General features: G+C 46.9%; 104 protein-coding genes and 1 pseudogene (1 of these 105 only partly in view). 28 read left to right on the plus strand and 77 right to left on the minus strand.

The features are described 5' to 3' along the window. The 13 genes from J2Z65_RS03610 to J2Z65_RS03670 form a co-directional block, all read right to left on the minus strand. Positions 1-572, minus strand: partial view of a glycoside hydrolase family 88/105 protein gene (locus J2Z65_RS03610; protein WP_167063387.1) — the 5' portion only. The gene continues 454 nt to the left of window position 1, outside the view; 572 of the gene's 1,026 nt are visible here — the first part of the coding sequence; the start codon lies at positions 570-572; its stop codon lies beyond the left edge, outside the window. 53 nt (positions 573-625) lie between these two features. Then, complete coding sequence (locus tag J2Z65_RS03615) at positions 626-1,450, minus strand: carbohydrate ABC transporter permease (RefSeq protein ID WP_420850858.1); 825 nt, start codon at positions 1,448-1,450, stop codon at positions 626-628. A gap of 33 nt (positions 1,451-1,483) precedes the next feature. Continuing rightward, on the minus strand, positions 1,484-2,371 hold the full coding sequence (locus J2Z65_RS03620) for a carbohydrate ABC transporter permease (RefSeq protein WP_167063381.1): 888 nt from the start codon (positions 2,369-2,371) through the stop codon (positions 1,484-1,486). A gap of 100 nt (positions 2,372-2,471) precedes the next feature. Then, complete coding sequence (locus J2Z65_RS03625; protein WP_167063378.1) at positions 2,472-3,791, minus strand: ABC transporter substrate-binding protein; 1,320 nt, start codon at positions 3,789-3,791, stop codon at positions 2,472-2,474. 113 nt (positions 3,792-3,904) lie between these two features. Next, positions 3,905-5,458 (minus strand): response regulator transcription factor, encoded by a 1,554-nt coding sequence (locus tag J2Z65_RS03630; protein ID WP_167063375.1) that lies wholly within the window; start codon positions 5,456-5,458, stop codon positions 3,905-3,907. A 6-nt stretch (positions 5,459-5,464) separates the two neighbouring features. Beyond that, a complete protein-coding gene (locus tag J2Z65_RS03635) occupies positions 5,465-7,234 on the minus strand; it encodes a sensor histidine kinase (RefSeq protein ID WP_240159910.1) in 1,770 nt (589 codons plus the stop codon). 262 nt (positions 7,235-7,496) lie between these two features. Continuing rightward, positions 7,497-7,823, minus strand: a complete 327-nt coding sequence (locus tag J2Z65_RS03640) for an L-rhamnose mutarotase (protein WP_167063369.1) — start codon at positions 7,821-7,823, stop codon at positions 7,497-7,499. Positions 7,824-8,015: 192 nt separating this feature from the next. Continuing rightward, positions 8,016-9,203 (minus strand): MFS transporter, encoded by a 1,188-nt coding sequence (locus tag J2Z65_RS03645; RefSeq protein WP_167063366.1) that lies wholly within the window; start codon positions 9,201-9,203, stop codon positions 8,016-8,018. Between the two features lie 178 nt (positions 9,204-9,381). After that, positions 9,382-10,020, minus strand: a complete 639-nt coding sequence (locus tag J2Z65_RS03650; RefSeq protein WP_167063363.1) for a ThuA domain-containing protein — start codon at positions 10,018-10,020, stop codon at positions 9,382-9,384. 22 nt (positions 10,021-10,042) lie between these two features. Beyond that, a complete protein-coding gene (locus tag J2Z65_RS03655) occupies positions 10,043-10,762 on the minus strand; it encodes an SDR family NAD(P)-dependent oxidoreductase (protein WP_240159892.1) in 720 nt (239 codons plus the stop codon). 58 nt (positions 10,763-10,820) lie between these two features. Further along, positions 10,821-11,510: a ribose-5-phosphate isomerase RpiA gene (gene rpiA / locus J2Z65_RS03660; RefSeq protein ID WP_167064286.1), complete on the minus strand. Its 690-nt coding sequence runs from the start codon at positions 11,508-11,510 to the stop codon at positions 10,821-10,823. Further along, positions 11,491-11,733, minus strand: a complete 243-nt coding sequence (locus J2Z65_RS03665) for a helix-hairpin-helix domain-containing protein (RefSeq protein WP_167063360.1) — start codon at positions 11,731-11,733, stop codon at positions 11,491-11,493. Before J2Z65_RS03665 ends, rpiA begins: the two co-directional genes overlap by 20 nt. Before the next feature lie 22 nt (positions 11,734-11,755). Next, entirely contained in the window at positions 11,756-13,201 is a 1,446-nt protein-coding gene (locus J2Z65_RS03670; RefSeq protein WP_167063357.1) for an aminotransferase-like domain-containing protein, read from the minus strand. A gap of 130 nt (positions 13,202-13,331) precedes the next feature. Here J2Z65_RS03670 and J2Z65_RS03675 point away from each other — a divergent pair, with 130 nt between their 5' ends. After that, positions 13,332-13,940 carry a LysE/ArgO family amino acid transporter gene (locus J2Z65_RS03675; protein ID WP_167063354.1) on the plus strand — a complete coding sequence of 203 codons (609 nt, stop codon included), beginning with the start codon at positions 13,332-13,334 and terminating at the stop codon, positions 13,938-13,940. 198 nt (positions 13,941-14,138) lie between these two features. Here the strand turns inward: J2Z65_RS03675 and J2Z65_RS03680 are convergent, their stop codons facing one another. The 3 genes from J2Z65_RS03680 to J2Z65_RS03690 form a co-directional block, all read right to left on the minus strand. Continuing rightward, positions 14,139-14,456 (minus strand): cupin domain-containing protein, encoded by a 318-nt coding sequence (locus J2Z65_RS03680; RefSeq protein WP_167063351.1) that lies wholly within the window; start codon positions 14,454-14,456, stop codon positions 14,139-14,141. 176 nt (positions 14,457-14,632) lie between these two features. Next, a complete protein-coding gene (gene melA / locus J2Z65_RS03685; RefSeq protein WP_167063348.1) occupies positions 14,633-16,138 on the minus strand; it encodes an alpha-glucosidase/alpha-galactosidase in 1,506 nt (501 codons plus the stop codon). Between the two features lie 107 nt (positions 16,139-16,245). Further along, entirely contained in the window at positions 16,246-17,157 is a 912-nt protein-coding gene (locus tag J2Z65_RS03690; protein WP_420850856.1) for an AraC family transcriptional regulator, read from the minus strand. A 207-nt stretch (positions 17,158-17,364) separates the two neighbouring features. Here J2Z65_RS03690 and J2Z65_RS35640 point away from each other — a divergent pair, with 207 nt between their 5' ends. Beyond that, a complete protein-coding gene (locus J2Z65_RS35640) occupies positions 17,365-18,045 on the plus strand; it encodes an aspartate aminotransferase family protein (protein ID WP_240159891.1) in 681 nt (226 codons plus the stop codon). Further along, a complete protein-coding gene (locus tag J2Z65_RS35645; protein ID WP_240159909.1) occupies positions 18,017-18,589 on the plus strand; it encodes an aspartate aminotransferase family protein in 573 nt (190 codons plus the stop codon). Before J2Z65_RS35640 ends, J2Z65_RS35645 begins: the two co-directional genes overlap by 29 nt. A gap of 77 nt (positions 18,590-18,666) precedes the next feature. Here the strand turns inward: J2Z65_RS35645 and J2Z65_RS03700 are convergent, their stop codons facing one another. After that, on the minus strand, positions 18,667-19,503 hold the full coding sequence (locus tag J2Z65_RS03700; RefSeq protein ID WP_167063345.1) for a phytanoyl-CoA dioxygenase family protein: 837 nt from the start codon (positions 19,501-19,503) through the stop codon (positions 18,667-18,669). Positions 19,504-19,635: 132 nt separating this feature from the next. On the opposite strand from J2Z65_RS03700, the gene J2Z65_RS03705 reads away from it, so the two are divergent. Continuing rightward, complete coding sequence (locus tag J2Z65_RS03705) at positions 19,636-20,508, plus strand: helix-turn-helix domain-containing protein (RefSeq protein WP_167063342.1); 873 nt, start codon at positions 19,636-19,638, stop codon at positions 20,506-20,508. A 427-nt stretch (positions 20,509-20,935) separates the two neighbouring features. Here J2Z65_RS03705 and J2Z65_RS03710 read toward each other — a convergent pair whose 3' ends face one another. Beyond that, the gene (locus J2Z65_RS03710; protein ID WP_167063339.1) at positions 20,936-21,091 is read right to left on the minus strand and encodes a hypothetical protein; all 156 of its coding nucleotides are present in this window, start codon (positions 21,089-21,091) and stop codon (positions 20,936-20,938) included. Positions 21,092-21,264: 173 nt separating this feature from the next. On the opposite strand from J2Z65_RS03710, the gene kduI reads away from it, so the two are divergent. The 4 genes from kduI to J2Z65_RS03730 are packed head-to-tail and all read left to right on the plus strand — an operon-like array spanning position 21,265 to position 24,491. Next, positions 21,265-22,098: a 5-dehydro-4-deoxy-D-glucuronate isomerase gene (gene kduI, locus J2Z65_RS03715; RefSeq protein ID WP_167063336.1), complete on the plus strand. Its 834-nt coding sequence runs from the start codon at positions 21,265-21,267 to the stop codon at positions 22,096-22,098. A 35-nt stretch (positions 22,099-22,133) separates the two neighbouring features. Continuing rightward, positions 22,134-22,889, plus strand: a complete 756-nt coding sequence (locus J2Z65_RS03720) for a DeoR/GlpR family DNA-binding transcription regulator (protein WP_167063333.1) — start codon at positions 22,134-22,136, stop codon at positions 22,887-22,889. Between the two features lie 18 nt (positions 22,890-22,907). Then, positions 22,908-23,660 carry a 2-dehydro-3-deoxy-D-gluconate 5-dehydrogenase KduD gene (gene kduD / locus J2Z65_RS03725; protein ID WP_167063330.1) on the plus strand — a complete coding sequence of 251 codons (753 nt, stop codon included), beginning with the start codon at positions 22,908-22,910 and terminating at the stop codon, positions 23,658-23,660. Further along, positions 23,661-24,491 carry a sugar phosphate isomerase/epimerase family protein gene (locus J2Z65_RS03730; RefSeq protein ID WP_167063327.1) on the plus strand — a complete coding sequence of 277 codons (831 nt, stop codon included), beginning with the start codon at positions 23,661-23,663 and terminating at the stop codon, positions 24,489-24,491. A gap of 44 nt (positions 24,492-24,535) precedes the next feature. Here J2Z65_RS03730 and J2Z65_RS03735 read toward each other — a convergent pair whose 3' ends face one another. The 8 genes from J2Z65_RS03735 to J2Z65_RS03770 all read right to left on the minus strand — a co-directional run bounded on the left by J2Z65_RS03735 (position 24,536) and on the right by J2Z65_RS03770 (position 31,466). Further along, a complete protein-coding gene (locus J2Z65_RS03735) occupies positions 24,536-25,009 on the minus strand; it encodes a GlcG/HbpS family heme-binding protein (protein WP_167063324.1) in 474 nt (157 codons plus the stop codon). A 180-nt stretch (positions 25,010-25,189) separates the two neighbouring features. Further along, a complete protein-coding gene (locus J2Z65_RS03740; RefSeq protein WP_167063321.1) occupies positions 25,190-25,408 on the minus strand; it encodes a hypothetical protein in 219 nt (72 codons plus the stop codon). Positions 25,409-25,505: 97 nt separating this feature from the next. Continuing rightward, positions 25,506-26,513, minus strand: a complete 1,008-nt coding sequence (locus J2Z65_RS03745) for an LLM class flavin-dependent oxidoreductase (protein WP_167063318.1) — start codon at positions 26,511-26,513, stop codon at positions 25,506-25,508. A 92-nt stretch (positions 26,514-26,605) separates the two neighbouring features. Continuing rightward, positions 26,606-26,929 (minus strand): HPr family phosphocarrier protein, encoded by a 324-nt coding sequence (locus tag J2Z65_RS03750; RefSeq protein WP_167063315.1) that lies wholly within the window; start codon positions 26,927-26,929, stop codon positions 26,606-26,608. 277 nt (positions 26,930-27,206) lie between these two features. Beyond that, entirely contained in the window at positions 27,207-28,022 is an 816-nt protein-coding gene (locus tag J2Z65_RS03755) for a carbohydrate ABC transporter permease (protein WP_167063312.1), read from the minus strand. Between the two features lie 21 nt (positions 28,023-28,043). Then, complete coding sequence (locus J2Z65_RS03760) at positions 28,044-28,919, minus strand: carbohydrate ABC transporter permease (protein ID WP_193581047.1); 876 nt, start codon at positions 28,917-28,919, stop codon at positions 28,044-28,046. A 1-nt stretch (position 28,920) separates the two neighbouring features. Next, positions 28,921-30,228 carry an ABC transporter substrate-binding protein gene (locus J2Z65_RS03765; RefSeq protein ID WP_167063309.1) on the minus strand — a complete coding sequence of 436 codons (1,308 nt, stop codon included), beginning with the start codon at positions 30,226-30,228 and terminating at the stop codon, positions 28,921-28,923. Between the two features lie 44 nt (positions 30,229-30,272). Further along, the gene (locus tag J2Z65_RS03770) at positions 30,273-31,466 is read right to left on the minus strand and encodes an LLM class flavin-dependent oxidoreductase (protein WP_167063306.1); all 1,194 of its coding nucleotides are present in this window, start codon (positions 31,464-31,466) and stop codon (positions 30,273-30,275) included. 249 nt (positions 31,467-31,715) lie between these two features. Between J2Z65_RS03770 and J2Z65_RS03775 the strand changes: the two genes are divergently transcribed. Together J2Z65_RS03775 and J2Z65_RS03780 are read left to right on the plus strand one after the other, a co-directional pair. Continuing rightward, positions 31,716-32,585, plus strand: coding sequence for a helix-turn-helix transcriptional regulator (locus J2Z65_RS03775; RefSeq protein WP_167063303.1), 870 nt, complete (start codon positions 31,716-31,718; stop codon positions 32,583-32,585). A 115-nt stretch (positions 32,586-32,700) separates the two neighbouring features. Then, positions 32,701-32,895, plus strand: a complete 195-nt coding sequence (locus J2Z65_RS03780) for a hypothetical protein (RefSeq protein ID WP_167063300.1) — start codon at positions 32,701-32,703, stop codon at positions 32,893-32,895. Positions 32,896-33,041: 146 nt separating this feature from the next. Here J2Z65_RS03780 and J2Z65_RS03785 read toward each other — a convergent pair whose 3' ends face one another. The 9 genes from J2Z65_RS03785 to fucU form a co-directional block, all read right to left on the minus strand. Continuing rightward, the gene (locus J2Z65_RS03785) at positions 33,042-34,826 is read right to left on the minus strand and encodes a sensor histidine kinase (RefSeq protein WP_167063297.1); all 1,785 of its coding nucleotides are present in this window, start codon (positions 34,824-34,826) and stop codon (positions 33,042-33,044) included. A 144-nt stretch (positions 34,827-34,970) separates the two neighbouring features. Further along, on the minus strand, positions 34,971-35,852 hold the full coding sequence (locus tag J2Z65_RS03790; protein ID WP_167063294.1) for a carbohydrate ABC transporter permease: 882 nt from the start codon (positions 35,850-35,852) through the stop codon (positions 34,971-34,973). Then, positions 35,849-36,760, minus strand: a complete 912-nt coding sequence (locus tag J2Z65_RS03795; RefSeq protein ID WP_167063291.1) for a carbohydrate ABC transporter permease — start codon at positions 36,758-36,760, stop codon at positions 35,849-35,851. Before J2Z65_RS03795 ends, J2Z65_RS03790 begins: the two co-directional genes overlap by 4 nt. A gap of 66 nt (positions 36,761-36,826) precedes the next feature. Then, positions 36,827-38,248: an ABC transporter substrate-binding protein gene (locus J2Z65_RS03800; RefSeq protein ID WP_167063288.1), complete on the minus strand. Its 1,422-nt coding sequence runs from the start codon at positions 38,246-38,248 to the stop codon at positions 36,827-36,829. Between the two features lie 112 nt (positions 38,249-38,360). Beyond that, positions 38,361-39,683 (minus strand): response regulator, encoded by a 1,323-nt coding sequence (locus tag J2Z65_RS03805; protein WP_167063285.1) that lies wholly within the window; start codon positions 39,681-39,683, stop codon positions 38,361-38,363. Between the two features lie 194 nt (positions 39,684-39,877). Beyond that, positions 39,878-40,537, minus strand: a complete 660-nt coding sequence (locus tag J2Z65_RS03810) for a class II aldolase/adducin family protein (RefSeq protein WP_167063282.1) — start codon at positions 40,535-40,537, stop codon at positions 39,878-39,880. An 8-nt stretch (positions 40,538-40,545) separates the two neighbouring features. Continuing rightward, positions 40,546-42,045, minus strand: coding sequence for a rhamnulokinase (locus J2Z65_RS03815; RefSeq protein ID WP_342357334.1), 1,500 nt, complete (start codon positions 42,043-42,045; stop codon positions 40,546-40,548). Between the two features lie 20 nt (positions 42,046-42,065). After that, on the minus strand, positions 42,066-43,856 hold the full coding sequence (locus J2Z65_RS03820; RefSeq protein WP_167063279.1) for an L-fucose isomerase: 1,791 nt from the start codon (positions 43,854-43,856) through the stop codon (positions 42,066-42,068). Positions 43,857-43,937: 81 nt separating this feature from the next. Beyond that, positions 43,938-44,363 (minus strand): L-fucose mutarotase, encoded by a 426-nt coding sequence (gene fucU, locus J2Z65_RS03825; protein ID WP_167063276.1) that lies wholly within the window; start codon positions 44,361-44,363, stop codon positions 43,938-43,940. 239 nt (positions 44,364-44,602) lie between these two features. Here fucU and J2Z65_RS03830 point away from each other — a divergent pair, with 239 nt between their 5' ends. Continuing rightward, complete coding sequence (locus tag J2Z65_RS03830; RefSeq protein WP_167063273.1) at positions 44,603-45,610, plus strand: LacI family DNA-binding transcriptional regulator; 1,008 nt, start codon at positions 44,603-44,605, stop codon at positions 45,608-45,610. Here J2Z65_RS03830 and J2Z65_RS03835 read toward each other — a convergent pair. Continuing rightward, complete coding sequence (locus J2Z65_RS03835; protein WP_209855729.1) at positions 45,591-46,145, minus strand: hypothetical protein; 555 nt, start codon at positions 46,143-46,145, stop codon at positions 45,591-45,593. The two genes, J2Z65_RS03830 and J2Z65_RS03835, sit on opposite strands and share 20 nt — an antisense overlap. 50 nt (positions 46,146-46,195) lie before the next feature. Between J2Z65_RS03835 and J2Z65_RS03840 the strand changes: the two genes are divergently transcribed. Further along, complete coding sequence (locus J2Z65_RS03840; RefSeq protein WP_167063270.1) at positions 46,196-46,507, plus strand: hypothetical protein; 312 nt, start codon at positions 46,196-46,198, stop codon at positions 46,505-46,507. A 131-nt stretch (positions 46,508-46,638) separates the two neighbouring features. On the opposite strand, the gene J2Z65_RS03845 is transcribed toward J2Z65_RS03840, so the two are convergent. From J2Z65_RS03845 to J2Z65_RS03865, 5 genes are all read right to left on the minus strand, one after another. Then, positions 46,639-47,148 (minus strand): hypothetical protein, encoded by a 510-nt coding sequence (locus tag J2Z65_RS03845; RefSeq protein ID WP_167063267.1) that lies wholly within the window; start codon positions 47,146-47,148, stop codon positions 46,639-46,641. A 39-nt stretch (positions 47,149-47,187) separates the two neighbouring features. After that, on the minus strand, positions 47,188-48,030 hold the full coding sequence (locus J2Z65_RS03850) for an SDR family oxidoreductase (RefSeq protein ID WP_167063264.1): 843 nt from the start codon (positions 48,028-48,030) through the stop codon (positions 47,188-47,190). 446 nt (positions 48,031-48,476) lie between these two features. Then, complete coding sequence (gene tatA, locus J2Z65_RS03855) at positions 48,477-48,689, minus strand: twin-arginine translocase TatA/TatE family subunit (RefSeq protein WP_167063262.1); 213 nt, start codon at positions 48,687-48,689, stop codon at positions 48,477-48,479. Between the two features lie 21 nt (positions 48,690-48,710). Next, positions 48,711-49,271 (minus strand): RidA family protein, encoded by a 561-nt coding sequence (locus J2Z65_RS03860; protein ID WP_167063259.1) that lies wholly within the window; start codon positions 49,269-49,271, stop codon positions 48,711-48,713. Positions 49,272-49,291: 20 nt separating this feature from the next. Beyond that, entirely contained in the window at positions 49,292-50,899 is a 1,608-nt protein-coding gene (locus J2Z65_RS03865) for a flavin monoamine oxidase family protein (RefSeq protein WP_167063256.1), read from the minus strand. Positions 50,900-51,122: 223 nt separating this feature from the next. Between J2Z65_RS03865 and J2Z65_RS03870 the strand changes: the two genes are divergently transcribed. The 3 genes from J2Z65_RS03870 to J2Z65_RS03880 all read left to right on the plus strand — a co-directional run bounded on the left by J2Z65_RS03870 (position 51,123) and on the right by J2Z65_RS03880 (position 53,161). Next, entirely contained in the window at positions 51,123-51,359 is a 237-nt protein-coding gene (locus J2Z65_RS03870) for a MerR family transcriptional regulator (RefSeq protein ID WP_167064274.1), read from the plus strand. A gap of 28 nt (positions 51,360-51,387) precedes the next feature. Then, positions 51,388-52,149 carry a twin-arginine translocase subunit TatC gene (tatC, locus tag J2Z65_RS03875; RefSeq protein ID WP_167063253.1) on the plus strand — a complete coding sequence of 254 codons (762 nt, stop codon included), beginning with the start codon at positions 51,388-51,390 and terminating at the stop codon, positions 52,147-52,149. A gap of 85 nt (positions 52,150-52,234) precedes the next feature. After that, positions 52,235-53,161: a LysR family transcriptional regulator gene (locus J2Z65_RS03880; protein ID WP_167063250.1), complete on the plus strand. Its 927-nt coding sequence runs from the start codon at positions 52,235-52,237 to the stop codon at positions 53,159-53,161. Here J2Z65_RS03880 and J2Z65_RS03885 read toward each other — a convergent pair. Continuing rightward, entirely contained in the window at positions 53,106-54,464 is a 1,359-nt protein-coding gene (locus J2Z65_RS03885; RefSeq protein ID WP_167063247.1) for an amino acid permease, read from the minus strand. The genes J2Z65_RS03880 and J2Z65_RS03885 overlap by 56 nt on opposite strands. Before the next feature lie 423 nt (positions 54,465-54,887). Here J2Z65_RS03885 and J2Z65_RS03890 point away from each other — a divergent pair, with 423 nt between their 5' ends. Continuing rightward, positions 54,888-55,160, plus strand: a complete 273-nt coding sequence (locus tag J2Z65_RS03890) for a hypothetical protein (RefSeq protein WP_167063244.1) — start codon at positions 54,888-54,890, stop codon at positions 55,158-55,160. 34 nt (positions 55,161-55,194) lie between these two features. Here J2Z65_RS03890 and J2Z65_RS03895 read toward each other — a convergent pair whose 3' ends face one another. From J2Z65_RS03895 to J2Z65_RS03920, 6 genes are read right to left on the minus strand one after another with little or no spacing between them, the layout of a single operon-like run. Further along, the gene (locus tag J2Z65_RS03895) at positions 55,195-56,166 is read right to left on the minus strand and encodes an ROK family protein (protein ID WP_167063241.1); all 972 of its coding nucleotides are present in this window, start codon (positions 56,164-56,166) and stop codon (positions 55,195-55,197) included. 15 nt (positions 56,167-56,181) lie between these two features. Beyond that, positions 56,182-56,865 carry an N-acetylmannosamine-6-phosphate 2-epimerase gene (locus tag J2Z65_RS03900; protein WP_338111754.1) on the minus strand — a complete coding sequence of 228 codons (684 nt, stop codon included), beginning with the start codon at positions 56,863-56,865 and terminating at the stop codon, positions 56,182-56,184. Then, positions 56,862-57,788, minus strand: coding sequence for a dihydrodipicolinate synthase family protein (locus J2Z65_RS03905; RefSeq protein ID WP_167063238.1), 927 nt, complete (start codon positions 57,786-57,788; stop codon positions 56,862-56,864). The genes J2Z65_RS03900 and J2Z65_RS03905 overlap by 4 nt, the downstream gene beginning before the upstream one ends. Before the next feature lie 48 nt (positions 57,789-57,836). Beyond that, positions 57,837-58,730, minus strand: coding sequence for a carbohydrate ABC transporter permease (locus tag J2Z65_RS03910; RefSeq protein WP_167063235.1), 894 nt, complete (start codon positions 58,728-58,730; stop codon positions 57,837-57,839). A 9-nt stretch (positions 58,731-58,739) separates the two neighbouring features. Continuing rightward, complete coding sequence (locus tag J2Z65_RS03915; RefSeq protein ID WP_425326203.1) at positions 58,740-59,744, minus strand: carbohydrate ABC transporter permease; 1,005 nt, start codon at positions 59,742-59,744, stop codon at positions 58,740-58,742. Beyond that, entirely contained in the window at positions 59,713-61,098 is a 1,386-nt protein-coding gene (locus tag J2Z65_RS03920; RefSeq protein WP_167063232.1) for an ABC transporter substrate-binding protein, read from the minus strand. The genes J2Z65_RS03915 and J2Z65_RS03920 overlap by 32 nt, the downstream gene beginning before the upstream one ends. A 220-nt stretch (positions 61,099-61,318) precedes the next feature. Here J2Z65_RS03920 and J2Z65_RS03925 point away from each other — a divergent pair, with 220 nt between their 5' ends. Further along, positions 61,319-62,962, plus strand: coding sequence for a response regulator transcription factor (locus J2Z65_RS03925; protein WP_167063228.1), 1,644 nt, complete (start codon positions 61,319-61,321; stop codon positions 62,960-62,962). Then, positions 62,963-64,771: a cache domain-containing sensor histidine kinase gene (locus J2Z65_RS03930; protein WP_167063225.1), complete on the plus strand. Its 1,809-nt coding sequence runs from the start codon at positions 62,963-62,965 to the stop codon at positions 64,769-64,771. Positions 64,772-65,063: 292 nt separating this feature from the next. Here J2Z65_RS03930 and J2Z65_RS03935 read toward each other — a convergent pair whose 3' ends face one another. The 6 genes from J2Z65_RS03935 to J2Z65_RS03960 all read right to left on the minus strand — a co-directional run bounded on the left by J2Z65_RS03935 (position 65,064) and on the right by J2Z65_RS03960 (position 69,890). Beyond that, on the minus strand, positions 65,064-65,858 hold the full coding sequence (locus J2Z65_RS03935) for a sporulation protein (RefSeq protein WP_167063222.1): 795 nt from the start codon (positions 65,856-65,858) through the stop codon (positions 65,064-65,066). 2 nt (positions 65,859-65,860) lie between these two features. Beyond that, entirely contained in the window at positions 65,861-66,619 is a 759-nt protein-coding gene (locus J2Z65_RS03940) for an AAA family ATPase (RefSeq protein ID WP_167063219.1), read from the minus strand. Between the two features lie 22 nt (positions 66,620-66,641). Then, a complete protein-coding gene (locus J2Z65_RS03945; RefSeq protein WP_167063216.1) occupies positions 66,642-67,124 on the minus strand; it encodes a pentapeptide repeat-containing protein in 483 nt (160 codons plus the stop codon). Positions 67,125-67,229: 105 nt separating this feature from the next. After that, on the minus strand, positions 67,230-67,715 hold the full coding sequence (locus J2Z65_RS03950; protein ID WP_167063213.1) for an RICIN domain-containing protein: 486 nt from the start codon (positions 67,713-67,715) through the stop codon (positions 67,230-67,232). Positions 67,716-67,803: 88 nt separating this feature from the next. Beyond that, positions 67,804-68,727 (minus strand): EamA family transporter, encoded by a 924-nt coding sequence (locus J2Z65_RS03955; protein WP_167063210.1) that lies wholly within the window; start codon positions 68,725-68,727, stop codon positions 67,804-67,806. Beyond that, the gene (locus tag J2Z65_RS03960) at positions 68,724-69,890 is read right to left on the minus strand and encodes an iron-containing alcohol dehydrogenase (protein WP_167063207.1); all 1,167 of its coding nucleotides are present in this window, start codon (positions 69,888-69,890) and stop codon (positions 68,724-68,726) included. Before J2Z65_RS03960 ends, J2Z65_RS03955 begins: the two co-directional genes overlap by 4 nt. A 129-nt stretch (positions 69,891-70,019) precedes the next feature. On the opposite strand from J2Z65_RS03960, the gene J2Z65_RS03965 reads away from it, so the two are divergent. Then, positions 70,020-70,358, plus strand: coding sequence for a L,D-transpeptidase (locus J2Z65_RS03965; RefSeq protein WP_167063204.1), 339 nt, complete (start codon positions 70,020-70,022; stop codon positions 70,356-70,358). Positions 70,359-70,424: 66 nt separating this feature from the next. Here J2Z65_RS03965 and J2Z65_RS36055 read toward each other — a convergent pair whose 3' ends face one another. The 3 genes and pseudogenes from J2Z65_RS36055 to J2Z65_RS03975 form a co-directional block, all read right to left on the minus strand. Further along, positions 70,425-70,877, minus strand: a complete 453-nt coding sequence (locus tag J2Z65_RS36055; RefSeq protein ID WP_425326204.1) for a sensor histidine kinase — start codon at positions 70,875-70,877, stop codon at positions 70,425-70,427. Positions 70,878-70,931: 54 nt separating this feature from the next. Further along, positions 70,932-75,620: pseudogene (locus tag J2Z65_RS03970) on the minus strand (AAA family ATPase); the annotation flags it as partial. 89 nt (positions 75,621-75,709) lie between these two features. Further along, positions 75,710-77,362 (minus strand): hydroxysqualene dehydroxylase, encoded by a 1,653-nt coding sequence (locus J2Z65_RS03975; RefSeq protein WP_167063198.1) that lies wholly within the window; start codon positions 77,360-77,362, stop codon positions 75,710-75,712. A gap of 461 nt (positions 77,363-77,823) precedes the next feature. On the opposite strand from J2Z65_RS03975, the gene J2Z65_RS03980 reads away from it, so the two are divergent. Continuing rightward, entirely contained in the window at positions 77,824-79,038 is a 1,215-nt protein-coding gene (locus J2Z65_RS03980) for a PASTA domain-containing protein (protein ID WP_167063195.1), read from the plus strand. Positions 79,039-79,236: 198 nt separating this feature from the next. Here J2Z65_RS03980 and J2Z65_RS03985 read toward each other — a convergent pair whose 3' ends face one another. From J2Z65_RS03985 to J2Z65_RS04000, 4 genes are all read right to left on the minus strand, one after another. Next, complete coding sequence (locus tag J2Z65_RS03985; protein WP_167063192.1) at positions 79,237-81,003, minus strand: methyl-accepting chemotaxis protein; 1,767 nt, start codon at positions 81,001-81,003, stop codon at positions 79,237-79,239. Positions 81,004-81,157: 154 nt separating this feature from the next. Further along, positions 81,158-81,532, minus strand: a complete 375-nt coding sequence (locus J2Z65_RS03990) for a hypothetical protein (RefSeq protein WP_167063189.1) — start codon at positions 81,530-81,532, stop codon at positions 81,158-81,160. Continuing rightward, positions 81,522-81,692 (minus strand): hypothetical protein, encoded by a 171-nt coding sequence (locus J2Z65_RS03995; protein ID WP_167063186.1) that lies wholly within the window; start codon positions 81,690-81,692, stop codon positions 81,522-81,524. The genes J2Z65_RS03990 and J2Z65_RS03995 overlap by 11 nt, the downstream gene beginning before the upstream one ends. A gap of 224 nt (positions 81,693-81,916) precedes the next feature. Further along, positions 81,917-82,102, minus strand: coding sequence for a hypothetical protein (locus tag J2Z65_RS04000; protein ID WP_167063183.1), 186 nt, complete (start codon positions 82,100-82,102; stop codon positions 81,917-81,919). Between the two features lie 76 nt (positions 82,103-82,178). Here J2Z65_RS04000 and J2Z65_RS04005 point away from each other — a divergent pair, with 76 nt between their 5' ends. Next, positions 82,179-84,506: an ATP-binding protein gene (locus tag J2Z65_RS04005; protein WP_167063180.1), complete on the plus strand. Its 2,328-nt coding sequence runs from the start codon at positions 82,179-82,181 to the stop codon at positions 84,504-84,506. Further along, positions 84,499-85,146: a response regulator transcription factor gene (locus tag J2Z65_RS04010; protein WP_167063176.1), complete on the plus strand. Its 648-nt coding sequence runs from the start codon at positions 84,499-84,501 to the stop codon at positions 85,144-85,146. Before J2Z65_RS04005 ends, J2Z65_RS04010 begins: the two co-directional genes overlap by 8 nt. A gap of 72 nt (positions 85,147-85,218) precedes the next feature. Here the strand turns inward: J2Z65_RS04010 and J2Z65_RS04015 are convergent, their stop codons facing one another. The 7 genes from J2Z65_RS04015 to J2Z65_RS04045 all read right to left on the minus strand — a co-directional run bounded on the left by J2Z65_RS04015 (position 85,219) and on the right by J2Z65_RS04045 (position 91,721). Further along, positions 85,219-85,941: a nucleoside phosphorylase gene (locus tag J2Z65_RS04015; protein WP_167063174.1), complete on the minus strand. Its 723-nt coding sequence runs from the start codon at positions 85,939-85,941 to the stop codon at positions 85,219-85,221. Position 85,942: 1 nt separating this feature from the next. After that, the gene (locus J2Z65_RS04020) at positions 85,943-86,620 is read right to left on the minus strand and encodes a sulfite oxidase-like oxidoreductase (RefSeq protein WP_167063172.1); all 678 of its coding nucleotides are present in this window, start codon (positions 86,618-86,620) and stop codon (positions 85,943-85,945) included. A 13-nt stretch (positions 86,621-86,633) separates the two neighbouring features. Continuing rightward, entirely contained in the window at positions 86,634-87,557 is a 924-nt protein-coding gene (locus J2Z65_RS04025; protein WP_167063170.1) for an ABC transporter permease, read from the minus strand. After that, complete coding sequence (locus J2Z65_RS04030) at positions 87,541-88,608, minus strand: ABC transporter permease (protein ID WP_167063168.1); 1,068 nt, start codon at positions 88,606-88,608, stop codon at positions 87,541-87,543. Before J2Z65_RS04030 ends, J2Z65_RS04025 begins: the two co-directional genes overlap by 17 nt. Continuing rightward, positions 88,601-90,100: an ABC transporter ATP-binding protein gene (locus J2Z65_RS04035; protein WP_167063165.1), complete on the minus strand. Its 1,500-nt coding sequence runs from the start codon at positions 90,098-90,100 to the stop codon at positions 88,601-88,603. The genes J2Z65_RS04030 and J2Z65_RS04035 overlap by 8 nt, the downstream gene beginning before the upstream one ends. A 90-nt stretch (positions 90,101-90,190) precedes the next feature. Continuing rightward, the gene (locus J2Z65_RS04040) at positions 90,191-91,222 is read right to left on the minus strand and encodes a BMP family lipoprotein (RefSeq protein WP_167063162.1); all 1,032 of its coding nucleotides are present in this window, start codon (positions 91,220-91,222) and stop codon (positions 90,191-90,193) included. Positions 91,223-91,451: 229 nt separating this feature from the next. Continuing rightward, positions 91,452-91,721, minus strand: coding sequence for a late competence development ComFB family protein (locus tag J2Z65_RS04045; protein WP_167063159.1), 270 nt, complete (start codon positions 91,719-91,721; stop codon positions 91,452-91,454). A 205-nt stretch (positions 91,722-91,926) separates the two neighbouring features. Here J2Z65_RS04045 and J2Z65_RS04050 point away from each other — a divergent pair, with 205 nt between their 5' ends. Then, complete coding sequence (locus J2Z65_RS04050; protein ID WP_167063154.1) at positions 91,927-92,430, plus strand: metal-dependent hydrolase; 504 nt, start codon at positions 91,927-91,929, stop codon at positions 92,428-92,430. An 87-nt stretch (positions 92,431-92,517) separates the two neighbouring features. Here the strand turns inward: J2Z65_RS04050 and J2Z65_RS04055 are convergent, their stop codons facing one another. After that, positions 92,518-94,269 carry a sensor histidine kinase gene (locus J2Z65_RS04055; RefSeq protein WP_167063151.1) on the minus strand — a complete coding sequence of 584 codons (1,752 nt, stop codon included), beginning with the start codon at positions 94,267-94,269 and terminating at the stop codon, positions 92,518-92,520. A gap of 230 nt (positions 94,270-94,499) precedes the next feature. Continuing rightward, a complete protein-coding gene (locus J2Z65_RS04060; RefSeq protein ID WP_167063148.1) occupies positions 94,500-96,476 on the minus strand; it encodes a stalk domain-containing protein in 1,977 nt (658 codons plus the stop codon). 153 nt (positions 96,477-96,629) lie between these two features. Between J2Z65_RS04060 and greA the strand changes: the two genes are divergently transcribed. Continuing rightward, a complete protein-coding gene (greA, locus tag J2Z65_RS04065) occupies positions 96,630-97,100 on the plus strand; it encodes a transcription elongation factor GreA (protein ID WP_167063145.1) in 471 nt (156 codons plus the stop codon). Between the two features lie 69 nt (positions 97,101-97,169). Here greA and murI read toward each other — a convergent pair whose 3' ends face one another. The 7 genes from murI to J2Z65_RS04100 all read right to left on the minus strand — a co-directional run bounded on the left by murI (position 97,170) and on the right by J2Z65_RS04100 (position 103,720). After that, the gene (gene murI / locus J2Z65_RS04070) at positions 97,170-97,946 is read right to left on the minus strand and encodes a glutamate racemase (RefSeq protein ID WP_167063142.1); all 777 of its coding nucleotides are present in this window, start codon (positions 97,944-97,946) and stop codon (positions 97,170-97,172) included. A 31-nt stretch (positions 97,947-97,977) separates the two neighbouring features. After that, positions 97,978-98,748 (minus strand): Cof-type HAD-IIB family hydrolase, encoded by a 771-nt coding sequence (locus J2Z65_RS04075; RefSeq protein WP_167063139.1) that lies wholly within the window; start codon positions 98,746-98,748, stop codon positions 97,978-97,980. Between the two features lie 125 nt (positions 98,749-98,873). After that, entirely contained in the window at positions 98,874-99,404 is a 531-nt protein-coding gene (locus J2Z65_RS04080; RefSeq protein WP_167063136.1) for an ATP-dependent Clp protease proteolytic subunit, read from the minus strand. Between the two features lie 116 nt (positions 99,405-99,520). Beyond that, positions 99,521-101,521 (minus strand): MASE4 domain-containing protein, encoded by a 2,001-nt coding sequence (locus J2Z65_RS04085; RefSeq protein ID WP_167063133.1) that lies wholly within the window; start codon positions 101,519-101,521, stop codon positions 99,521-99,523. A gap of 123 nt (positions 101,522-101,644) precedes the next feature. Continuing rightward, complete coding sequence (locus J2Z65_RS04090; protein ID WP_167063130.1) at positions 101,645-101,962, minus strand: MGMT family protein; 318 nt, start codon at positions 101,960-101,962, stop codon at positions 101,645-101,647. Further along, positions 101,959-103,038, minus strand: coding sequence for a lactonase family protein (locus J2Z65_RS04095; RefSeq protein WP_240159890.1), 1,080 nt, complete (start codon positions 103,036-103,038; stop codon positions 101,959-101,961). The genes J2Z65_RS04090 and J2Z65_RS04095 overlap by 4 nt, the downstream gene beginning before the upstream one ends. Positions 103,039-103,108: 70 nt before the next feature. Next, the gene (locus tag J2Z65_RS04100) at positions 103,109-103,720 is read right to left on the minus strand and encodes a TetR/AcrR family transcriptional regulator (RefSeq protein ID WP_167063124.1); all 612 of its coding nucleotides are present in this window, start codon (positions 103,718-103,720) and stop codon (positions 103,109-103,111) included. A gap of 146 nt (positions 103,721-103,866) precedes the next feature. Between J2Z65_RS04100 and J2Z65_RS04105 the strand changes: the two genes are divergently transcribed. The 4 genes from J2Z65_RS04105 to J2Z65_RS04120 all read left to right on the plus strand — a co-directional run. Beyond that, entirely contained in the window at positions 103,867-104,757 is an 891-nt protein-coding gene (locus J2Z65_RS04105; protein WP_167063120.1) for an ABC transporter ATP-binding protein, read from the plus strand. Continuing rightward, a complete protein-coding gene (locus J2Z65_RS04110; RefSeq protein ID WP_167063118.1) occupies positions 104,754-105,566 on the plus strand; it encodes an ABC transporter permease subunit in 813 nt (270 codons plus the stop codon). The genes J2Z65_RS04105 and J2Z65_RS04110 overlap by 4 nt, the downstream gene beginning before the upstream one ends. A 450-nt stretch (positions 105,567-106,016) precedes the next feature. Next, positions 106,017-106,661, plus strand: coding sequence for a transcriptional regulator (locus tag J2Z65_RS04115; RefSeq protein ID WP_167063115.1), 645 nt, complete (start codon positions 106,017-106,019; stop codon positions 106,659-106,661). Between the two features lie 231 nt (positions 106,662-106,892). Beyond that, the coding region (locus tag J2Z65_RS04120) for a helix-turn-helix domain-containing protein (protein WP_209855731.1) at positions 106,893-107,074 on the plus strand (182 nt) is incomplete at its 3' end.

The raw sequence follows: 107,074 nt of genomic DNA on the forward strand, positions 1-107,074 counted from the left end.
ATATGAGTTTGCGCCAAGTTGTCCCAGCCGTGATAATACAGGTTCGTCGAAACATCCTGCAGCACATTTTCATGACCGTGATACTGCTTCAGGCCATCTTCGAAATAATCCTCACGGTTCAACATTGATCCTATGCGAACGAGGAAGTAGCCCGCCATGAACATCGTATCCACCCATGCCTGCTCAGGAAAATTATAAGTTTCCGAGTTCACGGTATGCTGGAAAATGCCATCCCCAAAGCGCTCCGCTTCATTTTTCAGAAACTCAGCCATTTGCGTAGCGATTTCCATATACCGATCTTCGCCGGTTTCCTTGTATAAGGTTAGCAGGGAGTGACCGATCGAAATACCGTTGACGGACAGCTTAGGCAGCCCATCCTCCAGCTTCTCATCGACCCACTCTTTCAACATGTGAAGATACTCCTCTTTCCCCGTAGCCTCATAAGCTTCCGTAACGCCATAGAAAGCTACGCCGCCAGGCCAATCCCAATTAAAGTCCATACGGAACGTTCTATGAACAACACGGTCAATTATTTTGCGGATTTCATCTGGATTGAATTGCAAGGCTGGCATTTCTTCGTTTCCTCCCTGTTGGTCGTAATTGGTTATATGTGTAGTCATATTTATTACCCTTTCAAACCGCTCGTCGAAATTCCGTCAACAATATACTTTTGGAAAATCATGAAGACTACGAAGATCGGAACTAGCGATAACGTCGACATGGCAAACATCCCGCCCCAGTTGTTTAAGGACTCGCTGTCCAAGAAAAGTTTAAGCGCCAAGGAAACCGGATATAACTTCGCATTATTTAAATATAACAGCGGTGTGTAGAAATCGTCCCATCTCCAGTAGAAGGAGAAGATCGCAGACGTCACAAGAGCTGGAACGATCAGCGGAATGATGATTTTGTAGAAAATGCTGTATTTACTGCAGCCATCCATTTTTGCGGCTTCATCAAGCTCAGGCGGAATGGTGCGGATAAATTGCATAATAAGAAAGATGAAGAACGGAATCCCGAAAAATTGCGGCACGATAATCGGCTTGAAGCTCGATAACCAGCCAATTTTGGCGAACAAAATATATTGCGAAATAATCGTTACATCTTGAGGGAGCAGCAGCGTAAGCATGACCATAGAAAACCAGAACTTGCTTCCCGCAAACCGGATGCGCGCAAACCCATAGCCGACTAAAGCCGATGAAGCCACTGCGCCGATTGTCGAAAGGATAACGATAATGAAACTATTTTTCATAAAAGTCGCAAACGTGATGCCTGCAAACCCCTTCCAACCTGACACATAGTTGCTCCATTCAAGCCGGCTAGGGATCAATGAGGTTGCTGTCGTGTAAATCTCTTCATTTGGCTTTAAAGAGCTGGCGACCAGCCATAGAATCGGATAAATCGCTGTGATCGCGATGAGGCAAACCAACAAATGATACAGCAATGTTTTCATATTTTTTGCGCGAAAAACCATGTCAGATCCCTCCTAGCTCTCGTAATGAACCCAATATTTTGATGTTTTGAAAATAACCAAGGTAATGAGCCCGATTAAGATGAGCATGAACCACGCCATGGCGGATGCATAGCCCATTTCGAAAAATACGAAAGCCCGGTGGAATAAATAGAGTGAATACAGCAGTGTATTGTTCAGCGGACCACCTTCGCCGTTTGAAATGATATAAGCCGGTGTGAAGGTTAGGAAGCCCGAAATCGTTTGCAGAATTAGATTAAACAGAATGATTGGACTTAACAAAGGCAGCGTGATGTGGAAAAACTTACGAACAGGTCCTGCGCCGTCCACGCTTGCAGCTTCGTAATACGTGCCCGGAATGTTTTTGAGACCCGCCAGGAAGATGAGCATGGAAGATCCAAACTGCCACACCGACAAGAGTACCAGAGTGCCAAGCGCCGTAGCCGGCAACCCAATCCAGGAGGTGGTGGTGTGAATACCTATACTGCCTAGGAAAGCATTGATAAGGCCTTTGTCTCCGAAAATTTGACGCCACATGATCGAAACCGCTACGCTTCCGCCAATCAAAGACGGCAAGTAATACGTAGCCCGGTATAGCCCGATCCCTTTGACAGCACGGTTTAGCAGCATAGCTACCAGCAAAGCGATGATGAGTCGCATCGGGACGGACGTAAGCACGTAAGTAAGCGTGACTCGAATCGAATCGATGATTTTATCATCATCCGTAAACATCTTTTGGTAGTTTGAAAATCCGACCCATCGTGGCGCCGACAGCAAATCGTATTCCGTAAATGAAAAATACAGTGAAGAAAACATCGGAAACAGCGTGAAGATCAAAAAACCAAGAATGAAAGGTGAGACAAACACATAACCGACTATGTGATCATTTTCACGTAGTTTCATAATTCCACTCCCTTATGCTCGTCTATTTCTATCTATTTGGGTGCGGGTGGCCGGTTTAGAACCACCCGTTTGTACCTGCTATGCGTGTTGTACATCTCGATTACTTCTTATTTTTAGCTAAAATGGCGTTGGCTTCGCTCATAAATTTCGTCGCGGCGCTTTCCACCGAGATTTTTCGAAACAAGATTTGCTCTTGCATATCGCGGAGCAGCTTGCTTACCTCTGCAGACCCGATGGGATCAGGCGGATCCATGGGGCTGCTGTTCTTCTCCGCCCATGCGACGTAGTCGTATACCTTCTTCTCTTCTGTGGTGAGTGTAGGCTCCAAGCCTTCTACGACCTTCTTTGAGATCGGAATCCCTCGGTCGCCTTTGATCAGTTTATTGGCCTCCAAATCGTTCAAAAACCAGGAGATGAATTTAGCCGCTTCCGTCTTTTGCTTAGAGCTCTTGGGAATGGAGAACAGCATTGTTGGCTTCAAATATAGTCCTTGCTTCCCATTCGGTCCAGGCAGTGAAGTTAACCTTAGAGGCTTTTTGGCGGCCTCCTGCAGCGTCGAGAATTGATTGGACCATGCCATTGTCATGAAGCCGTCCCCTAAGGCAATCGGATTTTCCTCCGGCGTCAACTTGGACAGCGACTCTTTATCCCAATCGCGCATATAGCCGGCTTCGTACCATTTGAGATACATCGTGAAGTAATCTATAAAATATCGGGGATCGCTAAACCCAAGACTCGTGCCATCCTGGCTAAAATAGTGCTGATTCTGGGTACGCAGGTAGTAAGGAAAAAACTGATCGAAGCGCATATGATCGAGCACTTTGCCCTTTTCCTTCATTCGCTTGGCGATCTGCTCCAGATCGAACCAAGTCCAGTTCTGCGGGATGGAAGAGATTCCGGCAGCCTTTAGCATAGCGTCATCGAAAGTGGTCCCCATTGCATTAACTCCTAACGGTATGCCGTACAGCTTCCCGTCTACTCTTCCCGAATCAATTGTCTCTGGCGAAGCGGAAGACACATCGATCGTCCCGTTATCCGTCAGTTGGGACAAGTCCTCCAATTGATCCTTCGTCGCATATTGGGTCAAGTATGAGATGTCCATTTGGATAATATCGGGCAGCTGATTGGCCGCAGCTTGCGGAGCAAGCTTTTTCCAGAAATCATCAAAACCGGCATATTCCGTATCTATCTTCACGTTCGGGTTAAGCTCCTGGTACATGGCAATCAGTTTCAACGTATAATCGTGTCTGGCTTGACCGCCCCACCATGCAATACACAGTTTTACTTCTTGATTTCGTCCGTTAGTTCCAGTCTCAATCGTCTTAAGATTTCCATCCGCTGATGGAAATTTCGTACTGCATCCGATTACGGTGAACAGCAATGGGAGTAGGAGCATGGCCGGTAATAGTCTGCGTTTCATCGTTAGCGTCCCCCTAGGTACCTTGCGCTCCACATTTCTTATTATGGGCTTACAGGAGCGAAAGTTGAATCTAATTTACCGCGTTAAATGTTCAAAAAACAGTGTATACCATGCTACATCGTCTGCTTCTTATACTCGGAAGGGGCGCAGCCCGCAATCTTTTTAAACACCTGAGAAAAGTACTGCGGATTATCGCCAAAGCCCAATTGTTCCGCTAACTCGAACATTTTGACATCATCATTCGATTTAATAAGTTCCATCGCTTTCTTGATTCGTACGGTGACTACATAGTTCGAGAAACGCTCGCCGGTCTCTTTTTTGAACAATTTCCCCAAATAATCCGGATTCATATACAGCATTTTGTGAGCGACCCAGTTGAGTGACAGCTCTGCGTTAGCCAGTTCCGCGTTGACGATATCGATAACTTTCTGGATAACCTGAGAGTGCTTGTTTCTGTTCTGCTCAAAAATGACATGTGTAATTTCGGAAGCGGTTTGCTTCAGCATTTGGATGCTCGCCTGCAGCGTTTCCATTTGTGAAATTTGGCCAATAAGCCCCATGTATTGATGCATTTGGGGTTCGGCGTACAATCTTGTCATCGAAATAAAGCTTTGGATGACATACGATTTGGTCGTCTGAATGTCTAATCGGGAATTCACCAGGAGATCTTGAAACGCTTCAATACTGGCTTCGGCTTCTTCCCAGTTGCCTGCCCGAATCGGAAATAAAATACGATCGTCATCGTAAACGAAGTCAGCTTTGCTCGGTTGTGCAGAATCTAATATATCGCGCATTGTGATAAGTCCGCCTTCGCCGAGGTAGAAACGATGGCTCAAGCAATCAATAGCTTGCAAGTAGAGACGCCTCGCCTCCTCGATTTCCCCAGGCTCGCTTAAAGCAGCCGTTGTATCAATCTTGTAATACAGCATAAAAATACGCCGGATTTCTTCAATCTGCTCCTGCAGACGCTTCATATCCGCTTGATCCTCGATCAGCACCAGAATGTGCTCCGCAATGGTAGAGCTTAAAAGCGGCTCATCCAGAATGTCTTCGGCAATATTTTTCACGGCAAATAAATGCTCGTATTCGAATTTGTCTTCAAGTCTGAACAGCAATAAACGAACTTTCCTGCCGCTGACATGCAATCCGAATAACTCCTGATAATACTCCCAATCTCGGCTGCCATACGATTTATTGGTTACAAATTCTTTCAGAAATTGCTCTTTTACATGGGGCAGCACCTTCTGCAAATTCGCTTTCATCGATTTGATGAAGCCTTCCTTGCTCTCTTCCTGTTTATACTCGGCAGCAATTTCGCTAAGCGCCTTTAGAATGCTGTTCTCGTTGCATGGCTTTAACAAGTAATGCTTGACGCCATGCTGCATCGCAATTTGCGCATATTCGAATTCATCGAAGCCCGAAAGCATAATAAAGCGCGTTTGCGGATGCGATTCTTTCACTTTCGCCACAAGCTGCAAACCGTCCATGCCGGGCATCCGAATATCGCTAATGACAATATCAGGCTCGTGTTCGCACACAAAAGCGTAGGCTTCTATCCCGTTGCGAGCGGTTCCGATCAATTCGGTATCCACAGATTTCCAATCGACAATCGAAGAAATCCCTTCGAGAATCATCCGTTCGTCATCCACCAACAACACTTTATACATAAGTCGTTACCCTCTCTTTGTCATCGGAATACGAATGGTTATGCGTGCACCGCCATCCGGTCGATTTTCTACTTGAATGCCGAAATCGTCGCCAAACGTAAGCTTGATTCGTTCGTCAATATTTTTAAGGCCGATGCCTGTCCCCTTGGATTGGCGCTCACCCGTCAAAATTTGTTCTAAATAGGCTTCATCGATGCCCGGGCCATTATCTTCAACGATCAGAAGGACGGAATCGCCCTCTTCCCGGCCAATAATTTGTATGACGCAGGGTTCAAGCATAACCTCCACCGCATACTTAATGGCATTTTCCAAGAGGGGCTGCAGCGTCAGCTTCGGAATGCAATGAGCTCTTAAAGCTTCTGGAACATCCAGTCGGAAATCCAGCCGCTCTTCAAAACGGACTTTTTGAATCGTAATATAGTGCTGCACCAGCTTCAGTTCGTCTTCGATCGGGATCATATCCTGCTTTAGGCTAATGGACGAACGAAGCAGATAACCAAGCGATTCCACCATTTGCGAAACTTGCTTCTGTCCATTCATTTTGGATATCCAGTTGATCGATTCCAACGTATTGTATAGAAAATGCGGATTGATTTGCGCTTGCAACGAACGGAACTCGGTCTCTTTGATGATCAGTTGTTTGGTGTAATTCTCTTTAATCAACTCTTGAATGCGCACAATCATCATGCGGTACGTCCGCTGAAGCAGCCCCACCTCATCCATCTGCTGCGATATTGGGGGTATTGTCGGCAGCTCCGAATTTTCCAGATCGCTGATTTGCAGACCCCGCATATTGCTAATTAAGCCTTCAATGGGACGAGTGACGCTTCGCGCAACGGCCATGCCAAAACCGACAAGCAGGAAAAAGGAAATAAGGAATGCGGCGATCATCCAATTTTTCATCAAAGTGAGGTTATAAAAGATCTTTTGGAACGGCAAGGTGTTATAATACGTCCATCCCAAATAATCCGAGTGAATGTGCGACACGAAATATTTCTCGCCATCCTGTTCCATGATGCGAAACCCCTTAGCGGCAAGTCCTGACGGGCTATCCTCGCTGATCAACGACTTCATGCTTACGGACCGCGGATATACTAAAGTCCCGTTCGAGACGATGATGAGCTCGCCTTCCCGGGTAACAGCTTCTCTCGCATACTGATTCACCATCTTGTCCAAATTGACGTGCACAACAAGGCTGCCCAGCTTCTTCAATTCCAAATTGTCGTAGGACCGGATTTGTCTTGTTGCGATAAGACTGTAATCTTGAGCGTCAGGATTGACCCATCCCAGGCTGCCCGCTCCGCGATCGGACGTTTCTTGGATCAAGTTTCTCCGCTCAGGCGAAAGCGTTGTCAAATTGCCGCTGGAGTAGCTGTTTCCCTTCACGTCGGTAATATCCGCAGCCGAAATATACGTCTCGGAGTTAATATATTGGACAAGCCGGTCTACGAGCTTTGCACGGGATTGAATGCGTATATAGTCCGATTCAGCCGAGTTCATCACAATTAGATGCTGCTGAATTTGCTCATCCGACATGATGCTGAAGGTCAGACGTTCCACTTTATTCAATTCATTCTCTATCAACGTCGAGGAAAGATTCAAGACTTGCGATGATTTCTCATAAATCTGCTGATCATACATCGAGAAGGCGATCTGCAAGCCTACCAGTGAGATGCTGGAGCTAACGGCCATCGTAATGGTAATAAGCAGAAACAGCTTCGCTTTAATCCTCATATTGCGAATTTCGTCAAACCACAGGCGGAAGCCCGTTTTCATGTAAGTCACCACTTTTCTTCCTGAATAGGGTCTTGTTGCAGTGTTTCTTCGAGGGCGAGGGCGCCATTCCCTTTAACGCAGTACATAAAGGATGGTGGAAATGAATTCCTAGCAAAAGCCCGCCTCCTGACTTCAGGAAGCGGACCCATGTTCAACTTATTGTTTAGCAATCAATGGATTGCAGTATATAGAGGACATCAGTTCACTTATTATTAAAAGGAGGTAAGCACGTATGCTTATCTCCTTTATTATTTCCTTGCAGCTATTCCAAATAAAACACTTCACGCATCGGTTGAATCGGTACGGCTTCACGGAAATCGAAAGAACCCACGACCATTTTGGACGTTATGGCGTTCCACCGGTTGCAAGCTTCGCTTTCTGCCAAATAAGCAAAGGCAGCTTCCAAATCATCGCATAAGAAGCAATAGAAAAATTGATTGCCATTTTGGAAGATGGAATAATCCCTAATCCCTGCTTTACTATGCTCTTCCATAATTTCCGGCCAAGGCGCCAAATGCATTCGGACGTACTCCTCTAAGTCTTCCTCCCGAATCGTCCATGTCCATGCGAACTTCCCGCTGTTGGTCATGCGCTTCACCCTCTCCCTAAAGTTGGATCGCTCCCCGTTAGAAATCGCTTACAGCGGTTCCAAGCAGAGGAAGCAAATCAATCACCAATTACTGTTACTTTACCTCGCTAAACCCGTCTCGTCAATGCTCATCCTCATGAAAATAAAAATAAACAAAAAACAGAAGTCTCATGGACTTCCGTTTCTGTGTTTTTATATTTGTTTTACTTTGCAAGATGCACGAACGAACCAAATAAGAAAAGCAAAACAAAGCAGTGCAAGGAACCCATAACCGCCAAACACATCATATCGGGCAGCGAAATAACCGAAACCAAGTCCCGCGAACGTGTTCAGCACATTCTCGCCTAACGATTGGAAGGAATCGGTCGTTGCCCTCATGGTGGAGTCAATGCGGTGATGCAGGTAGCCGGCAGCTAGGGGCTCCATAACGCCGGAGCATAGGCAGATGATGAGCATTGCGGCCAGCCCGGCGTAACTTTTGCTGATCGAAACACAGATGAAGCCGATCGTGATGCCAATCATCATGAGAATAATCAGACTCCTGTAACTGAATCGCCTTAAAAGCACATAGGCAAGAAGATTACCAGGCAGCTGCAAAAGCATAATCGCAGCAGACAACATACCAAAAAAGAGTACGGGTGTCCCTAACCTGTTTGCGTACAACTGCCAAAATTCTTCAATGTAACTCATCGACGCGCCTGTTACCATGCCTGAAAGCATAACGAGTGAGACATTCGGGTTAATTCGAAAAAAGCGCATGGATGCCGTAACATACGTTCTGAAAGGAATCGCTTCCTCGTTGTCCGTCATGCCGTCTGTTCCTGCTGGCGGCTCGATCAGCAGGCAAGCGAGAATGAGGGCAATTCCTGAACTGACAAGCGATAGCCAGTAGTTCAGTTCAAGACCGAATTTTCCAGCGAGCAAGCTCCCGCAAAGAGCCGCGAGAATGGCTGAGATTAAGTCGCAAGCATGCAATTGTCCGAGCCGTTTCTCAAACTGAGACGACATGCCTTGCAGCGATAAAGTATCATACAGCAAAGCGTTCTCGGAGCCGCTGCTTGCGGTACGGGAGATGCCCGCCAAGAAGACGACCAGCGCAAAATGCCAAAATTCGGTCGCATAAATTAAAATCAGAAACTCGCTGCATCCAAGCAGTGCGCTGAGTACAAGCATTTTTTTACGGCCCCATTTGTCCGCCATAACGCCGGTTGGAACTTCTAACAGCACGATGGTCAGCGCATAAATAATCTCCGTATACACGACCATCTGAATGGTCATGCCCCGCTCCTCCCAATACAATCTTTCAATTACGTAAGCTGGGATGAGACTGAAAAAAAAGCGGAGTGTAAACAAAAGACGTATATTCTTTGTGTAGTTCATGTGGAGCTCCTCCCCGAAATTTGATTGGATGTATGCGCTCAATCAAATCGGAGGGGCTCGTGAAGGGCGATAGACTACCTCTTAGCAGGGAGGTCTGGCGAACGTAGTCATTAGGGCTCTCCTTCCATTCCTCAAAATTCCATTCATATGAAAAACCTTCGTACCTGACTTCGTTAATCTAGTCCCGGCTGCTCAACCAACGCATGCTGTTAAGCAACAGACGACGGTATGCTTCAGGCTGAAACGAAGGGGCATGATGGCCTGGCTGCAAATAAACAATCTTTCCTAAACCATATGCGTGCTCCCATGCCGCGGGATACCGCTTTCCTTCAAATTCAAACTCCATAAAAACCGTCTTCTTCGTAAACGGATCAAATTCAAACAAATAGGGTTCTTCGTCCAAGACGAAGTTCTCGACACCTTTCAACAACGGATGATTATCCGCTGAACCGAAATAGGCTAATTGCTGGTAAGGTGGATGACCCGTAAATTTGGCGCCTATCATCTGCAATAGCTCATAGCTGCGTTGGAGCGAAATACCGTTATGGAGGACAAGCAAGCTGCCTCCTCCCGCTACATATCTCAGCAGACCCGCCGTTTGCTCCTGTGTCAGATCACGATTCCAGCAGTCTGTATACGAAATACAGATAGGATACTGCTTGTGGTCCAGAGTAGCGAATGCTTGATAATCCACTGTGGCGGTTAGCTGAAACTCACCGCTAAAAATATCAGCAAGCTGCTGTCTGGCAGGCTCCAAAGGATGCCATGGAGCGTCCGTGCCATCACCAATCAGACATACATTGATTATTTCACGCATAATCCTTCTCCCCCTCTTCTTTTTACCAAGGCAGCTCATTTCCGTTGTCGGCTCCGATATAAAGCGGAAGCTCGAGTAGCCTATCCTTGTGCTCCTCGATCCGGTTCAATATATTCATAGCAGCTTCTTCCGATGTAAAAGTGCCCGCCGGGTTCCATTCGCCGCTCATATACGATTTGACCCAGCCGGGATGGATCAGCATGACACGTCCGCCTTCCTTGCGAATTTTGTTATGAATGATCGTAGAGCCCATATTCAAAGCGGATTTGGCCATACAATATCCAAACCAAGCATCCCGATGGCTATTCGCAATACTGCCCGCTTCAGAAGAAATGTTAACAATCAACTTGCCGCCATTCATAATGGGCTCAATCAAAGCATTGGACATCCGAATGGCGCCAACCGCTGTCACATTGTACACCCTTTGAATCTCTTCGAAATCAATGTCATCTTCAACCGTTTTCTCTGTGTCTCCAAGGATCGCGGCGTTGTTAATCAAAAGATCCAACTTAGTGGTCCTGTTTTTGATGTAACGGGCCGCTTCCTTCACACTTTCGTCGGATCCCACATCCAATTTAAATACATGCAACTGGTTTGGAAATTGTTCCGCAAGCTTATGCATGACTTCGTTCTTTTCAAGAACCCCCCCTGCATAAACGGTATATCCTTGGTGCAAGAGAGACTCGGTGATTGCGAGACCAATTCCTCTATCCGTTCCGGTTACACAAACTGCTTTATTCAACTACATCTCCCCGCTCTCACCATTCGCTGATATTAGCCAAACTTCCCCACTGGTTCATTCAAAATGCTTTCTGCAGCTCTTTCACAGATCCGTCTTTATAGCCAACGATTACTTTGGCTGCCATTGCAATAAATAGCCCGTTATCGACGACACCCGGGATACTGTTGATTGCGTCATGGCATTCACCCGGACGGCTTATCTGTTTAAAATCACAGTCTAAAATATAGTTGCCGTTATCCGTCGTATACGGCCTCTGATCCTCCATCCTTAGATTTGGTTCGCACCCCAGCATGCTAAGCTTATGACGTGTAAGCTCATAACCGAACTTTACAACTTCAACTGGCAAATGGAATTTCCCCAGCTGATCGACAACTTTGCTTTCATCCACGACGATAATAAGTTCTTTGCTTGATGAAGCAATAATTTTCTCTCGCAGCAGGGCGCCTCCACCGCCTTTTATCAAGTTCCACGCCCCGTCAACTTCGTCTGCACCATCAATTGTCACATTAATTTCCTTTACTTCAGAAAAGGGAATTAACGGAATCCCCAGTTCCGCGGCTAACTTTTCAGATTGAATGGATGTAGCTACCGCTTTTATCTGTAAGCCGCTATGTACGTTCTTTCCTATTTGCTGAATAGCCCAGTATGCCGTGGAACCTGTGCCCAAGCCAACTGTCATGCCATCCTGAATATATGCCACTGCTTGTTCAGCGGCTAACTGCTTGGGATTACTGTTCTCTAGAGCCATCTGCAAATGTCAGTCCCTTCTCGGCGAGTGCGCTGCGAAGTTGTTCCTTCGCCTTCGGTCCCATGCCATGCAGCTTCATGAGCTCGCTCTCCGTCAGTTTGCTGAGCTGATCAAGTCGCAGATATCCGGCACTTGCGAGCGCACGGCGTGCAGGATTTGCCAGTTTTGCCGGGAGGTCTGATTGCTCTTCTCCCATGTTCGGCTGCGTTTTGTTCGTTGACATATTTCGCTCACCTTTCTACCCGTTATTTACCAACCAAATCTCGAATCAAAATCGCTACGCGCTTCAGGCCCCATTCAAGCTCATGCAGCTTGGCATAGGCATAAGAGATTCGCAAATAGTTGCCTGTATGTCGATTATAAATCGAACCGGGATTTAACAAAACACCGTCTTTTAAAGCTCGCTCAAACAGGCTTTGCATCGGAACGTCCACGGTAAGTTGAACCCAAATGTAGAAACCTCCTGCCGGCACACGCCAAATAGCCAATCCTGCGAAATAAGTTTGCAAGAGCTGCACCGCAACATCCCGTCTCATCTTCAGCTGTTTCCTGATTTCGTCAAGATGCTCCTGATATAAGCCCCTGCCAAGCCATTCGGCCGCTGCCCATTGGGAGACGGAGCTAGAGCCGTAATCGTTCTGCATTTTGATATCCGCCAGTCGTTCAATCACCGGCTCCGGCGCAACGACCCAACCAAGGCGAAGTCCCGGGCTTAACGTTTTGGAAAAAGTCCCCAAATATAGAACCAGTGCATGCGGATCCCTCGCTTTTAAAGGCAATGGAGGCGGCTCATCGAACCAAAGCTCCCTGTAAGCATCATCCTCTATGATCGGAAGACCTTCGTCGGTGCAAGCCTGCATCAGCGCTTGACGTCTTTCCTCCGTCATCAAAGTGCCGGTCGGATTGTGAAAAGTCGGGATCGTATAAAGAATCGAGGCGTTATAGCCTTTTTTGTAACGTCCAATCTGGCTCGTCTGTATCCCTTCTTCGTCCATAGGCAAGCCAACCAGCTTCATGCTGTTTGACTGAAAAACATGGACAGAATACAAGTAGGATGGTTTTTCCAACAAAATTGCCGATCCTCGCTGCAGAAGCCCCATCGAAATGAGCTGCAAAGCTTGGAGAGCGCCGGACACGATCAAAATGTTCGATGACGAGGTGTGGATACCGTTGCCTTGCAGATACTGGGCGATCTGCTTGCGCAAAGCTAGATTTCCCTTTGGTTCTTCATAGCCCAGTGTGAATGGATTCGCCGAGCTTTCTGCGAAAATGTTCTTCATCCGCTCAGATGGCAGCAAATCAGGGGAAAGTTCACCGGTTCCCAGCCTGATCATCCCTTCTTGAAATTCCGCCCGATTAATATGCTGGATGGCAGGCAAGTTGGGATAGTGCGTACCGGCTTGTACATACGAGCTCCAATCCGGTGGAGGTGAAGCGGTTAACAGGTTCCACGAGTTATTAATAACTCGTGTCCCGCCCTTGGTGTTGCCCGCCAATAAACCTTCCGCTATCAAATCACTGATTGCCGTTACGACAGTGCTGCGATTCACGCCAAATTGCTCAGCCAATGCTCGCTGCGAAGGAATCTTGGTCCCAACCGCCCATTCGCCAAGTGATATTTTATGTATAATAAATGCTTTGATCTGTAAATATAGCGGGGTTTCCGATGCAAAATCGGGTTTCCAGTCCATGCGCTCCTCCTTTCCTTTCATCTCCACTATAACATTTGGTTGGGTCCCATACCATCCATTTGGACGGAGACAAAAATAATAATCCCTCTATACTAAGAGAGACTTCGACAGCCAGATAGGAGAGATGAGTTTGTTTCAAACAGTTCTACATGCGGTTATTTTGGGCTTCGGCCTTATATTACCTGTAGGGGTACAAAATGTTTTTGTGTTTAATCAAGGCGCCAGCCAGCGCACTTACTTAGGGGCACTGCCTGTGATCCTAACGGCATCCCTCTGTGATACCCTCCTTATTTTAGCCGCGGTTTTGGGAGTATCTCTTATTGTGCTCACCTTTTCATGGCTGCAAGCGGCCCTTTATGGAATTGGGTTTTTATTCCTGCTCTATATGGGCTGGGCGCTTTGGAAAAGTAAACCAAGCGCTGTGCCTTCTTCACAGGAGCAGCGTCAGCCGAAAAAGCAGATCCTGTTTGCGGCTTCAGTTTCCTTACTGAATCCTCACGCTATTTTAGATACGGTTGGTGTTATCGGTACAAATTCCTTAAACTATGCCGGCGGAGAAAAATGGGTGTTCATGCTCAGTATTATGTGCGTGTCCTGGCTTTGGTTTTTCGGTTTGGCGTTTGCGGGACGGCTAGTCGGTAAGCACGATACAAGCGGAAAGTTTATCGCAAGATTAAACAAAGTGTCTGCCTGCTTGATATGGGGGGTAGCTGCGTATATGAGCTTGCAATTTGTGTGAGCTCAAAGTCTCGGCAGCCTGACTATTTCCATCTAACTACAAAAAGGAACCTAAGCCATTCTCAGGTTCCTTTTGTCTCTTGCGGCTGAAATCAGCAATATCGCCATTCCCGAGCCTTTCCTGCGCATCTACAGCACCTTTTTGCGTTTTGTAAACGCATTCAACAAAAAAAGAAAACCAGTTGCACAAAGCAACTGGTTAACGTTTCACAAGATCTTCACGAATCGGTGTAAATACATCCAGCAAGGCTGAAGCTTCTAAAGACGTTACGCCATGCTGCGCTCCACTAGGGATATAAACCGTTTGGCCTTGTTCGATGACTGTTACAACACCATCTATCGTAAACTCGATTTTGCCCTTTAAGCAATAGGACATTTGTTCATGCACATGGCTGTGCTGATACCCTACTGCGCCAGGCTCAAAGTGAACCTCCATCATCATTAACCCAACTTCAGCTTTCAAAATGCAGCGTTTAACGCCCGGCTCTGCCGGCTCCCATACGCCAATATTCGACATTGAACTTTCCCCTCTCCAAATTAAGCAATCGAATAAAAAATAAAGGACCGCAAGCGGTCCTTCACTTACAGATTTAATTATAACCTAAAAGAACATAAATGAACATACTTAGAAATAAACGAACACAAAATCAAACGACTTCGTCATTCTTTCAGGACGAACATACAGACTCCAACTTACGATGAGACGGCAGCGCGATCTTTCCCTTTGTCGGATTCGCCTGCATTTTTGTTTGCAGCTTCACGGTCCTGCTTCATTTCTTCCACCGTTTTCACCTTCAAGCGCGCTGCGCCTTCGTAGTCCCGGGTCGGAATGAGATTCCCTGCGGCGAGGCGTTGTTTGGCATCCTCAATCGCAGAGCCGTATTGCGGCAGCCACTTTTCTTGGGCAACAAGCATCTCATCCACCATCTGCCAAATTTCTTTCGGGTTGCAGACGGCGCCAACGAGCGGATCCATCATAAACGCTTGGCGCAGCAGCTTATCATCCCCATGCACTGCCGCCTCTACGGCAAGACGCTGAACAGAAATGCTGACATTGCATACGGCTGCCGGACCGAGCGGGAGGTCTCCTACATGCGGCATCGAGATACCGTTGGCATCCACATAGCCCGGTGCTTCAATGATCGCGTCATTCGGCAGATTAGAGATGACACCGTTGTTCACCAGGTTGAAATGTCCGCGATACAATCGACCGGTTTCAAGTCCCTCAATGATATACGAGCCGTGCTCTTCGCTGCGCTTCTCAGCCGCATATACCGTAGCCTTATCCTTCATCCAATTCGGGAAATCCGTCTCGAACCAGTTCCGCCCTTCCGTGCATACGCGCAGATAGCCGCCTGTTTCGCCGTTGATCCAGCTTCCCATGTCGATCCAATCCTGAATTTCGCCAGCCCTTTTTCGGTACCAAGGCACATACTCGCTCAGATGTCCGTTGGATTCCGTGCTGTAATAACCGAAGCGGCGCAGCATATCGATGCGCACTTTTTCCGTGCGGGCGAATTCCGGGTGGTTCTCGAATGCTTCAAGCAAACCTTGAGTTAAATCCTTACCTTGATGACGGGCTTGTACATACCACGTTTGGTGATTGATCCCAGCACAAATAATGTCGACTTCTTCCTTCTTGAGACCGTACACTTCAGCAATTTGATGATGCCCGTGCTGCACGCCGTGACATAACCCGATCGTCCGGACTCCGCCATATTTATTGCAAGCCCAAGTCAGCATTGCCATTGGATTGGCATAATTCAACAGCAGCACATCCGGCGAGGCCATATCGCGGATGTCCCCGCAAATGCGCAGCATTTCCGATATCCCGCGTTGGCCGTACATAATGCCTCCGGCGCATAACGTATCCCCAACACACTGATCGACGCCATATTTGAGGGGGATATCAACATCCGTAGCAAAAGCTTCGAGACCCCCCACACGAATCGTACATAATACATACTTCGCGTCTTTCAAAACTTCTCTGCGATCCGTACTAGCTTGAATCTGAATGTTCAGCCCATTTTCCAAAATGTCCCTTTGGCACAGCTCTGTGACCATATCCAAATTATGCTGATTAATGTCTGTAAAAGCGACCTGTATATCGCGAAACTCAGGCACTGACAGTAAATCCCTTAGTAGTCCGCGCGTAAATCCAATACTTCCTGCTCCAATAAAAGCCACTTTAAATGACATGTTTATCGCCCTCTCTCTCTTGTGCTTTACCCTTCACATTGTATCAAGCACGAAAGAGAAACCGTTATCAAATTTCTAACTTCATCGCATTGCATTTGTCAAAAATTCTAACTTCTTTCCGGATAGTTCCGCTTCTCCGCATGCATGGATTTGCGAAAATCAGTCGGGGTTAGACCCGTATAATCTTTGAAAAGCATATGAAAATACTGCCGGCTTCCAACGCCGATATAATCGCAAATCTCGGAAATAGGCACATCCGTTTCGAGCAGCAGCATTTTTGCTTTTTCCATCCGGATCACAGTTAAATAAGCCATTAGAGTCTGACCCGTCAATGATTTAAAAATTCGCTGCAAATACCCCGGATGCAAATTAACAGCCCCTGCAATATCCTTTACCTGTATGTCGCGGTCATAGTTCTGATGCAAATATTCCATGGAGATTTTGACATATCTCTCGCTTTGCAGCTCACCGCTATTGAGCGTTTCCCGCCATAGGCGCGCAATTCGAATCAGCAGCTGTGTAATGAGAAGCTGGACCATCAAGTCACTTCTGTTTGCTGCTTTATCCAGCTCAAGCACCAAGCTTTTCATAATATGGTAAACTTCATCCCCATCCCGCAGCACCAAATAAGGTGCTTCCGACTCTAGCAGAGAGATTAGCAGCTTGTCCTCTGCCGCCAATTGCTGAATAGAAGGGAATACTCCTTTATTCGATGTAAACCGAAACTCTACATTCAGCATTCTGCATGGGTTGGCTGCGTCTACAATCAATCGGTGGGGCACATTGGCGTTGATGATAATAAACTCGCCTTTTTTGAGTGCGACCTTCTCGGTATGTGACGGTCGGGTTTGAATTTCGACTTCACAATAGCCCTGAATCGTATACATAATTTCCGTGGCATCATGGCGGTGAAAGGGCATGTCAAAGCCTTGCCACTGTTTAAAATAATACGCCATCACGTGCGGATGGCCGTTCGTTTGCGTCATGAGAGACGAAAATAGCGAGGCGCTTTCAAGCATGGGTGTCTCCTTTCCCCCCAAGTGGACATCCTGGTTACTCCTAAAGTCATTGTAACCGCCTGCCCGTAAAATGAAAATCCTCTCGATCATTGGTTTTGGTCGCAGACTGAAAATGGACAATCATGCCAAATTATAGATTGAATAAAAATACGTATATGTGTATAATTATTCAATATTTCTTATTTTATTTGAAAAGGATGTGTCGGAATGACCATGGTGAAAACATCAACGGACGAATTACTGGCGGATGCGAATGACGCGATTCTATTCGTTGCGAATCGGCCTCAGGTCGTTATGGAGCATGGCGAAGGGATGTATATCTGGGATACGGATGGCACAAAGTACCTTGATTTTATTGGCGGTTGGGCTGTTACATCCTTAGGCCACTCCCCCAAAGTTATCAGCGATGCCTTGCTGGAGCAGTCAAGCAAACTCATTCATGCAAGCCCTGGCTTTTATAACAAACCAATGGTTGAATTCGCCCGCTTATTAACGTCATTGTCGGGATTAGAGCGTGTATTTTTTGGCAGTACAGGGGCTGAAGCGAATGAAAGTGCGATTAAACTTGCTCGCAAGTATGGCGCCGTCCGCAAAAACGGAGCTTACGAAATTATTACTACAAAACGCAGCTTTCACGGTCGTTCGTTGGCGACTACGGCAGCAACGGGAAAAACTGGCTGGGAGCGCATGTTTGCCCCGCAGATGCCTGGCTTCGTGAAAGTGCCGTTTAATGACATTGAGGCTATGAAACAAGCCATTAATCCGAATACATGCGCGATTTTATTAGAACTCATACAAGGTGAAGGCGGCGTTTATGAAGCTAGTTCCGTCTACGTCCAAGAGCTCCGCAAACTGTGTGATGAGCATGGCATTCTGCTCATGTTTTGATGAGGTCCAAACCGGGCTTGGCCGTACAGGAGCCATGTTCGCTTATGAGCATTATGGTGTATTGCCGGATGTGCTTACACTTGCCAAGGGAATTGGCGGCGGATTTCCGTTATCGGCGATGCTTGCGAAAGAAGCGTATAACCTTTTTGAGGCAGGCGATCAAGGTGGCACCTACACAGGGCAGCCGCTTGCCATGGCTGTGGGCCTTGCTGTCGTAGGCGAAATCGTTCAGCGTAAGCTTCCGCAGCAAGCTGCTGAACAAGGCCGGTATTTGCTGAAAAAGCTGCATGACGTTCAAGAACATTATGGCCTTGCCCATATTCGCGGAAAAGGACTGCTGCTTGCCTTTGATCTTCCAGAGCCACGCGGCGCGGAGCTTGCAGTTGCCTGCCTGGACGCAGGCTTGCTGATTAACTCGTCAAGTCCGATTACAATCCGTCTGATGCCTGCTTTGATTGTAACGAAAGCTGAAATCGACGAGATGATGACCCTTTTGTGCAGCGTTATGGATCAGGTCTTTCATGGAGCAGCTGTACAAGGCTGATCTACGGACCGGCGACGTAAAAGCGAAAACCCATCAGCCAGCGAATCGAATCGCCTGGTGATGGGTTTTCGGTTAATTTAACGCTGGAATAACACCGGAAAATAAGCGTTCGCAAATGGCTGTCCATGCTGCGGGCGAGGCCCTAACAGCCGAATATTGTCATGCCGCTGAACACCTGCCCGGTAGCTTGTGCCGCCCGGCATCAAATGGGCAACGATCGACAGACGCGGCTCATGCGTCGTATTCGCACCGGACCCGTGGAACGTAAGTCCGTGATGAAAGCTGGCCTGCCCCGCCTTCAAAATGCAGGGCTCTTCCACCCAAACCCGGCCATCTGCATATTTGTCCCTAAGCTCTTCCATATTAGGATTGAAGAACGTATCGCTATCCGGGATCAATCCCCACTTATGCGAACCGACAATCGTCATCATCCCGCCATTTGTCAGATCCGTGTCCTGCAGTGCAATCCAGACGGTCACCATATTTGCCTGACTGGAACACTGCCAGTACCCATAATCTTGATGCCAACCCACATTGCCTAACGACGTCTTCTTGTCGCCGACCCCCGGCTTATAGATGACTTGATCATGCCACAGACGAATTTCATCCGTCTGCAGCAAGTCGGCTGTCAGCTCGCCGATCAGCGGATCCGTAACAGTACGGCGAATCTCGTCATTAATCCACCAGCCGTTATCCAGCTTGCGCAGGGCGTCGGGATTTGGGTTCGGCCGGTAATGGTTCATCGGAAGCCCGTCCCCATCATAATCGCCTGACCAAACTCTTTCGTGCGCTTCACGCAGCCGCTTGATCTGGTCATCGTCCAGAAGCTTTGGCGAAATCCAGTAGCCGTCCCTATCGAAAACTTCCTTATCCTGAGCTGTAATTTTATAAGTTCTTTCTGTTTGCATAGCCATTTGAGTTTGCCTCCTTATTCGTCTTGTTTTCATCATACGGATTTCTCTGTCCATTGACGTTCATAGACCTGCTGAGTAGTATGAGAAACATAGAAGATAAATAAGAACACGAACGGAAAAGGAGGCCTACCTGTGTCTGCAAAACAAAGTCCCCGCTGGACCTATGACGCGACTCTGCAAGAACCGATTCCGAATGTTCCGGAACTGATTCTTTTCGGCTTCGATGAGATTAGATCTGCGCTTCCCCTCCCCTATCATAAGCATGACGGGTATGAGTTCGTGTTGGTTGAACGCGGGAAGGCAAGCTGGGAGCTAGACGGACAGGTCTTTGAAACCAAAGCAGGCGATGTTTTTCTTACCTGCCCAGGCGAGCTGCATCGCGGCGGCTTCAACGTCATAGAACCGAGCCGGTTCTGGTGGTTCATTGTGACGCCTCCCCATGCAGCAAATTGGTTCCGCCTTCCATTTAGTGAACGCGAATGCTTCCATAGCGCCTTAAAAACGCTCCCCCGAGTTCAGCACATTGGCCTGCGAGCCGTTCAAGGCTTCCGGAAGCTTGGCGAAGCCATAAACAGCAACAGCCCTTTGCGTTCCGCCGCGATCAGGCAAGCTGCACTTGGACTGCTGCTTGCCATTGTGCAGCCGAATGAACGAATGATTTCGCTCGCGGACGATTTGGCAGAACAATTCAATCTGCTTCTTCGCCGTATCGAGGATAATCCCGAGTGGCGGCCAGGTATTGAAGAATTGGCTGGTTATGTACGGGTCAGTCCCTCTCACTTCTTTCGAACTTTCCAGTCGTATACGGGGCTGCCTCCGATGGTTTATATCGAACGAATGCGAATCAGGAAAGCTTGCAGCTTGCTTGCAGAAAGCAGCGCTGCAATTACCGATATCGCTGGTGTATTAGGCTACGCCTCATCCCAACATTTCGCCACCGTGTTTAAGCGCATTATCGGCATGACGCCTATGCAATGGCGGATGTACCAACATAACGGACCCTAATTCCCCTCATTTGCGCAAATAAGCTAATTTCGCAGAAATAGCGCCCTGTAGTTCCCTCTAGCGGGAGGGCAGAGCCGGGATACGCAGGAGGGGATCAACATCCCCTAGGCAGTTTGTTAAATAGCTTACTTTCAGCGACATTTGACGGGGTTAGTTCGTGCTAGTCGCTGATGAAAATCAGCGACATACGACGGAATGAGTTCATGCTAGCTGCTTATGAATATAAGCGACTTCGTCGGAATGAGAATAGTAAACGCTGATGAATATAAGCGTAACTACGGTACATCGCGGAGAGGTTTTTCGACCTCCTAGCAGAGTTAAAGGTGCTACGCGACACCTTATAGGAACTACGACAACAAGTGCTCCCTAAAAAACGCTGAGCAGCAAATGAAAAAGGACGAAGCAGAAACCAGCTTCGTCCTTTTCTCTAATCCCGATCGCCCGTCGAAAAGGCGCTCTTAATATTGTCCATAACTTCCTCGACCGCTTCACTGATCATATCCGTTGGTGTCGTATCCTCTTCATCTGGCTTAGTCGGAATTGTATCGTTGCAGACGTGATCAAAATAATGACTTTTATCCATAAATTAACCTCCTGTAGGGTTGTTGTTTCCTTAATGTTTCTCCTTTATTCACCGTTTAAAAATGATTTGAAACATCTGCCGAAAAGACTTGCTTAATCCTCACGTTTGGAGTAAATTAAACCTATATGAACCCATATCAACTCAAATAAACCATTCCAAGGAGCGATTATCACATGGATATCCGTTACGCATCACACCCGAATGAAGTTAAACAATTTGACACAGAGCGCCTGCAATCCGAATTTCAAATCAACGCTTTGTTTGTACCTAACGAGATTAAATTAGTATACTCCCACGTTGACCGTTTTATCATCGGAGGCGTACTTCCGACGACAAGCACTCTTCAACTGCAAGCGGACAAAAAAGAAATGGCAGCTGATTATTTCTTAGAGCGTCGCGAAATCGGGATCATTAACGTTGGCGGCCGCGGCACAATTGCAGTTGACGGCACTGTGTACAACATGGATTCCAAGGACTGCATTTACATCGGTCTTGGCTCGAAGGACATTACATTTGCCAGCGAAAATGCTGCTGAGCCTGCTAAATTCTACTTCAACTCAACGCCTGCTCACAAAACATACCCAACTGTAAAAGCAGCCATTAGCGAAGCTACTCCTGCTCACCTAGGCAGCATCAACACATCCAACGAGCGTACGATCTACAAATACATTCACTTAGACGGTATTCAAAGCTGTCAACTCGTTATGGGGATGACGCTTCTTAAACCGGGTAACATGTGGAACACTATGCCTTCCCATACACATAACCGCCGTTCTGAAGTTTACTTCTACTTCGATATGCCGGAAGATGCGGTTGTTTTCCATATGATGGGCGAACCGCAACAAACACGTCACGTTGTTATGCGCAATGAGCAAGCAATCATTTCCCCAAGCTGGTCCATTCACAGCGGCGTAGGCACAAACAACTACACATTCATCTGGGGTATGGCTGGCGAAAATCAAATGTTCGACGATATGGACGCCGTGGCTATGAAGGATTTAAAATAATCGATAATCTCTCTTTTGGAAAGTGATGATCATCGATGAATCCTTTACGCAGATACGAAACGATAATGGAAATCCTCCTGGCACAGAAAGAAGTTACCGTTAACGAGCTTAGCGAGCGACTGGACGTAACAGGCAAAACAATACGCGAAGACTTGGCCAAGCTAGAGGAAAAAGGGCTGCTCGTCCGCATTCATGGCGGCGCTATGCTCGCCCAAAGCGATCAGCTTGGCATTCTCTCGGCGAAAGAGCCTATCGTCAAACACGCCGATCAAAAATCGGAAATTGCAACGATTGCTCTGCGATACATTCAGCCGCGGGACATCATTGCTCTCGACGGCGGCAGCACAACACTTGAAATCGCTAGGCGGCTGGATAATCAGCCGCTTACTGTTGTAACCAATGATCTATACATTATTTCCGAGCTTGTCCATAAGGAAGAAATTCGGCTCGTTGTTCCAGGCGGGTATAGAACGAGAAACATGCTTGCAGGCCCTGAAGCTGTTGCGTATGTGAATTCGCTTAACATTCAGAAATCGTTCATTTCTGCTACCGGCGTTCATCTTCAGCACGGCTTTACGATTTATACAAGTGATCACGCCGATTACAAGCGCGCGTTGATCGCATCGAGCGCAACCGTCTACGGCGTTGCCGATCACTATAAATTCGGCCAGTGCGCCTTGCGTACTTTCGCCTCTTTATCTGAAGTCGCCATGATCATAACCGACAGCAACTTGCCTGCAGAAACGGCCAAACAATACCGTGATGCCGGCATCCAAATCGTCACTCACTAGTGAAAAGGAGTATCATTCATGACACTTTTTAATTTAGCAGGAAAAACAGCCTTCGTAACCGGTGCTTCCGGCGGTCTAGGGCAAGCAATGGCTATCGGCCTTGCCGAAGCCGGCGCTAACGTTATTGCCGTATCCTCTTCCGAAAGCGTGCAAACGGTTGAAGCGATCCGTGCGTTAGGCGGTAAAGCTGAGCTAATTGCAGCAGATTTAAGCAACGAAGACATCCTTGAGGATGTCGTGAATAGAGCTATCGGCATTTACGGCGGCATCGATATTCTTGTGAACAATGCCGGAATCATCCGTCGTACGCCGGCTGTCGACCATGCGCGTCAAGACTGGCACGATGTGATCGACCTGAACTTGAACTCCGCTTTCTTCCTGTGCCAGCTGATCGGCCGTCACATGATCGAGCGCGGCAGCGGCAAAATCGTCAACATTGCTTCCATGCTAACTTACCAAGGCGGCATCAATGTACCAGGCTACACCGCAAGCAAACATGCGATTGCCGGTGTTACCAAAGCATTAGCAAACGAATGGGCAGGCAAAGGCATTCAAGTCAATGCCATCGCCCCTGGTTACATGACGACGAACAATACAGCGCCAATTCTGAAAGATGAGAAGCGCACGCAATCCATTACTGAGCGTATCCCGGCAGGCCGTTGGGGCTCACCTGAGGATCTGAAAGGTCCTGTTGTGTTCTTGTCCTCGGGCGCTTCCGATTATATGAACGGACACGTTTTATGCGTGGACGGCGGATGGATGGCAAGATAAATGGGAATCGGCACACTTGCTCATACCGTCGGCCATCTTCCACTGAACCAATTAACAGAGAAGCTACGCGGACGAGGCATTGACTTCGTACAGCTGGCTCTCAGCAAAGCCATCAGCGATATCGACACAAGTCTGGGCAAGCTTAGTCCTGGACTCGCCAATCATATTGGCGAACAGTTTCATCGAGCTGGGATCCGCATTGGCGTTCTCGGCTGTTACATCAATCCGATTCACCCGGATCCGCAGCAGCGCCGCTATGAAATCAACCGATTCAAAGAGCATCTGCGCTATGCCAGAGATTTCGGGACGTCCATTGTCGCAACAGAAACGGCAGACTTAACGACATATCTCTCGCAGGATGCCGAGCGATATGAAGCCATAGGTTGTGAACTGCTTAAGCAGACGGTAGAGGAATTATCCGAGGAAGCGGAGCGCTGGGGAGTTAACATCGGTCTTGAGCCCGTTTTTACCCACACGTTATCCAGTAAAGAAAAAATGGTACGCATCATGGAAGAAATACCGTCGAGCAACCTGGGCGTCGTATTTGATCCTGTGAATTTGCTGCCACCTGCTGATGTTGATAATCAAGAGGAGTTCCTGGATGGGGCTTTTGCAGCTTTCGGCGACCGCATCGTCCTTGCTCATTTGAAGGATGTTATCGTTCGTGACGGCAAGCTTGAATCGGTACGCTCAGGTCAAGGCATTTTCCAGACCCAATCGTTCCTGGAAAAGCTCCACAGGGTTAAGCCTGGCATCGACATTTCTTTAGAACAGCTTTCCGATGAAACTATCAATGAAACCTTTCATTATGTAAGAAATCTTATGTTTTAATCATTAGCCCCGCTCGCCTGTTATGGGAGATTCGGGGCTTTGTTTTATTTCTTGATATCAGGCTCCGTCATCACCTCATATCCGTCGCCTAAATACGACTGAAGCGCCTTTAACGCCGCTACGCCAACGGCAATATCGTCTTCCCCTGCTCCTCCGCTTACGCCAACTCCGCCGATGACGCTCCCATTCACCACAATCGGGAACCCTCCGACAAAAATAGCAAACCTTCCGGGCATCATTGCATGTATGCCGAAGGCTTCTCCATGGATCGTCGCCGGGCCGCCCGGCTGATTAAACAAATGCGTCGAACGCCGGTGACCGCTGGCTGTAAAAGCTTTTGCCATGGCCATTTCAGGACTCGTATTGCGAGCGCCATTCATTCTTTCCAAGGCGATCACGTAACCACCATCGTCTACGATACATATCGTTTCGGCTGCGCCAGCAGCAACCGCGGCTTGAATGCCTGCTGCAATCATAACCCTCGCTTCTTCTAATTCAAGTTTAAATACCGACTTCATTCATGGATTCCCTCCCTGCTGCTTGTCGACACGTTTTGACGTGAGACTCCTCTTCCATTCATATGGAGATCCGCAGCGTTTATGTCAGGGGAAGGTTCAGCATAAGTCTAATAACCCCGCTCGGATGACCAAAAAAACCTATCCGGAATCATTTTCATGACCGAATAGGTTTTCTACAATTCATGTTTTAGGTTGTTCCCGAACGACGCGAACGGGGCGCTCCACCCAATTCTCACGTTTCATCGGCCGAACTTGATTAACAGGGTTGTTGTAATCAATCTCCGGATTTTTGCCTTCTTCCCGCACAGCCGCAGCAAGCTTTTCTTTATAGCCCGTACCAGGCGCAGGCCCACCGCCGCCATTACGCTTTCCCTTATTCCAAACTCTATTCTTGCTCATTTCACCACTCCATTTTTTGTTTAAGTGTAATGGCAAGACCAAAAAAACGCAAATGATTGCTCAAAAATGACATAGCGACTAGCCACTCGCAAATCTGTTACCCCTGCAGGTCAAACACTTCTGCCAGCAATCGATACGAATGAATTCTCGCGGCAACATCATGAATCGGTGACACAACCATAATTTCGTTGGCTTGATAGGCCTCGTTAAGCTTAAGCATCTCCGCCTTCACTTGCTCCGGCGTACCGACGATACGCTTATGTTGGCGATCCTGAATCATAGCCAGATCCCCTGGCGTATAGGGATAATTCATAGCCGTTTCAACGGAAGGAAAAGACGGCAGCAGTGCGCCGCGGCCAAGCGACAGGAAAAATAAATCCGTACTCGTAGCCAGACGCTTCGCCTCTTCTTCCGTATCTGCACAAATAACCATTACCGCCGCTAGTGAATGAGCTTGTTCATTCAAAATCGACGGCTTAAAATGCTCGCGATATATTCGCAAAGCCTGCTCGCAATCCGCATTGCCAAAAAATTGCGCAAAGCCAAAGGAAGCCCCTTGATCTGCCGCAATTCTTGCGCTGTCATAGGAAGATCCGAGCAGCCATATTTCCGGCGCAGTCTGAATGATCGGCGACGCGTGCAGAGCCGCGAAACGGTGACTCGCCGGCAGCGAATCATATAAATACCCCGTCAGATCAGCAACCTGCTGCGGATATTGATCTACGCTGGTGTATTTCCCCTCTTGCAGCGCGCGTGTTGATATCGGCATCCCGCCGGGAGCGCGACCGAGTCCAACGTCAATTCGTCCCGGGTGCAGAGCTTCGAGCAACCGGAAATTTTCAGCTACTTTATAGGCGCTATAATGAGGCAGCATGATGCCGCCTGATCCTAATCGTATCCGATTTGTTTTGGCAGCTAAGTGCGCGATAAGCACCTCTGGGCTTGAATGTGCGAGCGCTTGCGATGCGTGATGCTCCGATACCCAATACCGGGTATATCCCAATTTATCTGCCTCTTGCGCCAGCTCCGTCGTTTCAGCCAGCGCATTTGCCGCTGTGCGGCCTTCCCCTATTTGCGATTGGTCCAAAATCCCCAACTTCAACATCGTTGATCACCTCTGCACTAACTGTAACACAAACAGGCACAGAATAGCAAAAACAGTCAAGCTGCGAGCTCCTGACTGTTTGCACCCTCCAATTATTGCGCTACTCGTGTGTGTTTATGCATGTATGAGGAAGGTAATGTGTTTGGACTTTGACGACGTACTTCATTTTGCAAAAATAAGGATACTGCTGTGAATGCCTCCTGTGAATCCGTTCCTTCTACCTGCAGCATAATCGTTCCGTTTGAGCCCAGTGTAAGGCTAAACGAGACAACGCCCAGCACGCCTTTGGCATTCAGCATTTTCCCTTTTGTGCCAACATAAATTTGGCTGGAAAAGCGGTTGGCCATCGCAACAAAATTCAAAACCTGTTCAATCGACCAAAGCCTGTTCATTTCAAATGACCACTCAATTTTCATGATGTTTCCTCCATCTAGCTTAGTATGATTCATACCATCAAAACCTCCGCTTCTCGAAATAAAAAAAGCATGGACTCAGCATCCACGCTTCCGGTTTTCCGGTCAGAAATAGATTTAGTTAAATTCCAATAAGAATACTATGAATTAAATGTGTTGTTTGTATATTAACACTGCCGGTCAAACTTTGTCAACAATCTCAACGATACCAAAAAGCTGTCCGATCAGGTTTCGAGAACCCTCAGAGACAGCTTGATATAATACCGTAAATCGCCATAGACTATCCCTTTAAAGATCCTGCCATAACACCAGCGACAAAATACCGCTGCAGAAACAAGAATAGGACAACCATCGGAGCTGCTGTAATGACGACGCCGGTTAACAGCATCGGGTAATCCGTCACATATTCCCCCCGGAACTGCAGCATAGCAAGCGGAAGCGTGAGCTTCGACTTACTGTTAATAAGCAGCATCGGGATGAGCAGATCGTTCCATACCATCACGAACAAAAAGGTTGCCGTAGCTGCCAAGGAAGGCGCTGATAAAGGCAGTGCAATGCGCGAGTACAGCTTCCACTCGCCGGCGCCGTCGATGCTCCCGGCCTCGAGGATCTCTTTGCTCAAAACTTGCATGAAACCTTTCAGCATGAACACTGTTAATGGCATCAGCATGGCGACGGAGACAAGAATTAAGCCGTAAAGACTGTCCGACCAGCCAAGCTTATGCGTTAACGAATAGATGGGCAGCATATTCACCTGGGAAGGGACAATCAGTCCCGCAATGAACAGTGCGAACAAAACCATTGCGATTTTACCGCCAAGCCGGTATATCGCATAAGCGATCAAGCTGCCAAGCAGCAGCTCGATCAGCACCGTGCCTAGGGTCACTTCTATACTGTTCAAAAAGTACTTTCCAATCGTCTGACCTTTGAACATGGTCGTAAAGTTAGACAGTGTAAATGGCTTCGGCCAACCTAGCGGCGAAGCAAAAAAGCGCTGCGTCGACTTAAATGACGATATAAAAACAAAATATAAAGGTGCAGCGATAATGACTGCATACAGCAGCAGCACAACGCGACCGAGCCATTTCATCCCCATAATAGTACAACCTCTTTTGGTTTAATACGAAACACGGTCCGAACGCAGCGCTTTGAACTGCAAGGCCGTTAATACAGACAACAAAGTCAGGAACAAAACAGAACCTGCGGAAGCTAAGCCAAACGAATAGTTGGCAAAGGCCGTGTGATAAATGTAAGTGGTCAAAATTTCGGTGGCATAATTGGGGCCGCCATCTGTCATCGTAAAGATCAAATCAAAAGCTTTAAATGACTGGATCGTCGTATAGGCAACAACAATTGTCGCTGACGGAGCTAAAAGCGGCCATGTCACTTTGCGGAACACCTGCCATTTGGTGCCACCGTCCATTTTGGCCGCTTCATACAACTCCTCTGGAATCGCCTGCAGTCCTGCAATGAATACAATCATCATTTGCCCGGCATGCGCCCAGACCTGTACGCCTGCAATGGCGTAGAGCGCGATTTTGACCCCGCCAATCCAGTTTTGCCCCCACGCTCCAAGCCCTGTTTGGTGGAGTAATGTGTTGATGAGACCAAGTGACGGATCATACATAAACGACCAAATCAGTCCTACCGCAACAGAAGAAAGGATGGTCGGGAAGAAGTAAAGCGCACGCAGAAGAACGTGAGTTTTCCTGTTTTTGACCAGCAGCATCGCTAAAACCAAGGACAATAGGGTTTGTGCGATCACAACCGTCAGCATGAATTTCGTGTTGTTCCAGAGTGCTTTCTGGAAGACGATGTTGTGCAGCGTTTTGGCGTAATTGTTTAAACCGACAAGCTGATAGGACGGCGAAACGCCGTCCCAGTCCGTAAAGGAGTAAAACAGTCCTGTTAATGTCGGTCCCACAAATAATAACAAATAAAGCAGCGTTCCCGGCAGAAGAAACAACCATAAAACTCGGCGATTATGTGTCATCTTATTTAACTAGATGCTGATCGATAATAGCCTGCGCTTCTTTCGCTGCGTCTTGTGGCGATTTACCGCTGAGCACAGCCTGAATCGAGTTCGTTACGGCCTTCTGATTATCGGCATTGGTGATGCTGAAACGTGGCTGGAAGAGTGTTTTCTTACTTGCCCAATCTGTCGCTACCTGCAGCTCAGGCGTTGTGTACTGGACGTCTTTGACCGTTACATTTTGCCCCGTTTCATTCGCATACGTACCCGCAATTTCCTTACGGCTTAAAAATTCGATGAATTTCTTAGCCTCAGCCGGATGCTTGGATTTACTATTCACCGCTAACATAAATGTGCTTGTGTGAACGCCCTCGAATTTTGCCTGATCGGCAGCCACAGTAATGGGAGCGAGCAATTTTTGCTCCAGATTCGGGTTTTGCTTTTTATTTTGTGCTAATTGGTAAGATCCGCTGGCCAGAATGGCCGCTTTTTCTTGGATAAAAAGAGCTCCCGCTGCCGCATCCTTCGTGCCAAGCGCATCAGGCTGGAGATATCCCTTATCGTTAAGCTCCTTGAATTGAGTTAAGGTTTTGATCCAGAATTCATCCGTTAATTTGGCTTGACCCGCTTCAACTTTAGTGAAAATATCAGGGCTTGGTTCATTGTTCATAACCATCGTATTCATAAATTGCCCCGGACCGATATCAGCACCAGCAAAAGCAATCGGAATAATGCCGTTCTTTTTCAACGTTTCGCACAAGGTTAGAAAGCCTTCCCAATCCTTAGGAGGAGTGAGATTAAACTTTTGGAACAGTTTCACATTATAAATCGGATCGTTGTAAACCAGTTGATAGGGTACAGCCACTTGTTTACCGTCTTTTTTGCCTACTTGAATGAGGGTATCATTAAAATTGCTTAGAAATTTTTCCGAAGATAAATCCGTGAAAATACCCGCTTTCGATAAAGCTTCAAATTGAGCGCCAGGGAACGATGTAAAAACGTCGCCAACAGAACCGTCCGCCAACTTGGCTTGCGCTGTGGATTGGTACTGCTCCGAGGGCATCGTTTGCATCTCGACCTTAATGGACGGATTCTCCGCTTGGAATTTAGCAATAATGCCATTCAAGGAGTTCACATCTTCTCCACGCCAATGCAGAAAACTTATTGTGACAGGTTTGCCGGAAGCTGCTGTCGTGCTGGCTGGATTAGTCCCGGACGATACTGCTGGAGTCGAGGAACTGCTCGTTGTTGATCCGCATGCCGCTGTTAAAATGGATAACAACGTGACAGATGCGACGAGAAAACTGCTCTTTCTCTTATGTTTTTTCATGGAAAGACCTCCTGATTAGGTGTTTATTGGGGATAGTGCTCGCATTATCCTTTCGTTGTCACTTTGGCTTGTGCCAGCTTCAATTGCCATTTTTCCCGGAATAAAGGAAGCGCGGCTTGACCGAATGTCTCCGCCTCTTCCAGATGCGGATAACCGGAGAGGATGAACGAAGAGATGCCTAATTCCGCATACTCGACTAAACGATCTGCAACCTGCTCAGCTGTGCCGACGATGAGGATCGCGCCGCCCGAGCGAACAAGCGACAAGCCCGTCCACAGATTGGGTCCAACAACGAACTGTTGGTTTTTCGATAGCTCTCGCAAATCGTTCTGACGCTGCTGGTTTGTAGCATCTGTTTTGGCAAACGCCGCTTGCGCCTTCTCCATCGCTTCGGGCGATACTTTTGAGATGCTCTCCCAAGCCGCCGCCCATGCCTCCTCTTCCGTTTCACGAACGAGTACCTGCGCTCTTAGACCATAGTGAAGGGGACGATTGACTCCCGTTTCTGCCGTATATTCGGCCCGTACCGCTTCTATCTCATCGATTTGCTCACGAATCCAATCGTGCGGCTCTCCCCACATCAGATATGTGTCTGCAAATTCAACGGCCAATCGCTTGGCTGCGGGTGAACTACCTCCTAGGTAAAAAGGCGGATGAGGCTTCTGAATGGTTAAAGGTGAAGAAACCGGACGATTGAATTGATAGTATTTGCCTTGGTAAGGCTTATTTTCCTTTACAGGCAATGCAGTCGTTGCATCGGCAAATTCAGAAGCAGACAAGACATCCGTTTGCGTCCACGCTTGCTGCATAACCTCTACATACTCTTTCGCCCGCTCATATCTTTCATCGTGGGCATGCGCTAGCGGGTCTCCTAACTCTTCTAAATCTTGCACGGACGAGCCGGTTACCACGTTAATCATGGCCCTGCCTCCGGATAGCACATCCAATGCAGCACCCATACGCGCTGCTAACACTGGGGCAACAAGCCCAGGACGTACAGCAACTAGCGGACGTAACGAAGTAGTATGACTCATCACCGCAGAACCTACTACCCAAGCGTCCAGACATGCGCCGCCGGTTGGTATGAGGACGAATTCAAAGCCCGACCGCTCTGCCGCCTGTGCAACGCCGATTAAATAATCTAGCGTAGCTTCCCGCTCCGGGGCTACCCCAACATACTTGCCATCACCCGAAGTCGGTAAAAACCAACCAAACTCAATCTCTTTATGAAGTGTCATTTCAGGCTCTCCTGTCGACTAGATGTCATTATTTTATTTTGCTATTTCCAGTTGTCTGGTCAATATCCTATAAAAAAGGTAGGAATAGAATGTATTTGTATCATAACAACGAACCGCGCCCAGGGTCAATGTCAATTCGCGTTATTTTCAACTTGTCAATTTGTGGGTTGTAATCTTATTATGGAAGTGTACTTCTGCTTCCTTCATGAATTTCCATTATGCAGGGAATGTGAAAAAGAGGTGTAGTCATTGAGGAAAAATATGCGTGAAGATCACCATGAATATTTGGAAATTACTTATTTTACCCCTTCTGAATTTGAAAAAGCAGGCAATGTCTGGCCTATTCGCATCGGTCATAACATCGCGAAATCGAATTATCATATCGGCCCCCGAACGACGCCCTACTATTATTTAATTTTTGTCCTGGAGGGCCAAGGGACTTTCATCCAAAACAATCAGACTTTTCTACTTGGCAAGGGCGACATGTTTTGTTTATTCCCTCAGGTTACGCATGAATATTGGACGATCGCGACCGATCCGCTGCATAAAATCTTCGTTGCTTTTGATGGGAAGCAGTCGCTTCACTTGTTGGAACGAATCGGACTAAGCCCCTATTCTCCGCATCTCTCAGGCACAGCAACTGAGCGTGCGATTAGCTTCATGTGGGATTTCATCGGTGCTGTAGGCGAAGGAGAACGGCAGGCGTCGGATTTGACGAGACTTCATCATCTTTATCGTGTGTTCGATTCATTGTCTGGCATCCATAAGCCTGCCGCCACCCCTCATAAGCGCGCTCTCACTTGGCTGCAAATGGGCCTCGCTTATATGCAAATCCATTACGCTGAGGGGATATCCGTAGAACGTGTCTCGGAGCATGTGGGTGTGGAAAGAACTCATTTCACAAAACAATTCAGTAAAACATATGGCGTTACACCGATGCAGTACCTGCAGAGCTTGAAAATGAATGAAGCAAAGCTGCTCTTGGAGCAAACGGCTTATACTCTTTCAGAAATTGCGAGTTCCGTTGGCTATCCCGATTTATTTAGTTTCTCTAAAGCGTTTAAAAAGCAGATCGGGGTACCTCCGACCCTCTATAGAGAACAAAATAGAAGCAATTAATCATTTTTAAATGAAATTAGTCAGGAATAGACAATATCTCTCAATTTACACCTCTACCAAAAAAGTGTGTTTGATGATAGTTTAAGATATACATCAAAGCGAGGGAGAGATCAGAATGAGAACCATTTATGAGAATTACCGAGGCTTTAAGATTAGTAAAGAAGAGAGCACCTATAATGCCATATCTTCAGACCAAGTTATTTTTAGCCGCTGGCAGTTAAGCCAAGTTCTGGATACGGTCGATCAATATGTGGAAATTTCCGATCACAATTCATCAACAGACACCGAGTTTGGTTTACCGCAAAACTAAACCTCACCATAGCATATCGCTTCGAATGCAAAAGAAACCTAGCGGTATCTTTACCGCTAGGTTCTTTATTTGATCTGTATTTCCAGATCCGTTCCATTGCTACTCGGAGGATGCCATCTCCTGCTGCACGCCAAGGCACGTATTTATTAGGCCGGGGGCTGCTTCCATTCATTCTCATCCAGGATCGCGGGAATCTCAATCCAGGCACGTACACCTTGATCTTGTCTATGGCTGTAATGCAGGCCGTAGCTGCCCCCAAAATGCAGTTGAATCCGCTTTTGAACATTAATGATTCCGAAGCCCCGGTTGCTTTCTTTCCCTTGCAGAATAGCATTCAACATATCGATATCCGCCTGCCGGTAACCGTTATCCTCGACACTGATCGTAACAAGACCATTGCGGCTTCGCACCTTAATCCATAACTCTCCGTCCTGGCTCATGTGCTTAATGCCGTGCAAAATCGCATTCTCAATAATGGGCTGCAGAATGACCTTCGGCACGAGATACTTTTTCGCATCCTCTTCAATGTCCCAATGTACCTTAAACGCGTATTCATAACGGAACAATTGTAAGCGAACGTAGGCCTCCGCATGATTCATTTCCTCCATCACCGGGATCAACAGCTTTCCTTTACTTAGTCCGATCCGCATAATGAGCGATAAGTCTTTAATCATTTCAGCAGACTCCGTCGCCCCTTCCATAAACGTATGCCAATAGACTGACTCCAGCGTATTGTAGAGGAGATGCGGATTAATTTGCGTATGGAGAATCGATAATTCAATTTCTTTATGCTTTAATTCCAGCTCATATTGATCATAAATCGTTTGATTCAAACGGTCTGTCATCCGTATAAAATGATTGCTGAGCAGCACGATCTCGTTTTTACTCTCCGAATGCATCGAAATCGCCAGCGGCCTGCCCGGATGATAGGAATTGGTAATGCGCGCCAGCCTCGAAATCGGCTTCAAGATCGATTGAATAAAGTACATGCTAGCTAAGATCAAAATAAAGAAATAAATAAACATAATCCAATCCACAAGACGCTGCACACTGATATGATCAATAATGATCGATTGGACGGGCACTCTCATAAGCAGTTTCGTGTTTGTAGCTTCACTTGTATGAAGCACATGCATATACTCCACGCCAGCTTCCTTCAGCTTATAAACACCTTCCACTTTATCCGCAGCAACAGGCATCGTAGAGCCAATTTGGAATTTCTCCGTGTTGGTAGCAAGCACCGTATTTTCTTGGTCCAGTAACATGACTTGGCCATCCGCATACTTATCAAAGGGCGAAAAATCCTGCTGCAGAGGCGTCTCAATGCCCGACACAAGCAAGTAACCGATGACGGTTTCCCCGTTATAAATGCTGTTGAGCTGACGCAAATAAGCAACGGTTTTCACGTTATTCGGATTATAGCCGAACTTATCGATAACGCGAAGAACTCCTTTTCCCTTCGCTTGACTAACCGATTTGTACCAAGAGAGTGCATTCAAATCGGTAGCGTAAAAGATGCCGTTGTTTAAAATATCGGAATTGGGCACGAAGGAATACTGTTTGTCGGTATCCGAAAAGAACATGGAATAGCGAATCGCATTCGTTGAATAATTGCTCAAATATTTATCCAGCTTCTTGAAGATTTCAAACCGCTCATATTCCGACGAGGAGGGAATGCTGGCAAGTTGTTGAATCTCCTGAGATATCATAATTTTCTCCGTTTTTTCCTCGAAATCGCTGCTTTCCCTATCCAACGTTAAGTGACTTCCCCGCACTAATTGCAGCAGCGCGTTTCCTACTTGCTCTTCTGTAATAGACTCCAACTTCTTGGCGACGACCAAATCCAAAACCAATATCGGGATGACGACGAATAAGATGAGCAGGACGATCAGCTTTTTCATCAGATTCATATTACGCAGCATTTTTCGCATACTGACTTTCCTTCCTTTCCAGCCATTCCATCAGGTCATGTTTCCGATCTGCCTTGCTTTCACATAGTTTCGCTGCAGCGGATACGTTCTCCTTTAGGCAAAAGAAAACGCCACCAGAAATAGCTTCTGATGGGCGTTCTTCACTTATCCCTTAACACCGGAAACCGAAATACCGCGAATAATAAATTTTTGGAAAACGAGGAAAAACACCACCGGAGGCAGCATTGCCATTGTCAATACCGCAAATCGGACACTCCACGGAATCACTGATGTCGAGTACACAACGTATAGATAGATGCCTGTTGCGAGCGGGTACATTCCTCTTTCCGACATGACAAGACTAGGCCAGTAGAAATCGTTCCACGTCGCCGAAAAAGATAACATGAGCAGCGTACCAATGATCGGCGTGGAAAGCGGAACCGCAATTCGGATAAAAGAGCTGAATTCACTTGCCCCATCGATCCTCGCAGCTTCCAGAATTTCTTTGTGGATGCCGTCGAAGAAGTTTTTGAGCAGCAGCATGAAATACGCATTCGCCGCAGCCGGCAGCCAGAAAGCCCAGTAAGTATTCAGCATGCCCAAACTTTTCAAATTGAGTAAGTTAGGCACGATGTACGTAGCCGGCGGGATGAGCAGCGTGGAAAAGAAGAACAGCGTCACCCAACGTTTGAAAGGAACTTTTAAATGCGACAGCGCGTATGCCGCTAATCCGATTAACAGCAGGGAAACAATAACGTTGCCGACATAGATAAGCATAGTATTTTTGAGAAATGTCAACAAAGGCAGGTCAAATCCGGTAAACGCATCCTTATAGTTGGTCCAAATCCAGCTTTTTGGGAAAAAGGTCGGAGGAAAAGCGAAAAATTCCTCCCGCGTTTTGAGCGAACCGAAAAACGTATCAAAAAACGGATACAGCATCGTCGCCCCCATCAAGAGCATCAGCACCACCATGATGGTATAACCTGTGCGTACGGTGCCTTTTTTCATATCATATCTTGAAATAATGCCGCGTTCTTCTTGCTTCATGCTTTATCACCTCTGCGCTGCAGCAAATTGTATAACACAGACAATAGGATTAAGACGAAAAACATTAAGCTGCCCATCGCGCTTGCTTTGCCAAAATCAAGATCGCGGAATGCCGTATGATTAAGCCACAGCAGGTACGTTAGCGTTGCATTATTCGGCCCGCCGTCCGTCATGGACAACTGTGCCTGGAAGCCCTGTGACGTAGTGATCACCTGCAAGAGCAGTAGAAGCAGCATCAATGTTCGGATACTCGGCAAAGTGATGTAGCGGATACGCTGCCAAACGCTTGCCCCGTCGATCTCGGCCGCTTCGTATATGTCCCGCGGAATTCCTACGATAGCCGCGATATAGATGAGCGTCGCCGCACCGAAGCTTTGCCATGTTTCGAGCAAAACAATGGAGCCCATGGCTAACTTAGGGCTGAAGAATTGCAGCTGTGGAAGCCCTAACGTTTGCAAAAGGGAGTTGATCGGACCTACTGCATCATAGAACCACTGCCACATGCCATAGAGGACGATAGCGGGAATCGCACTTGGCAAATATCCGATAATGCGCGCTCCCCCCTGAAACCACTTCAATTCCGAGACAGCGATAGCAATGAGCGGAGGAACCCAGAAGCCAATCACGATACCAAGCGCCATATAATACAAGGTATTTTTGACAGAAATCAGCAGAAGCTCATCCTGAAAAATACTTAGATAATTTGCCAGACCAATAAAGTGATTGCCATCCACGAAATCAATATTGTAAAAGCTGTAGAAAACCCCTTTAATAATTGGTACCCACAAGAAAATGATAAAGAACACAATCTCCGGGATAAGGAATAGGGTTCCCCACAGATACCAATTGATTTTCTTCTTTACGGAGCTTGCCGCTGCAACAGGCCGTACATACAATTCTGTATCCATCTCCAACACTCCTTATGAAATCGGACCTAAACCGCGAAGGCGGCTTAGATCCGATCGATCCGGTCACTATTCGACTTTTACTTTATCAAAAACTTCCGATTGCACTTTGTTTGAGGCATCCGTTAAGGTCTTTTTCAGATCTACGTCTTTGGTTGTGAACACTTTTTGGATCACATTGGCCATCTCTGTATAATACTTCTGCGCTTCATACTGTGCTTCCGGCTTGCCGTCCCAGAGGCTGAGCAGCTGCGGATCGTATTTGAAGACGTTATCATATTTAGCGAGTAAGTCGGTGTACTTTTTGCCAAAGTCAGAGGAATCTTTCCAGTAATTGATCGGCTGTGGAATATAGACACGATTTTTCGTTTTACGGTCTTCGATCTCTTTTTTCGTGGAGTTCAAGAAATCGTCCGTAAAGTATTCATCCGTAATCCATTTGAAGGCTACAGCCTGTTGGTCTTTGTCGCTCTTCGGATTGATGACGCGATAATTGCCGCCAAGAACGCCCGTATGCTTGCCGCCTTTGGTCATAGCCGGCATCGGATACACAACCATATCCTCTTTGGAGATACCGCCTTCATTGATAGCAGCATCCGCTGCGTTGCCGCTACCGCACATGACCATCGCGCCGCGTCCTTGAGAGAATGCGCTTAATGCATCACCGTAACCGAGTGCCCAGTTTTGTGGAATCAAGTTCTCATCTTTCAGCTTTTTGTAAAATTCAAGCGCTTTCAAACCCGCGTCGGAATTAAATATGCCAACGACTTTGCCGCCATCGAGCTTCTGTACATCCCCGCCAGCTGCATAGAGGAAATTCGTCCAGTTCCAGCCCGCTTCAGGACCTTTCCCCATGGGGATAAAACCTGCGATGCCTTTAGCCGGATCATTGATTTTTCTCGCAGCTGCAAGCAGATCGTCCCATGTCCAGTCCATCGGCGGCAGTTCTACGCCTTTTTCTTTAAACAGCTTCTTGTTGAGCGTAATGGTCATGACGTATCCGTCAATCGGTACGCCATACGTTTTTCCATTCACAACGAACGGTTTGGAGAGAAGATCATTCATATCTTTCGCATGTTCCCAAGCATTCATCGAATCAGTAATGTCCGCTACCCATTTCTTGTCAACAAGCACCTTGCCTTCCGTTGCATACGTCGTATACTCGGTCGGCGCGCTGTTGGAAGCCATTTTGATGCCGATTTCCAGCGGATTGTACTGCCAATCGTCTTTCTTAAATTCAACGTTCGGGTTTTTCGCTTTAAAACGGGCGATCCGCTGATCAAGCTGATCGTTCTTTTCTTTTTGGTCCGGCTTGAAGCCTTGGGCGGTAATGGTCACCTTTTTGGCAGCCGGCGTTGTCTGCGCACTGCTTGCACCCGTTGCGGCCGGGCTGGCGCTTGGCGCGTTCGTTGTAGCGGATTGTGTACCACATCCTGCCAGAAGGACAGTCAGTGCTATTGCACTGATTGCGGATGTCTTTTTACCTCTCATAGTTGGTTCCCCTTTCAAATCAGGTGATTTTACGTTTGCTGCTACAATTTCGATTATAAGGGGTACTCCTGCGTCCTAGCGATGTGCCTTGTTACGCTAATCATGTCGCATATTACGGTCCCGTCTGTTTGATCTCCGAAATATTTATCCCGAAATGCTTCTTAAATATTTTGCTAAAATGCTCCGGCGATTCATACCCGATTTCCTCCGAAATCTCGTATCGGCGTTTGTCGGTCGTGAGGATAAGCTGTTTCCCTTTTTCCATACGCAGCTGGGTCACATAATCCCAAATGCCCAAGCCCATCACTCTTTTAAACAAATAACTCAAATAATTCGGGCTCAAATGCACACTATCTGCGATGTCCTGCAGCTTCAGTCCTTTGTCGCAAAAATGGCCTTCAATATACGTTTTCGTATCAAAAACAATGCGATTATTTGCTTCGTCAACCTGCGTATTCGTTAAATTCTGCGCTATGATCGTCTTGCCGATGTCCTCGATGTAGAACATATAGTGATCTTTCTGCGTTTCCCCCCAAGTTAAGCTCTCCATCGCTTCTTTATAAATGACAGGCCACTGGGTGATGCCTTCTCGAATGCGACTGATGCCGATTTGGCATTTGACATTGACGTATTTCTGCAAATTCGCATGTATCATCTGCGCTACCATCAGCATCTGATTAATACGGAGCGTGCCTCGCTTCTCTTCCTCGGGAATTTGCATTAACAGAGAAAAGGTTGAATTATGAGTATTAAAAACAAGATGGTTCCACTGGCTCGCAGTTTCCTCGATAATATTCAAAGCGGCATATTTCAAGAGGCTGCGGTCCTTCATTGTCGTAATTTCCTCATCACGGATACCGCCACGGCCTAAAAATAACTTGATCACCAACATGCTGTATTGGGTACCCGACAAACGATTTCCAATCTTCTCCATAATGTCAGGAACTTCAGATTCATGAACGGTACCCGTGACGATCTCGCTCAAATAATAGTTCAATTCCAGCGAAGTAATTTCCGCCAATGTTCGTTTGCCTTCCCAATTTGAAAAATGCTGCTGCCGTTCCTCTTTTTCCTTGAGCAGCTTAGCTGTAATGGCTATGAGGTGAGGCGGTGTAATCGGCTTGACCAAATATTCTTTGGCTCCAAAACGGATCGCTTTTTGGGCATATTCAAACTCGCCATGCGCGGACAAAATAACAATCGGAATCGACGGATCTTCCATAAAGATGTTTTCTATTAATTCAATACCGTTCATCTTTTCCATTTGAATATCGGTAAACACAAGATCAATTTTCTCCAGATGGATAAAATCCAGCGCTTCGAAACCGTTGTATGCAATAAAAACTTCGCCGATATCCAGCTTGGACTGTTTCAAAATGGTTGCTACACCTTTGCAAATCATCGGCTCATCATCGACGACTAAAATATTAACCATGGGCCACCTCGGCATTCTTTTCAAGCATCTTCTTCATTTTATTGTACAACAGATGGCTTTCCTATGTGTTTTATTACGATAATCGTGTCGGATATATGGGATTAGACCCGTACGTTTAAGCGCCGCTTGCCCCAAACCCAAATAAAACCCGCCCCCATCGATTTACGATGAGAACGGGTTTAGCGCACAGTTCATTATTTCATTTGCTGCAATAAATTGACGCGGTAAGCTTCGCTTTCCAAGCCTTGTATTTCCTTGTATTCTTCCTCAGTCAGCCTTCTAGGTGTGCCTACGGATTTGGCGATCAGGTAAATCTTCGCGCTTTCTTCCATCACTTCGGTGCGGTAGTAGGCTTCGCGCAAGTTTTTGCCGGTGGTGACGAGTCCGTGATTTTTCAGCAAAATCGAGCTGTAGCGATCCGCTTTCTCCGCTACGAGATTAGCAAGCTTATCGGTAGTCGGCACGACATACGGTACGAAGGCTACATCGCCGACAAGCGCAGCTTGGTCCGGGAACAGCATCGGCAGCTCATCGTCAACGAGCGTTAAAGCAATGCAGTAGGCCGGGTGCGTATGCACGATGGCCGTCATGTTCGGGTTCACGCGATAGCAGAACAGATGCATAAGTACTTCAGACGAAGGACGATATGTTTTATCCAAAATGGTTCCCGAAGGAATATCAACCGGCACCCACTGCTCCGGCTCAATATCCTCTAAAGCAAAACCGCTCGGGGAAAGGTACATCGTATCCTCAAATCTTGCGCTGATATTGCCGCCTGGACCTACGACGAGGCCTTTGGCTACGCTTTTACGGGCATATTTCGTTAATTCTTCTCTTATATGTTGTTCAGACACCGGTGTCCTCAGCTCCTTACAGATTTCTTGGCAATCACTTGTAAATAAATTCGGTAAGCCTCCTGCCACCGGGACTCATCCTTGGACTCATAGTGGTCTGGAGGAAAGGAATCACGAACGGCTTGACGAATTTGATCCAGCGACTGTACCTCGCCATGCGCTTTAACCTGCATCATCATATTGCCGATGGCTGTCGCTTCGACAGGACCCGCAATGACCGGACGCCCGGTCGCATTCGCGGTGAGCTGGCAAAGCAGCTGGTTTTGAATCCCGCCGCCCACCATATGAATCGTTTGCAGCCTTTTGCCCAGCAGCTCTTCGATTTCATCCAGTGTTTGCTTGAATTTCATCGCCAAACTGTCCACTACGCAGCGGATGAGCTCCGCTTTTGTTTGGGGCACGGATTGCCCCGTTTGCACGCAATAGCGACGGATGCGCTCGGGCATATTGCCCGGAGTCAGAAAGGCAGGGTCCTGCGCGTCCACATAGCTTTGCAGCCCGGGCTCCGCCTTCGCCATCTCCTGCATGTGGGCGAAGCCTAGGGATTCTCCCTCCAGCTCCCATTGTCTTTTGCATTCCTGGAGCAGCCAAAGACCCATGATGTTTTTCAGCGTACGAATTTTGTGCTCAGCTCCACCTTCATTCGTAAACCCATAGCGAAGACTTTCTTCGGTCAAAATCGGTTGATCGATTTCAACACCCATCAGCGACCAAGTACCGCAAGAAATGAATGCATAATCCTTCTCTAGCGAAGGAATAGAAACAACCGCAGAAGCCGTGTCATGGGAAGCTGTCGCCACGACGGACATACCGCCGATTTGAAGCTCCTCTGCGATTTCTTTGCGCAGATTGCCTTCGATCGTTCCAGGCATCACAATATCTGTGAACAGTGCGGCCGGGATACCGAGCTTGTGCAGCAAGCCCCTATCCCAGTCCCTTACTGCCGAATCGAGCAGCCCAGTTGTGCTGGCGATCGTGTATTCCGTAGAGCGGATGCCGGATAAATAGAAACGGAATAAATCCGGCATCAGCAGTAGACGAACATCCTCAGGCAGTGATAATCCTTGCTCATTTTTTTCGGCATAAAGCTGAAAAATCGTATTAAAAGATAAGGGCTGAATACCTGACCTGCTGTATAGATCTTGTTGAGTTGTATGCTGCAGCATAGCATCCATGGCCTGTGCATTGCGAGCTTCCCTGTAATGATAAGGATTAGCAAGCAGTTTTCCCTTGCCGTCCACGAAGCCGTAATCCACACCCCACGTATCTACGGCAATTGAGGCCGGACTGCCGGTTGAGTGCTGCTTAAAAGCATGAATTCCTTTTTTCAGCTCATGAAAAAGCCTTAGAAAGTCCCAATATAGTCTACCGCTTAGTTCAACAGGCTCATTGGCAAAACGATGAATTTCTTCAATAGAAAGCTTTGAGCCATTCCATCGCCCCAGCATCGTTCTACCGCTGCTAGCCCCGAAATCGACGGCCAACATATTCAAAGAGTTCGTGCTCACAGGCGCCACCTCAATTCCTGTTACTTGTATAAAGGACCGAAGGAGCTGCAAGCTCTGAAATCCGCGCCCTCAGGATCGGACGTTCCGAAATTGCTCCAGACACGCGGTCTGAAAATGTGCTCTTTTGCCACGTTATGCATGGAAACCGGAATTCTTAGGATCGCAGCCAATGTGATCAAATCTGCTCCGATATGACCGTAGCTGATCGAGCCGTGGTTCGAACCCCAGTTATCCATAACAGAATACACATCCGTAAATGACCCTTCACCTGTCAAAATAGGAGCAAACCAAGTTGTCGGCCATGTTGAATCCGTGCGATCATCTAAAGTCTTATGAACATCCTCAGGCAGATCCACCGAGTAGCCTTCCGCCAATTGCAGCACAGGTCCTAAGCCCTTCACAAGGTTAATCCGCGACATCGTTACTGGCATACCGCCTCTGGTCAAGAAGTCTGACGAGTATCCGCCCCCGCGGAAATATTCGACGGAAGCCGGGCGCCAAGATGTCGCTTTCAGACATTTGCTCACTTCTTCATCGGTGATTTCCCAATAAGGCTTCATAACAGGCTGACCGTCACGCGACTGCTCACCCGTACCGTCGAGTGCTGCCGGACCTGAGTTGATTAAGTGAAGAATACCGTCTTTCGCTGCACCGCTTAATGTGTGCCCCGTTACCCGTTTAACGGCATCAGGACTCCAATATGTTCTTACATCTGCAAAAATTTGTGCCGTGTTCGTCAACAGGTTACCGAAAAGCATCGCAACCCCATTGAGGCTGTCGTTTTCAGTAGCAACCAAATAAGGCGCACGCTTGCCGTTCCAATCAAAGGATGTATTCAAGATAGCTTCCATGAAGTCGCCGTTCGGGAAGTGATCCGTCCAGTGGCGCTGCCCTTGGAAACCGGAAAGGATTGCGTTGTGACCAAGCGCTTCTTCTCCAAACTCAAGATCGGCCAGACGCGGATTCCCCACCATCAAATCCCTGACAATCAAGGACATTTTCACCACAATCTCCCAATCTCGATCTTTTCTTTCGCGTGTTGTTTGGATCTCGGGTGGATTTTTGTCCGGCCCTTCGGCACAGTTCTCTTTCACCCAGTTCAGCGCCAATTGGTACTCTTCCGGATCGAAAATTTCCTCGTCAATGCGGCGAACCAGCTCAGACATGTCTACATATTCGTTGCGCATGCCCAGGTAGTTCTGGAACAGCTCCTCGTTCACAATCGAACCTGCAATTCCCATGGAAACCGAGCCAATCGCCAAATACGATTTGCCTTTCATATAAGCGGCAGCAAGACCTGCCTTAGAGAAACGGATCAACTTCTCCTGAACATCTTGCGGAATATCCGTTGTACCGGCATCCTGCACATCCTTGCCGTAAATGCCGAATGCAGGAATTCCTTTTTGCGCATGACCGGACAATACCGCTGCCAAATAAACCGCACCAGGACGCTCCGTCCCGTTAAAGCCCCAAATCGCCTTCGGTGTAGACGGATCCATATCCATCGTTTCTGTTCCGTAACACCAACAAGGAGTAACAGTGATGGATACGCCGACACCGGATTTAGAGAATTTGTTTGCTGCCGCCGCCGCTTCAGCCACGCCTCCGATACATGTGTCCGCAATGACACACTCAACAGGCTCGCCATTTGGGTATTTCAATGTTTCGCTCAATAGTGCGGCAACGGCTTTCGCCATGTTCATCGTTTGCTCTTCTAGTGATTCACGAACCCCTTTTCTTCTGCCGTCAATCGTTGGTCTGATCCCGATCTTAGGAAATTCTTGGTTCCATCTGTATGTACTGTTTGCCATTTGTCTGTTCCTCCTCAGGTTTTGGTTACTGCAATTTATGCTGTCATTCTTCGACTTATTTAGAGTTATCGATAATTCAAATCACGAGCTAATGACCCCTTTTTTCAAAATCACATTGGCGTAGAGAGCCTTTTCGCTCGTTGCCACAATGGCATAAGCTTTCTTTGCTCTTTCATAAAAAGCAAAGCGTTCCACATACTCAATCTCCGGTTTCGTATGCTTCAGTATGATAGATTCATACGTGTCCCAGATTGGTGTTTCCACCTTATCGCCCGGGACCACGGCCATTAAAGCTACCGGTTGTTCACTGTAAGTATCCAATGGGAACAACGATAAAACCGCTTCCAATAATTCCGGTACGCCATGGCCATCACATCGAAGCAGACGATTCGTATGACTTGCTGCCGGAAAATTTCCGTCCGCCAAAACAATCTCATCGCCATGCCCCATCTCCATCAGCACCTTCAAAAGCTCCGGCGACAAGATGGAAGGTATTCCTTTTAGCATATTCAAGTCCTCCTCCAAAAATGTGTGTTATCGATAACTCAAAATTATCAACTTTAAGCCTTGCTGTCAATCTTTAATTTCTATACAATAGACAAATAGCATCAGCAAAAAGACAAATAAGCAGGAGACCAGGACAAATCCCCCTGTCGCCCTAACCGGGCGTGCATGTTTATCTTTGCAGATGCCAAGCAAAAGTATATGACTTATACGTTTTGATCAATTGAAAAAGGTGACGCTGCTTGATTACAATTTATGATATCGCTGAAAAATCCGGTGTTTCGGCCATGACCGTTTCCCGGGTTATCAATAACACAGGCCGAATCAGCGAGGCCACGCGCAAGCGTGTAAAAAAAGTCATGGAAGAGCTCCACTATATTCCAAACTCTATGGCTCGCAGTCTCGTTTTACAAAAAACGAAAATACTTTCACTGCTCATTACGGATATTACGAATCCGTTCTATACAACGATTGCGCGAGGTGCTGAAGACGCCGCATTACGGGCCGGCTACCGGTTGCTGTTCGCCAATAGCGACGAGGATTATGCGAAGGAGAAAGACTATGTCGATATGATGTTGTCGACTCGTGTGGATGGCGTCCTGTTCGCGCCTACTGGGGATCGTTCGTTCGAGAACCTGCAGCAGCTTCAAAAGCACAACATTCCATTCGTTGTGCTTGATCGCGAAATTCCCGGCATCGAAGCCGATGTTGTGCTTGGAGATAGCAAGGAGGGCGCAAGAAAGCTTGTGGAGCACTTAATAGCGCTTGGGCACCGCCGGATTGCCATGATTAACGGTTCACCTGACGTCTCTACGGCCCGTTTACGGTATACAGGTTATCGCGAAGCGCATCTGTTGAACGGTCTGACTGTAGAGGATTCGCTAGTGGCCCATTTCAACTATCGGGATTTTCATGATGAATCGGCATTAGATGAGCTCATCCATCATGAGGATCCGCCTACGGCCATTTTTGCCGCCAACAACATGCTCGCTGTCGGCGTGATTCAAGCCTTGAGAAAGCGCGGCTTGCAGGTTCCCGGCGATTTGTCGGTCGTCTGCTTCGACGATTTTGGCCACGCTGACTCGATAAATCCTTTTTTAACCGTGGCCTCGCAGCCCGCCTACCAGTTCGGCGCGCTGGGCATGCAGCTGCTGATCGAGCGTATTGAAGGAGATTTGACGCAAGAGAATCGGAAGATGATTTTGCCATCGGAGCTGCTCATTCGCTCGTCTACGCAAGCTTTGGCTTGAGACATCTGTAACGATGAGAAACATCGTTTCCTGCGCGCACGATCCGCTGCCGCACTCTGCAACGATGTAAAATATCGCTGCATGCCTTGCGCCGCACGCGGAACCGCCTGTTTCTCCTCTGTAACGATGAGAAACATCGTTTCCTGCGCGCACGATCCGCTGCCGCACTCCGCAACGATGTAAAATATCGTTGCATGCCTTGCGCCGCACGCGGAACCGCCTGTTTCTCCTCTGTAACGATGAGAAACATCGTTTCCTGCGCGCACGATTCGCTGCCGCACTCCGCAACGATGTAAAATATCGCTGCATGCCTTGCGCCGCTCGCGGAACCGCCTGTTTCTCCTCTGTAATGATGAGAAACATCGTTTCCTGCGCGCACGATCCGCTGCCGCACTCCGCAACGATGTAAAATATCGCTGCATGCCTTGCGCCGCACGCGGAATAGCCTGTTTCTCATCTGTAACGATGAGAAACATCGTTTCCTGCGCGCACGATCCGCTGCCGCACTCCGCAACGATGTAAAATATCGTTGCATGCCTTGCGCCGCACGCGCAGCAAAATTAACGTGTTATCAAAGGAGATCACATGAATCCAAACGTTAAACAAGCCCTGCAAACGACCATCGACAACTGGAACGCCATGTCAGCTTCGCGAAACGATGAGGAGGAAGCGGTCGCGGACCAATTCCAATCCTCTTTTTACCTATTCATCGATGCTTTCCGTGAATGGGTCCAAACATTAGAGCCACGGCCGCAATCTATCGACGATCTGATAAATTTAGAGATGGTGCAGGACATCCTGGACATCCTCCCCGCGCCGCTCCACCTCAACTTCGAGACAGAAGCCGAGTTGATCATGGATAATGTCCTCCGAGTTGACGAGGATAAATATGATTAACCCTGGCTCAAAGGGCTAATTTCTCTGAAATAGCGCCATTTTGTTGCCTCTTGTTCTCTCATCTACACGGTAAACAAAAAAAAGCCGCCCCAGAAGGTCTCACAGACCTACTAAGACAGCCCCGTGCACACCTACACGGTTTTATCAACAAAAGCAACTTGATTCTGCTCAGCAAACTTTTTCAATTTGCCCGCCATAGCGACTACGTCAAAACGGTTCAACGTTCTGTTGTACACCCAACGCGGTGACTTCCCTTTTAAATGAATGACGACTTGTCCCGGTGCATACACGATTTCATTAATGTTGTCCGCATTCAGCACCAGCTCTCTGGCAAAGCCGCGCTTCGACAGACTCGTTTTGCTCACTTTCAAATAAGGCCGGCGAATGAAGTAAACGAACAACCCTACCACCATGTAGGCTAAGGTTGTATACCAATACATCGTGTCCCCGCTCGTTTTGGTCAAGGTCAACAATAGAAAGACGGAAATCAGAACGAAAAACAACGCTAACATAATGCTTCTGCCCTTAAATACTTCAGCCCGGTCAGGGTCGGTAGAAATAGGGGCAATCCCTCTTTTAGACCTATCCTTATTTATTTTCTTAGCATTTTTACTAACCATTCGTTCCCACTTGCGAGACATTCATTTCACTCCTCGGTTTCTACTTTCTTGGACTCCCTGTCATTTCAACAATCGATTCAATAAGCCTTCATACCATTTCCATGGCAAAAGACTTCTCGCCCACAGCCCCATCTTCACGCCGCGACCAAGCGGATACCGGAGCTTAGGCCCTCGCTTGTCCACCAGCCGCGCGATCGTGTCTGCGACATCCTGCGGATCGGGTGCGGTCATGGACACTTTCCGCGAATACGCCAGCACGCTGCCGAGCCGCTGCCAGTATGGCGAAGCTTCCGTCGTATGTATAGCCTCAAAGCCTTTGCGCCATATTTCCGTTCGGTAGGCTCCCGGCTCTACAAGAACAACGCGAACGCCGAAAGGCATCATTTCCAAGCGCAGGGATTCGCTAAAGCCCTCAATCGCGAACTTGGACGTGCTGTATGGCGCATAGCCCGGAAAGGCGGACAACCCGCTCACACTGCTCACATTGACGATGCACCCCGACTGACTGGCGCGCATGTAAGGTAAAACCGCCTTTGTGGTCGCTATGACGCCGAACACATTCGTTTCCAGCTGGGATCTCCAAGCTTCCATCGGGACATCTTCCACATAGCCGCCAACAGCAAAGCCGGCATTGTTAACGAGCACATCGATTCGTCCATACTTCTTCATGATATCAGAAACAGCCGTCTCAATCGATGTCTGAATCGTTACATCTAGGACCATGGTATCAATAGCTGATCTTAAACCTGCTCTCTCAGCTTGCAGAAGCAGTGACTCGCTTCTACTCAAATCGCGCATCGTTGCGATCACTCGATACCCTCGGCCAGCCAGCGCAATTGACGTCAATAAGCCGAATCCGCTGGATGCGCCTGTCACAAGTGCGACTCCACGTACAGTACTCATCGCCGCCTCCTCATCTCCCAATCACTATCCTACATAATCCCACACTAATCTCACAATGTCGATATGCAAAAGCATTGAAGCGAGAGCATTCATTCTCATGCATGCCCATAACCCCGACGTTTTAATCCCCTCTCACTTTAAGGGAACTGCATTACGCTATTTAGGCAAAAGTAGGAAGTTTGAGCACCGAAGAGGAACTATAGGCTCTTATTTTACCAAACAGAGCAATATTCCGCCCAGAACAGCAAAACAGCGGACCATAGTTGCCTCTCCCACGCTGATTGATTTGATTTCAATAAAATAACGCCCTGTAGTTCCCATTCAAACAAAAAGAAGCCCCACACCGGGGCTTCCTCTCTTTTCGATCATTATTCACATTGGAGTTATACAAATTGACCGTAATAACGAGAATCAAAGGTACAGGTTTCGGTCATTCGACCATCCAATTAAGCTTTCGCCTTGTCAAGACGTTTATCATCCGGCTCAATATGGTCAGCCGATTCTTTGCCATCGGAAACAAGTTCCCTGGCTGAGCTCTTGAATTCGTGCAGCGTGCGGCCTACAGCGCGACCCAGCTCCGGAAGCTTGGATGGACCAAACAGCACCAGAACAACCACTAAGATTAACATGAGACCTGGAAAACCAATATTTTGCAGCATAAGATCATCAACTCCGTTTCATTAGTCTTGGTTATGATGCTTCGGATATACCGCCACAGCTTCGATTTCAATCAACCAGTCAGAGCTGACGAGACCTGCTACACCCACCGTGGAACGCGCCGGTTTAACGGGGTTCGCTTCCGTTCCAAAAAATTGTGCATAGGCATCAAACCACCCTTGAAAGTCGAACTTATTGTCTTTGGCTGCATCCGCCGTTACATACACACGAAGATAAGCGACATCGGCAAGCGTCAAGCCTTTCTCCTTTAATTGTTTTTCGATTTCCTTCAGAATACCGATTCCTTGCGTCTTCGTATCCCCATAGCGCTCATAAACCGTTTTGCCTTCTTTATTAATGACGGGCGGCACAGTTCCGCTTGTGAACAAATAAGAGGATCCCGAAGGGACGGATACGCCTGCAGCAATCGAGGAGGAAGGGTTGCCATAGAACTCGACTTCATTAATGGGCTCTGATGCATATTTGTTCGTCTTTTCAGTTCCCGCAGCATAAGCGCTAACACAAATGAGGCATGAACCTATGGTGGCAGCTGCTATTGTTTTCACTTTTTTAGTTAAGATCATCGTTCATCGCTCCTCTTTGTCTACTCTTTCATGACGCGCTCATGAATCTCGGTGACCACTTTTCTTGCAGACTCAATAGCACCTGCCTGCCAAGCGGTAATGTAGCTGATATGCTCCCCAGCCAAATAAATACGGCCATCCGGCTTGCATAAGGTCGGGTAATAGTTTTTACGGTCATCCGCTGTATACGAAGCCCATCCGCCAAGGTTGTACTTGATCTTCTTCCAATCGATGGAGAACGAAGCTTCGAACTCTTTATGATACTGCGGATGAATTTTGGCGCCTTGGCTTAACGCGTAGTCTTCGCGCTGGGCCGGCGTCATTTTGCCGAGTTTATCCGCATTTCCGCCGAAGGCGTAGTACCCGAGCAGAAGCCCTTTTTTGGCAAAATAATCTGTAGGCGGGTAATAGATGCTGGAAATATCCATATTCGTGAGCGTGCTTCCGCCGTAGATAAACTCATCTTCCTCCCAGAAGCGGCGCTTGAACTGAAGACCGATTTTGCCCGCGGAGGCGTAAGCGATCTTGGAGATAGCCGTTGACATTTCGGCGGAGAAATCAGCCTTAATATCTTTAAGAACAGGGAGCGGAATGGTGCAGATACAGAAGTCGCCTGAAACTTCTTTGCTTGCGCCCGTGTTCAAATCTTTATACAGAATGCGCACGCCTTCCGAAGATTGTTTAATTTCTTGAACTTCGGAATGAAACTCAATTTTATCGCCGACACGCTTCTCAAAAGCTTTCGCGATCATATCCATCCCGCCAACCGGGTGGAACATCATCATTTGCTGATCATAGGAATATTCACTGCTAAAAAATTGTCCAAAACCGGAATTAATGATAGCTTTTAAGCTGAATGGATCTTTGCGGACGCCAGAGTCGAATTTACCGCCTGGCTCCTCCGTGTATCCAGCCCGTTCCGAACCTTTGTAGAACAGATCCGCATTCAAATCTCCTTCGGATTTCAAATACGCGACGAGCTTCGCTTTTTCTTCCGTTGTTAGGGGGAGATCCAGCGCTTTTTGATTCACTGCTTTTGCCAACATTTCAGCCACATAGCCTCTAACGTCCGCTTTCGCTTGGCGCTTCGGAATTTTCACGCCTGACAGTTCGCCGACATTTTCGTTATAGTAGTAGCCGCTTTCGTTCACATTGTTAAATGGCTCGATCGCAACACCAAATTTGCGTGCATAGTCCAAAGTCACGTGAAACTGCGGGATCCTCATCGGTCCGGCGTTAAAATACATGCCATTATCAAAGCGTGCGACTTGTTTGCTTCCTCCTATTTCCGTAACCGTCGTTCCTCTGCGAACCGACCATGCCCTGCCACCCACTCGAGCTCTAGCTTCTAAAATGGTACATTGATACCCCGCGTTTCCAAGTTCATAGGCAGCAGTTAAACCGGCAATCCCTCCGCCTAAAATGATAACTTTCTTGCCATTGCGATTCGTTGAGGTGAGATCCCAGCCTGAAGGAGGCGTATAGTCGGCCGCTTTCATTGTCTCTGGGGATAACAATCCTAACGTTCCCATAACACTAAAAAGTGCGGCTGACCCTCCTACTTTTCCGACAGTAGTCAAAAATTGTCTGCGTGTAATTTGATCTTCTTTAATCGGTGTCTTCTCCATGCTCCCATCTCCTCGTTCATGTTTGGATAAACCGCACATTAAACATATCAAACGAAAAATGGTTTCGTCATTAGTTTGTGTCAGATTACATTACATAATTTAAACTTATACCAAGATAAAAATGGGTTATTTGATCTAATTTTACCGAAATGATAGAGTTTACTTATGTTTACGTCACTTACATGTTAATTTAACTAACATAAACGGAGGTTGGATAACGATGATGACGAAGATGACACAAAAGAAAGTGATCCAAATCGGTGTGGTCAGTGAATTGACCGGGTTATCGGAAAGGCAAATTCGCTACTACGAAGATCGGAAACTTATCTTTCCGGAGAGAAGCAAAGGGGGCGTCCGCAAATATTCATTCGAAGATATTGAAATGATTATGGATATACATATAAAAATGACGAACGGTTTCCACACCGTCGAGCTCAAACGCATGCTGGCAGGTTCGTAAGGCAAACAGAGACTTGGAGGTGCCTTCTATGCAATTAAAAGAAATGATGTCACTGGTGGACCATTTATCCGAGCTCCGAACCCGCATTATTCGGGTCTTGATCGTTCTTGTTCTAACGATGATTGGCGGATTTTTCGCTGCCCAGAAAATTCTTCTATACTTCAAAGAAACTCCCCCGGCATCTAGCATGAGCTGGCACGTGTTCTCCCCTATGGATGGCATTCGCATCTATATGATGATTGCTTTCGTGATTTCGCTTACGATCACATTGCCTTTTATTCTTTTCCAGGTATGGGGCTTCGTGAAGGCAGGTCTTACCAAAGAAGAACAAAGCGCCACACTCCGCTATATTCCTTATACATTCCTTTGCTTTATGATTGGACTTTCCTTTGCCTACTTTGTCGTCTTCCCCATGTGCATGACTTTCACGATTCGCATCACGGAAAATCTTGGATTGACCCAAACCTACGGCGTTGCTCAATATTTCAGCTTCATGCTCAACATCGTGCTGCCTTTATCCATCGCCTTCGAATTGCCTATCGTCGTCATGTTTCTGACGCGTATCAAGCTTTTGAATCCGAAGCTGCTGCACAAATTTCGCAGATACGCCTATCTTGTGCTCGTCATCACAGCAAGCCTTATTTCACCGCCTGATCTCATCTCCCACTTGATGGTCGCCTTACCATTGTTTGCTTTATATGAAATCAGCGTAGTGCTTTCCCGGTTCGTTTTTAACGCGCAAAATCGCGAGAACAACAAACTGAACGCTGAAGCGACTGCAACTTCCTAATTAAAATAGGCCTTCATTATCATTGTCTTCCTTTGCCGTATGGGATATATTTACACCAATATATCCATCAGGGGCAGGGTGAAGTATGCGGATCGAACAACTATTGTATTTGATTGAGATCAACCAAACAGGATCTATTTCCTTGGCAGCCGAAAAACTGCACGTTTCCCAACCGAACATCTCCCAAGCGATCGTCTCGCTAGAGGAAGAGCTTGGTGTCAAGCTTTTTAATCGATCGCGTTTTGGTGCCGTACCGACTGATGATGGCAAACTGATTATAAGTAAAGCTGAAGAAATTATTAGTAAAGTAGAGGAACTCCGGGAATCCGTCGGCCATCATGCCAAAGAGCTTACCGGGCTCCTCTCCATTGCTTCCGTACCAAGCCTGTGCCTAAGCGTACTCCCCCCAGCACTAGCGATTTTCAAAGAAAAACACCCTGGATTAGAGTTGGAAATGCTGGAGCTTGACTATCAGCAGATCAAGCAAGAGGTGCTCTCCGGTAACGTCGATATGGGCTTAATCGCTGTTTCAAGGCAATACGAAGAGACCAATAAACAGTTAACCGTAGAAAAGTTAATGGATAACCGCGTTATGGCCTGTGTAGGCAAAAATTCGCCCTTTTCTGAGCGGACAAGCATCTCAATTGAGGAACTTGCGAAGCAACCGATCCTTTTAAACTCCGATTATTTGATTGAGAAGCTCAAAAAGCACGGGGAACCGAATATTTTATTCAAGTTGGGCAATTCGGAAGCGGCAAAGCGTGTAATCGCCGAAGGCATTGCAATTGGCTTTTATACAGAGCTCGGCTTAAAATATGACCCCTATATTCTCACCGGCAGCATAGTTGCCTTAGAAATTACCGGAGAGGACATGGATGTGTCCTTCTGTTCCATTAGATTAAAAAATCGGCATCAGTCCATCGCGTGCAGAGAGTTTACGAAAGAGTTAAAATCCATTATTGCGACAAATGAATCTCGGATCTATCTCCCACAGCATGCTTGCCATTCGTAGGGTTGAACTTTCGTCTCCCTACAATCTTTACATATACGATGAAAGCTATGAACAGCACCATGTTTCCAACGATTAAAGGCGCCGATAACCGGCTGAGCAATAAATAACCTTGATAGACCAACAAAATGACGGCAACGGAGACCACCATATACAGAAGGGCAGGTTTCATGGTGAATGGCGCTTTACGATAAAGCTCAGGGTACTTGCGCGGAAGCTGTACTGCCGAGAGTACGGGGAAAATGCTGGAAAAAAGCAGGATGCCGACACCTAACTGGGAAATCGTCGTTAAAGATACGCCCGTCACAATCGGCACGACTCCGAGAATGTAGTAAAACGTCAGCAGCCAGTGCGGTGTGCCGAATCTGCGATTGACAGCGCCAAAGGCAGCTGGCAGCCAACCATCCCGGCATGCAACGAGCATCCCCCTCGTCACCCAGGAGAACGTCACGTTCAGCGTTGAGGCTAATGCGAACATCGCTCCCCCAACAATAAAGAACAAAAACAACGGATTCGGCAAAATGGTCCTTGCAACATCTGTAAGTGATTCCCCAGCAATCTCACTAACCGGCAAAACGCCAGTCGCTACAATGCCAATGCCGATATACAGCAACGCGACGATACCACTGCTAATCAGGATCGCAAGCGGAATATCTCGATGAGGACGTTTCATCTCCCCTCCCAGCTCAACAACCGCATATGCCCCGCCGGAAGCGAAGGAAGTCATTCCTACAGCCGTAAGTAAGCCCGTCCACCCATGAGGCATCATCTCAGCAGGTTGAAAAACTGCGTAATCCACCTCTGTAACTCCCCAAGCGATAAAGACAAGCAGAGATATCAGTTTAATCACGACCAACATTTTACCCAAAGATGACATGAATTTCACGCCAAATAGATTAATCAAATAGAAAAATGTGAGCATGACGAACGCAATCAGCATAATGGGAGCTTCAGGCACAAGCCCCTGTAAATATTGCGCGAAAGAAATGGCATACACCGCTATGGTCAAATGACCGAACGTGAATAAGAGCAGATAAACAAACCCCGCGTTCGGAGACAGCAGCCGACTTGTGTATGTGTACATGCCCCCTGTCGTTGGAAGCACAGAGCCTAGCACCGCAAGAGGGATCGTTATGACGAGCATAAAAATCGAGGAAAGCAGGAATGCGAGCGGAACCCCAGTTCCGGTTAAGCCAATGGCGATCCCTGTAATGGACATGATGCCTGCTCCAATAATTTGACCAATTGCAATGCCAATCGCATCTTTTAACCCTAATACTTTTTTCAAATTCGCCTCTTCATTCACCACGATGCCCCCTCGCAATATCGATCGTAAAGTTATCATCCCAATTCTTCATGGATCTGAGATTCCCTGCTTATTTTCAGAATATTTATTATTTTTGTAATTTGGCATAAACCTCGCCCTTCTCTGCATAGTTTATATAGTTGCTTCATACTGAAAGCCGCATGAAACTTTTACAGAAAATCATTTTGAATTGGGAAGGGAAGTTGATTTCGTATTCTTACACTTGAGAAAATCGAACAGATTGAAGCTGGTTGTCCAAATCCGCAAGACGCCATTATTATCCGCCTGCTCGCCGAGGGCATTGAGGCTCATGAAATTGTTTATTTGAAAAAGAGCGCCTTAGACGCAAAAAAGCAACTACTTACGGTCACGGATGCCTTTGGGGCCAAAAGACATGTCCACATATCAAGAAGATGCGTCGAATTGTTTCAAACCGCTTTGGAACAAACCAAATATGTCGTGAATTGCGGCCATCCAACGAAACAAAAAATAGCCGATCTGCGGGCAAGCGACGATCTCATTAAAGTGAGCATGCACGACTTTATCGCGAATCGCTGCCTGATTACACAGATGGATTGCGTCATTTTACGAACGATCTATATGCGCCTCCGGCAGCTGGCAGAAATGTTCGCTACACCGGAGCTTACATATTTAACTACGATCAAGCTTGAGATTAAACAATTAGCACATGCATAAAATGGAAAAAGAGGCCCTCGGGCCTCTTTTTGTTTTACGATGACTCATCATACTCCCATACCTGCAAAGCAGCGCCAATCATCCCGCTCCAATTTCCGCGATAGGCCTTCTCAATCCTGACGCCATCATGCATGGAAGGCATGGTTCTGGCGGCCATTTCTCGCCTTATGCCATTCAGGAAACCGTCCCCCGCTTCAGCAACGCCGCCACCAATAATAATCAATTCGGGATTAAAGATATGAACAAGCGATGCCAAAGCCGAGCCAAGGACCGCTATCGTTTCCTCCATGACTTCGGCAGCCACCGGATCGCCGGACTGCCATCGCGAGAAAACCTCCCGCGAATCAATGGAAACTGGAGCCATACCCGCTGCAGCCAGCCTCTCGGTCATTCTTCGAGCAATGTTCGTGCCTGACGCATATTGCTCCAGGCAGCCTTTGCCTCCGCATAAGCAGGGCGTTCCGTTCCAATCGACCGAGAGATGGCCTAATTCCCCGCCTGCGCCCCAGCAGCCGTGTACAAGATGTCCATCAACAACAACGGCTCCGCCTACTCCTGTGCCCAGCGCCACGCACAGGAAATGATGAACCCCTTTGCCTGCGCCAAGGTGTTTCTCCGTCAAGGCCAGGACATTCACGTCATTGTCCACCGTGACGGGCAGCTGAAACTGCGCCTGCAGCAGCATCTTCAGCGGTGTTCCGGCATAGCCCGGAAGCAGCTCGGAGGCGGACCGGACTTGCCCGGCCGACCAGTCGATTTGACCCGCGCTGCCTACGCCGATGCCTTTATAGCGGAAACCGGGTTTGACCGCCTGAACCTCAGAGAGCAATTTCCGAATCGTCTGCGTTACTCGGTCTGCTGTGTTTAATTGCCCCGCCAGCGTAGGCAAACTGACCGTAAACAATACCTCCCCGAGCGAGCTGACCACGCCGGCATTCATCTTCGTGCCTCCGATGTCGACGCCGATTGCGTAATCCGAATCAGGATCAAATATGGCTGATTCCATGGATTCTCCCCTTGCCTATGTTCGGCTCATCGCCTTGATGTATCGGGCCGTAATCAATTGCGGCCGGGTAATCGCGCTGCCGACAACGACATTGGCCGCTCCGCAGTCCAGCGCTCTCGCAGCTTCTTCAGGCGTCCAGATCCGCCCTTCTGCGACAACCGGGATCTTGACGGCCTCGCTTAGCTGCTGCAGCAGCTCAAAATCCGGTTCATCCGACTGCCGGCTGTAGGAGGTATACCCTGAAAGCGTGGTGCCGATCAAATCCACGCCAAGGCGCTCTGCGGCAACTCCCTCTTCCAGCGTGGAAATATCCGCCATGACCGCTGCGCCCATCTTGTGCGCGAGGGCAATCATTGGTTTGACAGCTTCCAAACGGCCCTCACGATTCGTCACATCAAGTGCCACGATGTCTGCGCCAGCTAAGACGATTGCATTCACTTCATTCATCGTAGGCGTAATGAAGATCTCCAAGCCTGCGATTTCGCGTTTAATAAGGCCGATAACCGGCACGGACACTTCCTGTTTAATAGCCAAAATGTCGAACACGCCATTCGTCCGGATTCCGACCGCGCCTGCTTCCACAGCGGCTCTGGCCATTTTGGCCATCGTATCTCCGCCCCGCAGCGGTTCATGAGGAAGCGCCTGACAAGATACGATCAGGCCTCTTCCGGGGAACAGCTCGCTTGATCTCTGTGTCACAGTCCGGCTCCTTTCGCTTGCGCAGCAAAGCTTAAAATTCGCTCGTTCAACGCATGAATACGGGGTAAATCCGTTTCAGCAACCGGCAGCAGCGGCAGTCTCGGCTCACCTGTGTCATACCCACGCAGCTTCAGAATTGCTTTGCAAGCGCCGTACAAGGACGGAAATGACAATAACTCCACGATCAGTTCATTCACAATAAACTGCCATTTCAACGCGTCATCCATCCGTCCTTGCGCATAACATTTTTCAATGTGGAGGAAAAGCTCCGGCATAACCCCGTATGTACCGCCAATCCCACCATCTGCGCCAATGCTTCTTCCGGCCAAATACTGTTCATCCGGTCCGTTTAAAACGAGGAAATCTTCGCCTCCGGCCGCTTTGAACTGCTGAAGCTCGAACGTGCTCTCTGCGGAAATTTTGACGCCGATGACTTTTTCTTGAGCCGCCATTTTGGATAGCAGTCCTAGAGTTAACTGAAATCCCGTCGTTTGTGGGATATGGTAAATGATGAAAGGCAAATCCGTGCTATCGATGATCGCCTGCCAATGCGCCTCTACACTCGGTGCAGGCAAACGGTAATAGATCGCCGGGACGGCGGAAACCGCGTGCGCTCCGATTTTCTCCGCATGGATGGCAAGCTCCACGCTGTCTCGTGTGGCTGGAGCACCGACATGGGCGATGATTGTCAGCTCACTGCCCACTTCGCCAACAACAGCCTCGAGCATAAGCTTGCGCTCTGTCACGGATTGGAGCATTCCTTCGCCGGAACTCCCGCCTACGTACAATCCTTTGACGCCTGATTCGGCATAATACCTGGCTAATCGGCGAGCTGCTTCCAGATCAATTTCACCTGATGCGTTGTAACAGGAATACATGGCGATAGTAATCCCTTTAAATCTATATAAATTATAGGAATTCATAGTATATATACCTCCGGTTTTGTAGGCTTTTGATAGGTATTGCCTTATTTATCCTTTGACGGCACCCATCGTTATCCCCTGCGTAAATGCTTTCTGGAACACAAGGAAAATGGCAATCATAGGAACGGATGCCAGAGCGGCTCCTGCCATGAGGACGCCATAATTGGTCATAAATTCACTCTGTGTCGTCATCATAGATACGCCTAACGGCAATGTCATCATGGTAGTCGAGCGGATCATAATGAGTTGACTGAAGTAATCGTTCCAGGAAGCGATAAACGTGAAGATGGCAAGTGCCCCTAGAGCAGGCTTAAGCAAGGGTAAAATGATGGTGGAGAACAATCGGATCTCCGAACAGCCGTCCATTTTGGCCGCCTCAATCAACTCTCCTGGAATTGTCTGAGCGAACTGCTTCATCAAGAACACACCGAATGGCCAACCGATCGCCGGCAAAATAAGCCCATAATACGTATTAACCCATCCGAAATCTGCCAACATCGTAAATAGCGGAACAAGAATAACTTGTTTCGGCAGCGCCATCGCCGCTATAAACATCGTGAAAATAATTTTGCGCCCAGGGAAAAGCTTCTTGGCAAGCACATAGCCGGCTGTCGAAGAAACAAGACAAACTGCGATCATTTCTACAATAGAGATGATGAAACTGTTCAGCGTCCAACGCCAAATCGGATTCTTAAACAATTCCAGCCAATTGCTGAGCGTCGGTTTAAGCGGGAACCATTCCGGAGGGATCGCCGTGGCGACCGTCTGGATTTTGAATGCCCCCGTCATAATCCAATAAAAGGGAAAGATAAACACAATCGTAGAAATAATCAAAAGAACGGTCGATACCACTTTCGTGGGTGTCCATTTTCGTTTTATGCCGGCATGACGATGTTTTCTGACACTGCCGGGGTGTGCGTGCACATGCGCATTTGCTGTCATTGTGACCTCCTAGTACTCAACATCGCTGCCAAAATATTTGAACTGAATCGTAGATATGATTCCGATTACGATCGCCAACAAAATGCCCATTGCGGAAGCCAGTCCGAAATGCCCGAGTAAAAATGCTTGTTCATACACGCCATACATGACCGTTGATGTGCTGTAAACGGGACCGCCAGAGGTTAGCAACTGAATTAAAGCGAAACACTGAAAGGTGTTGATCGTCGTAATGACAATGACATAAAGATTCGTCGGCATCAGCATTGGCCACACGATTTTGATGAAAATTTGCCAAGGCGTAGCGCGATCAATTTCCGCTGCTTCAATATAAGAGGTAGGAATGTTGCCCAGTGAAGCGACATACAGGATGATCGGCTGTCCGACAGACGTTGTGATCAAAACGGCAATTATCGCAAGCAGCGCGGTTCTTGTATCGCCAAGCCAGGAAATCGGTTCGAAACCGAACAGTCCGATGATATAATTCAAAATTCCATAGTTCGGATGATAAATCCAGCCCCACACGACCGTAATACTGACAACCGACGATACGGCCGGCAAATAAAATACGCCACGGAAAAAAGATCTGGATAGCTCTTTCATTTTGTATATGTTGACGGCAACAAAGATGGAAAATACGATGACAATCGGAACCGCAATAACGACCAACAAAATCGTATTTCGCATGGATTTTAGAAAGGTTTCGTTATGCATCAAGGACACGTAGTTATCTAATCCAATAAAATCAAAAGTTCTTAGTGAATAATCAAAAAAACTAATATAAATTCCTTTTAGCATCGGATATGCGACAAAAATCAGAAAAAATCCAAACGCCGGAAGTAAAAAGAGATAGCTCATCAGCCAATCGCGCAGGACAATTTTTCTCGGTTTGCTAACCGTTGCCTCCATTTCCTTTTCCCCATTTCTCGTGTTTAGTGAAAGGAGCAGCGCCGCTTGCTGCGCTGCTCCTTCTGCCAACTGCTGCTTATTTTTGAACTTGCGCTTTGGCTTTGGCAATCGCCTCATTGGCTTTGGCCGCAAAGGAGTCCAACGCCTCTTTACCTGTTGCCGTTCCTGTTAACGCGCGCTGCAGCTCAGGGAACCAGAACGTACGAATTTCCGCATAGCCGTCAGCAATCGTCGGAGGATCCGTGATAAATTGACGCGCCAGATCCGCATATTTATACTCAGGGTCGTCATACAAGCCCGTTACAGATGTTCGTGCGGATAGACCGCCGGTCTGGATGACGTTCTTTTTGCCCCAAACGGGATCATTTACAACGAAATCAATAAATTTCTTGGAAGCTGCAATTTTGTCAGCATTGCCGTTGTTGAAAATGGCCAGTCCGCCAAGGAACGGCTCGAGCTTAGGCTTCGATCCATCCAGCGTTGGAAAAGGAAGCAGAACATCCTCAAATGGTACTTTTTTATTCGCAACGTTCTGTGCTTTCAATACCGGCGAATAGTTCAGGGTAAAGGCCAATTTACCTTGTAAAAATAAGTCATTGACGTCGGAAGCGGCCAGGGAAGCAGCTCCCGCTACGCTGATTTTATCTTTCGTCGCTTTGACAACCCAATCCAGCGCCTTACCGGCATTCTCGGTATTAATCGCAACTTTGGAATTGTCCTCGGATAGGAACCGGGAAACGCCCATGTTAGCCAAGTAAGCGCGAGTGCCTTGATCGCCTGCCGTGCTTTTCGCGAAGAAGCCGGTCGGAATCATTTCCGGCGCTTTGTCTTTTACAGCTTGCAGCGCTTTTTCATATTCCGCTACCGTCCAAGTTCTGTCCGGTCTGTTCAGCGGAAGCAAATCGAGTGCACCGATTTTCTCAAACACCGTTTTGTTGACAGCCATCATGAACGGGCCGGTGTTCAGCGGGTACATCACGATTTGATCGCCAACGGTCGATTGCTTCCAGAAAGCCGGAGCGATGTCATTCTTTACTTCAGGAGTAACCATATCGTTTAATGGCGCGAGCAGCTTCTTCTTGCCCCAGTCGATAATACGTCCGGGAGCGTCGTAAATGACGTCAGGCGCCGTGTTAGAGGCGATCGCAACATTTAGCTTCTGAGGTCCGCCATCGAAGGTAATCATCTCAAGATTGACTTTGATTTCAGGATATTTTTGATTAAATGCGGCAATGATTTGTTTCTCGTATTTGCCGACTTCACCGTCCAACGTCTGGAAGTTGGGGAAGTTCCACCAAGTAATCTCGACAGGCTTTACAGCCGCTTGCGTTGCTGCAGGCTTCGACGCATCCGGGGTTGCTGCCGGATTACTTTGCACCGAATTACTGGTACAGGCAACAAGTTGCGACCCTACCAGCGCGACGCCTAAAACTGTCAACAGCCCTTTTTTCATTGCTATCATCTAAGTACCCCCATTATTGTTTTAGGAACAAATGAGCTCGCTTTCATTCCTTGCTCTAAGCATAGAACATAAATTCCCATGACAAAATCCCACTGATTTTACTTCTATGGTCGTATTCTGACCTGTTTCATTTTCTACCTTTTTCAAACACGTTTTGTAGCGATTTTAGTATATAATCTAGGAAAAGAACAGAGCAGGCCATAATCTTTCGGGGGATTGCATGTATAAACTACTCATAGTCGAGGATGAACCACTCATTCGCACCGGTCTCAAGCACTATTTTAACTGGCAGGATCTTCATGTGTCCCATATCGTAGAAGCGGACAACGGGAAAAACGGCATAACGATGGCACTGCAGGAGCGGCCTCACCTCATTATCACGGATATCCGCATGCCGGAGATGGATGGGCTTGAGATGATTGAGCAATTGCGCGCTCAGCTCCCTGACACGGTTTTTGTCATTTTGACAGGATTTTACGAATTCGCCTATGCGCAGCAAGCCATACGTCTAGGGGGCGTGCACGCTTTTTTACTGAAACCGCTTGAATACGAAGAAAGCCTGGCAACGATCCAAAGCTGCATAAATGAGGTCATTTCTCAACAGAAGCAGCGTGAGACCCACACGGAATTGGTCCAAGAAAGCAAGCTGTTCAAAGGCAGCGAATGGGTTCAGCTTTTGCTTGAAGAATCCGATCTTGCGGTGACCGATGAGGGAAGACTGCGGCATCTTTATGAATTCCATAGCGACAACTACCGTTATCACCCTTTTGTTATCACGTGGCTGCCGATGAAATCAGCTTCCCCTCCTGCAAAGAACAGGATTAAGCAACTGTCCGCCACTTTGATTGGTCATGCAATTTCATCGCTTTACCAGGCTGACACGCCACGTCAAATTATTACTTATTTGTATAAAGCCAAAATATACGGTATTGCTATCCTGGATACTTCGTTTAGTTCGGTCAGCCAAGGGCTTACGCTTCAAGAATCAGAGCGCTTTATCAAGAAAGTCGGAGACGGGATTCAAACTTCCTTCTTTATGGCAATCGGGGCTTCAACGGACAAGTTGCCGGATCTCGGCCATCTGCTAAAGCAGGCAGATAAGGCATTATGGCAGCGGTATTACCAATCGGAGCGGCATCTGTTTCTCTTAGCCTCCGGCGAGACGGCACATCCAGGCAAACCATCCGCAATACGTTTGAGTGATCAGGATAAAACACAGCTCTATGCTGGTTTAGAAAACGCCAATGAGCAGGAGATCAAGCAACTCCTGCAGCGATTCGTGAAGGATAATCTAGAGCATTTGCCGCATACTGCACCTCAGCGCTGGATGGCCTTTTTGCAGGAATTAATCGGCGTTTGCATTCACTTTGCCAATAAAAATAGTTTACCTGTTGAAAGCGTCTACAGCGATAAATTGTTAAGTCTTGCCTTCGTGGATGATTTTCCTACGCTGGATGCCCTCTTCGACTGGCTGGGCGATTGGATGGTGCAGCTCGGAACGATATATCGGGACGGTTCGCTATCTGATCAGCAGCAGGACGTGCTCATTTTCGAACACATCGCTTCCTTCATCAAACAGAACATTGCCGAAGATGTGACGCTGCAAATGGTGGCCGATCGCTTTTTCTATAATCCTTCCTACTTAAGCCGCCTGTTCAAAAGAAAGCTGGACAAAAATTACATGCGCTTTGTCACGGAAATCCGAATCGCATACGCTCAGGAGCTCTTAAAGAAGCCGGACTATTTAATAACGGACGTCTGTACGATGTGCGGGTACAAGAGCTACAAACATTTTGTCAAAACCTTTGGAATTATCACCCAAATGACACCCACCGAATACCGAAAAAAATGGGGATGGTCCTAAATGTTGAAATGGAAACAACTGACTCGGCAAGTACGAATGAAACATGTCAATCATCAAATCTTTATGCTGATGATCTTGATTATTACGATACCCTTATTGATTATTTCCGTTATCATCTACTTATTTTCCATACAGGCCGTCAAAAATGAATACCAAAGCAGCTCCAACTTAATTCTTACGAATTTGTCCTTTAACATTGATCAGTACCTGCAGAGCATCGAAAAAGGTACGCTGAATGCACAGATGGACGGTCAGCTGCAAGGTGCGCTGGAGCAGTGGACATTAGCAGACGAAGACAGCGGAAACGATCAGATGATTGTGTATGGCAACATCATTGAGCATTTTATCAGTTCCATCGAAATGACGATCAAGAACGTGGATAGCGTTCAAATTTACTCGGGTTCCCGAATGTTCTACTCTTCGAATTTTAATCGTTCCGATTACGATGTGAAGGATTTTACGCATGAGGATTGGTATACTCAAACTCAGCAAAAAGCAGGCGGCATCGTACTTTTCGGCGCTCATCTTCCTTTTCATCGGGTGAATGCCAAAGAATCCGTCATTTCCATTGCGAGAGTCATCAACAAAGTCGGCAGCAAACAGCCCATCGGGGTCATGCTGATCGACATCCGCTTGGATTCTTTGCGGGAAATTTTGAAACTGTCTGAGAACCGCAAGCGCTCCTTTCTCATTATTGACGATAAGGGCGGGATCATTTACAACTCAGACCGCAGCCAAGCCATGACCCATCTATCGGCGACACTGAAAGAGCAAGCCATTCAATCCGTCCTAGCGGATGAATCGGGAAGCTTTTATGCCAACTTTTCAGGCGTCGATTCGTATATCAACTTTGTTACTTCTTCCTACTCCGGCTGGAAAGTTATTCAATACATCGATGAGAAGGAAATGACCAAGCAAGCCGATATTTTGATCAAAATTGTTCTGACCTTAGCGTTCCTCTCGCTAGGCACAGCGCTGCTCTTCATGTTCATCCTGTCGGCGCGGGTGACCAAACCGATCATTCTGCTCAGCAGGCAGGTTAAGTTGGTCGGGCTAGGGAAATTCGACGTCGATTTAAGCAGCGACAGGCAGGATGAATTCGGCGTGCTTTACCAGGGAATCCGTAAAATGGTGGAAGACCTGCAAAGCTATATCGAGCGTTCCGCAACGGCAAAAGTACAGCAAAAAATAGCTCAATTCGGTGCTCTAAAAAGCCAAATTAATCCCCATTTTCTAGCCAATGTACTCGAATCCATACAAATGAAAGCCGTCATTAACGGACAGCGGGATATCAGTGAAATGGTCGGCATGATCGGCCGTTTGTTCCGCATACATATCCAGACCGGAAAAGAGACGGTGACACTTCGTGAAGAGCTCGAGCATATCCGCTTATATGTGAAAATCCAGCAGCTTCGCTTCGGCGACAAAATTCAATATACCGAGCGGCTTGCGGAGGACAGCACCGAGCTGCAGGTCATTCATTTCTCCCTCCAGCCCCTCATCGAAAATGCGATCGTTCACGGGTTGGAACGGTTAAATGGACCTGGTTTACTTGAAGTGTCTACCGTAAAATCCGGAAATGATATGCTCATCATGATCAAAGACAATGGCGTGGGCATGGACGAAGAGAAGCTTCAGCACTTGCAGTTAAGGCTCGCCCAGTCTTCCAACACGTTAGACGAAGCCCATATCGGAATCAAAAACGTTCATGATCGGATCTGTTTCTATTTCGGGGAGCAGTACGGCCTTACGTTGTACAGCCAATTAGGAGAAGGTACGACCGTGATCATTCGCCTTCCGATGAAATAAACGGCATCCCCCTATTAAGAGGTGCGCCTCTAAAAGCAGCAAATCCTAATCTAGGAACTCTAGGACACTATATAGGCAGAAAGCATGGATTCAGGGGCGATAGTGGAACTACAGGGGCTTATTTCCAAGAAATGAGCTGAATTAACCAGAAAACAGCATGATAGCGCCCTGTAGTTCCCTCAGGCTCGCTATATTGACACTTTTCCCTATATTAGCGGATTGACGTTCCCTTAATAGATATGAAAAAAACCTTCTTCCCCGTTGAAAACGGGCGAAGAAGGTTTTTTCGACTCTACACATCCAGTAAATCGTCAAAGATGCCTCTGAACTGATGCGCTACTGATTCAGCGCCTTCCTCCAGCTCTTCCCTGCTGAAAAAATAGCGGTGATGGGATTCATCCGTGTCCAGTAAATCGGATAACAGCCCGCCGAAGCCGCGCGTTCTGCGATCAAATTCCAGGAGGACTTCTACTCCCTCCTCATTCGGGTAGAAAACAAGCTCCAACTCGTCCACCGAGCTGCGATATTCTCCATTTTGATAAGGGACGAACTCAAAGTTTTGAATAAATGGCAAATGATAATTACGCTGCGGATAATATTCATTCTCCGCTTTATGCAAATGAAAGCCAAGCTCTTCCAGCGCTTCAAAAATAACCGCCGTGTGCGGGTGAGCCAGCACTTCGATATTGTCACGGTCAGATGGATCAACCGCGTTATCAACATCTAGTCCTGTACGAATCCAAATCGGACTCACGCCAATAGAAATCGGAGTTTCATGCGGCAGCACGAAATGAAAAGGAATTTCAATCGTTTCGCCTGGCGCAAAAACAAGACTTTCTCCCAGCAGAATATTGGCTAACACAACGGTTTCTCTGTGCATGCGATTCGAATCGTTCTGAGCTGGTTTGAGGTATTCCGTCATGATTTGGAAGTAGATTTTGTCCACTTTTTGCTCGACACTGCCGCCTTTGGCAATGACGACGCCTTCTACCAACTCGCCCGGAACGAATTCCTCCGTATGGAACTGCGTATCGATATCAATGTTCCCGATCCCGACTTTTGCCATCATTTTCTTGAAAAATGACATGACTAATCCCTCTCCTCATCCTGATCAAAAAGAGCTCGAAAATACCGCTCCCGATGATTCAAAAAATCTCTCGTTAAATTGAAATGATCCGTATCTTCATACGCGATAGGCTCGATCGAGGTTTCAGTGAACTGCAAAATTTGCGCGTCCGGATAGGCCATAATGATTGGAGAATGCGTCGCAATGATAAATTGCGCTTGACCCGACTTCTCCAATTCTCGAATGATACTCAGGAATGCCAATTGATTCTGCGGCGATAGCGCCGATTCCGGCTCATCCAGGAGGTACAGGCCCTTGCGGTCTAACCGATTTTGGAAGAAAGTTAAAAAAGCTTGGCCATGCGACTGCTCATTTAAAGATTTCCCTCCGTATGGGGCGTAGGCTGTATGCCCGATATAGGGATCCTTCGCCAATTCATCGATATAACCGGCAAACGTATCGAAGGTCTCCGCACGAAAAAAGAGTCCGTGGCTTACTTTGGGGAGCCAGGATAATTTCATGATATTCGCTAGCGATTCGTTATCTTTTTCTTTCTTAATCGTTAAATCTCTGCCGCCAACCACGCTAAATCCGCAGGAAACGCCGATCGCCTCCAACAGTGTCGACTTGCCCGAACCATTATTTCCGATAAAAAAAGTAACATTGGATCGAAATCTGTATTCGTTGAAGTGTTGAATGGCCTTAATGCTAAAAGGAAATTGTTCTTTATCCGCTTCGGACAGCTCGGACCAGTCCAAGGCAATTCGCTGCAAGAATGGCATATGGCCTCCTATTGCCGATGGCTTATTTGCTTGAAGAATAGTGCTTGAGTAAATCCTCTACGAGTATGCCATTGATTTTCAAGCCTTTCATCTTGCAATCTGTAAGCTCGGCACCTGTCAAATCACAGTTGGCAAGCCTTGTATTGGATAGATTACAATTCGTAAAACTTACTGGCGAGTAGGAACCATCCTCCTGAAAATTAGCGTCACCCTCTTGAGGCAGGACAATATTCGTGAAGGATGTCCCAAAAAGATGAACGGAATCAATCTGAGCGTTACTGAAGTTTGCATGCTGAATGGTCGAGTTTGATAGGTTTGCATTCGTAATCTTTGATTGATGCATATTGATATCATCCAGTACAATTCCACTCATATTCGCATTATGAATACTTGTGTTTGCAAGATTCACATTCTCAAAAATGAGATTCTCCGCTTTCACTTTTTCAAACTTCGAACCGGTGATATCCGCCATTTGCAAATCCAATCGTTCCATTTTCAAGTTCATATTCTCCAGCCTCACTTTTCCAATGTGGTCGAATAAAATCCCAAATACTGCTTATTTCAATTCTTCGGGCACCTTATTGATTCCTGCCGAGATAGCCGCTGTCACCTATTCAACCTTCAACAATCGCCATTGTTGGTTTTTGCCGCCATTGTCCGTATACTGAATGGCTGCGCCGCCATTGGCTTTGGAGCCGCCTGAAATGTCGATAATCTTTCCAGTAGCCCGATTTTTCAACTTAAAATTCCCGCCACCGCTATCAACTACTTGCCAATGCTGGCTGGTCCAGCCGCCGTCAGACCACTGCTCAATCACAGCACCGTCAGCGGTTGAGCCGTTCTCCACGCCGATTATTTTACCGCTTCCCCGATTTTGGATTTTGTAATAGCCGCTTCCGGCGCTAACGAATTGCCACTGCTGACTGTACCAGCCGCTATCGGTATACTGCTCCAGATCATCCCCGTTCGCCGTGCCTTGATTCAAGACATTAAGCGCTTTTCCTCCGTTGCGGTTCTCCAGAATGTAGTAAGCATTCGTTTTGCCTCTACCATATAAGATTCCGGAGCGTCTTTTCCACTGTATAATCCCGCACAACTATGAACTTTTCATACTTTTTCAAGTGAACTTTCCGCATAACAAAAAGGTGAACTCCCCATCGTCACGATGCAGAGTCCACCTGATACTAGTTCATTCCCAATTGTTGCTTCCGTCTCCAAAGCTTCATGATTTCAGGCAGTGCAATACCGAACATTGTAACCATCACGCCTACCCATTGAAGCGCATTGACGGTTTCATGCAGAACAACGAATGACATGATGACTGCTGTCGGCAATTCCGCCGCACCCATGATGGTCGCGATTCCTCCACCGATCCGAGGAACGCCGATAGCGAAAAACAATGGCGGTATAACGACCCCGAAGAAGGCAAGCAGAAGCGCCCACGGCAGCAACTCTTCATGCAAAGAGCCATTAAACAGAAAATGTGGCGGATACAGCAGCATCACCAGTATCAACGAGCCCGATTGCATAATTGCGCTGCGCGTAATTGGTGCAAGTGTACTGGAAACTTTGCCGCTAAACATAATGAAAAGCGCATAGGTCAGCGCAGAGAGGAGCCCTAGACCAATACCAATCCACGACGGGGCTTCTTGGCCTCCCTGCAAATACCCGCTAGCCATAATGATTCCGACGAATAAAATGCAGAGCGAAAATATTTTATCTTTCCCTGGACGTTTCCTCTCCGTTATTGCCTCAAGCAGAATACCGATCCATGTAAATTGAAACAAAAGGATAATGGCAAAGGAAGCCGAGATATATTGCAAAGCTGCATAATAAAAAATACCGGTTAACCCCGAGGTCGTTCCAACCGCCATGAGCGACAAAGCTTGCCGCGGCGTTACTTTATTCTTCACAGCCTGTGGGGAGCCGTCTCGCTTGGATTTGGCTGCAACGAAAACCATCGTCCAAATCATCAGCACGCCAAACAAGTTTTGGCTGCCAACAACTTCTCCCACGTGGAAGCCCGATTCATAAGCTTTTTTGACAAATGTGGATAACAAGCCAAAGCTGCAGGCACCAGCCAACACGAACAAATAATATTTCATCATAGGGATCGCGTCAAAATATCTCTGACTGTGTCTCGAGTCATAATTTTGTAATTCCCCACTTGGTCCTTCATGAAAGACTTATGAATTAATTCCTCAAGTCTGGCATCATTAATGCCATAATCCGCTAAACAATTCGGTGCGCCTAGCGAATTCCAGAAATGACGCAGCGCATCTATGCCTTCGCAAGCAATTTCGTAATCGGTTTTGCCTGCTGGATCAACGCCGAAAACAGCCACCGCCAACTTTTTCATTCGTGACGGGTCATCTTCTGCACAATGTCTCATCCAGTTCGGATAAACAATGGCGAGCCCCCCGCCATGCGGAATATCATAGACCGCAGACAAGCCGTGTTCGATCTGATGCGATGCCCAGTCTCCACCGTCCGTGCCGCTTGAAAGAAGCCCGTTGAAGGCGGTTGTTCCCGCATACATAATTGTTGCTCTATGTTCATAGCTGTGCAAGTTCTCAAGCAATTTAGGGGCGGCTTCCATGACCGTCAAGAGGACAGACTCCATGAAACGATCCATCATTGGCGTATTTTCCGTGAGGTGGAAATACTGCTCAAGCACATGCGACATCATATCGACGATGCCATAAACCGTTTGATCCAAAGGCACCGAGTACGTGTATTCCGGGTCCAAAATAGAGAAAGCAGGGTATGCTAAGGGACTGCTCCAACCGCGTTTCTCATTTTTCTCCCAATGCGTGATCACGGAAATATTGTTCATCTCCGAGCCTGTAGCCGCCAGTGTCAGTACTGTACCGAACGGCAGCGCTTTAGTTGGGAGTGCCTTGCGCGTAATGATGTCCCAAACATCGCCCTCATAATAAACACCAATCGAAATCGCTTTGGCACAGTCAATCACACTGCCTCCGCCAACAGCAAGAATAAGATCAATGTTGTGCTCCCGGCAGAGGATAATCCCCTTCTTCACGGTTGTAAGCCGCGGATTTGGCTCAACGCCTGACATTTCAAACACTTCCGCTTGCATATGGTCAAGCTGCTGTTTAACAGCCTCGTAGACGCCATTTTTTTTGATGCTCCCGCCGCCAAATACGAGCAATACTTTTTTGCCCGGAGTTCCAAGCTCATGAGCCAGTTGCTCGATTTGCCCTTGTCCAAACCATAATTTGGTCGGATTGAATTGTAAAAAAGATTGCATGTTTGTACTCCCTTGGATGACTGATATCTAACTACAGCAGTATACCACAAGTCCGTTTTAAATTCGAAAAAAAGAACCGCCCTGTTCTTTTCGGGATTACCCACATAGGATAGACCGAGGTGAAAATCCATGCCCAAGTACCGCATCATCATCGACCTGTCCGATTTCCAATTATATTTGCTCGATGTAAATCGCGTCGTGCGAGGTTTTCCTGTAGGGATCGGCCGAATGGTAACCAAAACACCCACAGGCGAGTTTACCATTATTAATAAACAACCCAATCCCGGCGGTCCTTTCGGCGTTTTCTGGATGGGGTTAAGCAAGCCGCATTATGGCATTCACGGCACAAACGATCCCTCATCCATAGGCAAGTTAACCTCTCACGGATGCATCCGAATGTATAACGAGGATGTGCTTGAGCTGGCTGCACTCGTGCCCATCCACACCCGTGTGACCATTCGGCCATAGCAAAAAAGACTGTCCCCTCAAGTAGATTTCTCTGCTTAGGGACAGCCTTTTTTGATTTACGGATCATTAAATTCGATGCACGGGCAATGAGAACGAAATGCTGCAGCCTTTGCCTAGGCGGCTTTCGGCCCAAATTTGCCCGCCATGGTACTGGACAATCTCTTTGGCAATGGCCAGACCAAGTCCGCTGCCACCCGATGTACTGCGGGATTTGGACACTTTGTAAAATCTTTCGAAAATATGTGGCAAATCCTCTTCACTTATCCCCACGCCAGTATCGGAAACTCGGATCACAAGCTCGCGGGGATCGCCTTTGATTTCTGCTCGCACATGAATAAATCCGCCTCTTGCTGAAAACTTTATCGCATTGTAAATAATATTCGCGTACACCTGCTCAATACGATCTGCATCTACGGTTAACAACATTTCTTCGCCTTCCGACAGTGCCATATCCAGCGTATAGGTGATGCCTGCGTTGGTGCAATCCAGCTCGTATTTGGCAAACAATTGGCGCACCATGGTCTGACAGGAAGTAGGCGCAAGTTGAAAATGGAACTGCTTGGTTTCCAAGCGACTCAGCTGGTAGAGATCGGTAATCAACCGTTGAATACCGACAATCCGCATATGAACGACCGAAAGATACTTTCTTTGTTCTTCCGGCTCCTGAATAACTCCGTCCAGAATTGCTTCTACATAACCCTGAATGGACGTAAGCGGCGTACCCAAATCATGCGAAATATTCGACAGCAGATCGCGTCGCGACGTCTCCATGAGGATTAATTCATTTGTCCGCTCTTTGACTTTTGACTCCAAATCATTGTAAAGTCTGGCATTCTCAATCGAAATTGCCGCCTGCGCGGACAACAGTTTGATAATATCAAGACGGTCCGACGTAAAGGCATTGCGAATCAAATTATTTTCAAGATAAAAGACGCCGACTAAATTGCCCTGGTGCAGGATAGGCTCACAAAAGATCGACTTGCCCTCGGCTGCCTGAATATAAGGATCATGCGTGAAAATGCCTTTGTTCGCCGCATCATCCAAAACAACGCCTTCCTTGGTTCTGGCAACGAATTGGATCACAGCAGCCGGAAGATCTTCTCTCGTTTCTAGGGCTACCGAACTGACGGTACATGAATCTTTTCCATCAGTCGCCAGCATTTCAGCCTCAACGTACAAGCTGTCCTTCTCCTTAAGAACGAGGATGCTTCGCTCCGCGCCTGAGGAGTACGTAACAATTTCCATCAACCGCTTGATCAGCTGCTCCAAGTTGACTTCGCTGGATAAGGACCTGGACGTATTCATAATCGTCATAAAATCCAACGCCTGCAGCGAGTAGTCGCTAATATTCGTCGTGCTCCAGTCCTGCTGTTCTTTCAGTGAGGTCAAGTAGTTCGGATATCTTAGCTTTAACTCATCGGCCTTAGCTTTTGCTCCCCAGCTTAAGTAACCATAGTACGCATCAATGAAGTAGGTTTTGGCAATCTTCTCGCGGCCTGCGTCTTTATACATCCTGCCCGCCAGCTCGCAGGCAATCGCTTCATGTTGAATAAAGCCCTGCTCTCTTGCTTGCCGGATGGACAATTCGTAGCCCTGCTCCGCTTTCTGGTAATCCCCTGTGACACGGCTCCACTCGGCGCGCATTAAGGAGCTGAGGTGTGAGAAGTTTTCCGGACCGTGGGATGCCCACTTGTCCATTTTGCGCAGCATTTTGCCCATTTGCTTGGCGTATAACCGCTGCTCATAATTCGAGGCGTCCTTATACATGGCGGCAATCGACAGAGCATGGTAGAAATAGTTCTCAGGGATGTGGAACAGGCCGAAAGATACGGACTGCATCGGTTCTGCTTCTTTGGCAGTCCTCAGAGCAGCCTCGTATTGACCGAATAAATAATACAGCATTATCTTTTTAACCTTATACTCATGTAAAATAACTTGATTGGGGTGGATTTCCAGCTTCCGGACAAAACGTTCTTCCTGTTCCTCATCCGTTCCTATAATGAGAGGATTGCCTGCCTTCCCTTCCAAATTCTGAATCACCATGCGCAGCATTTCCAGCATCAACAGCGTGTCATGATGGTTCGTCTGTTCCAGGATGCGGTAGTTTTTGTTGAGATCCTCTTGCACGTCTGGGAGCGGCACACCTTGAAAATCTTTTGCCAGTACCTGATACGTAAGCGCGTAACCTGCGAAAACGAGGTCCCCGTCTTCGATTCCGCTTTTGAATGACTCTTTCAAATGCTCTAAACAAACCTGCAGCGGTTTCACCCAAGGCGTGACGAACAATCCAAAGGAAAAGTGGCTTTTGCTGCGGTATTGATGGGATTGGAAGCGATCATTCAATCTGTCGCCTAACTGCCCATACTGATAGCCAAGCTGATAATCCCCGAAACCTGAGCCTAGGATTAATCCATAAGAGCCATATACGTAGGACATAACCGGTGTATTGCCGTATTTCAACGCATGTTTGGTCATAATGAACATGAATAGAACGAATAAATTCGTATTTACGAAATATGCCGAGACGGCGATGCTCATCATCAAGTTCATTAATTTGAACCGGTATTCATCTTCCATGATCGGCAAATCGTACAGCTGAAGCGTATTTTTGCGTCCAATCTTTGTTTTAAGGTTCATATAGGCCAGAAATATATTCAGACTGGTTGGCTCACTTGGAATGCGCAGCCCTTGCTCAGCTAAAGCCTTCAAGCCAACTTCAACGCTTTTGCGCTGCTTCCCCACATTGGTATATAAAATCACCTGCAAGTTATAAACTTCCAGCTTCAACTCGTTCGTACGCGCATCCAGGAGCAATTGCTCATAGGAAGTCTCGGCCTCATCCGCCTGGCCGTTCAAATATAGTACCTCGGACTTCTCAAGCCGAATAGAGAAGCTAAGATCCGCCATCTCCTTATCCTCTACCAGCTTCAGCAATGCTAAAGCCTTATTGTAATATTGGAGTGCAGAACGATACGCATTCGAGGATTTGGCTTTACGGCCTGCCCGGAGGTTAAACTCCAGCAGCTCTATAATCTCCTGACGTTCATCTAACAAGCCAGAACCAATATTCATATGATTCACAATATCGAACATGCGCTGTTCAATTTGTGCTTCGGGCAAAAAACCTAACAGCTTGCGCGCAATATGCAAATGTGTCTCCGGCAGATTAGACAGTTCGATCGAACCATACACAGCTTCTTGAATGGAATCATGGACGAACATGAAGCGGATGTCTTGTGCCGCTGAATTGCCCTGCATATCCGTGTAAAATTTATAATCCGTGCCGACCGGGATGATAAGGCCTGTTTGAATGGCAACCTCCAGCTCCTGCAGAACATCTGCAAATGATGTCATCGCAATAATGCCAAGGGCCTCAAGGTCAAAGGTCGCTCCTAAGCAAGCCGCCTGCCGCAATAAATTTTGCGTTCTTGACGGCATGCGCAGCAGCTTTTCTGCTAGGAGGAACATGAGATTGTCCGTAATTCGGAGCTTCTGAATTTCATTCATATCCCAAATCCAGCGATTCGCTTCGTAGCTGTAAACGAGCAAATTTTGCTCATACAATGCCGTTAGGAATTGCTTGACGAAAAAAGGATTGCCTCCTGTTTTTTGCAAAACAAGCTGTGCCAAGTCGGAAACCTGCTGCTGCTCCGTCTTGAGCGACTCGGCAACCAGCTGCTTGACGTCAGAGATTTCCAAAGCCTTCAGGATGATGCGTTCCGCAACAAGCCGCTCCGGCAGCTTATCCAATAATTGGACATGCGTGGAGGATAACCAATTTGAATCATACTCACTGCGGTATGAGCCAATAAAGAGGAAGTGCCGCATTTGCGAATCGTTTAAAAGCAGATCGATAAACTGCAAAGATGCCGCATCCGCCCACTGCAAATCATCGAGAAACAGGACGATCGGCCTTTCTTTTGTGCAAAAGATGAGCAGGAACTGCTGCAATAAGAAATGCAACCGATTCTGGGTTTCCTGCGGCGGAAGCTGCTTCGCGTTAGGCTGCTCCCCGATCAGCAGATCGAGCTCCGGAATGAGATCGGTCAATACTTTGCCGCTTGTTCCCAGCACTTTGAGCAATCGTCCACGGTATTCTTCAATTTGCTGATCCTTTTCCGTCAAAAGTTGACGCACGAGCTGCCGCAGCGCTCTGGATAGCGCATGATAGGAGACATGCTGCTTGCCGGGCTCAAAGCGTCCCGATAAGAACCAAGTATTATCCTTCATAACCGTCTTCATCGTCTCTGCGATGAGAAACGATTTGCCGTAACCGGACTCCCCTGTAACCCAAACGGCTTCCAATGAGCCATGCACAGCACGCGCATATACATGAAGCAACCGGTCAATTTCCTGGGTTCGCCCATACAAACCTTGAGGAATCTGAAACATATCCGTCATATCGTAGAGACCGATGGTGAAGTCTTGGAGATCATCCGGCGCGTTAGCCATCATGAGACAATGCTCGAGGTCCTGGATGATACCGTAGGCACTTTGATAGCGGTCTTCCGCATTTTTAGCGAGAAGCTTCATCACAATATCCGAGAGCGGCTTCGGAATGTCCATCCTGATGTTATCCGGAGGAATCGGAGTTACAGCAAAATGACAGTGAATGAGTTCCACGGGATCCTCCGTTTGGAAGGGAAGCCGACCTGTGAGCATTTCGTAAAAAGTAACCCCAAGCGAATAATAGTCCGAGCGATAATCGATAATCCGATTCATTCGGCCTGTTTGTTCAGGGGACATGTAGCTTAGTGTTCCCTCCAGCAGCAGCGGGTCTAACATTTCTTGACGTTCTCGCGTAAAAGAGGAAATACTAAAATCCGCCAGCTTCATAATCTTTTTATCAGGATTAATAATGATGTTGCTTGGCTTAATATCTTTATGTATAACGTATCGCTGATGAATATCCCCGATAATTTTGACTAATTGAATCGCTGCGGTTAGAAAAGATTGAAGAGACTGACGAAAGACTGGGAAGAAAGCCGACAACGTATCGCCGTCAAAATCCTCCAAGACGAGCGCGACGCTGTTCTGATACTTAGGCAGCCCCAGCGGTTTCACGATACCGGAAATGTCTAGCACTTTGCCAATTTCATACTCGCGTTTCAATCGTGCCACATCCGCAGAAACCGGAAAGTCTGACCGCAGAGTCTTAATAATTACTTTTTCCATAGTCGGCCTATGGATGGCACGGAAGAGCACGGTCCGGTCGCCCTGATAAATCTGTCTGATCAATTCATATTCCGGCAAAATTAACATAAAATCCTCCTAGTAATCCTTGCTGCCAGATACCTCCACAGACAAACGCCCCTTAAAATTCAAGGAGCGCTTATGCCGGGGACTATGTATTACCAACCCAAAATCTTGCCGTCCCAAGGAAGTCCTTTCTCAAAGCGGTGCTTGTCATGAATGTGATATGGCTTCAATATATCGAGGTGCCCCAGCTCAAAGGTGTACATTTCCCAAATTTTACACGGCTTTTCCTTCGATCCGTCTTGTTTCAGAATCGCATTAACCGCACGCCGCGCCGCTTCATTGGCCCCTTCCATCGTTGCAAGGTTCGTATTCGTACGAACGTAATCAGCCGCTAGAAACAGATTCGGAATGGCGGTATAAGCTTCAGGACGATCATCCCAAGTTCCTACACGGTTAATGAGCAGCGGCTCCATATTCGTGCAAGCTTGATCAGGATTCTCAAATTGTATATCGGTATCCAGGAACCAGGAATGCAGTACATCGTCTTCCAAAATGACGGCACCGTCCACATTTAAACTCTTCTTCATCTGAGCCCAGACTTCCTCTTTTATTTCTTCAGCCGTACAAAGCGTAGCTGGCTTACCGAATAGAATTCCTGGGGTATCCCAATCGGAAATATCGACAGACAGCACGCCTTGAACGGTACCGTCGCCATACTCGCTAAGATGCACGTCAGGCCAGAATTGCTTCTGCGAAACGGACGTGAGGGACCAAGGAGCATCCAAATAAATGACGTGACCATGTGTAATGGGAACATCCTTTTTCAAATAATACTGAATCCCGTTCATCCACGCGACTGAATCAACCAGCCTCTGGACGCCAGCGAGCGCCGGATCTGCTTCCAGCATGGACTCTGTGATGAATTTCCCCATCACCTCGACCGGGAAAGCTGCTATGTAGTAATCCGCTTCAACGTCAAAAGTTTCTCCGTTCTCTGTTACCTTTGCACTGCAAATAACGCCATCGACACAAACAATGCTCTCGACCTTTGCAGCCAAATGGTAATCAACACCATTCTCCGTTAAAAATGTCAACCATGGGTTCACCCATTTGTCATTCGTGGGACCGTTCAAAAGACGAACGAAGCTCGTCCCTGGCGTTGTGATATCAAGAGTCATTTGGGCTGCTACAGGACCAACCGTTTGTGTGTTCGCAATTTTGGACTGACAGGCTACAAGCGTTTTGGTGAAGCCTGCGAATATTTTTTGGAAAGCTGGAGATTGCTGCTCGGCTTCAATGAATGTCCACCAGTCGATAAGATTGTATTCCTCGCGAATACGTTCCTCGCAGGAGGTCATGACTTGCCACAGCTTTCGCCCATACTGCTCCATATCGTCCAACGTCAATCCTAGATTATTATCAAACAAATCTCTTATAACAACAAGGAAGTTTTCGAGACTGAACTCTATCTTTGCGAGCAAAGGCAGCAATGGGGCCGTGTAAGTAGCAATATCCAGCCTTGTAACTTCCATTAAATTATCATACACGGTTCCTTTCTCATAAGGAATTCGTTGTAAAGTATCAACAACATGTCTGTAAAATCGTGGAAAAAGCCGAAAGCCATGCTCGCCTGGAAGATCCCTTCTCCCGTCAACACCGCTGCCTACGAATGGCATACTTCTCGCTTTCCCTCCGGGGATGCTCTTAAATTCATAAACGCTTACCTCGTAGCCTCTTGTGATCAATTCATGGGCTGCGCTCATCCCAGCGACACCGCCACCCAAAATTGCGACTTTTTTCACCATTTTTCCTCCTCGTTTTGGATCATATTGTAAATCCATCTGTAAACTATCATAACATTTAGGCAATTTGAATCATATAGTTTTAGTTCAATAGAAATAGAAAAAGCCGAAATCGGGTGCGGATTTCCAGCTAAATTAGGTCTTGCAACTATTTTCATAATTATTGTAGCCTATATAAGCGAAGGATTTAATAGCAATTAAACAAATTGCTTAAGCCCTGTTCCAAAATTGAAGAAAAAGGTGTACAGTAAAGTGAATGAAAGAAATGCTTTCCACCTCTAACTCTTAATCTCGGCTTTACTTCCTACTCCACCTCATCTAACCCGAACTATTTTGATAAAATTCTACAAAAAATTCGGATCCATGTTATTTTCTTAACAAACTACCAAAATTCCTATATCTCTCCGAATCATATATAATATAGGCAATGCTTCATGATGCCATCAAGAGAGGATGGATATTCCATGCATAACAAGATGGGTACACGATACATACCGGGATCCCGGATCATCAGTTTACCTCAGGGTGCTCTTCATGATGGAGAAGATTTATTTCTGACTCGTAAAGTTCTTCTTTATAACATAAAGCTTGGACCAGGACAGATAGGCGCAGACTACATGCGAACTCTTCATCATAAAGCCGCATTTATTCATGACGGTTTTCAGCATATTCTCGACACTTCCGTTGAGGAAGACTCCGTTACTATTATTTTGCAAGCAAAACCAGGCTCTTTATTTTCACGACGCGTCCATATGAAACAGTGGACATTCCATCAAGTTATTGCGATGATTGCTGATTTAGGTGTCTCCTTGCTTGACGCCTTGGAGGAGCGGATTACGGGGTTTTCCGTTGCCGCCGAGAACTTATGGCTAGACGATCACGGCAAGCTTTCCGTCATTAATTATTGGGACGAAGGGGATACCCAGGCACAAGGAGCCGTTGGGCTTTGCCGATTGATGATTCAGCTCTTAAACGGTGCTCAGCCGGTTAAAAGCGAATTTGAAGTGATGCATACGCAGCTGGAGCGTGCTGTAATCCCAACGGCCTCCCCGGAGCAGAAAGATGCTTTGGTGAAACTGGTAAAGCTCATCTGTCAAGGTCAAGCCTCCCTGTCTTCCTTCGTATTTGGCTTGCGCAGTTTCCAGCCTTCCGGTCTAAAGGAAGAACCGCTGCGTGCTGCTATTCAGCGGCCAGTCAGGTCCCCAAGGGTGCATGAGGTCCCCGAAGTGGAGGACGATACGGACTCGGAAGATGAAACGGAGTACAGCACCTCAAACAGCCGGTTACGCAAGACTGGTATCGGGGCGGCTGCCGTTCTCGTTGTGGCTATCGCTGGTTGGATACTCTGGCCATCGTCAGAGAAGGAACGTCCGGTTGTCGTGACACCGGCAGAGACCTCCACACCGGCTCCGCCGACGAACAGCCCCTCTGCCACGCCTGTCTCAACGAAATCAACTGGGAATGCGAAGCAATTGGAGGAAATTGTTGTCCCTAATCTGGTAGGGCAAGCACTTGCGGATGCCGAGAAGCAAGCATTGGCTGTGGGACTTCACTATAATTATGTGATAGAAGCGAGTAATCAGCCCAAAGGGACGGTTATTAGACAAGATCCGCTTCCAGGAGTTAAAGGCATGCAGGGTGACAATGTTACGTTTTGGGTGAGCAAAGAGGGCCAGTAAGGCATGTGAAGTTAGTTTAGCGGGAGCTGTTGCACCGGATAATATGCAAATAATAAGCATGCAACAACGGAGCTTACGTTGTCGCAAATAGCAATAAGAGCTGTCCCAGATAGGACAGCCTTTTTGCTATGCTCAGGAGCAGTGCAGCATTCCGCCTCCTCGCCTATATGGCACCAGTAGTCCGCTATTCGACGCCAACTACACTTTAATTTGTTCGATGGACTTTCTCATCTCATGGGTGAGCCCGCTTAGCGCATCTGCCGAATCGGCGATTTCTTGAGCGATTTTGAGCTGTTCATGCGTTAACTGATGAATGTTCGAGGTTCCGTCCGAGGACGATTTGGCAATGTGCGCAATATCCACTACGGATGCCGCTACTTCCTCGGAACCTGCTGACATTTCTTCCGTCACCGAGGATATATCTTGAATTTGTTCGGATACGTAACGAAATTGTTCCACGATATGACGGAAAAAGTCTTCTGCCTTTTTGGATAAGGCGGCGCCCGTCTTAATCTCGCTCATGCCCGCTTCCATTGCATCTCCCATCCGCTTAATCTCGTTATGAATATTTTGCAGCAGGTCCGCAATAAGCTTCGCAGACTCCGCAGCATGATCTGCCAGTTTCCGCACTTCTCCGGCTACAACAGCGAAGCCCGCCCCATGCTCTCCGGCTCTTGCGGCTTCAATCGAGGCGTTCAATGCCAGCAATTTCGTTTGCTCCGAGATATCGGAGATGGCGGATAAAGCTATACCGATTTCCTTCGAATGTCCGCGAAGCAAATCCGCTCGGCGCAGCGCTTCTGAAGTTGTCGATGTGATCGTTACGAATTGGCCATTCATATTTTGGACGATCGTTTGCCCGGATTGGGCGCTTTGCAGTGCATTGTCCGAAGCATCGGATACAGTTAATGATGCTTCGGAAATTCGATGAATAGCCGTTGCCATTTCTTCCATGGAGCGCGCACTCTCATTGGTGCTGAACTGTACGGTATTGGCGCCATCGGCCACTACCTGGAGCGATGCATTCACATTCGTGTTCATCGCGAGCAGTCGGTGAGCCTGCGCATTGAAATGCTGGGTGGTCTCGAAGAATTGATCCGATGTATGCGAAACGTTCGACACGATCGTTCGAAGCATATCATTGATGTCGTTAGACATCTTCAGCATCGCATTATACACCGTTCCGATTTCATCCACGGACCGAACCGGGTTTGCAGCCAGCAGCTGTCTCGCGCTTAAAAAGTCGCCTTTGGCAATGCTTTGCGCTCCTGCCCCAATCCAATGAAGAGGATGAAGCGCACGCGATACAAATAACATCACAAGTCCAAGTCCGAGAATCGTTAGAACAAGCATGATTCCATAGACAGGCAGATTGCTTTTCATAACACTGGAGGAAATTTGCTCTGTCACCCCTGCTTCCGTATCGATGCCAAGAACAGCGATGACTTTGCCCTCTGCATTTTTCACAGGCGTGTATGTTGATATGTATTTCCCGTATTTGGGGTCATCAATGATGGCAGAACTGGCCGAATTCCCCTTTAAAAGCGATTCGATCTCAGGTTCCGAAATGTCCGTTTCTTCATTAATTGGAGAAGCAACATCCGATCCTTTGGGCTGCCCGTCGATCATAATGAGGGGTTTGCGCTGCTCGTCAAAGCGCACCACATACACGTAAAGCGCGCCAATTTGTGTGCGATATTTGTCTAGTTCTTGTCTAATATTCCAGTAGAGGTCGTTTTCTTCCGGGTCCTTTAGAAATTGCTCTAGTTTACCGGCATCCATCCCTTTGGTATAGCTTTCTGAAAGCCGGATGCCATAACTTGATATCGCTTCCATTCCTGCATGTTTGGCATTTCGAAACTCCATAGTGATATAACCGGCTGACAATGCCAATATGACGATCATAACAGTGGCTACTAGACGAACCACCAAGTGTTTTCTAAACCATTTAACACTATGCAGCATGCGAAATTCCCCTTTATCTTTATCATGATTCGATTATTTTCGACAAAATCAACAAAATCCCTTCTTCTTCCACAAACATATTTAGTTCAAAAGTCACCCAATAAAAAAATGGTTAGACAGATTTGCATCTGCCCAACCATTTTAAAAGTATATATTAAGAATTTATATCCCTATATTCATTGTTAACTGACAGCCGTTCAAGAAAAGTAACGACGATCATTTTATATGTCGAAAGACCCGTCTGAAGCTCATTTTCATCCATCAGCTCAAATTCAGCAACCATCTGTACGTCATCATCAATAATAAAAAGCGTCGGTTCATTACGGTCACTAGGTTTGATACGTTCGTCTTCAAGCTTTTTCATCAAAAATAAGTTAACTTCTTCAAGCTTCGCTTGTTTATCCATCACACGCTCGCCCCAGCGGGATTGGGCATGACCGGTTACAATGAGGTCAGCTATATGTTTACCAGCCAGCTTTGCAGCGAAAGGCTCATAAGTATTCCAACGATTCGACTTTTTACCTTTCATTCCCTGTATTCCAACGATGGTTCGCTTCGATGATGTCCATCATCTTCTTCATTGAAGTTTGGATTTGTTCCTTTGAGGGCAAGGAAAGCGTACTATAGGTTTGTTTAACAACATCCGTTAACACCGTATCAAACATACATTCAAACTGTTCGTTATTCAATATGAATTCCCTCCTTATTTACATGATATTGGAAAATTACCTACTTACATCATATCTCGAAGCGCTTCGAATAACAGCGCAATATTTACTTTCGTAAAAACACCTCTGACTCTCAAAAAAACGCACATTTTTTTGCGCAAAAGAAAAAGATTGCAGCTAGATTTTAAAAATCTAATTGCAATCTTTTTGAGAGATTTGGTAAAATTAAGGAACAGTGTCATATACTAAAACCAGAACTCTTCTTTTGGTTCATTTTTCCTGAATTTGGTAAACGCTTTCGATATTGCTTGTTTTTCTTGTTCAGAAATACTAGTGAGGTTTTTCAATACAGACAATCTTTCACTAAAATCTAACTTTTTAAGAGAAGCAATTGTTGTTGATAAATTTGGTGACCAAGTGGCAGTGATCATAGCCAATACCCCCTAATAGAACTAAGTTAAAGTAGCCATTGCCATTATAGCAGTGATTGAGAGGAAGATATAGTGGTTGAACCATAAATTGTATAAAATCCTTCTAACCTTTAGTTTAATAGGCATGCAAATCTGGTTTTTATATGTAACGTTTCAGCATACGTTTTTTGGCATTCAACTACAAAGAAACGAACAAAAGGAATGGCGCATCAAATCCTTTCAAAATGAAGCGCTCCGCTCGGATCTCGGGCTGCAGATTGGAGACAGGATTGTCTACGTTGATGGAAAAGACCCTAACGAAAATAAAATCGTTCGCAAATGGGCCACGATCGAGCAAGCTGATTCCGTTACAGTCGCCAGAAATGGCCAGGAACTAGTCATTCGCTTAAATGAAATCGTTCAACCGGCCTTTGACTATATTTCTTTATTTGGCGAAATTATATGTCTCAGCATTTCATTCATGATCTTGTGGAAAATTCCTCATTCCAAATCAGCCCGACTTTTATCGCTCGTTTTTCTCATGATAGGTATTATTTTCATGTGCATTCCTCCCTCGGCTCGCGGCGATAGCCTAGCGAAAGTGCTGATTAGTGATCTTGTCATGATTTTACCGCTTGTTTTTGTACATTTCCTTACATTGTTTTTCAAAGAGAAAAGCGGTATTTCGCTGCCGATTACATACTTTAGATATGTATACAGCGTTATGCTGCTAACCTTTATCGGAAGATGCATCTATTTCACACCACTGGATACATATGAATTTTATATCGTGGACTATCGCTGCGTTGTCCTGTTTTTCTTATGCGGCTTCGTTCTGAATATCGGGATGCTGTGTTATGTGTTTTTGAAATATCGAAGTGAGAATTCTTCTATCCAGGCCATCATTAAACTAGTTTGGTTCGCCCTGTTTATATCGACCGTACCGCTCGCTTTGCTGTCTTTTTTCCCGATCTTGTTCAGGGGAGCGCCCATCGTTAAATCGCTATACACCGGATACTTTGTTGTATTATTTCCTTTATCGTTCACGTACATGATCGTGACCAAGCAATTGTTTGACATTCATATTTTGCTTCGCCGTCTGATCTATACCACACTCATTTCGATGGTACCAAGTACGATCATTGTGCTCATGATTGCCTTGATTTTCAGCAAGCAAGCCAGTATTGAGAACTTGTCGTTAAGTTTCTTATTTATTTTAACGACCATCTCTATCTTGCTATATGTACTAGAGTATTTTGTTACGAAGTTAGATTACATCATGTTTCCAAAAAAGTTTTATCTGCAGCTTGCGCTAAAAAAGATTGCCAGAAATTTGCGTACGATCACAAGTTTTCGCGAATTAAAAGATATTATTCTAGTCGATATTGTGAATACGCTGAATGTTTACGGAGGGGCAATTGTGTTTCAATATCCTCATTCTATAGAAACCATTGGCGAGGGTGACTTGAATTTAGATGAAATCGAACAATATCTTCGTGAAAATCGGTTGGATGACTCCAAGTACTCCATTTTTGTCATTAATCAGAATGAGGAGTATGCTTGTTATTTGGTCACAGCAAGGAAGAAAACAAACACCCTGCTGAGCCTGGAGGAACGACAATGGCTAAGTCTAATCATTTCGTATTTGGCCGTAAGCTTGGAAAATATTTATTTAATCCGTAAGTTAACGTCAAAGCTTCATGAGTTAGCCTCGCAGATACCGAATGAGGAAGCCGGACAAGACGTTGTTTGGCTTCGCAAATCGCTTTTTGAGCTGCAAGAACAAGAACGTTACAGAATTGCTGCAGATCTTCATGATACAACCATGCAGGATATTTTATTAGTACGTAGAAGACTAATTTCGTTTATCGAAAATAACGAGGATCAGCAGCAGGTCATTCAAGCTATCAAACATCTGGATCTAGTCAATGAAAGTTTACGCCAAAGCTGCTTTGAATTAAACCCGCATCTGCTTCAAAATATTGGTTTAGTTCAAACCATTCAAGCAACGCTGGATCTCGACATTGGGTTAAATGAATATGAAACTCATTTCCAAGTTGAAGGTTCCTTGATTATAGAAAGCTTGGATATGGACATCAAGAAACACATTTTTCGCATTTTCCAAGAGCTTATGCATAATGCCAAGAAGCATTCTAACGCTTCTAAAGTCATGCTAAAACTAACTGCCATCGAGAACTTCATGTTTTTGTTTTACAAGGATAATGGCGTAGGCTTAGATCCTCATGCCCTCGCCAAAGATAAAAGACTTCGCACAATCGCGAATTCCGGCTTCGGATTAGAACAGATGAAAAGCCGTGTCTTGCATTTGAATGGACACCTGGAACTGCTCTCAGATAAGGGAAGCGGCGTTGAACTCACCATTCGGATCCCCATACCCACTCAGGAAGGAAGTACTTATGAATAAGCAATCAAAGATACTAATTGTAGATGATCACCCGTTAATGGCTGAGGCGACATCAAGTACTTTAAAGCAGATTGACGGAGTACATATTGTTGGGATTGCGGCTACTGCCAAACAGTGTCTTGAACTGATGGACAAGCATGTGCCGGATATTGTTTTTCTTGATTTTAATTTACCGGACCAGTACGGAGATGAAGTTGCCAAAATTATTAAAGGGAAATACCCTGCAACTCACCTTGTCATCTTTTCCGGCATTGAATTATCGCATCTTTACAATCATTTGATCGGGCTCGAGGTTAGCGCAGTAATCTCGAAGGAGTCCAGCGGTACGCTCATTAAGAGCTTGGTCACCCTCTTATTAGAGAACTTTACGGTGGTGCCAGTTCCTGTTTTTCAAAAAATGAGAGTATCCAGTGGGAATTTGCATCAGACAGATTTATTGGATGACGAAGAAGTGAATATGATGACGATGATTGTTCAAGGCTTAACGAATGAGCAGATGGCCGACGAAGTACATATGAGTAAGCGCACTGTCGATAACTATGTTCGTAAAATTTATGAGAAACTGGGCGTTAAATCCCGGGCGCAAGCGGTAGATAAGTTTAATCAGTTCAAGCATATTTTTGATGTTAACCGCAGATAGATAAGACATATAAAGGGGTCTGTCCTAGAAGTAGAGTTATCTACTTGAGGACAGACCCCTTTATATTGTGTTCTAATTACTCAGTTTTACAACTGCCCGTATGGCAGCTTCAATCTCCCGCTCTACGGCACCTGAAACGACATCCGTATGCGGATCATAAACTTCCCTCAGATCAGCATCTGCATAGCCATCCAAGGCCACTATCGCACCTGCACGCACACCGCGAAGCGAAGCAATCACATATAATGCAGCAATTTCCATCTCAACAGCCAATGCGCCTGCCCGCTTATATTTGTCATGAGGGAAATCCTCAACCCCTTGGAAGAAAGCATCCAAAGTAACTGTAATCCCTTTTTTCACCAGGCCTTCCGTTTCGCTTGCGGCTTCAAACAACGCTCGGACGACATCCGAATCCGCCACCGCAGGATATCCTAACGGAACTAACTGACGGGTTAGGCCCTCCTCACGAACTGCCGCCGTACTTACTACCAGACTTCCTGGCGGAACGTCAGCCGAGTAAGAGCCTGCCGTGCCTACACGGATCAATGTTTTGACCCCGCCTTTAATCAACTCTTCAAAACAAACAGCTGCTCCCGGCGATCCGACGCCATGACTGACAACGGTTATGGGTACGCCGGACGCTTCTCCAATAAAAGTACGGTATTCCCGGCTAAAAGCTAGCTCACGTACATGATCCAGTTTGCGCGCAATAGCTTCCGCCCGGAACGGGTCCCCGCACACGATGGCGTATGGACTCAGATCTTCCGAATTGACTTGTAAAATCGATAATTTCAAATTAATCGAACTCCTTTCTAACCCACTCGTCCTCCGGAATTGGGATAGCTTCCCCAGAGAAACGTTGTTCCTCAAATGGGTCAGCTACATTATGGAAGCCATTCCGTTCCCAAAACCCTTCGCGGTCTTCTTTCATAAATTCGATACCCCGAATCCATTTGGCGCTTTTCCAGAAATACAAATGCGGTACGATAAGCCGAAGCGGCCAGCCATGCTTAGGCGTAAGTGGTTTGCCGTCATAGCTCATCGCAAGTAGAATATGGTCTCCCATAAGGTCTTCCAGCGGAACGTTCGTTTCATAATCATTGTCTGCATGGAGCATGACATATTTACCTTCCGGCTTAACGCCTGCGAGATTTAAGAAATCTCGAAAACGTATGCCTTCCCATGCGGTATCCAACTTCGACCAGCGAGTTACGCAATGTATATCGCAAACAATTTGCGTACGCGGCAACGCCAGCAATTCTTCGTAGCTGAACGATTTCTCCTCAGCAACTTCACCGAACACGCGCAGCGACCACTCGCTCATATCATACTTCGGCACTTCACCTTCGTGCAAAATTGGAAACCGGTCCGTTACAGCCTGACCGGGAGGAACCCTGTCTGCAAGCTCCTGTGGAACTTCTACAGCGGGAATTTGCATACGTTTGATGCGCTCTGCTTTGCTGTCTTTCTGCATGTTGTCATCCTCCTTAACGGGAACTGCCATTCGCCTTCTGCGCATCGGCCAAATAATTGCTTCTCCGGAAGAAAAGCATCGCGAGAAGCGTGACTACGTAAGGCAGCATTTGTGTAAAATGTGTAGGCAGCGAGAAGCCCTGCAACCGGATACTAAAGGCATCCATCAAACCAAAAAGCAAGCTGGAAGCCATGACGCCAATCGGATTCGCTTGCCCCAGCATCGTGGCAACAAGCGCAATGAAGCCCCTTCCGGCGGTCATCCCTTCCGTAAACATCGTCACCTGCCCAAGTGAAAGCTGTGCGCCTGCGAGTCCGCAAAGCAGTCCGCAAATGAGTACAGCCAAATACTGCATCCGATTCACTTTAATGCCTAAACTTTTGCTGGCAACCGGATTCTCGCCCACTGCAATCAGCCGGAACCCCAAAACAGACTTGAATAGAAAATACTGAAGGGCAAACACAAGTATGAACGCCAAGTAGACGAGCGGAGAATGACCGGAGATAATCTCGCCAATCACGGGTATATCTTTAACGAACGGAATGTTCCATTTCGGCAGTCCAATCATATTTTTATCATAGAAAGCGCCTTTAACATGGAAAATAGCTCGCAAGCAGAATGCGGTCAAACCTAAAGCCAGAAAATTAAATGATATGCCGACTACGATGACGTTCGCTTGCAAATGAATGCTGATGTAAGCAAAAATCAATGAAAACAACATCGTTATCGCTACAGCAATGAGGACAGCAAGTACAACATTTCCTGTGTAAAAATTGCCCACAATCGCTGAAAATGCGCCAACTAACACGAAACCTTCCAAACCCACATTAAACAAGCCGACTCTGGAGCAGATTGCGCCGCCCAATGCTGCTAGCAGGATCGGAGCCACCATACGAATCATCGAATTGAATAAAGACACATCAAGAAGATGCTGCATCGCCCTTGCCTCCTTTCCGTCGTTTCCACAGGGTATAACTGAACTTCGCCGTAACGAACAAGATGAGTAAGGACTGAATGACACTGGAAATCTCCAACGGAATGTTCGTATTTCGTTCAACACCCATACCGCCGGTTTGTAAAGCCGCTAGAAGAACAGCCGCCACAGCCGTACCTAGCGGATGGGCACCGGATAGCAGTGTCGCCATAATCCCCGACCAGGCATAGCCTGGATTCGTTATCATGCCATCGGTATACCTGTACTGCATGCCCAGAACCTCGACAGCTCCGGCAAGTCCGGCAAAACCGCCACTGGCAAACATGCTTGCCAGCATCACTTTGCCTCTGTTCACGCCGCCATAACCGGCAAACAGCGGATTGTACCCCAGCATACGAATTTCATAGCCGGCTACTGTATATTTAATAAATAAATAGAGGAAAACGGCTAGAGCGATCGCAATAATGAAACCGCCGTGGATGCTCATCCCTTGAAATAATTTGGGCAGCCAGACCCCTTTGTCAATCATCATCGTTTGAGCAAGAGCGGCAGAGCCCGTTTTATCCTTAAACGGATAAGCAACCATATAGCCGGCGAACAGCGCCGCTATGTAATTCAGCAGCAGTGTTGTAATGATCAAGTTCATCCGGAACCTGGCATCCAGCCACCCTGCAAAAGCCGACCAAATGCCGCCGGTAACAATCCCTCCAAGTATGGCAGCCAACAATTTAAACAGCGGAGGCCCGGGCAAATAAAGAGCGATCATTGCGCTGGACAGAGCGCCCAATATCATTTGGCCTTCCGATCCCATATTGAAGAAACCTGCACGAAAAGCGATCGACACGCCTAAACCTACCAAAATAAGCGGTGTCGCCCGAGTCAAAGTATTTGTAATGAAATAGAAATTGCCGAAAGCACCTTTCCACATTTGTGCATATGTGTCAATAATGGATCCGCCAATCAGTGAAATGGCAATCGCGCCCCCCAATAAACCGATAACAACGGCAAGCAGCGGTTGGACCCAAGCGCTTAGAGGCAAACTTTTTTTAAGCATGAGATACTCCTCCCGCCATCCATAAGCTAATCTGCTCCTCCGTTGCATGCTCTGCAGAAATCTCTCCGGCTACTCGTCCTTCATACATAACAATAATGCGATCCGAAAGCTTCAGGATTTCCGTTAATTCGGAGGAAACCAATAATATTGCGCCCTGCTCATCCCGTTTGCGAAGCAATTCCTCATGAATGAGCTCCATAGCTCCAATATCAACGCCACGAGTGGGTTCTGCCGCAATCAGAAATGGCTGTTTCTGTGCAATTTCCCTTGCTACGATCAGCTTTTGCAAATTACCGCCGGAGAGATATTTGACTTTCGTATCTTGCGAGCCCGCTTTAATTTGAAATTGCTGAATGAAACCATTTACCATTTGTCGAAGCTCTTTTCCTTGTAAAAATCCTTTGCTGCTTCGAGTTCTGTGATGCCCCATCGTTCCGTTATCTAACACAGTCCCCTCTTTGGCCGCGCCCCATTGGTAGCGGTCCTCAGGAACGTGTGAAAGTCCAATGTCTCTAATTTCCCGAACGGTGCATCCTTTAATACTTTTATCCAAAAGCCGAATTTCCCCACGGTCAATTAGCTGCAGTCCTGAAATAGCTTGAATGAGTTCGGATTGACCATTGCCTGAAATACCTGCAATGCCGACAATCTCACCAGCCCTAACTTGTAAACTGACCTTGTCGAGCACGGGTTTGCCTTTATCACCGATAATCGAAACATCTTTAACATCTAGAATAGTTTCACCTATTACCACATTGTTCTTGGTAGTCGGCAGCAGCTCTCTGCCCACCATTAGTTTAGATAATTGCTCTACGTCTGTGGCCTCTGCATCCAGTTGTCCCGTCACTTTCCCGTCACGCAGAACGGTAACCCGGTCGGCGATTTCCATCACCTCATGGAGCTTGTGCGTGATGATGATGAAGCTTTTGCCCTGCTCGGCCAAGCTTCTCATGATGACGAGGAGCTCCTTCGCTTCAAGCGGCGTCAACACCCCAGTAGGTTCGTCCAAAATAATAATGTCTGCTCCCTGGTACAGCACTTTCAAAATTTCAACACGCTGCTGCATGCCAAGCGGGCAATCGGCCACCTTCTTGTACGGATCAATCGGCAAGCGATATTTTGCACACAATGCTTCGACTTGCATGACGGCTTTCTTTCGATCAAATTTCACCCCTGATTTGGGCTCATTGCCGATCACGATATTTTCAGCGACTGTAAAAGAGGGAAACAGCATGAAGTGCTGATGCACCATACCGATTCGATGACGAATCGCATCCGTAGGATTTGTGAAAGCAACCTCTTTGCCATCCAAAAGAATACGGCCTGCCGTAGGCTGCTCCATGCCGTACAAGATGCGCATTAGCGTTGTTTTTCCAGCTCCATTTTCCCCGACTAATGCATGAATCTCACCTTGACGCAGCGAGAAATCAACGTTTGAGTTCGCTGTTAAATTGCCATATGTTTTCGTAATTTGACGCATTTGAAGCAGCATAACGGTTTTTCGCTCCTCTGTCTAGACATGATGAAACTGCTTACGTCTCCGTAAACAGTTTCCAAGGTAGATATAACAGGAATGTAATGATTATTTGACCGGATTCTCTACTTTCACTTTTCCGGAAACGATATCTTCACGAATCGCCTTTACTTTCGTAACAACGTCTTGTCCGATAAAAGGGCTAAGCGCAGATTTGCTCTCTTTGGTTACAAATGTAAGACCAACGCCATCTTCTTTCAAGCCGTAATCTACAGAGCCAAATTTAAATGAGCCGTTTACGAAATCTTTCACAGTTTGGTAAGCTACAGCATCTGTTCCTTTTAATTGAGAAAGTACAATATGCTCCGGATCTGTTACTGTACGGTCAATATCTTGGCCGGATGTAAAGAAGCCTTTTTCTTTCGCAGCTTCGAACACGCCCAGGTCGCCAACAGCGGAAGCAGCAGCAATGAAATCTGCCCCTTGTGAAAATTGCGTTAACGCTAATTCTTTCGCTTTGGCCGGATCCGTGAAGCTGCCTACATAGTTAACAATGAATTTGGCATTCGGGTTCGTTGCTTTCAAACCTTCTTGGAAACCAACCGTATACTTCTTAATGAGCGGGATATCAAGAGCTGCGACCATCCCTACCACATTCTTCTTAGTCGCTAGACCTGCCGCTGCACCCAGCAAGTAGGAAGCTTCATGCTCACGGAATACAACACTGCGAACGTTAGGAAGATCAACGACCGTATCAATAATTGCGAAAGATTTCTTCGGATTTTCAGCGGCTACTTTTTTCAGTGCGTCTTCGGACTCGAATGAGCTTGTAATGATCAGATCATAATTATCAGCAACGGCAGCGCGTAAATTTTGCTCAATTGCGCTTGCATCCGTGGATTCTACCGTTTTGACAGTAATACCAAACTCTTTCCCCGCTTTTTTAACACCTTCATCCTCTTGAGCGAAGAATGGGTTCAAACCAATTTTCTCTGGTGTAATAAGAATGACTTTCTTATCTGACTTAGCGGCAGCTGCTTGCGTAGCTTCAGCATTTGGTGCTGCTGTGTCTGTCTTTGCAGTTGCGCAGCCTGTTAATAGCACAGAAACGGCAAACATGGAAATTAACGCTTTCTTCATTTGTGTATCTCTCCCCTGGTGATTATGTATTTTCTATCAACGATTCTTTCATATATCCTACTAAATAACTCGGATTTAGTCAAAGTATTTTTTTATTCGACAAAACCAAACGATTTTCCTTCGAAATATACGGGAACCTTGTCGGTTATTATACTATATTGTCAAATGACATGCCATATAAAAAAGCTAGCCTCCTCATATGGAGACTAGCTTCATTGTTCACGAAATGCTATACCTCATGATGCTGATGATCAGCAACAATGTGGGCAGCTTCCATTAATTCACGCATGACATCGGACTGCAGCTGCGGATTAATGTATAAGCCTTTTACAAATAAAGCGCCCTTCTCACTTGACGTATATCTAGGCTGAATTTTGTTTAAAACCAAAGCAAGTATATCATCTTTACACTTATTGCAAGCGCATTTCAATTCGTAATTTTTCTGAAACTCATCAAACATATTGACGACAATCGTTTCCATAGCATTAAACACTGGCATCGGAGTTAGCTCCTTCTCTATTTTAACTATATGTCTATTATAACGTATAAACACATAATCAAAAAGTGCTCAAAGACTACAAATCTAGCAAGAGTATGGTACGATAGTTCCAGTATATGCTTGATTTAGAGACTCTCGGACTCAAAAGTCTAGACTGCTCCGAATCCTATACAGTTATAAATAAATCAGTCATAGGGGTTAGATCATGCTGCAAAAAACACATAGTATTGCCGGATTCATTTCGGCAGAACTCGTACTCGCTTATCAAGAGGTAAGCTTTTTTTCGTGGGACACGGCCGGAGCGCTACTGCTAGGCTGCTTGGCAGGTACGCTGGCCGATGTCGACAAACCGGGCTCTACCATGGCTAAGGTTCTGTTCCCGTTATCAGCGCTGCTTCGAATCTTGAAAGTGCGACATCGGACGCTTACGCATTCGCTTGTCTTTATGCTGCTGATCATGATGATCTCACTGCCGATGTCACCCTTGTACTTCTGGGTTTTCATAGTGGCTTATGCGTCGCATCCTCTGATTGATTTGCTCAATGATCGAGGCATTCAATTATTATGGCCGCTCCCTATGAAAATACGTCTGCTGCCTAAATTCATAGCTATCGATACAGGTTCTGCCAGTGAAACCGTATTTCGTTGGCTGCTTTTAGCCGTTAGCTTACTGATTCCATTTATGCTTTACGTCTACCCGGCTCTCTAAATGCATTCAGCAAATCCCCTCCTAGTTACTCTTCTGAAAAAAGAACCCCTTCCCTTCTGCCTAAACAGAAAGGAAGGGGCACCGCGATTACTGCATTGGAATCGATATTTGAAAACAAATCCACCCATCTTCCACAGACACTTCGATTGTCCCTTTATAATGCTCGATCCGTTCTTTTACAACCGATAAACCTAATCCTTGATGCTCCCCGTCAACTTTGGTGCTGTAGCCGATGGTGAACATGGAACTGTAATCTTCGACTTCGAAATCCGGTTGAACCGGATTAGACACGGAAATCGTTACTTGATTCGACTCCGACCATCCGTTCACGATAACCTCGCGCTCACCTGGCGGGAATTTATTGACCTCGTCAAAGGCATTATCGATCAAATTCCCGATAATTTTCACGATATCAACGGATTTCACACCTAAGGATAAGCCATCAAGACCAGTAAATTCATAGTGGAAATCGATTTTGGTTCTCATAGCTAGCGCATACTTCGCTTGAATCAATGCTGCGATCGCCGGATGGCCAATTCGAATAATATCGTTGACTTCATTGATTTCTTCCAGTAATTCCTTCATATATTTCATTTGGTCTTCTTTTTTGCCATTTGCAAGCAGCGCATACATCGTTTGCACATGATTCAGGAAATCATGCCGTTGGCTGCGAATCGTAGCAAACATCAGATCCACATTTTGAATGTACAGCTCTTGGGTGGTTTGAACCGCGGTTTCACGGCTTTTGGTCATAAATCGGAATACAAAATAAATAAATACGCAGCTAAAAACAGTAAACAATACAACGATAAGCAAGAGCTGAACAAGCTGTTTGTTTAGCGTCTGCTGAATGGACTGATAGTCCGAAGTAATTGAAATGACATAGGGAACTTCCCTTTGCACTTCGGTCAATTTGTTTTTGACAGGAACGTAGACGAATGTTTTGAGGATGGGTTTACCATTCCAGTCTTCCACAACGCTAACCGGCTTATTGTTTTCAATGGATTGCTTATAATACATCAAATCTTTGGCACTCGAAATGTTGTACGTACCGAACAGCAGAGGCCGGTCATAGACTGAAATGAAAGTCGAACCGTCACTGCCTTTGTATTCAATTGGTTTCGTACCAAACGTAATCCCATGCAGACCCGAAATTTCCAAAATATCCGGATTAGCTGCCAGCGTTTTTCTAACTACCGTATCTGCACCGACGATCTCTTTAAATCTTTGAATTTTAGCAGCATTCACAAACACACAAATAATATAGTTGGTTGAACCATTATAATAATAGCCAAATTTACTAACATTGCTCGAGCCTGAAGCTGGAACCTCATAAATGCCAGACCAGAAATTGTGCAGCTTCTGCCCTTCAGGTATCGTGACCTGGTGATTCGTCATCAATTGATTGAAAGCCGTAAACCAGTAGCCGAAAGGGATTGTACTTGTAATCTGAAGTTCTTTGGGCTCAGAAGACTTGCCTACCATGATATCGTCGCCTTTGCCGCTGCGCTTCATCAAGGAAAATCCATCGACTCCCGCTTGCTTGGCAAGCTGAACCAATTGTTCATTGGTTACCTTGTCGATATCCGGGTCAAGCTTGCTCTCGGCAAACAGTGCGACAGAACGCAAATTTTCACCGACTAAATCTTCCACGAAGAAAGATCCTTCCTCTGACTGCTCAATCGAAGTTCGAATTTGATTGGCTGTTGATTCCATCCTCACCGACAAGGCTTCCGTCAGCAATGATTTCGTATACCAGTAATACGAGGTATTATTCGTCACCAATAATAAGATGACAATAATAAAGGTGATGTAGATGACTTTGGTGTTTATTCTCATGAAGATGTTCACACTTTCTATATGGTGTAAAGTGAATATTACAAAGTTGACACTATGTACAACTCGGTTTTGGACACAAATCGAAAACATTATGCCTCTTTCAGTAGTATAGTAGGATAGGAAAGCGTTGTCTATCAATTAATCTACAAGCTTTTTAACCTTTGGTAAGACAGGCGAACAAATAAGAAAATGCAGTCCGCTTCCTCGCAGGAATCGGGCTGCATTATGATTTACCGGGCGGTTACTTCCAAGCTTTTTTTCCATATGATTCTTTCGCCAATTCGAACGACAACGCTAACTTGATGAGTGCCTGCAGCTAACGGGCGGGATGCTTTCAAACTAAACAGCATGACGGCTGCGCTATTATCCGGTTGATTCACGATTCCTTTGTACTCCGATATTCCGCCTCGGTCACCGTTCTCTTCAATCGTTATTTGAAGCGGCATTTGTCCGGCATCATAATCTTCTCTGGAGGTCCAGTCCTCCACGAAAGCCTGCACCTCCAGCTGCCCGCCTTTCACTTGTGCCTGGACTTCATTCAACGTGACGTTATAGTATTTCTCAAATAACGTATATTCATTTCCTGCAAATACCTGCGTGAGTCCAAATAGGGCCACTACATCTTTTACATTCAAATAAAGCCCCTCGCCCGTTTGCTGTCCGGGCTCCGAAAGCTGAATGCTTTGGCCTCCGCCGTCCTGCCAATGAACCTGTGCATAGCTTTGGCCCACTTGCAAATCAAAGGAATAATCCCCTTTGGTGAAAGTAACCGTATCCTTATCCGGCTGCCGATTGATTTTATATTGATATTTATCGGCTAGTTGGACCACGTCCAGGTAGGATTTACCCTCTTCCGTGTATCCGATTCGCTCACCTGTGTACAGTTGCAAACCATCTTTGGCAGCAGGCGCAATGCCGACACCGTTCGTACCCGCCTTTGCCACGTAAGCGACTGTTGATGAATCCTGATCCTCTATGGTATCCTGCGTGCTGCTCCAGTACGGGACCCACCCCGATCGGTTATCAACGCTAACTTTCAACCACATAGACCCGCCGTTTGGCGGATTCCAAGCCTCTGTTACATCTACAGTCTGATTGCGCAGCAGCAATGTCGTGTCTTTAAACGGCACCTCCGGATAATGCTGCAGCTCTTTTTGATCCTTAATCGCAACCTTCCAATGTACAGGTACCGCGGACTCCGGTTCGCCGACCAGCTTGTTAACCCACCCCGATCCTTTCGATGAACGCACGTGGTACCAAGTGCTGTTGTGCCAAATTTCATAAGGGCCTCTCCCCGTCCATAAAGGCTCAACAATTTTCTCAAACACAGTGACGGTTTCATCTTTAAGCACGGCATCTTCCTTCGTCAATCCCCCAAACACTGTGGAGAAAAGCGGTGTCTCATGCACAATCTTCAATGTCTCATCCGCTGGAAGGATTGCAACGCCTTTGTCACGCGTCCATACGGTCCCTTGACCTGTCTGCACTTCGAAAGCACGATCATAAATCGTGGTAAATTCGGCCACAATGGGGAAATCGCCATCTTTCGCGTTCGACCAATCTTGCTGCTGCTGCCCCACCCCCATGGCTGTTCCAAGCTCGCTTTTGGATGGCAGATTATAGTAATGCGCTTTGCGCTCAACCTTCTGAACCGTACCGATTTGCTTAACCGGAATATGCACCCAAAGATCGCCTAACCAGCTCGTATGGATTTGAATCCATGTTTTGCTGCCGGGATCGTTAGTATAGAACCATTGTTTGGCAGCGTTCCTTACTTCAACCTCCTGCGGTGATAAAGCAGCAACGGCCCCGCCTTTTGTACTCTGACTGCGATATAGGGGTGTTTCCTCTAAAAGCGTGATGCGTTCCGGCGGCGCGATATCGATTTCCCAAGGCTTCGGCCTGATCCATCTCGGCCCGAACATCGTTTCGATTTTCCAAGTCGCCTCGCCGATCGACCAGGCGCTTTGCGTCTCCAGCACATGCACCTCCTGCGGGGCAAATGTGCCTTCCGGTATGGCGTTGTATGTATCCGCCTCCGCATAATAAGGGGTGTCTGCCAGCAGCTCGATCACGGCAGGAAAGCGAAGCCCTTCCGGGGCATAAGAGCCGCCGTAAATCGTTTCTGCACCCGCCTGCGGCAGCAAGCCGCCTAAGCCTAATGCTGCGGCAAAAATCGTGAGGGTGAACAGCTTCATTTTCATCATAATGAACAAATCACATCCCACATCCATATTAAGGAAAAACCTTCCATTATGTAGACGCGCAACCTGCCTCTAAAGTTGCTTTCTCCATTTACTTTACTTGCCCCCGCTACTTTAGTACTATAACAAGTATCGAATACATGAGGAGCTGTAAACATGTCCAATGATGAAATCATTCTAACTCCCGAAGGATTACGCAGTTTAGAACAAGAGCTTGAAGAACTTAAAACCGTTAAACGCAAGGAATTGGCAAGCCGTATTAAGACAGCTATCAGCTATGGCGACCTAAAAGAAAACAGCGAATATCATTCCGCCAAAGAAGAGCAAGGTTTCATGGAAACCAGAGTTATGACGATTGAGAGAATGCTGAAGAAAGCACGTGTTGTAACGAATCTCGATACATCCAAAGTCCAAGTCGGTTCTATCGTCGTACTGAATGATGTAGAGTTTGCCGAGAAAATCGAGTACAAAATCGTCGGTACCTCCGAAGCGGACGTAAACGCGAATAAGATTTCTTACGAAAGCCCGCTGGGCATTTCCCTCATGAACAAATCCGTTGGCGATACGATTAGCGTGAATGCCCCAATGGGCGTTATCACCTACGAATTGCTTGAAATTCGCGTATAGATCTGGATGCGCAGCAACAAAAAAGGCATTGTCCATGTTTACCATGGCAATGCCTCTTTTCATTAACACTTAAACCCCTACGACTCCAAAAATCTTCAACGCCTTCTCCATTTTTTCCAAGTAAGTCGGATCCTCATTCGAGCACATCCATTTGAGCTCGGAATGTCCTCTGCCAAGCAGCAAATCCCGGTCGCTCAAAAGCTGAATCAGCCGATTCACCGTCCCTGCGCTACCATCCACAATTTGGATATGATCCGGCAAAACCTTTTTTAATGCGCGCCGAAAAAAAGGATAATGCGTGCATCCAAGGACAACCGTGCCATACATGCTCAGATCAAATGGCTCCAGCTGGGAATGAAAATAATCGATAATTTGCTGGCTATCCACATTTAACTGTTCACAGAACTCAACCAAATCCGGCATCGGCAGTGAATCCACCATTCCCATATCATCGATACGGGAAACGAGTTCCCGATACTTCGACTGTTTGAGTGTTAGCGGCGTAGCAAGCACAAGCACTCTTTTGCCCGATGAGCGGTTCATGGCAAGCGCCGGCTTTACCGCAGGTTCCATGCCGATGATCGGCATTTCATACATGTTACGAAGCTCAGCTATCGCAATACTCGTTGCCGTGTTGCAAGCAATAACAAGCGCTTTGACATCTTCCTTGCTGATAGTTTCCACTGCTTTTTTCACAAAAGCTAATACTTCGTCTTTAGGTTTCGTTCCGTATGGAACGTGAAGTGTATCCGCGAAATAAAGAAAATCCTCATGAGGCAACTGCTTCATGGCTTCGTGTAAGACGGAGATTCCGCCTAACCCTGAATCAAAAAAAGCTATTCTCATTTGTATTCACCCTGATCTTGTTCTATCACTGCTATAGTAATCCTACGGCTATAAGTCCGTTACGTACGCCATCTTCATCCACATGTGTCGTTACATGATCTGCATAAGGAAGTAAATCCTTGTGGGAATTTCCCATTGCGATTCCCATGCCAACATAGGAAAGCATTTCCATATCATTTAATCCATCCCCAAATGCTACCGCTTCTTCCGGTTTCAAACCTACGAGCTCAAGCAATGCGGCAATCCCTTGGGCTTTCGACCCCCCTGCCGGCAAAACATCCATTGCATGCTGATGCCAGCGAATGAGTTTTAGCTCGGATTGGAGTTCTTCATACAAATGCTCATCCGTATCTTCACAATGCAGGAATATTTGATAAATATCGTTCGTTTTCCAGAAATGCGGGTCATAGCCAGGCAAATCGACCTTCAACGACGAAACAGAACCGGTAACGAATGGATGATCCTCTGAATCTGTGAAAAACTGATGCTCCCCTTCAAATACGAGGGAATGCTTATGCTTCGCGGCTAATTTTACCAATGCTTCAATACTGCTTTTGGCGATGATACGTCGATAGAGGGGCTCCCCCCGATACACGGCATATCCCCCGTTTAAACATACATAGGAATCGATTCCGAGCTGTTCGGCCAGGGGCTTAATGAAATAAGGGGCTCGTCCGGTGGCTATGACGGGTTCAATACCTTGCTGCTTTAATTGATGAATGGCTGTTACTGTGGAAGCAGGAACCTGCTTTTCCTCATTGACAAGCGTACCGTCGATATCAAAAAACACAATTTTATACACAGTAGGGTCTCCTTTGCATTTGGAGGCAGCAGTCGCTGCCAGCCTTCTCTCTTTCTCTCATTAAACACCAAAAAGAGATAAAAAACAAAGAAAAAGAGAATCCCCCTGGCTTCTCTTCCCATTTCCTATACAATTTCGTCAATCACACCGTGCGTTAATGCCTCGTCAGGACTCATGTACCAATTCCGCTGATGTTCCTGAACTCGCAGGATCTCATCGAGGCTCAATTTTGTTTTTGATAGAAGGTACTCATCATAGATATTTTGCAGTCTCTGCGTTTCATCCACCCGGTTCTTCAAATATTCCAAATGTCCGTCAATATGCGTGGATACTGCATGATACATAAATGTGCTCAGCCTTCCCGCATATCTTTTGTGACCACTTACTGCAATCAGCAAACTCATGCTGGCAGCTAGTCCATATACATAGGTATGCACCGGCGTCTTACTGTTTTCAATCACATTAATCAGGCCCAAGCCGTCATAGACGCTCCCACCATTGCTATTAATAATAACGTCGATGGGCACGCGTTTGAAATCTTTTTCCTTCTTATCTTTGTCATCATCAAATTGATTAATTTTCATGATTTGCTCGACAATGGTTTTCACAGAGCTTTTATTTATGCCATCAAATAGATACAAGGTTCTTTCATTCATAGAAATGCCTCCTGTCCTATAGCCTATTGATACAGTTAGTCTATTCCCGACAGAAGGACTTTGTAACTCTTTTGCTTGTTTTTGCAAATTTTTGGGCTTGATGAGGCTATGAAAACCTATTCTTCCCAGCTTTCCGATAGCCGGACAGTGAAAAGGGAACCAATACCCAGCTCCGAATCAACCGTTACAGTACCGCGATGAGCTTCTACAATTTCTTTCACAATGGAAAGCCCCAGACCGGTTCCGCCGATTTTCCTGCGATCCGAGTTATCCACACGGTAAAATCGTGTAAACAATTTATCGATGGCGTCGACCGGTATTCCCAAGCCATAATCTTGAATTTGAATGGAAACGGCGCCGTCCGCTCTCTCCACTGTCACGTCAATCTTCGTTTTGCCTGGGGAATACTTGATAGCATTGGAAATGAGATTATGAAACACCTGCATCAACCGCTCTTCATCCCCGTAAATAAGAGCCTCTTCCGCGAGAACATGGAGCTCTATTTCATGATCATCTTTCCCCTGCCACTGTTCCACGATTTCTCGCAGCAAATGCGCCGCATTCAACGTTTGAAAATGAAATGCTTGGCGGCCGGAGTCCAATCGCTGCAAGTCAAGGAAATCATTGATTAAGTTTGACAGCCGCAGGGACTCCTTATGGATCGTCTCCACATACTTGACTCGCTTGTCCTCCGCGACACTGCGAGTCGCCAAAATTTCAATAAAGCCCATGATCGAAGACAGCGGCGTCCGGATTTCGTGGGAAATGATGGAGACAAATTCATTTTTCATCTCATCCATCCGCTCTTCCTCCGTACGGTCCCGGAATCCGAACAGATGTCCCCGAAGCGTGTCTGCGCCCTCGTCAAAAATCGGATTTACGTAGCATTCATAGTGCTTCAGTTCACCTGTCAGCGACACTCTTGAAATCCTTTTCAGAAATGGCGGAATGCTCTGATTGAAATACGCTTCAATAACTTCATTGAATGCGGCGCCTGAAGCACGCATGCCTTGGCAATACGACGATATGTGATCCCCTTGGCTGATCGGATGTTCAAAAAAAACCTCCACACGACGGTTTGCAAAGATGACTCTGCCTGCTGTATCACACATGACAGTGGCTTCATGGCTGGACTCCAGCATCTGTTCGATAATCGTGTTCTGTTCGGAAATGATGCGCTCCGCTTGCTGGCTTTCCCCCAGAAGCTCTTTATAGTTATATTCGCTTTCTTTGACCTTTCGGAAGAGATCGGCCATCCTCAAATACATTTTCGTAAACTCATAAATCATCCCTGCCAGCACTACATTCGAACAAACGAAGGAATTCCATTTCGCCACATACCAGCCTACACTGAACCGCCCGCCGCCGCAAAGGACAATGAGCACATCCAACATTAGTGCAAGAATAGCAATACACAGCCAAGTTGAAGTTACTGTTTTTGCTCTGGTTTTAAAATAGAAAACCAGTAAAGTGATGAACGTAAGCAGCACGATCGGAACCCCAACAAACCTAATAAATGCGGGAGACAACTTACCCTGCGACAAAACAGTAGGCAAATGCTCAATGTAATGTGTCGTTACATATGTACATATTGACACCAATACAATTATCCCGATGAATGTATACCAGCCTGCCAGCTTAGCCTTTCGAGCGCTATAACGAACATCGCCATATTTCGAATCGAGTCGCAAATACAGCAGGATGGCGAGAGGAAACCCCAAGTGCCAAAGCGCATACACCCATACCGACGTTTGTGGACCCGAGTTGAACAACCCATTTTCAGCAAATACGCGAGGAAACGCAAGAATATAAACCAAACTCATCCCGGCCGAGAACAAATAAGCGGCGAACAACGCAAGGACTGCGGGTGCGCGGGAGATTTTGAACTGACTATAAATCACGTATGCCGTGATAAGTTCAAAACAAACGACCGTGGAGAAGACCGCTGGCTGAAAAGCTTGCATCTCTCCCAACTGAACGCGAACAAACGGTACGCAAATGAATGAAATGAGGGTGACGATAGCCCCGATGATAAAAGCAAAGCGACGCTGTGCGGGATTAGACTGCATAGTTAATAAATTGTACACCGAAGAAGGTGCAGATTGCTGATGACTCATGATGATCCCCCGCAAATTGTTATCCGTTTCTCACAGACTTCGACAAGGCTCTACATTTTCCTTCTGACAAAAGAAAGCCTCACTTCTTATTGTTGCAAGAAGTGAGGCAGCTTATGTTGCATCTTAACTATTTTCTTCCATGGGAACTTGGTAGTGGTCAAGCGAAATCAACCGATCCTCCAAGAGATGAACGCCTTCTGCTTGCAAAAGAAAGCTTTGCAGTTGGGACCCTTCGTCATCTGCGATCGCAATTTCGCCTTTTGCATTAACAACTCTATGCCAGGGCAGCTTATGCTTCTTGCTCATGGCATGCAAAATCCGCACAACCTGCCGGGCTCCTCTAGGGCTCCCCGCAAGCCTGGCAACTTGTCCGTAGGTCATCACTTTTCCTTCAGGAATAGCACGAATAATCTCGATAACTCGCTCCGTGTACGGTGTCATTCTACGACAGCAAACTTGATGCACACCGGTTTGGATAGCTTCAATACGCTTCCTGTAGGCACAAGTTTCCCGGTTTCAGCATTTCTTGCAAACGATACAATGTTATCGGAATCTTTGTTTGCTACCAAAAGGTGAGCCCCATCCGGCGAAATCGCAAAATTGCGCGGATGCTGCCCCAGCGTAGGCGCATATTCTACAGGGATCAATTTACCTGTAGCAGCATCAATGGCGTACACGACAATGCTGTCATGGCCGCGATTGGAGCCATAGAGGTACCTGCCGTCAGGAGAAACATGAATATCCGCGCAAGCATTTTCGCCATCGAACGCGTCAGGCAATGTGGAGATCGTTTGAATCTCAGCAAGCTCTCCCTTCTCCTCATCGTAGCTGAATGCCGTTACCGTGGAACCAAGTTCATTGATCACATAGCCGTACTTATAGGACGGGTGGAAGGCAAAGTGCCGCGGACCTGACCCGGGAGCAACTGACACTTCGCCATGAGGATGCAGCTTTTGGGCAGTAAGATCGAGCTTGTACAGCTTAATTTTATCCAATCCTAAATCGCATACGCCGACATAAGTATTCGTACGATCCAAGAAAACGGAATGAGCGCGCGGTCTATCCTGTACTTGCAGAACGCTTGCGCCTTTATGCTGCTGTATATCAGCACTTTGACCAATACGTCCATCCGCTAATACAGGTGACAATCCTACCATGCCCCCATGATAGCTTGAAACCATAATTACTTGGTTCGTATGATCAAGCTGAATATGGCAAGTTGTCATGGGAAGCGTAATCTCATTGTTCAAAAGGGCTAATTTCCCCGATGTCTTGTCGATGTCATAAGAGGCTGCCGCCCCACAGCGTTGACCGTTCGCGTCAACCCCCTCCGATAAGGCATACAGCCTCCAATTTTCCTGATCGACAGCAAGAAACGTTGGATTTTGCAAGCCATCTACCTCGTGAATGACTTCCAGACTTCCATTGTTCTCTCCATAATGACAGGTATACACCCCAGGATTGACGGAATCCGCGTACGAACCTATAAATGCTACTATTTTTTGGTGCTTTGTCAAAATAACCATCCCCTTCTTTCAATTTCCTACGTGCATTATCTCAAATCCGATTCTAAGGAGCAATATGTGTTTAGGATACAACTGGCGACAGCGGAACCGTCCCGATTCCATAAAAAAATAAATGCACCATCTCCTCGATCAGCACATCCATATTGCCATGCTGCTCCGCGTAATCGAGCATCGTGTCTGCCTGGTTAGTCAGCATTTGCATATACATCATGATCGTGGACGTAGAGAGCTTCTCGGTAATCTCCCCATTTTTCTTGCCGTCTTCAATAAGCCGGGTGACGAGTGGAACGCCTTTTGCCATATATTCTTCTCGAACGAAGCGCGTCAATTCCGGATCATCCTGCCAGATCTGCTTCATCACCTGCAGCCCGAAGGTTTTGGACGATTGCTTTTTCTGAAAAATGATGTATTCCATCTTCTCTTTCAACGTATGCCCGCCTGCAAGAAATTCTTCGAATTCCTTGAGCGTTTTGCGGATATAGTCCATGATTACTTCCCGGACCAACGCTTCCTTACTGCCATAATAGTTATAAATCGTTACCTGCGACACACCGGCTTGTTCGGCAATCTCGGCAATTTTCATTTTTTTGGGATCGGTCGTTCCGAGTAAGTGCAGCGTTGCTTGCATAATGTTTTCTTTTTTTTGCTGGGCTCTTTTTTCAAAACCGTTCATTCACATCACCTGTAATTTGGAATAATGAAATTATAGCACATTTATATTTCAAAAGTATTGACGGAGCGTTTGTAGAGGAGTAACATGAGTTTTGAAATCATTTTGATTTGATATTTCATAACTTTAACTTTCGGAGGTGGCCGCGCATGTTGACCGTTCAGCATCTGACCAAAACATTCCCGAACGGGAAAGGCATATTCGATGTATCTTTTTCGGTCAAAAAAGGCGAGGTTTTCGGATTTCTCGGCCCAAATGGCGCCGGTAATTCAACGACGATTCGGCATATCATGGGCTTCATGAAGCCTGATAAGGGATCTGTAACGGTTGGCGGGCTGGACACGTGGACACAGCAAGGAACAGTTCAAACCTATCTCGGATATTTACCTGGCGAAATTGCTTTTATTGAAGGCATGACCGGGAAAACGTTTCTTGATTTCATGGCTGAAATGCAAGGCCTGAAACAAGCTGGACGGCGGGAAGAGCTCATCGAGCGGTTTCAATTCGATGTGAAAACCCCGATCCGCAAAATGTCTAAAGGCATGAAGCAAAAAGTCGGCATCGTCGCCGCTTTCATGCACCAGCCGGAGGTTATTATTCTGGATGAGCCGACATCCGGTCTGGATCCGCTCATGCAGAAGGTGTTTATCAACCTCGTGCTGGAGGAAAAGGCTCGCGGCACTACCTTCCTGATGTCGTCCCACAGCTTTCCCGAAATCGAGCGGACCTGCGATCGCGCGGCGATTATTAAAGACGGTGCGATCCTCACCGTCAAAGACATTCATGAGCTGCAGTCGATGCAGCGGAAATTGTTCGAAGTAACTTTCGAAAAAGCGGCAGATGCGGAAGCCTTTGCTAAGACGTCCGGTCTAGCGATCGAATCTCGCGAAGGCAGCCGGGTACGGGTGGCTGTGCAAGGAGCGTACGCTCTCTTTTTGGCGGAAACGTCGAAGTACGCGATTCGAAATCTGGACGTATTCACGCAAAGTCTCGAAGACGTGTTCATGAACTACTACGACCGGAAGGGGTCTTTACAATGAATGCCGCGTTGTATAAACATATGATGAAGATTCATTTCAGAGGAATGATGAATTATGCGTTCGGTTCGGCTTTTTACATCTTGCTCATGTTTTGGTTGTTTCCTAGCTTCGCGGGCAATAATGAAGCGCTGAATGATTTGATTAAATCCCTGCCGTCCAGCATTACAAGTGCTTTTAACTTGGGCAGCGGCTTTGGGACTGTAGAGGGCTTCATCTCCGGCGAATATTACGGCTTGCTGCTCGTACTGATCGTCGCCATTTTCTGCATTCTGTTCTCCACACAGCTGATGGCGAAACTAGTTGACCAAGGTGCGATGGCCTATTTGCTCGCGACGCCGACCACTCGCGGCAAAGTGGCTTTGACGCAGGCGATTGTATTGGTATCAGGGCTGGTGACGATCATGGCCGTGACAACGTTGTGCGGTTTTGCGGGGTATGCGTTGTTCATCGGTGATTTGAGCGCCTTCCATGGCGCGTCATATTTGCGGATGAACCTGGCTGCCTTGCTGCTGTTCTTCGCCGTCGGCGGCATTGCCTTTCTCGTCTCGTCCTTTGCGAATGATGAGAAAAAAGCATTAGGCATCTCGGCGATATTGACTTTTGGGTTTTTCTCTTTGGATTTTATCGGCAAACTAAGCGAGAAAATCGATTGGCTGCGCAGATTGACCTACTTCTCACTCTACGATCCGAGCGGGATCATCACCGGCAAGGCGGAGATTGGGCTTGCTTGGACGATTTTGGTTGTGATTGGCGTCGTTGCGTTTGCAGCAGGCGTCGTGGTGTTTCGTCGACGGGATTTGCCGTTGTAATCGCGATGGGTTGAGGGGAACCCATTACAGGAGCTATGGGACCTGAGCCTCCTTTAGCTTAAGGGCTTAGAGAACTCAGGGAAACAACAGTCCCCTATTTTGGAGTTCAGCGGGGAATTGGCTTGAAAAGGGGAACTGCAGGGTCTTAATTCACCGGATTGGGGGAAATTTATGCTCCAATCCGTGAAATAGCGAACCCTAGTTCCCACTTTATGGCCAAATGTTTGATTTACAGTGGAATAGCGCCCTGTAGTTCCCATTTCGGCGAGGCGTGGAAGAAAAAGCTGGAAAAATATGCTCATTTTCTGTTATAATCGAAAAAATAAACAAGCTGGTCGTGAAGCACACGCCGCTTTCAACTAGGTTCGTAAGGAGTCCGCTCCTTTGCGAACCTAGATGAAGCGGCGTTTTGTTTTTGCCGGTAATTTGCTAAAGAAAGCAGGATCTTGGATGAAATTTGAGCAAGCCTTCGAAGCCTTCATGGCTTTACAGATTGCAGCGGAAACGAATGCCCGCAGAAGAGAACGGCTGGAGCGGGGTTTGGGGCATGCAGAAATGGAATTTCTGCGTGTAGTGTGGTTTCCGGCGGTTGGACATTTTGAGCACTTGTATCCCGAGTGGGAAGTGCGTGATTTCGCAAATGGCTACCGCTACTTGGATTTTGCCTATATGCCCGGGGATGCCAAAGGTGCAATTGAAATCCAAGGTTATAGTTCCCATGCGCGGGATCTTGAGCTTTGGCGATTCAAGGACCTCTGCCTAAGGCATTGTCATCTTGCTTTGGATGGCTGGATGGTAATGCCGATCCCCCACCCTTCCATCATTGAGTCGCCTAAGCAGTGCCAACAGCTTATGCTGTCCTTTGTCGGTAAATTTATCTCCTCTCACGTTTCCGAGCGCCTCTCTTGGCTGGAATCCGAAGCGCTCCGTTTGGCAAGGAGGCTGCTGCGCCCTCTCACTCCTTCTGATCTCGCTTCACATCTTCAAGTGAGTACCAAATACGCCCGAAAGATTTTGCGCAGCTTGTGCGAAAAGCAGCTCCTTACCGTAGCGAGCGGGCATGCACGTGCGCGAATGTATAAGTTAAATGTGTAGAGTAAGGGAGCCCAGCCGCCTGAAAGGAACTACAGTCCACTATTTTGGCGAGTAGCAGTGATTTCGCGGGTGTAGGGGAACTACAGGGCATTATTTCCCCGTTTCGGGCGGAAATTCGAGCATTATGAGGAAATAGCGGACCATCGTTCCTCATAACTATTAAGCCCCCTAATTAAATTGGAGAGTACCATGGGAAATAAGGTACTATTCATATAAAGGGAGGCGAGCGGAATGAGACAACGTAACAACGCATTCAAAGAAGTTCGTAATAAGGTGGCGCAAGAAGCATTGGCTGGAATTAAAGTCGGGGTGCTGGCAAGAAAGTATGATGTTTCACCGAAGACTATTCGAAACTGGGTAAAAGAGTTCCAGGATGAATTTGGTGCAGATGCTGTACCTACCATCGATGAACG

It is taken from the genome of Paenibacillus aceris (assembly GCF_017874035.1).
GTDB lineage: Bacteria > Bacillota > Bacilli > Paenibacillales > NBRC-103111 > Paenibacillus_E > Paenibacillus_E aceris.

Excerpts from the sequence above, each read along its gene's own strand:
- J2Z65_RS03615 (WP_420850858.1), bottom strand. The coding sequence starts at position 1,450 with ATGAAAACATTGCTGTATCATTTGTTGGTTTGCCTCATCGCGATCACA.
- J2Z65_RS03620 (WP_167063381.1), bottom strand. The coding sequence starts at position 2,371 with ATGAAACTACGTGAAAATGATCACATAGTCGGTTATGTGTTTGTCTCA.
- J2Z65_RS03625 (WP_167063378.1), bottom strand. The coding sequence starts at position 3,791 with ATGAAACGCAGACTATTACCGGCCATGCTCCTACTCCCATTGCTGTTC.
- J2Z65_RS03630 (WP_167063375.1), bottom strand. The coding sequence starts at position 5,458 with ATGTATAAAGTGTTGTTGGTGGATGACGAACGGATGATTCTCGAAGGG.
- J2Z65_RS03635 (WP_240159910.1), bottom strand. The coding sequence starts at position 7,234 with ATGAAAACGGGCTTCCGCCTGTGGTTTGACGAAATTCGCAATATGAGG.
- J2Z65_RS03640 (WP_167063369.1), bottom strand. The coding sequence starts at position 7,823 with ATGACCAACAGCGGGAAGTTCGCATGGACATGGACGATTCGGGAGGAA.
- J2Z65_RS03645 (WP_167063366.1), bottom strand. The coding sequence starts at position 9,203 with ATGAACTACACAAAGAATATACGTCTTTTGTTTACACTCCGCTTTTTT.
- J2Z65_RS03650 (WP_167063363.1), bottom strand. The coding sequence starts at position 10,020 with ATGCGTGAAATAATCAATGTATGTCTGATTGGTGATGGCACGGACGCT.
- rpiA (WP_167064286.1), bottom strand. The coding sequence starts at position 11,510 with ATGGCTCTAGAGAACAGTAATCCCAAGCAGTTAGCCGCTGAACAAGCA.
- J2Z65_RS03665 (WP_167063360.1), bottom strand. The coding sequence starts at position 11,733 with ATGTCAACGAACAAAACGCAGCCGAACATGGGAGAAGAGCAATCAGAC.
- J2Z65_RS03670 (WP_167063357.1), bottom strand. The coding sequence starts at position 13,201 with ATGGACTGGAAACCCGATTTTGCATCGGAAACCCCGCTATATTTACAG.
- J2Z65_RS03680 (WP_167063351.1), bottom strand. The coding sequence starts at position 14,456 with ATGTCGAATATTGGCGTATGGGAGCCGGCAGAGCCGGGCGTTAAACGC.
- melA (WP_167063348.1), bottom strand. The coding sequence starts at position 16,138 with ATGTCATTTAAAGTGGCTTTTATTGGAGCAGGAAGTATTGGATTTACG.
- J2Z65_RS03690 (WP_420850856.1), bottom strand. The coding sequence starts at position 17,157 with ATGCTTGAAAGCGCCTCGCTATTTTCGTCTCTCATGACGCAAACGAAC.
- J2Z65_RS35640 (WP_240159891.1), top strand. The coding sequence starts at position 17,365 with ATGACCATGGTGAAAACATCAACGGACGAATTACTGGCGGATGCGAAT.
- J2Z65_RS35645 (WP_240159909.1), top strand. The coding sequence starts at position 18,017 with ATGAGCATGGCATTCTGCTCATGTTTTGATGAGGTCCAAACCGGGCTT.
- J2Z65_RS03700 (WP_167063345.1), bottom strand. The coding sequence starts at position 19,503 with ATGGCTATGCAAACAGAAAGAACTTATAAAATTACAGCTCAGGATAAG.
- J2Z65_RS03710 (WP_167063339.1), bottom strand. The coding sequence starts at position 21,091 with ATGGATAAAAGTCATTATTTTGATCACGTCTGCAACGATACAATTCCG.
- kduI (WP_167063336.1), top strand. The coding sequence starts at position 21,265 with ATGGATATCCGTTACGCATCACACCCGAATGAAGTTAAACAATTTGAC.
- J2Z65_RS03720 (WP_167063333.1), top strand. The coding sequence starts at position 22,134 with ATGAATCCTTTACGCAGATACGAAACGATAATGGAAATCCTCCTGGCA.
- kduD (WP_167063330.1), top strand. The coding sequence starts at position 22,908 with ATGACACTTTTTAATTTAGCAGGAAAAACAGCCTTCGTAACCGGTGCT.
- J2Z65_RS03730 (WP_167063327.1), top strand. The coding sequence starts at position 23,661 with ATGGGAATCGGCACACTTGCTCATACCGTCGGCCATCTTCCACTGAAC.
- J2Z65_RS03735 (WP_167063324.1), bottom strand. The coding sequence starts at position 25,009 with ATGAAGTCGGTATTTAAACTTGAATTAGAAGAAGCGAGGGTTATGATT.
- J2Z65_RS03740 (WP_167063321.1), bottom strand. The coding sequence starts at position 25,408 with ATGAGCAAGAATAGAGTTTGGAATAAGGGAAAGCGTAATGGCGGCGGT.
- J2Z65_RS03745 (WP_167063318.1), bottom strand. The coding sequence starts at position 26,513 with ATGTTGAAGTTGGGGATTTTGGACCAATCGCAAATAGGGGAAGGCCGC.
- J2Z65_RS03750 (WP_167063315.1), bottom strand. The coding sequence starts at position 26,929 with ATGAAAATTGAGTGGTCATTTGAAATGAACAGGCTTTGGTCGATTGAA.
- J2Z65_RS03755 (WP_167063312.1), bottom strand. The coding sequence starts at position 28,022 with ATGGGGATGAAATGGCTCGGTCGCGTTGTGCTGCTGCTGTATGCAGTC.
- J2Z65_RS03760 (WP_193581047.1), bottom strand. The coding sequence starts at position 28,919 with ATGACACATAATCGCCGAGTTTTATGGTTGTTTCTTCTGCCGGGAACG.
- J2Z65_RS03765 (WP_167063309.1), bottom strand. The coding sequence starts at position 30,228 with ATGAAAAAACATAAGAGAAAGAGCAGTTTTCTCGTCGCATCTGTCACG.
- J2Z65_RS03770 (WP_167063306.1), bottom strand. The coding sequence starts at position 31,466 with ATGACACTTCATAAAGAGATTGAGTTTGGTTGGTTTTTACCGACTTCG.
- J2Z65_RS03780 (WP_167063300.1), top strand. The coding sequence starts at position 32,701 with ATGAGAACCATTTATGAGAATTACCGAGGCTTTAAGATTAGTAAAGAA.
- J2Z65_RS03785 (WP_167063297.1), bottom strand. The coding sequence starts at position 34,826 with ATGCGAAAAATGCTGCGTAATATGAATCTGATGAAAAAGCTGATCGTC.
- J2Z65_RS03790 (WP_167063294.1), bottom strand. The coding sequence starts at position 35,852 with ATGAAGCAAGAAGAACGCGGCATTATTTCAAGATATGATATGAAAAAA.
- J2Z65_RS03795 (WP_167063291.1), bottom strand. The coding sequence starts at position 36,760 with ATGGATACAGAATTGTATGTACGGCCTGTTGCAGCGGCAAGCTCCGTA.
- J2Z65_RS03800 (WP_167063288.1), bottom strand. The coding sequence starts at position 38,248 with ATGAGAGGTAAAAAGACATCCGCAATCAGTGCAATAGCACTGACTGTC.
- J2Z65_RS03805 (WP_167063285.1), bottom strand. The coding sequence starts at position 39,683 with ATGGTTAATATTTTAGTCGTCGATGATGAGCCGATGATTTGCAAAGGT.
- J2Z65_RS03820 (WP_167063279.1), bottom strand. The coding sequence starts at position 43,856 with ATGGCAAACAGTACATACAGATGGAACCAAGAATTTCCTAAGATCGGG.
- fucU (WP_167063276.1), bottom strand. The coding sequence starts at position 44,363 with ATGCTAAAAGGAATACCTTCCATCTTGTCGCCGGAGCTTTTGAAGGTG.
- J2Z65_RS03835 (WP_209855729.1), bottom strand. The coding sequence starts at position 46,145 with ATGCAACGATATTTTACATCGTTGCGGAGTGCGGCAGCGGATCGTGCG.
- J2Z65_RS03840 (WP_167063270.1), top strand. The coding sequence starts at position 46,196 with ATGAATCCAAACGTTAAACAAGCCCTGCAAACGACCATCGACAACTGG.
- J2Z65_RS03845 (WP_167063267.1), bottom strand. The coding sequence starts at position 47,148 with ATGTCTCGCAAGTGGGAACGAATGGTTAGTAAAAATGCTAAGAAAATA.
- J2Z65_RS03850 (WP_167063264.1), bottom strand. The coding sequence starts at position 48,030 with ATGAGTACTGTACGTGGAGTCGCACTTGTGACAGGCGCATCCAGCGGA.
- tatA (WP_167063262.1), bottom strand. The coding sequence starts at position 48,689 with ATGCTGCAAAATATTGGTTTTCCAGGTCTCATGTTAATCTTAGTGGTT.
- J2Z65_RS03860 (WP_167063259.1), bottom strand. The coding sequence starts at position 49,271 with ATGATCTTAACTAAAAAAGTGAAAACAATAGCAGCTGCCACCATAGGT.
- J2Z65_RS03865 (WP_167063256.1), bottom strand. The coding sequence starts at position 50,899 with ATGGAGAAGACACCGATTAAAGAAGATCAAATTACACGCAGACAATTT.
- J2Z65_RS03870 (WP_167064274.1), top strand. The coding sequence starts at position 51,123 with ATGACGAAGATGACACAAAAGAAAGTGATCCAAATCGGTGTGGTCAGT.
- tatC (WP_167063253.1), top strand. The coding sequence starts at position 51,388 with ATGCAATTAAAAGAAATGATGTCACTGGTGGACCATTTATCCGAGCTC.
- J2Z65_RS03880 (WP_167063250.1), top strand. The coding sequence starts at position 52,235 with ATGCGGATCGAACAACTATTGTATTTGATTGAGATCAACCAAACAGGA.
- J2Z65_RS03895 (WP_167063241.1), bottom strand. The coding sequence starts at position 56,166 with ATGGAATCAGCCATATTTGATCCTGATTCGGATTACGCAATCGGCGTC.
- J2Z65_RS03905 (WP_167063238.1), bottom strand. The coding sequence starts at position 57,788 with ATGAATTCCTATAATTTATATAGATTTAAAGGGATTACTATCGCCATG.
- J2Z65_RS03910 (WP_167063235.1), bottom strand. The coding sequence starts at position 58,730 with ATGACAGCAAATGCGCATGTGCACGCACACCCCGGCAGTGTCAGAAAA.
- J2Z65_RS03920 (WP_167063232.1), bottom strand. The coding sequence starts at position 61,098 with ATGATAGCAATGAAAAAAGGGCTGTTGACAGTTTTAGGCGTCGCGCTG.
- J2Z65_RS03925 (WP_167063228.1), top strand. The coding sequence starts at position 61,319 with ATGTATAAACTACTCATAGTCGAGGATGAACCACTCATTCGCACCGGT.
- J2Z65_RS03930 (WP_167063225.1), top strand. The coding sequence starts at position 62,963 with ATGTTGAAATGGAAACAACTGACTCGGCAAGTACGAATGAAACATGTC.
- J2Z65_RS03935 (WP_167063222.1), bottom strand. The coding sequence starts at position 65,858 with ATGTCATTTTTCAAGAAAATGATGGCAAAAGTCGGGATCGGGAACATT.
- J2Z65_RS03940 (WP_167063219.1), bottom strand. The coding sequence starts at position 66,619 with ATGCCATTCTTGCAGCGAATTGCCTTGGACTGGTCCGAGCTGTCCGAA.
- J2Z65_RS03945 (WP_167063216.1), bottom strand. The coding sequence starts at position 67,124 with ATGAACTTGAAAATGGAACGATTGGATTTGCAAATGGCGGATATCACC.
- J2Z65_RS03955 (WP_167063210.1), bottom strand. The coding sequence starts at position 68,727 with ATGATGAAATATTATTTGTTCGTGTTGGCTGGTGCCTGCAGCTTTGGC.
- J2Z65_RS03960 (WP_167063207.1), bottom strand. The coding sequence starts at position 69,890 with ATGCAATCTTTTTTACAATTCAATCCGACCAAATTATGGTTTGGACAA.
- J2Z65_RS03965 (WP_167063204.1), top strand. The coding sequence starts at position 70,020 with ATGCCCAAGTACCGCATCATCATCGACCTGTCCGATTTCCAATTATAT.
- J2Z65_RS36055 (WP_425326204.1), bottom strand. The coding sequence starts at position 70,877 with ATGGTGCGCCAATTGTTTGCCAAATACGAGCTGGATTGCACCAACGCA.
- J2Z65_RS03975 (WP_167063198.1), bottom strand. The coding sequence starts at position 77,362 with ATGGTGAAAAAAGTCGCAATTTTGGGTGGCGGTGTCGCTGGGATGAGC.
- J2Z65_RS03980 (WP_167063195.1), top strand. The coding sequence starts at position 77,824 with ATGCATAACAAGATGGGTACACGATACATACCGGGATCCCGGATCATC.
- J2Z65_RS03985 (WP_167063192.1), bottom strand. The coding sequence starts at position 81,003 with ATGCTGCATAGTGTTAAATGGTTTAGAAAACACTTGGTGGTTCGTCTA.
- J2Z65_RS03990 (WP_167063189.1), bottom strand. The coding sequence starts at position 81,532 with ATGAAAGGTAAAAAGTCGAATCGTTGGAATACTTATGAGCCTTTCGCT.
- J2Z65_RS04000 (WP_167063183.1), bottom strand. The coding sequence starts at position 82,102 with ATGATCACTGCCACTTGGTCACCAAATTTATCAACAACAATTGCTTCT.
- J2Z65_RS04010 (WP_167063176.1), top strand. The coding sequence starts at position 84,499 with ATGAATAAGCAATCAAAGATACTAATTGTAGATGATCACCCGTTAATG.
- J2Z65_RS04020 (WP_167063172.1), bottom strand. The coding sequence starts at position 86,620 with ATGCAGAAAGACAGCAAAGCAGAGCGCATCAAACGTATGCAAATTCCC.
- J2Z65_RS04025 (WP_167063170.1), bottom strand. The coding sequence starts at position 87,557 with ATGCAGCATCTTCTTGATGTGTCTTTATTCAATTCGATGATTCGTATG.
- J2Z65_RS04030 (WP_167063168.1), bottom strand. The coding sequence starts at position 88,608 with ATGCTTAAAAAAAGTTTGCCTCTAAGCGCTTGGGTCCAACCGCTGCTT.
- J2Z65_RS04035 (WP_167063165.1), bottom strand. The coding sequence starts at position 90,100 with ATGCTGCTTCAAATGCGTCAAATTACGAAAACATATGGCAATTTAACA.
- J2Z65_RS04040 (WP_167063162.1), bottom strand. The coding sequence starts at position 91,222 with ATGAAGAAAGCGTTAATTTCCATGTTTGCCGTTTCTGTGCTATTAACA.
- J2Z65_RS04045 (WP_167063159.1), bottom strand. The coding sequence starts at position 91,721 with ATGCCAGTGTTTAATGCTATGGAAACGATTGTCGTCAATATGTTTGAT.
- J2Z65_RS04050 (WP_167063154.1), top strand. The coding sequence starts at position 91,927 with ATGCTGCAAAAAACACATAGTATTGCCGGATTCATTTCGGCAGAACTC.
- J2Z65_RS04055 (WP_167063151.1), bottom strand. The coding sequence starts at position 94,269 with ATGAGAATAAACACCAAAGTCATCTACATCACCTTTATTATTGTCATC.
- J2Z65_RS04060 (WP_167063148.1), bottom strand. The coding sequence starts at position 96,476 with ATGATGAAAATGAAGCTGTTCACCCTCACGATTTTTGCCGCAGCATTA.
- greA (WP_167063145.1), top strand. The coding sequence starts at position 96,630 with ATGTCCAATGATGAAATCATTCTAACTCCCGAAGGATTACGCAGTTTA.
- murI (WP_167063142.1), bottom strand. The coding sequence starts at position 97,946 with ATGAGAATAGCTTTTTTTGATTCAGGGTTAGGCGGAATCTCCGTCTTA.
- J2Z65_RS04080 (WP_167063136.1), bottom strand. The coding sequence starts at position 99,404 with ATGAATGAAAGAACCTTGTATCTATTTGATGGCATAAATAAAAGCTCT.
- J2Z65_RS04085 (WP_167063133.1), bottom strand. The coding sequence starts at position 101,521 with ATGAGTCATCAGCAATCTGCACCTTCTTCGGTGTACAATTTATTAACT.
- J2Z65_RS04090 (WP_167063130.1), bottom strand. The coding sequence starts at position 101,962 with ATGACACCGTACACGGAGCGAGTTATCGAGATTATTCGTGCTATTCCT.
- J2Z65_RS04100 (WP_167063124.1), bottom strand. The coding sequence starts at position 103,720 with ATGAACGGTTTTGAAAAAAGAGCCCAGCAAAAAAAAGAAAACATTATG.
- J2Z65_RS04105 (WP_167063120.1), top strand. The coding sequence starts at position 103,867 with ATGTTGACCGTTCAGCATCTGACCAAAACATTCCCGAACGGGAAAGGC.
- J2Z65_RS04110 (WP_167063118.1), top strand. The coding sequence starts at position 104,754 with ATGAATGCCGCGTTGTATAAACATATGATGAAGATTCATTTCAGAGGA.
- J2Z65_RS04115 (WP_167063115.1), top strand. The coding sequence starts at position 106,017 with ATGAAATTTGAGCAAGCCTTCGAAGCCTTCATGGCTTTACAGATTGCA.